Here is a 113,482-nt window from a genome sequence, read left to right on the forward strand (position 1 = left end):
AGAAGGTAATGTCATAGTCGCCTTGTTCTTCACGGCCAATGCGATTGCTCGCCACCAGTGGCATCAGGTTCGCGCCGGCATGGCCTTGCTGAACACGCTGCCAGTGATCGCGCGAGGTGATGTTGGGGTCGTGCGGCTCACTGCCGATGGCGGTCGGGTAGAACAGAATCTCGGCGCCGAGCAGCGCCATGCTGCGCGCGCACTCGGGGAACCACTGGTCCCAGCAAATGCCCACACCGATCTTGGCGTAGCGGGTATCCCAGACCTTGAAGCCGGTATCGCCCGGATTGAAGTAATACTTTTCGTGGTAGCCGGGGCCGTCCGGAATATGGCTCTTGCGATACACGCCAAGGTTGCTACCGTCGGCATCGATGATGGCAATGCTGTTGAAGCGCGCACGCCCCGAGCGCTCAAAGAAACTGATCGGCAAGACCACCTGCAGCTCTTTGGCGACATTCTGAAAATGCGCAATGGCCTCGTTGGTATCGACAGTCGTGGCCAGTTGCAGATAGTCCGGGTTGGGCTTCTGGCAGAAGTACGGTGTTTCGAACAGTTCCTGAATCAGGATGATCTGCGCACCCTTGGCGGCGGCTTCACGCACCAGTTGTTCGGCTTTGGCGATATTCGCTCCGCGGTCCCAGGTACAGGCCATCTGGGTGGCGGCGACGGTTACGTTGCGTGACATGAAGCACCTCTTATTAGTTTTTGGGCAGATCAATAAGCCCCGGGCAAGCCTCAGCGAAATCCGATTTTTGGCTTGGCGGAGGGAAAGTGCAGTCTTTATAGTCGATAAAAATCCGCTTTAGAAGCGATTATTTTCTATTGAGAGAGATAAATTGATAAATATGCCGATAAATATCGGTTTGAATTCGGTAGGCGAAACCCTTCTCGCATGGCCGAATCAGATCGGCCACAGATCGGGAACAGGCTTGGGGACGGGCTTTAGAGCGGCTCTGGGCGCTTTGGCAGCAGTGGGGGTAGGTACAGGCTCAAATATGCGTCAAACACGCGCATACCTTCTTCTGCGAGGCGTGGGCTGATGGTGCCGTGCAGTTGCACTGAGCGTGCATACACGCGGTCGCCCAACTCCATGGCGAGGGCGAAGACATCGATATCGTCCGGCAAGGGCGGCAGCATGAAGTGGCGCGCAAACAGGTTGCGCATCTGCGCGCCGAGTTCGATGTCGTGCTGGCGGTCAGCCTGAGTGATTTCACTGAGGCCATGTTGCGCCAGAATCAGTTGGCGGGCGGCAGGGTCGCGGGCATAGATGGCCAGCATGCGCTGCTCGACAATCGCCGAAAGGTCGCGCCAGTCGCGCAGTTGCGTATGTTCGACAGGTTCTTGCAGGCAGGCGCGAAAGGCCGCGTGAATATCTGCGGTGAGCGCTTCGAGCAAGGCCGGCACGCTGGCGAAGAAGTGGTACACCGAGGAAGGCGGAATGGCGGCGCGTTCGGCGACGTTGTAGATCGACAGGCTGGCAACGCCTTGTTCGGCCATCAGGTCACGGGCGACGGTAAGAATGGCAGCAATACGGGCCTGGCTGCTGGCGCGGGGTTTGCGGACAGTCGACGTGGGGCGCGGCATGATCGGCTCTGGGCAAAAAGCCCATTGGACGTTAATCCAAGGGCTAAGGCAAGTTCAGGTGAGGGCTGATCGGCTTACAGAATAATCGGCTTGTTGGGCAGCTCATTCGGGTTGGGCACATTCGGATCAGAAAGGTACTCGCCAAGTATTTCGTGAGCCTCGGCAATACCGGCGAGGCTGCCTTCGCGCCAATTGCCCAGGGCAAACTGGCTGCACATGCGCTGGCAGATTGCATCCCAGCGGGCTTGCTCGACGTAGCGTGAGACGCCGCGATCGGCGACGATTTCGATGCGATGTTCAGACAACAACAGGTAGAACAGAATGCCGCTGTTGTGTTCAGTATCCCAAACACCTTGCTGTGCAAAAATCTGTTCAGCCCGACCCCGCGAATTGACCCCGGCCAGTACCTCGGCGAAGGACAAGCGTGACTCTATGGCAAAGCGAACTTCACCAATGTGTTTTGCCTCGCCCGCGCCAATAGCATCGCCGATCTCCGTAAGCAGAGGCTTGGGGAAGCAGCGCTTGAGCTGGAACCAGCCGCTAAACACGTTACTGAATATGCGTTTGAATTCGATCATTACCAGCTTCCCGACGAACCGCCGCCTCCAAAACCACCACCGCCGCCGCTAAAGCCGCCGCCACCCCCGAAACCACCGCCGCCACCGCCGAATCCTCCGCCACCAAAGCCGCCCCCGCGTCCGCCGCCTACAGCGACGCCGCCATACGGCAAGAGCATGATGAACGCGCCAATGGCCCCGCCAATAAGCGCTGCCGTGAGGCTGCCGAGCAGAAAGCCGATAAAGATCGAGCTGATCAGTGCACCAAAGCCCATGCGCAGAATCAGCGGGAAACCGCGGGCCAAGCCGCGCAGCACAAAGGCAATGGCCAGGCCAATGAAGCCGATGTCCAGCAAGTCTGTCGGTTGTGACGATGATGAGGCCCGGCTGGGCGCAGGCAGTGGTTCGCCGTCGATCAGCTTGGTCAGTGCGCCAATGCCGTCGCGGATACCGCCATAGAAATCGCCCTGCTTGAAGCGTGACTCGATGAACTCGCGCTGGATGCGTGCAGCGGCTGCGTCGGGCACGGCGCCTTCAAGGCCATAACCGACCTCTATGCGGTCACGCCGGTCATCCTTGGCCACCAGCAGCAAAATGCCGTCGTCGGTGCCCTTTCGGCCAATCTTGTTGGCCTCGGCCACCGCCAGCGAATAGCTTTCGATGTCTTGCGGCTGGGTGCTGCTGACCAACAACACCACCAGCTGCGCACCCTCGCGCTGTTCCAATGCGACCAGTTGGCTGTCCAGCTCGTTGATCTGCTCAGCCGTGAGGGTGCCGGTCTGGTCGGTGACATGGCGTTTGAGAATGGGTACCTCTGCTGCTTGCGCGCCGTTAAACGGCAGGCAGAGCATCAGCAGGGCAGCGCACAGCAACAGGCGCGAACGCCACGCGATAGCCGTCATCATGTTATTGCTTGGCAGGTTCGGCGTTACCGAAGTCAACGGTCGGCGCGGTGGAGATTTCTTTCTCGTTCTCGACGCTGAAATTCGGCTTCACCGAATATCCCATCGCCATGGCCGTGAGGTTGTTGGGGAAGGTTCGGATCATGCTGTTGTACGCCTGCACCGATTGCACATAGCGGTTACGTGCCACAGTCACCCGGTTCTCAGTGCCTTCAAGCTGCGCCTGCAGGTTCTGGAACAGACCGTCGGCCTTGAGCTGCGGGTAGTTCTCGCTCACCACCATCAAGCGTGACAGCGCGCTGGAAAGCTCGCCCTGCGCGGCTTGAAACTGCTGAATTTTTTGCGGGTCGTCGAGGCTGTCGGTGTTGATCTGCATGCTGCCGACCTTGGCGCGGGCCTCGGTGACTTCGATGAAGACCTTTTCTTCGTGCTGGGCGTAGCCCTTCACGGTATTGACCAGATTGGGTACCAGATCAGCGCGGCGCTGATACTGGTTGATGACTTCCGACCACGCCGCTTTGACTGCTTCGTCCTGGCGTTGCATATCGTTGTAGCCGCACCCAGTGAGGCTGGCGCCAAGCAACAGCAATAACAGAAAGTGGACAGTTTTCATGGGCGCTCCATTGAGGTGGGATCGTAGTCATGAGGCTCGCGCCAGCCAAAGTTGGCGCGTTGTGAGCCTGCAGCTCGCACTCAGGGTAGCGGCATTTGCGCCAGCCTGCAGACATAACGTTAGTTGGTGTCGGGCAGGCGGCAAGTGCTGGCACCGATTATGGCGCGGCGGTGAACTGGCTCCAGACCTCGTCACGCGCGGCCTTCTGTTCCGGCGATATGGTTTTCAGGGTGTAGAAACGCCGCTTGATTTCCAGGCTTGGGTACAGGTCTGGCATGGCCTGCAGCTCAGCCGTGAGGAATTCTTTGGAGTCTGCGTTGGCGTTGGGGTAGAGGGTTTCTGTGGTGATTTCGGCGGCAACTTTTGGCTGCATCATGTAATCGATAAAACGCAGCGCCAGATCCGCGCGGCTGGCCGTTTTCGGGATCACCAGGTTGTCGATGAACAGTACCGTGCCTTCGCTCGGAACCATAAACTCTACAGGCTGCCCCGCCTGTTTGGCCGCGAGTGCATCGCCGACCCAGGCCATGGCCATGCACAGATTGCCGTTTTGCAGGTCTTCGATATAGCGCTCGCTGTCTACGTAGCGCACCAGTGGCCGCAACGTTGCCAGCGCATCGCCGGTGCGCTTGATCCGGCTTGGCGGGCTGCGTGAGAAATCCCGGCCCTGATAATTGAGCAACAGCGATAAGGTCTCGTCGGGCGCATCAAGCACGCTGATCCCGCAATTGCTCAGCCGTGCACTTTGCTCAGGGTCGAACAATACGCTCCAGCTTTCCGGCAGTGGCCCGCCGAATGCGGCCTGGGCTTGCTGGGTGCTGATGGCCAGGCCAACGGCGCCCAACAGATAGGGCACGGCATATTTGTTACGCGGATCGACGGCGGCCAGTTTGCTCAGAATTTGTTTGTCGAGATGCTTGTGGTTCGGCAACTGACGCATGTCGAGCGGGAGGATGGCGCCGGTTTTTATAAGCTCGGGAATGGTGTCGTTAGACGGCACTGCAACATCGATTGACGCGCCGCTGGCCATGATCTTGGCCAATTCGTCGGCTGTGCTGAAGGTGTGATAATCGACCGCGATACCGGTATCTGCGGTGAAGTCTTCAAGGACCTGCGGGGCGATGTAGTCGTTCCAGTTGTACACCACTATCTTGTCTTCAGCGAAGGCCAGCAAGGGACTGAAGGCAAGCAATACAGCGGCGAGCTTATGGTGCATGAGTATCTTCCTTTGATCAGGTGCTTCCTCGCCAGTTGGCGTGGCAATTAATGTCAGGTCTTGGCGCGCACAGAAACGCTCCAGGCCGCGCTTGCAAGGGCGGCAAAATAATCAGTACTGGGCAGATCCTACTGGATAAAAAGACGCCGGCTCAATGGCCGGCGTCGGGTGCAGCGTCAAACTGTGTGCAAGTACCAGTTGTACTCGAGGTCAGAAATCGAGTGTTCGAATTCAGCCAGCTCACTCTCTTTACAGGCGACAAAGATGTCGATGTATTTCGGGTCGATGTACTTGGCCATGATCTCGCTGTCATCCAACTCGCGCAGGGCATCACGCAGGTTGTTCGGCAGGCTTTGCTCCAGCTGCTCGTAAGAGTTGCCTTCGATTGGCTCGCCCGGCTCGATCTTGTTGGTCAGGCCGTGGTGAATACCGGCCAGAATCGACGCCATCATCAGGTACGGGTTGGCATCGGCACCGGCGACGCGCTGCTCGATACGCACGGAGTCCGGGCTGCCAGTTGGCACGCGCACGGCTACTGTACGGTTGTCCAGGCCCCAGCTCGGCGCGTTTGGCACGTAGAACTGAGCGCCAAAACGACGGTACGAGTTGACGTTCGGGCACAGGAACGCCATCGAAGCCGGCATGGTTTCGAGGATCCCGCCGATGGAGTGGCGCAGTGCATCGTTGGTGATCGGATCTTCCGAGGTGAAGATATTCTCGCCAGTCTTCTTGTCGAGCAAGGAGATGTGCACGTGCAGACCATTACCTGCCTGACCCGGATACGGCTTGGCCATGAAGGTCGAGTCCATTTCGTGGTCGTAGGCAATGTTCTTGATCAGACGCTTGAGCAACAAGGCGTAGTCGCAGGCCTTGAGCGCATCTTTGGTGTGGTGAAGGTTGACTTCGAATTGCGCCGGAGCACTTTCCTTGACGATGGCGTCTGCTGGCAGATCCTGCTCTTTTGCAGCTTCGAGCATGTCTTGCAGGCAGTCGACGTATTCGTCGAGGTCGTCGATCAGGTAAACCTGAGTCGAGTGTGGACGCTTGCCCGAGATCGGCGAACGCGGCGGCTGCGGACGGCCGTTAACGTTCTCCTGGTCAATCAAATAGAACTCGAGTTCGAAAGCGGCGCAGATAGTCAGGCCTAGTTCGTCGAACTTCTGGATCACCTGGCGCAACACTTCACGCGGGTCGGCAAAGAATGGCGTGCCGTCCAGCTCGTGCATGGTCATCAGCAATTGCGCGGTAGGGCGCTTTTGCCAAGGCTCGTTGCACAGTGTGTCAGGGATTGGAAAACAGATACGGTCTGCGTCACCGATATCCAGACCCAGGCCGGTGCTTTCCACCGTGGAGCCGTTGATATCGAGTGCGAAAAGGGAAGCGGGAAGATTAATACCTTTCTCGTACACCTTATGAAGACTGGCGCGTTCGATGCGCTTGCCGCGCACCACACCATTCATATCTGCAATAAGAAGGTCGACGAACTGGACCTCAGGATGTTCCTTAAGGAACGCGTTCGCTTCATTAAGCTGAACGGCACGCGGGGGTACCGACATGATGCAACACCTATTTTGTTAAAAATATCAATCATGCGAATGCACGGGTGTGAGTCAATCTTAAACCCCTTCGCCTGTCAAGCTGGGCTTATTGTGCACTCTTATGGTGCCTCGCGGCCCTTAATGGGGCGTTTTAGGCCCCTGCAGCGGTGCGCAAAGCCTTTGCCGACAGGGTGCTCAGTGGGGTGTGTTCAATTTTTTACATACCTATTGTGAAATAAAATGAACAAGGCTAAGCTCGGCTCAAACCCAAAACAGCTAAAAAATAAAGGGTGTCCCATGTCGCGCCTGCCGATAATCGGCGTAACTTCTGATACAAAGCTGATCGGTTCTCACAACTATTACGCTGCTGGTGACAAATATGTCCGCGCCGTAGTTCTGGGGGCTCAGGCTTTGCCTCTGATCATACCGTCGCTGGGTGAGCTGCTGGATCAGCCTGCCTTGCTCGACAGTATCGACGGCCTGCTATTTACCGGCTCGCCGTCCAACGTAGAACCCCATCATTATAGCGGCCCCGCCAGTGATCCCGGCACTTTGCATGATCCTGCGCGTGACAGCACCACCTTGCCTCTTCTGAAAGCCGCTATTGCCGCCGGGATTCCTGTGCTGGGCATTTGCCGCGGGTTTCAGGAAATGAATGTGGTATTTGGCGGCACACTGCATCAAAAGGTTCATGAAGTTGAAGGATTGATGGATCATCGTGAGCCGCAAGACTCACCGGTTGAACAGCAGTTCTCGCCGCGTCATGACGTCGCTGTACAGCCAGGCGGTGTGCTGGCTGCCATCGGTTTACCGACACAAATCACTGTTAACTCCATTCATGGTCAGGGCGTTGAGCGTCTGGCGCCTGGCCTTCGAGTAGAAGCATTGGCGCCCGACGGATTGATCGAATCCTTCTCCGTCGAAGGTGCTACGAGTTTTGCATTAGGGGTGCAGTGGCATCCTGAGTGGCAAGTACGATCTAATCCGAATTATCTCGCCATCTTCCAGGCCTTTGGTGAGGCTTGCAGGAAGAGGGCGGGGCAACGCTGAGACGACTATTAAAGCCGTCTCTCAAACCCTGAGGTCTCTATGAGCACCAAACTAGACCAGCTATCCAGCTGGCTGAAAGAACGCAAAATCACCGAAGTTGAGTGTCTGGTCAGCGATCTTACCGGCATCGCCCGGGGCAAGATTTCGCCGACAAACAAGTTCATTGCAGAAAAAGGCATGCGCCTCCCCGAGAGTGTGCTGCTGCAGACTGTGACCGGCGACTATGTCGAAGACGACATCTATTACGACCTGCTCGACGCGGCTGACATTGATATGGTCTGCCGTCCCGACGAGAGCGCCGTGTTCCTGGTGCCTTGGGCCATTGAGCCCACCGCACAGGTGATCCACGACACGTACGACAAGCAAGGCAATCCGATTGAATTGTCGCCGCGCAACATTCTCAAGAAAGTGCTTAAGCTCTACTCCGATAAAGGCTGGCAGCCGATCATGGCGCCAGAAATGGAGTTCTATCTGACCAAGCGCAACAGCGACCCTGACTTCCCGCTGGAAGCGCCTTTGGGCCGTTCGGGTCGCCCGGAAACCGGTCGTCAGTCGTTCTCGATTGATGCGGCGAACGAATTCGACCCGCTGTTTGAAGACATGTATGACTGGTGTGAAATCCAGGGCCTGGACCTCGACACGCTGATCCACGAAGAAGGCCCGGCGCAGATGGAAATCAACTTCCGTCATGGCGAGCCGTTGCACCTGGCGGATCAGGTGTTGGTATTCAAGCGCACCATGCGTGAAGCCGCGCTCAAGCACGATGTCACCGCAACCTTCATGGCCAAGCCGATCACCGATCAGCCGGGCAGTGCGATGCACGTGCACCAGAGCATCATTGACAAGGCCACTGGCAAGAACCTCTTCTCTAATGAAGACGGTTCAATGAGTGAGCTGTTCATGCACCACATCGGTGGCCTGCAGAAGCTGATTCCTGAGCTGCTGCCGCTGTTCGCGCCTAACGTTAACTCGTTCCGTCGTTTCCTTCCGGACACCTCGGCACCGGTAAACGTTGAGTGGGGCGAAGAGAACCGCACCGTGGGTCTGCGCGTGCCGGATGCCGACCCGCAAAACCGTCGTGTTGAAAACCGTTTGGCCGGTGCTGACGCCAACCCGTATCTGGCCTTGGCGGCGAGCCTGCTGTGTGGCTACATCGGTATGGTTGAAAAAATTGAGCCAAGCGCGCCAGTTGTTGGTCGCGGCTACGAGCGCCGTAACCTGCGCCTGCCGCTGACATTGGAAGCGGCATTGGAACGCATGGAAAACTGCAAGCTTGCAGAGCAGTATTTAGGCAGCAAGTTCATCAGTGGCTACGTGGCGGTAAAACGCGCCGAGCATGAGAACTTCAAGCGGGTAATCAGCTCCTGGGAGCGTGAATTCCTGCTGCTGTCTGTCTGAGGGGCGGGGTGCTGGCTGCGGCCGGCACCCATCCTGATTATTTTTTTGAGGTGGATATGACCAACCAAGTGAACAACCCGAAAACCGCTGAATGGCAGGCCATGAGCCGTGACCATCACCTGGCTCCGTTCAGCGACTTCAAACAGCTTGCTGAGGTCGGACCGCGGATTATTACCAAGGCCGAAGGCGTTTATCTGTGGGATAGCGAAGGCAGCAAGATTCTTGATGCCATGGCCGGCCTGTGGTGTGTCGCCATCGGTTATGGCCGCAAGGAACTGGCCGAAGCTGCTTATAAGCAGATGCAGGAGCTGCCGTACTACAACATGTTCTTTATGACAGCGACTCCGCCTGCGCTTGAGCTGGCGAAAGAGATTGCCGCTGTTGCGCCGGAAGGCATGAACCATGTGTTCTTCACCGGCTCCGGCTCGGAAGGTAACGACACTATGCTGCGCATGGTTCGTCACTACTGGGCGATCAAGGGCAAGCCGAACAAGAAAGTTATCATCAGCCGGGTCAATGGCTACCACGGTTCAACCGTTGCGGGCGCGAGCCTGGGCGGCATGACCTACATGCACGAGCAGGGCGACCTGCCAATTCCGGGCATCGTTCACATCCCGCAGCCATACTGGTTTGCCGAGGGCGGTGACATGACGCCGGACGAGTTCGGCATCTGGGCGGCCGAGCAACTGGAGAAGAAGATTCTCGAAGTCGGCGAAGAAAACGTCGGTGCATTCATTGCCGAGCCGATTCAAGGCGCGGGCGGCGTAATCATTCCGCCAGATACCTACTGGCCGAAGGTGCGTGAAATCCTCGCCAAGTACGAAATTCTGTTTGTAGCGGACGAAGTTATCTGCGGTTTCGGCCGTACCGGCGAATGGTTCGGCAGCGACTTCTTCGGCAATACGCCGGACATGATGACCATCGCCAAGGGCCTGACTTCCGGTTACATCCCGATGGGTGGCCTGATCGTCCGTGACGAGATTGTTGAAGTGCTTAATCAGGGCGGCGATTTCAACCACGGCTTCACCTATTCCGGGCACCCGGTTGCGGCTGCTGTTGGTTTGGAAAACCTGCGAATCCTGCGCGAAGAAAAAATTATTGAGCGGGTAAAAGCCGAGACGGCACCGTATTTGCAGAAACGTTTACGTGAGCTGGCTGATCATCCATTGGTGGGTGAAGTTCGCGGTGTTGGCATGCTCGGCGCCATTGAGTTGGTGAAGAACAAGGCAACCCGTGAGCGTTATTCAAGCGATCAGGGTGTGGGCATGATTTGCCGTACCCATTGCTTTGCCAATGGTCTGATTATGCGAGCTGTAGGCGACACGATGATTATTTCGCCACCGTTGGTTATCAGCAACGCCGAGATCGACGAACTGGTTAGCAAGGCCCGTCAGTGCTTGGATCTGACGTTGGCTGAGATAGCAGGTTAAGTACGCGGGGTTACAACACTCAATGTGCATCTGAGTGTTGTAAAAAGCCCCTCGAACTTGCAAGACTGCGCCAGTGCGTTGGCCAGGCTCACCAGGGGTGGTGCAGACAGGCTGCGCCGCCTTCTGGAATAACTTATAAAACAACAGGAGCTGTACGCATGACATTATTCGGCAAAACTCTTCTCGCACTTTCGCTGGCTGGGGCTGTAGCGGGTGCAGCGCAGGCTGAAGATAAAGTGCTGCACGTCTACAACTGGTCTGACTACATCGCTGAAGACACCCTGGACAACTTCCAGAAAGAGTCCGGCATCAAAGTTGTGTACGACGTTTTCGACAGTAACGAGACGCTGGAAGCCAAGCTGCTTTCGGGTAACTCCGGCTACGACGTCGTTGTACCTTCGAACCAGTTCTTGGCTAAACAGATCAAGGCGGGCGTATTCCAGAAGCTGGATAAATCCAAGCTGCCAAACTGGAAAAACCTCAACCCAGACCTGCTCAAGGCGCTGGAAGCCGCTGATCCGGGCAACCAGTACGCGTTCCCTTACCTGTGGGGCACTACCGGTATCGGCTATAACCCTGAGAAGGTCAAAGCCGCTCTGGGCACCGACAAAATCGACTCGTGGGAAGTGCTGTTCAATCCAGAAAGCATGGAGAAGCTGAAGTCTTGCGGCGTGTCGATGCTCGACGCTCCGGAAGAAGTTTACGCTGCAACGCTGCACTATCTGGGTCTGAACCCGATCGCGCAAAGCGTTGAAGACGTGAAGAAGGCCGAAGAGCTGCTGCTGAAAATTCGTCCGAACATCACCTACTTCCACTCGTCCAAGTACATCTCCGACCTGGCTAACGGCAACATCTGCGTGGCGTTGGGTTGGTCTGGCGACGTTTTCCAGGCTGAAGCGCGCGCTGAAGAAGCCAAGAACGGTGTGCCAGTTTCCTACACCATTCCTAAAGAAGGTGCGGCTGCGTTCTTCGACATGATGGCCATTCCGGCTGATGCCAAGAATCCAGAGGAGGCTTACACCTTCCTGAACTACATCATGAAGCCTGAAGTGATCGCGCCGATCTCTGACTACGTGGCATACCCGAACGGCAACAGCGCTGCTACGCCGCTGGTATCCGAAGAAATCCGTAACAACCCTGGCATCTACCCGACTGAAGAGGCTTCCAAGAAGCTGTACACCTTCTCCGAGTTGAGCCCGAAAGTTCAGCGTGCAATGACTCGCAGCTGGACCAAGGTCAAGTCAGGTCGTTAACAGGCAATGCAGTTACTGGGCGGCGCCTGTGCGGCGCCCAGTGGTTGTCGGTTATCGAGTGCTGAGCCAGCCGTTGAGGTTTGCAATACACGCAAGCCAACGGTCCGATAAAGTAACTGTGATGGGCTAAGTCGCAGTTCTGGAGCATCCACAAAGGGTGGCGTTCGATTACCAATGATCGGCCAACAGGCCGCTGTTATGGACACAATAAATCCAAGACGAATCAAGTGCTGCCGAGCCAACCGGTACGTACAAAAGGACTTAAATATGCAGATTCCCTTCAGCAAGACGTTTACCGTAACTGCGCTGACACTCGGCCTGATCGCCGGAGCTCAAGCCGAGTCTTCTGTGCATATCTACAACTGGAGCGACTACATCGGCGAGACCACGCTGGCCGACTTCGAAAAAGCCACGGGCATCAAGCCTGGCTATGACGTTTTCGACTCCAACGAAACCCTTGAAGGCAAGCTTCTGTCGGGCAACACCGGCTACGACATTGTGGTGCCGTCGAACAACTTCCTCGGCAAGCAAATCAAGGCTGGCGCGTTCCAGAAGCTTGATCGCAGCCAGCTGAGCAACTGGGACAATCTTGACCCGCGTCTGCTCAAACAGCTGAACACCAACGACCCGGGCAACCAGTACGCAGTGCCTTATCTGTGGGGCACCAACGGTATTGGCTACAACGTGGCCAAGGTCAAGGAAGTGCTGGGCGTGGACCATATCGATTCATGGGCGGTGCTGTTCGAGCCCGAGAACATGAAGAAGCTCAGCACCTGCGGCGTCTCGTTCCTCGACTCGCCGGATGAAATGATCCCGGCCGTGCTCAACTACATGGGCCTCGACCCGAACAGCAAGAATCCGGACGACTACAAGAAAGCCGAAGCCAAGCTGTTGGAAGTGCGCCCGTACGTAACCTACTTCCACTCGTCCAAGTTCATCAGTGACCTGGCCAATGGCAACATCTGTGTGGCGGCCGGTTTCTCCGGTGACGTGATTCAGGCGGCTGACCGCGCTGATGAGGCTGGCAAGGGCATCGAAATCGCCTACGCCATTCCGAAAGAAGGCGCCAACCTGTGGTTCGACATGATGGCGATTCCGGCAGACGCCAAGAACGTCAAGGAAGCCCACGCATTTATCAACTACTTGCTCCAGCCGGAAGTAATTGCGCAGGTAAGTAACTATGTTGGCTACGCCAACCCGAATTTGAAATCCCGGGAGTTCATGGATAAAGAAGTCAGTGAGAATCCAGCGGTTTATCCACCGCAAGCAGTCCTGGACAGACTGTTTATTCAGGCTGAGATGCCGCGCAAGATTCAGCGCGTAATGACACGCAGCTGGACCAAGATCAAGTCGGGCAAATAATTATTAAGCGCCCCTCCTCAAAGGTGAGGGCGCGTTTTCCGGGAGTTTCGTAATGGCAGTGGCTTCAAGCACCTATAAAAAGGTACTCGAGGGAGATCAGCAACCGAAAGAAGTGCTGGTCAAGATTGATCGAGTAACCAAGAAATTTGACGAGACCATCGCTGTCGATGATGTCTCCCTGACCATCAACAAGGGCGAAATCTTCGCCCTGTTGGGTGGCTCCGGCTCGGGTAAGTCAACGCTGCTGCGTATGCTGGCTGGTTTCGAACGGCCGACTGAGGGTCGCATTTACCTCGACGGCGAAGACATCACTGATCTGCCGCCCTACGAGCGCCCGATCAACATGATGTTCCAGTCCTACGCCTTGTTCCCGCACATGACTGTGGCGGAAAACATTGCCTTCGGTCTGCGTCAGGACAAAATGCCCAAGGCCGACATTGAGGCGCGCGTCGCCGAGATGCTCAAGCTGGTACAGATGTCGCAGTACGCCAAGCGTAAGCCGCATCAGCTTTCGGGTGGTCAGCGTCAGCGTGTGGCTCTGGCACGCTCGCTGGCTAAAAGCCCGAAGCTGCTGTTGCTCGACGAGCCTATGGGCGCACTGGACAAAAAACTGCGTTCGCAGATGCAACTTGAACTGGTCGAAATCATCGAGCGCGTCGGCGTAACCTGCGTGATGGTGACCCACGATCAGGAAGAGGCCATGACCATGGCCCAGCGGATTGCGATCATGCACTTGGGCTGGATTGCCCAGATTGGCAGCCCGATTGATATTTATGAAACGCCAACCAGTCGCCTGGTTTGTGAATTCATCGGTAACGTCAACCTGTTTGACGGCGTGGTGGTTGATGACTCCGAAGCCTACGCGTTGATCGACAGCCCGGACCTCGAGCGCAATATTTACGTGGGCCACGGTGTGAGCACCTCGGTGCAAGACAAGACCATCACCTATGCGATTCGTCCCGAGAAGCTGTTGGTTACCACCGAGCAGCCGGCCTTCGAATACAACTGGTCGCGTGGCGTCGTTCACGATATCGCCTATCTGGGCGGTCACTCGGTGTTCTACGTTCAGTTGCCAAGCGGCAAGATTGTTCAGTCCTTCGTTGCTAACGCTGAGCGACGCGGCGCACGACCTACCTGGGACGACCAGGTCTTCGTCTGGTGGGAGGACGATAGCGGGGTGGCGTTGCGCTCATGAACATTTCCCGAAGCATTAGCCGGCGAATGCCCAAAGGCCGGCATTTTGTAATAGGTGTGCCATTCCTGTGGCTCTTCCTGTTCTTCCTGCTGCCTTTCATCATTGTGATGAAAATCAGCTTTGCCGAAGCCGACGTTGCGATTCCGCCGTATACCGAGATTTACACCTGGGCTGAAGGCCAGTTGTCGATCATTCTCAACCTGGGTAACTACATCTTCCTGACCGAAGATGAGCTGTATCTGGCTGCTTATCTCGGCTCCCTGAAGATGGCGTTCTTCAGCACCCTGATCTGCCTGTTGATTGGTTATCCGATGGCCTACGCCATTGCGCGCGCCAAGCCTGAGATGCAGACAGTGTTCCTGCTGCTGATCATGATGCCGACCTGGACAGCGATTCTGATCCGCGTTTACGCCTGGATGGGGATTCTCAGCAACAACGGTCTGCTCAACAGTGCATTGATGAGCGTGGGCTTGATCAGCGAACCGCTGCAGATCCTCAATACCAACTTCGCGGTCTACATCGGTATTGTTTATTCGTATCTGCCGTTCATGGTGCTGCCGCTCTATGCCAACCTGGTCAAGCATGATCAGAGCTTGCTTGAAGCTGCGGCCGATCTGGGTTCCAGCACGTTCAACAGCTTCTGGAAGATCACCGTGCCGCTGTCGAAGAACGGCATCATTGCCGGCTGCATGCTGGTATTCATTCCGGCAGTGGGTGAGTTCGTTATTCCTGAGCTGCTTGGCGGTCCGGAAACCCTGATGATCGGTAAGATCCTCTGGCAAGAGTTCTTCAACAACCGTGACTGGCCGGTAGCTTCCGCATTGGCAGTAGTGATGCTGGCATTGCTGATCGTGCCGATCATTCTGTTCAACCGTAACCAGGCCAAAGAGATGGAGGGCCGCGCATGAAGCGTTTCAGTTTCTCCAACATGATGCTCTGGGTCGGTTTCCTGTTCATCTATCTGCCCATGCTGATTCTGGTCATCTACTCGTTCAACGGCTCGCGCCTGGTAACGGTATGGGGTGGCTGGTCGGTCAAGTGGTATGTCGGCCTGCTCGATAACCGTCAGCTGATCGGCGCGGTCCTGCGCTCGCTGGAGATCGCCTTTTACACGGCGATCTCGGCAGTGATTCTCGGCACGCTGGCAGCCTTCGTGCTGACCCGTGTGACGCGCTTCAAGGGCCGCACCATGTTCGGCGGTCTGGTCACTGCACCGCTGGTTATGCCTGAGGTGATCACCGGTCTGTCGCTGCTGCTGCTTTTCGTGGCCATGGCGCAGATTCTCGGCTGGCCGCAGGAGCGCGGTATCGTGACCATCTGGATCGCGCACACTACGTTCTGTACAGCTTATGTGGCGGTGGTCGTGTCTTCACGCTTGCGTGAGCTGGACATGTCGATCGAAGAAGCGGCGATGGACCTTGGCGCCAAGCCATTGAAGGTGTTCTTTTTGATCACCATCCCCATGATCGCGCCTTCCTTGGCAGCCGGTGCCATGATGTCCTTTGCACTGTCGTTGGACGACCTGGTACTGGCCAGCTTCGTTTCCGGGCCGGGCTCAACAACCCTGCCGATGGAAGTGTTCTCGGCGGTACGTCTGGGGGTTAAGCCGGAAATCAACGCGATTGCCAGTTTGATTCTGCTGGCGGTATCGGCGGCGACATTCCTGGTTTGGATCATCTCCCGTCGCGCTGAAGAAAAACGCCGCAAGGCCGTTCAGCAAGCGATTGAAGAAGGTGCTGCAGCCACTTGGCAGCAGGACAAACCTGAAGCGAAAGCCGCTGGTTAAGGGTGTTCACACAAAAAAACGGGCCGTTTTCACGGCCCGTTTTTTTTGCCTGCCATTCAGTTGGCAAGCAGCATTTCAGCCCGCAGTAATCAGGCGCTGCGGGTGATGTATTGCAACAGCTCGACAACTTGACCGGGCGTTTGCGCCCAGGCCATTGCAGCGCCATCCACTTCCTTCAGCGGGTGAATGATGTCTTCGCCATGCAGGGTAATGTACGGCTTGCCGAGCGCTGCGCAGTAGCCTGCATCAAATGCGGCGTTCCACTGCTTGTACTTGTCACCGAAGCGAATGATTGCCACATCGCATTGTTCGATCAGGGTCTTGCAGCGAATCGCGTTGACCTTGGCCGACTTGTGGTCGCGCCAGAACGGATTGCTTTCTGCGCCCAGCACATCACCCGCCGCATCGCTGCTGTCGTGGTCGGTCACTGCCGAACTGAAGGTAATGTCGAGCCCCAGTTCGCGTGCGCCCTGCATGATCTGCTGGCGCCAGTCGGTGTGGATCTCGCCGGATAAAAATACGTTCAAGCTCATGATTGTCTGTTCCCTTCAGGGTCATCGTGTATTCGATGAAAACCGAACGGTTCGGGTAGGCGAGGCGTTTGGTTTTCGGACGGGCAGTCACGCTAACGGCTGGGGCGCGGGGTGTCCAGTTTTGTGCCTGATTAAAATTGACGCCGAAAAAATGGCTTCTAATATAAGTACGGTCGTACCAAAATGCGCATTGGTTCACATGATGGCTATTTGATGGCTTGTACGCTGCATTTACCGACGAGATACATAAAGAAATACATTTTTCGGTCGAAATCGTTAGTCATAGCGCCTTTGTTTGCCAGTCGCCGGCAGGCAGATCAAGTTCTGTCATCTGTCTGCGCCGATGGGCAAAAAAGCCGGCGCGATAGCGTGTTCAGTTATTAATTGATTTACCCGGTAAGAACAGGTGTCAGTCCCCGTGTTGCAGGAGTGCAGCGCCGGAGCTGGCCTATAAAACCGCCTGGTCATGCATTTATTTGCTTTCAGCTATGAGGATGATTGGATGTTCAACTCAGCACGCAAGCACTACCAAAACGAATGCGAGCGCTACAACGCGACGGTTTGTGAACTCAACGCTAAGTTGGCCGCGATCAGCACCTCAATGGCAATGATCGAATTCAGCCCAGATGGCATTGTGTTGAGTGCCAACGACAATTTTTGCGCAGTGATGGGCTACGGCGCCGATGAGGTGTGCGGCAAGCACCACCGGGTATTCTGCGAAGAGTCGCAGTATCGCAGCTCTGAATATGCTCAATTCTGGCGTGATTTAGCGTCGGGCAAGCCGCTCAGTGGTACCTTCATGCGGCTGGACAAGAGTGGTCGGGAAATCTGGCTCGAAGCCAGCTATATGCCGGTTAAAAACGCCCAGAGTCAGGTCACCAGTGTGATCAAAGTGGCTACCAACATCACCGAGCGGGTTAACCGTGAGCGTGAAGGCGAAGGTATGCTGAAAACTATTGGCCGGTCGATGGCGGTCATCGAGTTCAGTCCGGATGGCCGGGTTATTAAGGCCAATGAGAACTTCTACAGCACCCTGCATTACAAGCCGGCCGAGGTGATTGGCCAGCATCACAGCATGTTCTGCTCGCGCGAAGAGCGCGAATCCCCTGGCTACAAAGCGTTCTGGGCGGCATTGAATCGCGGGGAATACTTCAGCGGGCGCTTCTCGCGCGTCGACAGCCATGGCCGTCAGGTATTTTTGGAGGCTTCGTATAACCCGATTTTTGATGCTAAGGGGCGGTTATACAAGGTCGTCAAATTCGCCAGTGACATCACCGAGCAAATGACCTCTCAGCAAGCGGCCGCAGACACCGCCCATGCCACGTCGGTACAGACCGATGCATGCGCCAAGAAGGGCTCGGCTGTGGTGCGCCAGACAGTTGAGGTGATCGAAGAGATTTCCAGCAATCTCAATCAGGCCGCGCGCAGTATCGATGCGGTGAACAAACAGTCCGAAGTGATCGGCAGCATCGTGCAGACTATTCGCGGGATTGCCGACCAGACCAACCTGCTGGCCCTTAACGCGGCGATCGAAGCGGCGCGGGCCGGCGAGCATGGGCGCGGTTTTGCGGTCGTTGCAGACGAGGTGCGCAGTCTTGCTGCGCGCACCAGTCAGGCGACGCTGGAAATCGTAGAAGTGGTGCGCCAGAACAATGAACTCTCACGTTCAGCGGTAGAGAGCATGCAGTCCAGTCTGAGTCGCACCAGCGTAGGTGTTGAGCTGGCGAACGAGGCGGGCGAAGTGATTCTGGAAATCCAGCAAGGCTCGCAGCATGTTGTGGATGCCATCAGCCAGTTCAGCTCAAGCCTGCGCCTGCAATAAATCCAGAGCCTGAAGGCCAGCCCTTACCGGGCTTGGCCTTCAAGGCTTAGCGGGCATCGGCTGCGGATTGCACGCTAGCCGTTCTTGAGTGTCCGGCACTATCAGGCGCGCTTAAGCCCTTGGTCGGCTATTTCTTCGCGGGTGAAGCGCAGTTGTGATGCATCGAGATTAAGCCGGTGGATCAGGTTGAACAGTTGCTGCTTGAGCACCTCGTCACTGATTCGCTCGGCGGCACGCATCATCGCCACAGCGGCGTCCTCGTTGTTAGAGGCAACCTGATCAAGGGTTCTGCAGATATTTCGAGTTGTGCGGCTCACGAGAGGGCTACTCCTAAAATCGAGGCTGTACTGTAGGGCGCAGATATTTCCTTTTGATTGCAGTCCGACCAATTAGATCCGTAATCAGGTACGAGATTTTGCTGTGGCTGGCGCCGTTATTGGCTGCGCTCAAAAACCATCCTGGGTTTCGCATTCGCTCCACCCAGGCGACGGTTGTTGCGCATCAGTACAGTCGTCACTCGACCGGCTTCAACGTGAGGGTGCTTTCGGTGTGCGCGGCCACATCGTCTTGGCTCAGGTGCATGGGGACGTATTCGCCGCGCATATAGCGTTCGGCCTGATCGCTGAAGTGTTTATCGAATGGCACGCCACTTTGCCCGACTGGATTGATGCCGATGGCCTTGCTGGCGTCAGCCATGTCGACCAGGCGCCGGGTTGATGGGCCGTAGCTGACATCCCAGGGCGCGGGGCCGATTTTGTGGGCGTAGTTGTTCGGGGTCTCATGACCACCGGGGGCGGCAAACGGGCCGATATTGAACAGGCGATCCAGTGGCTTTTTCTGGCCCAGTGGATGGTTGTGGGTGAGGGTGTGAGTTTTACCCCACTGCCAGTCGGCAGGGTTGTCGCCCAGCGTTTGCCTGAGGTGCTGCATGCTCGCCTGCCAGGCGGCCTTGATTGTGCTCGCACGGCTTTCCACAGCATCGGTGTTGCGGTTATCCCACCAGGGCGATTGCTCGTCTGCCGTGAGTCGCGGCAGCGCGATATCCAGCGCGCGGGTGGCGATCAGGTTGTTGAAGAAGGCTTCGCCGAGTTCGTCAGCCATGCCGTGGCGGGCGATTTCGTAGACCAGTTGATTGAATACAGTCGCCGTCACCGATTCGAGCGTATGGTCGCCGTCCCATTGGGCGAGCTGCTCGACCAATGCGCGTTCCTGGTCATCCGTAGCGGCGGCTTGCAGGTCGTTGATAATCGGTTTTAGCAGTCGAGCGGGGTAGCCCGTTCCTGTTTCGAGTTGCAAGGCGCGGCTGTTGTTCTGATCCCATTTCACGCTGCTATCGGCCAGGTGTTGATTGAGGCGCTGGCCACGGTCGGGAAGGTTGTAATAGCCCGGAATTTCTATATCTGTCGGCGATACGGTCTGAAAGTTGGCTGAGACGATGTAGCCGCGTGCAGGGTTTTCTTCTTGTGGGTTGTCACTGAACGGGTAGAAGCCGAGCTTGTCCGACTCGCTGCTGGCGCCGTCGAGAATAAAGCTCGGGTTCACCCCGGCAGGTCGGCGAGGCAGTTTGGCCGCAGCCCACCAACCGATATCGCCCGTGGCATTGGCCCAGATGACGTTAAGTCCCGGCGCTTCGATGTTTTCAACCGCGCTGCGGGCTTTGCTCAGCGTTTCTGCACGGTTGAGTTTGTAGAAACCATCGAGAATCGGGTTGTCGGTTTCGAGAAATGCCCACCACATGGCGATCGGGGTTTTGCCGACTGTGTTACCCAGCGCATCGTTGATGATCGGGCCGTGCTTCGAGCTGCGCAGCGTCAGTTGGACTGGCTCGGCGTTTTTGACTTCGATGGTTTCGCTGCGTGCTTGCAGGTCGGTCCATTCACCCTGATACCAGACCTGATTGGGGTTTTGCGGATTGACCTTCTCGGCGATCAGGTCGAGGTCGTCATTCTGGAACATGGTAATGCTCCAGGCGAAGTCCTTGTTATGGCCGAGCGATGCAACCGGGTTGAGGGCCTGATGGTGACCGTACAAGTCGAAGCCGGGATAACTCAGTTGGGCCTCGTACCAAACCGCCGGTACTGAAAAGCGAATGTGCGGATCGCCCGCCAGCAATGGCTTGCCGCTGGCAGTGCGGCTGCCCGAAACCGCCCACGCGTTGCTGCCTTCGAATTGTGGCAAACCCGCCTCAGCGAGTGCGTCATTGCTCAATTGGGCGATGCTGTTGAGATCCTGCCAGTCGCTGCTGGCCAGCGACTGGCCCATTACCCCTTGCGGATGCCAGGCGAGGTCGAAGACCTTGAGATAATCGGCGCCGAGCTGGTCGCGCACAAAACTCAGTACTGGTTCGGTGCGAAATGCGGCGGCAAAGCTGTAGGCCATGTAGCCGGCCACGCTGATGGTGTCGGCGACGGTGAACGGGCGCTTCTCGATGCCCAGCAGGTCGAATTCAACGGGCGCTGGATGGCTGTCCTGATATTGGTTTATGCCATCCAGATAGGCTTGCAGGGCTTTGTAGGAAGGCTGGCTGGTATCCATCGCCTGAGCGTAGGCATCTGCATGCTGGCGGATGCCGAGGGTGCGAAACAAGCGATCCGTTTCCACCAGTTTGTCACCCAGAACCGCGGCCAGTTCGCCGCGCGCCAGACGGCGCATCAATTCCATCTGGAACAGGCGGTCCTGCGCATGCACAAAGCCGAATGCGCGGTACATGTCGGCTTCGTTCTGGGCCTGAATATGCGGCACACCGCGCTCATCATAGGCAACGCTGACAGGTGCTTGCAGATGCGCAAGGTCGACATTGCCGTCGCGGCTTGGTTGTTTGCTGGTGACGTACCAGGCGCCGCCAGCGGCGGCCACGCCAATGATGATGGCAAGTGCAGTCAGAGTGCGCTTCATCGCAAGTCCTTTTTATTATTGGGCGATTGGTTCTCAGCAGCCTGGCAATACACCATGACTGAAAATAACAGGTCAATCGGCTAACGGCTTATCAGCATGCTGAATGATGGCTGATGGCCTTATCAAGCGTGCTGGTCTGCCTCTCTGGTAAAGGGTTCACAGTTCTTACGTCTGGTTATTGGGCGATTAACTTTTCTGCCGTGGCGTGTGGCCGGTTGGCGTCAGGTATTGAGTAACTTTCTATGTACAGTCGTTTCAGGTAAATCCGCCCTCCGCACCAAGTGATTTATTACAAGGATGTTGTTAATGACTTCGATTGGTTCGCATAAACCTGTCAGTGCACTCGTGCGCTGTTTTGGCCTGCTCATGGCGTTGTTGGGGGCTGTGCTTGCCTTGGGCGGCGCCTATCTGATTTTTCTCGGGGGCTCCTGGTATTACCTGATTTCTGGCGCAGCGATGGCGTATTCCGGCGTTGCTATCAGCAAGGGACGCCTTTGGGGCGTCTGGTGCTATTTGGCGCTCTTTGCGCTCACGCTGGTCTGGGCAGTATCTGAGGTGCAATTTAACTTTTGGGCATTGGTGCCGCGCACGCTCGTGCATCTGGTATTGGCAATCATTGCGTTGCTCTTGGTTCCGCTGTTTTCACCGGCTTCGGCTGCGCTCAAACGAGGCGCAGTGATTGCTGGCGTTGCTCTTCTGGGCGTGTTTATTGCGGCGTTGGCCGGGATGTTCGTACCGCACGGTATTGTGCAGAACTCCATAGCGTTTACGCCGGGCAAGGTGACAGATCTGACCGCTGCCACAGGCGGCGAATGGACCGACTACGGACGCACAGGTGAAGGCACGCGCTATGCGCCGTTTGATCAGATCAACGTCGATAATGTCGATCAGTTAAAAGTGGCCTGGACTACCCGTCATGGCGATATTGCCGAACTTGGCAACGAAAACCAGAACACACCGCTGTATGTCGATGGCGTGGTTTATCACTGTTCGCCGCGCAACATCCTGACCGCACTGGATGGCGACACGGGTAAAACCCGCTGGCAGTTTGACCCGAAAGCCGAAGCGCCGTTCTGGAACCGTTGTCGCAGTGTTGCCGTGTACAAGCCGCCCAAGCCCGACGCCTGCGGCACGCGCATTGTCATGGCCACAATCGATATGCGTTTACTGGCCATCAAAACCAGCGATGGTGAACTCTGCGAAAGCTTCGGTGACCACGGTGTGGTCAACTTGCAGCAGGGTATTGGCGAAGCCAAGCCCGGTTTCTATATGCAGACTTCAGGGGCGATGGTCGCGGGCGACAAGATTTTGCTCAGTGGTTGGGTGGCAGACAACATGTCGGTTGGTGAGCCTTCCGGCGTTGTGCGCGCCTTCAATGCCGGCACGGGTGAGCTGGATTGGGCGTGGGACCTGGGCAATGCCAAAATCGACAAGCTGCCACCGCCAGGCGAAACCTATACCCGCGGTACGCCCAATATTTGGGCGCCAATGTCTTATGACCTGGATCTCGGCTTGGTTTACCTGCCAACCGGTAACGCGACCCCAGACTATTACGGCGGCCTGCGCACCAAGGCGATGGATGATTACTCCTCCTCAATCGTTGCCGTTGACCTGAGCACGGGCAAGGAGCGCTGGAAGTTTCAAACAGTGCATCACGACCTCTGGGACTACGACATTCCGTCACAGCCATCGCTGGTGGACTTTCCCATGCCGGACGGCACAACCGTACCGGGGCTGATTCTGTTGACCAAGCGCGGCCAGATTTTCACCTTTGATCGGCGTGACGGAACCCCGCTGACCAAAATTGAAGAGCGCCCGGTGCCTGCCGGTGATGTTAAAGGTGAACGCTACTCGCCCACTCAGCCTTATTCGGTAGGCATGCCGGCGATTGGCGCAGCAGGCTTGAGTGAAACCAACGCCTGGGGCATTACGCCGGTCGATCAGCTCTATTGCCGCATCATGTTCAAGAAGAGCATCTACAAGGGCGATTTCACGCCGCCGAGCCTGAAACCGATCATTCAATTTCCGAGTAATTATGGTGGCTTCAATTGGGGCAGCGCATCCATTGATCAGGAGCGTAATCTTCTGATCGTCAATGATTTGCGCATGCCGATTCGCACCAACCTGATGCCCCGCGCCGAGATCGACAAGGTCATGAAGTCCCTTGGCGGGGCTAAACCTCACGGCGAGTGGAACCCGCAATACGGCACGCCTTATGGGCTCAAGCTCAACATGTTCATGTCGCCGATTGGCGTGCCTTGTGTGCAGCCGCCTTTTGGCACGTTGACGGCGATTGATCTGGCAACGCGCAAGGTGGTCTGGCAGCGGCCGGTAGGCACTGCCGAAGAGGTCGGGCCGTTTGGTATTGCGACAAGGTTGCCGATTAAAGTGGGTTTGCCGACCTTGGGCGGCACGGTGACCACAAGTGGCGGGCTGGTGTTTATGACAGGTACGCAAGACTACTATCTGCGCGCCTATGACGTTGAAACGGGTGAGGAACTGTGGAAAGGCGCCATCCCGACTGGCGGTCAGGCGACACCTATCACCTACATCGATAAGAAGTCAGGGCGCCAGTTCATAGTGGTTAACGCCGCCGGAGCGCCGCATAACCCGAATGATCGTGGTGATTATCTGGTGGCCTTCGCGCTGCCGGAAAAAACCAAGCCCTAAGGCGACAGTAGCTTCAGCCCCGGCAGCGCACTCAGTGCTCTGCCGGGGCTTTTACGTGCAGCCAGACAGCTTTGCTGGCGCTAGGACGCCATGCTCATGGCTCGGTTATATCGGCCGGCTTCCAGTCACAGAAACAGCCGACTGCCATGTTGTTGCTGGCGTGTACCTTGCGACCGTCCTTGAGCGCATTGAGTATCGGCTCGATAAAGCTGTTGCTTGAATTGCACGTAATGCCAGAGCTGTAAGGGCCGAAATAGGCCAGCTTGCCTTCACGGTCCCAAATCGCTACCGCCGGGCTGGCTGGCAAGTCGGCTGAACCCGGCAGAGCGGGTAATGCTTTGATCGCTTTGAGATCAGCGGGCAATTCGCCGTGGCTGCCGGGTTTTTGCACGGCAAAAAACTCAACACCCAGCGGGGTGAAATTTTTCACCAGCTCGGCAAGATGCTGTTGGTTGCCGACGTTGCAGGGGCAGGCCGGGTCCCAGAAGTGCACCATACGGATTGCCCCGGGGCCGGCTAACTCGGCGGGTAATTGCAATTGATCGCCGGAAAATATCGCCGTACGTTCACTGAATGAGCGCACATAGCGGGCTTCGAACCAGCTAAAGGCGAGAATTAGCACTATCACTGATACGCCTGCTATTACGCAGGCCAGTAAGGTTTTACGACTGAGTCGAGGCATGACAAGGTTCTATCTCTGGGGTGCATAGCTTGCCACGATGCGTCTGGCAGCAGAATATCTGCAGTTCGTTGTAGTGCATTGGATGCCTGCTTACCCCGCCTGATTTATGGATAGCTGCATGCTAGAGCAATTTAAGCCTGAGCGTTTAGTCGCAGGTCTTCGCCCGTTAACGTCCGCGCCCGCCCAGGCATTGCCGCAAGAGCTGGCTTATCGGGCGTTTTACGGCCTTGAACAATTACCGGCAGCTCATGCGCGCATGGGTTACTTCGAGGCGGGTGGTTACCGCATTGCCGCGCAACTCTGGCTGCCTGAGCAGCCCAAAGCGACACTGATTTTGCTGCATGGCTATTACGACCACAGTGGTTTGTATGGCCATGTCATGCGCTGGGCTTTGGAGCAGAATCTCGCCGTTATGGCGCTCGACTTGCCCGGGCATGGTTTATCCAGCGGCACTCGCGCCAGTATTAACGACTTCGCCGAGTATCAGTCCGTGCTGGAGGGTGCGATTGAGCTGGTTCGTGAGTTGCAGCTACCGGCACCCTTGCACCTGTTTGGCCAGAGCACTGGCGGCGCGATTCTGATTGATTACCTGCTGACGGCAAATCCGCAGAGTGATATCGGTGAGATCATCCTGCTGGCGCCGTTGGTCAGGCCGCGGGCCTGGGGTTGGTCCAAGCTCAGTTATCTGCTGCTCAAGTCGTTTGTGAGCAAGATAGAGCGGCGTTTCAGTGATAACTCGCATGACCCTGTGTTTCTCGACTTCCTGCGCAATCGCGACCCGTTACAGCCACGCAACCTGCCCACTGCCTGGGTAGGCGCGCTGGGGCGCTGGGTGCCGCGTATCGAGAATGCCCCGCGCAGTCCGCGGCGGCCGTTGGTGGTGCAGGGAGAGGAAGACCGCACGGTAGACTGGCCGTATAACCTGCAGGTGCTGGCCGACAAATTTGCCGGCCCGCGTGTGCTGCGTATCAAGCAGGCGCGCCATCATCTGGCCAATGAGTCGGCGGAGTTTCGCGCTGAGTACTTCAGTTTTCTCACCGAGCAACTCAATCGCTGAGCCGTTAGATACCTTGTGGTGCCTGATTCAGGCTGGATGTGCTCTGGCCAACGGCTAGGCCGGCGCGCACAGCGGCGAGTGCGGCCTGATAATAGTCTTTACCGGCCTGCGATTCGGCGAAAGTGATGAACTCATCCAGCTCAGGATCGGACAAGTCGCGGTAAACAAACAGCAAGGTGTTGTCGAGATCAGTGCCAATCTGACCCATCAGGCGCTGGCGCTGGCTATTGAGCATGCTCTGCGCGGTGTCGCCGCCGAGCAAGCCGGGGATCATCTGGCTCAGGCTGTCTGCGGCCACGCCGGCCAACGCCAGGCTCACTTCGGCGCCAGCTTCCTTGGCGGGCAGGGCCTGCGCGAGGTGGCTGATCAACAAGCGGCGACTGTCGCTGGCATCAACGCGGGGCAGGCCGTTGGCATATTTCGCCAACTGATCCTTGCGTGTAGCCAATTGCTCGGCGCTGACGACCTTGCGGCCCAACGGTGACTCGAAGAATTGCAGGGCCGACTGCGGCTCGTGCAGATTCTCGCGAAAGCTTTGCTGCGCGCGCTGATCCATCGCTTGCGGTGCGAATCGCTGATTGCTGTTGCTCACAAGTGCGTCATACACCGCGGGTGGCAGGCTCTGGCGATAGCGCTGCTGCGCGGCGGCGAGTGCATCATTGAAATTGGCCCGTTGTTGCGCCCAGCCGGCGGCCTTATACAGATCAGTGTGCACATCGGCCAGAGCCGGCAAGCTCAGTAGCATGAATAGAGCGGTGAAGATCGCGCGCATTAAAGACTCCTGTCTGGCGGGCACTGATTTCAAGGGCGGAGAAGCATATCGAGGCGCGGCAACGAGACTGATAGAATTATACGCATGACAACCGATACCACTGATATGCCCTTTGCAGTAATTATTGATGACCTTGCCACGCAGGGCTGGTCGCTGCTGCCCGGTTTTGCTAGTCAGACTTTGACAGCCGAATTGGCCCAAGAGTGCCGTGCCCGGGTAAAAAATGGCGCTCTGAGCCCCGCCAGAGTGGGACGCGGTGCCGGGCAAGAGATCCGCGAGGCGATCCGCGGCGATCAGATCGAGTGGCTGGAGCCGGGACAGTCGGCCCCCACCGATGCGTATCTGCAATTGATCGACGGCTTGCGGCTCGCGCTTAATCAACAGCTGTTTCTCGGTCTGGATTCCTATGAAAGCCACTTCGCTTTCTATCCGGCAGGTGCTTTTTATAAAAAGCACCTCGACCGCTTTCGCGATGACGACCGGCGCACTGTCTCGGTCGTGCTCTATCTGAATGAACAATGGCAGGACGACTTTGGCGGCGAGCTGCGCCTGTACCTGCTGGATGGCGAGACCCGCGACGTGCGGCCAGAGGCCGGCAGTCTGGTGGTGTTCATGTCGGCCGATATGCCCCACGAAGTCTTGCCGGCCACCCGTGAACGCCTGTCGTTAGCCGGTTGGTTTCGTCGGCGCGGCGCCGATACGTTCTAGTCGCTTCGCCATTCGAGTAAATGCAGGAGCTTGTTGTGCAAAAAATCTTGGTTAGTCGTTGCCTGCTTGGCCATCGCGTGCGCTATGACGGCGGTGCGCATGGCCCGTTCGACCTGTTGCAGCAATGGCAGGCAGAGGGCCGGGTCATCGCGCTGTGCCCTGAAGTGGCTGGCGGCTTGCCAACGCCACGCCCACCGGCGGAGATCCCTGGCGGACAAGGTGCGCAGGTGCTGGACGGATTGCTCAGTGTTTCGACTATCGATGGCGAAGACTGCACCGAAGCCTTTGTCAGTGGCGCGCAGCAGGCGCTGGAACTGGTTCGCCAGCACGGTATTGGCTTGGCGCTGCTCAAGGCGCGCAGCCCGTCGTGCGGCAACCTGGAGAACTACGACGGTAGTTTTAGCGGCGTGAAGGTGGCGGGCGAGGGTGTTACCGCGGCGCTGTTAAAACGGGCGGGTGTGCAGGTCTTCAATGAAACCCAATTGGCGCAGGCCAGTTTGGCGTTGGCTGCGCTTGAATCTGCTCTGGAATAGGTATTTCAGCCGATTCCGCGCGTATCTTTTGGATGACGCCTACACTTGGCGATAGCGTAGTTACGCTGAACGATTGGCGGGGTTTACCGTCCATTGTACTCAACCAAAAGACACGGAGTCTGTTATGAAAGTAGTCATGCCCACTCTCGGGCTAGCCGCCCTTTTGTTTGCCGTCAGTAGCCCTGCCTTGGCTGAAGCGCCAAGGGCCAAGGCCATGGAAGATGCACGGGTATATATCGTTGAGCCAGCTGATGGTGCGACAGTCAGCCAGACGTTCACCGTCAAGTTCGGTATCAGCGGTATGAACGTCGCGCCAGCAGGTACGGATGCGCCCAATACCGGGCACCACCATCTTTTGATCGACCAGGACACGCTGCCGGCGATGGACAAGGTGATCCCCGCCACCGACAAGATTATTCACTATGGCGGTGGCCAGACCGAAACTGAGCTGACGCTCGAGCCGGGCCAGCACACCCTGCAACTGTTGCTGGGCGATAAAGGCCACGTGCCATTCGATCCGCCGCTGCTGTCGGACAAAATCACTATCACCGTCAAGTAAATCCACGGCGTTTGCTGCGCTGAAACGAGAAGAGGGAGGCCTAAGCCTCCCTCTTCTTTTTTAGCCGTTACAACTGTTCGGAATTAGAACAGTACGCGGCTGCGGATGGTGCCGTTAACGTGCTGCAGTTTTTCCAGCGCCAGGTCCGAGTATTCGGCGTCGACGTCGACTACTACGTAACCCACTTTGTCGTTGGTCTGCAGGAACTGACCCGAAATGTTGATGCCGTTTTCGGCGAACACACGGTTGATTTCGCTCATCACACCCGGAATGTTTTGGTGGATGTGCAGCAGACGGTGCTTGCCCGGGTGCGATGGCAGTGCCACTTCCGGGAAGTTGACCGAAGACACCGATGTGCCGTTGTCGCTGTACTTGACCAGCTTCTCGGCGACTTCCAGACCAATGTTGGCCTGAGCCTCGGCAGTCGAGCCACCGATGTGCGGAGTCAGGATCACGCGATCAAGGCCGCGCAGCGGGCTTTCGAACTCTTCGGCGTTAGAGCGTGGCTCTACTGGGAATACGTCGATGGCCGCGCCAATCAGGTGTTCGTCTTTGATTGCCGCTGCCAGATGATCCAACTCAACCACGGTGCCACGCGCCGCGTTGATCAGGATGCCGCCCTTCTTCATGGCGCGGATTTCCGCTTCGCCAATCATCCACTGAGTCGATGGCAGTTCCGGAACGTGCAGCGAGACGATGTCGCACATACCCAGCAGGTCGTGCAGCTTGCCGATCTGGGTGGCGTTACCCAGCGGCAGCTTGGTGATCACGTCGTAGAAGAACACCTGCATGCCCAGCGATTCGGCGAGAACCGACAGCTGTGTACCAATGGAGCCATAACCGACGATACCCAGCTTTTTACCGCGGATTTCGAAGGAGTTGGCCGCGCTTTTGATCCAGCCGCCACGGTGGCAGGAAGCATTCTTCTCAGGGATGCCGCGCAGCAGCAAGATGGCCTGAGCCAGTACCAGTTCGGCAACCGAACGGGTATTCGAGTACGGTGCGTTGAAAACGGCGATGCCGCGCTCACGTGCAGCGTCAAGATCAACCTGGTTGGTGCCAATGCAGAAACAGCCAACTGCAACCAGCTTGTTGGCGCAGTCAAACACCTCAGCGGTGAGCTGGGTGCGTGAACGAATGCCGATAAAATGCGCCTCGGCGATCTTTTCCTTCAGTTCTGCTTCAGGCAGCGAGCCGGTGAGGTACTCGATGTTTGAGTAGCCAGCAGCCGTCAGAGTGTCCACAGCATTTTGGTGGACGCCTTCGAGAAGAAGGAACTTGATCTTGCTCTTGTCGAGAGAGGTCTTGCTCATCGGAGTACCTGTTGTCCCACAATTAAGTGTCACGGAAGTCAGCGCCATTGCTGATCGGGCCCGCAGATCAGCCTGGAGCATGATTTGCAGGGTGCATATGCTAGCATACGAGCCCCGCGAAACACCTACCCTGGCAGATGAAGCGTGCTCAGGGTGACCATGAATCGTTTGAGAGTTCTATCGATGACTGACCCAGCCCTGATTGAAACGCTAAAGTCCCTGGTTGAGCCTGGAAAAGTGCTGACCGACGCCGAATCCCTGGAAGCTTTTGGTAAGGACTGGACCAAGCATTTTGCCCCGGCCCCGCAAGCCATCGTGTTTCCGAAGAGCATCGAGCAGGTTCAGGCCATTGTTCGCTGGGCGAATGAGCATAAGGTTGCGCTGGTGCCGTCGGGTGGCCGCACCGGTCTTTCCGCCGCCGCTGTTGCGGCCAATGGCGAAGTGGTCGTCTCGTTCGATTACATGAATCAGATTCTCGATTTCAACGAATTTGATCGTACTGTTGTCTGCCAGCCAGGCGTTGTCACCGAGCAGTTGCAGAACTTCGCCGAAGAGCAGGGCCTTTATTATCCAGTCGACTTCGCCTCGGCGGGTTCCAGCCAGATTGGCGGCAACATTGGCACCAATGCTGGCGGTATCAAGGTGATCCGTTATGGCATGACCCGCAACTGGGTCGCGGGCATGAAAGTGGTGACCGGCACGGGTGAGTTGCTGGAACTCAACAAAGACCTGATCAAGAATGCCACCGGCTACGACATGCGCCAGCTGTTCATCGGTGCCGAAGGCACGCTGGGTTTCGTGGTTGAGGCCACCATGCGCCTTGACCGCGCGCCGCAGAATCTCACGGCAATGGTGCTGGGCGCTGCTGACTTCGATTCGATCATGCCGGTTCTCCACGCCTTCCAGAGCAAACTGGACCTGACCGCGTTCGAATTCTTCTCCGACAAAGCACTGGCCAAAGTCATGGCGCGCGGCGATGTGCCACCTGCTTTCGAGACTGACTGCCCGTTCTATGCGCTGCTTGAATTTGAAGCCAGCACAGAAGAAGTCGCCAACGCGGCACTGGAAACCTTTGAGCACTGCGTCGAGCAAGGCTGGGTGCTGGACGGCGTTATGAGCCAGAGCGAACAGCAACTGCAGAACCTGTGGAAGCTGCGTGAGTACATCTCTGAAACCATCTCGCACTGGACACCGTACAAGAACGATATTTCGGTGACTGTGTCGAAAGTACCGGCCTTCTTGCACGATATTGATGAGATCGTCGGCAAACACTACCCGGATTTTGAAATCGTCTGGTTCGGCCATATCGGCGACGGCAACCTGCACCTGAATATCCTCAAGCCCGAGTCTTTGACTAAAGACGAATTCTTCGCCAAATGCGCAACTGTTAATAAGTGGGTGTTTGAGATCGTGCAGAAGTACAACGGCTCGATCTCGGCCGAGCACGGTGTTGGTATGACCAAGCGTGACTACTTGCATTACAGCCGCAGCGCCGCTGAAATCGGCTACATGAAGGCGATCAAGGCAGTATTTGACCCGAACGGCATCATGAACCCGGGCAAAATATTCGCTGAATAATCTGACTGCCACTTACTGCCAGCGAGGTTTGCACAGCTGATCTCGCCGGTTTGCTTGCAGCAGCCCCAGTTGGGCAGTTTTCCTTTGTCAGGAGCGTTTATGAGTTACCAGCACCAGTATGTTGACGGCACCCATATCCATTTTCAGTTGGGTAAAGTCGTGTGCATCGGGCGTAATTACGCCGAGCACGCCAAAGAGCTGAATAACCCGGTGCCGACTGAGCCCATCCTGTTCATCAAGCCGGGCAGTTGTGTGGTGGCTGTGGACGGCGGTTTCAGCATTCCTGAAGACCGGGGTTCGGTGCATTACGAAGCTGAAATTGCGGTTTTGATTGGCAAGCCGCTGTCGCGCACGCCGAATGAAGAAGAAGTGCTGGATGCGATTTCGGGCTTTGCTCCGGCATTGGATCTAACCCTGCGGGACGTGCAAGCCAAGCTCAAAGAGAAGGGCTATCCGTGGGAAGTCGCCAAGTCGTTCGATGGCGCCTGCGTGCTCGCACCTTTTGTGCAGGGCGATGCGATCGCTGATCTGACCGATATCGGCATTCGCCTGACTATTAACGGTGCTGTGCGTCAGGACGGTAACAGCCGCGACATGCTCAACCCGATTGTGCCGATGATCCAGCACATCTGCGGCCACTTCAGCCTGCAGCCGGGCGATGTCATTCTCACGGGCACGCCGGTAGGCGTTGGCCCGCTGAACAAGGGTGACGAAGTCGAGCTGGAACTGGTTGGCCACTCGAGTTTCACCAGTAAAGTCTGTTAAACGCTGATTGCATCTCTGCACTACTCACCTGCGCCCGCCGCGCAGGTGATGATTGATAATAATTACAAGAGACATTCAGATGTTTGCAGCTTCATGGCTACGCTATGCACCTAAGGTGCTGTTGTACGTTGTCATTGGTCTTATCACTGCAGCGGTGATTTACCTCCAGCTATTTCCACGCGCAGTGCTATCCGCACAGGCACATGTTTTATCGCCTGCTGAAAAGGCCGCGAGTATCGGCTTGGGCGATTACCGAATAGTCGGCAAGCCCTATAAGTTAAGCGGACTTGAAGCGTTCGAAACCTCGGGCCTGAGTTACAGCGCCAGCAGCAATACATTGTTTGCCGTTACCGGCAAGACGGCTCTTCTGATCGAGCTGTCGCTTGCCGGCGACGTATTGCGGCAGATCCCCATCAATGGGGTCTCTAATCTCGAAGCGGTTGAGGTGTTATCGGGCGGGCGCATTGCGGTGGTTGATGAGCGCATGCATCGCATGAGCGTGTTTCAAGTTAATGAGCACACTCAAAGCCTCGATGCCAGCACGGCTGAAAATTATGACTTGGGCTTTGCCGATGCTGGAAACAAAGGCTTTGAAGGGTTGGCCTGGGACCCAGAACAGCAGCGCTTGCTGTTGGCCAAAGAGCGCGATCCGCTGGGTATATTCAGCTTTCAATTGCCGGCTGAAGCCAATGCAGCCGTAACCCTGCATGAGCTGGTGAGCGACGGGCTATTCGTGCGGGATATTTCCTCGTTGAGCTATGACTCTCGCACCGGGAACATCCTGGTGTTGTCCGACGAATCACGCATGTTGGTCGAACTGGATGCGCAAGGTTATCCACTGGGCTTTATCAATCTGGGTGTGGGTATGGGTGGTTTTTCCTTGGGCATCAAACAACCTGAGGGCGTTGCAATTGCTACAGACGGCACTATCTATGTGATTGCTGAACCGGACCTTATGTACGTGTTCCGCAAAGAGGTTGAGCCAAATTAAGTTTGGCTTAAGCCCTGTTTAAGAGTTAATTCAGTTAACGCAACTACTCTTTCCCCATCACTTCAACGCATGAGGATATGAATATGAAACGCACTGTATTGGCTTTGCTGCTTGCTCCTGTTTTCTCTGGCGCGGTCATGGCGGCCGGCTACACCGGCCCCAGCGATACCCCACAGATAAAAGATGTCGCAGGTGCGATGACTGCAGCTGATGACACTCCGGTTGTGCTGCAGGGACAAATCGTCAAGCGCCTCAAGCATGAGCAGTACCTGTTCAAAGATGCTTCCGGCACCATCGAAGTTGAAATCGATGATGATAAGTGGCCGCAGCAGCAAGTGTCTGAAACCGCCACAGTGCGTCTGACCGGCGAGGTAGACGTTCATCACGATCGCCGTGATGTTGAGGTCGACCGGGTCGAACTGGTCAAGTAAGTCCCGCTGTAAACCGAACGCCAACCCTGCTCACTGTTGTGAGCGGGGTTTTCGCTTTGTTTGACTGTCTGCATAAACTTACCGGGCGGCAGGTTCTGCTCGGGCTCTGGATTTCTACTTATTGAGATAACGCATGCGTTCTTTCTTGACCTTAAAGCGTGTGCTGGCGGCCTTGGTGGTCGTCGTACTCCTGGCATTGGCTGTTTGGGCGCAGCAACATCGGTTAGTCCAACGGGCCTGGTTTAATTCGAATGTTTGGCGTGACGCCGCGATGCAGGAGGCCAACTCAATTTGGCTGACGGACTATCGCGTGAAGGTCGAGGCGCAGCCCATAGAGGGGCTTGAGGCGGACATTTCGGCACTGACCTATGACCCGGACCGGCGCAGCCTTTTTACCGTGACCAATCAAAATCCTCAGTTGATTGAGTTGTCGCTCGACGGAGAAGTGCTCCGGCGCATTCAGCTGACGGGTTTCGGCGACCCGGAAGCCGTTGAGTACATCAGCCCAAACGTGTTCGTGATTACCGATGAGCGTGAGCATCGGCTGTTTAAAGTGCAGATAGATGACGCCGAGGTCACCACTCAATTGAATGCGCAGGACGCGGCCCAATTGTCACTGGGCATCGGGCTCAACGGTAACAAGGGCTTTGAAGGGCTGGCCTACGACAGGGCCGGCAAGCGTTTATTTGTTGCCAAAGAACGCGATCCCATGCGGATTATTGAGATAACCGGCTTTGCCGAAACGGCTGGGCAGTCAGGAATGTCCGTGAACATTGCCGATAATCTTGAGCGCGACAAAGGTTTGTTCGTGCGGGATTTGTCCAGCTTGCAATTTGACAGTCGGACTCGCCATTTGCTGGCGTTGTCAGATGAGTCTCGGTTGATTATCGAGCTCAATTCTGAGGGAAAACCGGTGAGCACCTTATCGCTGTTGGCGGGCCAGCATGGTTTGCAGCGCTCGGTGCCGCAGGCCGAAGGCGTGGCGATGGATGACCAGGGTGTGCTGTATCTGATCAGTGAGCCGAATCTGTTTTATGTCTTCGAAAAAAGCACTGAAAACAGCGATTGAATATCGCGCACAGCAAAACGCCGAAGCTCAGAGCCTGGGCTTCGGCGTTTGATTACTTGGGGTGAATTCAGCTTTCGTCGTTGAGTACGGCTTCTGGTGCATTCTTCTGCACCGACTCAACGCCACCCTTGCAGCTCGACGCACTGGCGTACATCTGGCTTTGGCCAACAACCTGGCCATTGGTCGCTTTCAGTACGAAGTAGTGCTTGGCGTTGCTCGACTCTTTAACCTCAAAAGCACCCTCACGCTGCGAGTTCTTGCGCACTGACTCGATCCCGTTGAGGGCTGAGTCCTTGGCTTTGTACATCTCGCTGGTGAGGATGATTTCGCCATTGCCGGCGAGCAGGTTGAAGTGGAACTGACCGTCTTTAGCTTTCTTCAGATGAAATTTGCTGGCCATGGATGACCTCACTCCTTGTTGTAGGGACAAGCCAAGACTAGTCCGGATTTTCAAGGAGGTCAGGTCATCTCATCACTATTTGACCAGTTGCTTGACGCCCTCTGGCGTGCCGAGCAAGAGCAAGTCGGCTGAGCGTGCAGCAAACAGGCCGTTGGTGACGACGCCAACGATGGCGTTGATCTGGGCTTCCAGCTCCACCGGATTAACGATCTGCATGTTCCACACATCGAGAATCACGTTGCCGTTGTCGGTTATCACGCCTTCGCGGTAAACCGGATCGCCGCCCAGCTTTACCAGCTCACGCGCCACATGGCTGCGCGCCATCGGGATCACTTCGACAGGCAGCGGGAAAGTGCCCAGAACCGGAACCAGCTTGCTGGCGTCGGCAATGCAGATAAATGTCTTGGCCACCGCTGCGACGATTTTCTCGCGGGTCAGCGCTGCGCCACCGCCCTTGATCAGGTTAAGGCGCTCATCACTCTCGTCGGCACCGTCGACATAGAACTCCAGGTCGCTGACGGTGTTCAGCTCGTACACCGGAATACCGTGGCCTTTCAAACGCTCGGCTGTGGCTTCGGAGCTGGCAACGGCGCCATCGAACTCGGTCTTGTGCTTGGCCAATGCATCAATGAAGCAGTTGGCGGTGGAGCCGGTGCCGACCCCAACTACGCTTTTGGCGTCGAGTTTTGGAAGGATGAAGTCGACTGCAGCCTGAGCGACTGCTTGCTTGAGTTGATCCTGGGTCATGCCGGGTTCCACTTAGAAGAAACTGAGAGGGCGCATTATAGCTGTTCGGCCCGTCGGCGGTTGCGGTGTGTTGGCTGGCGATGGGCAAAGATCGGCGAAATGAGGGCTAAAAGCCCAGTATTCGTGTGGTCGTACAGCCGATGGCTGGGGTAGACTCGTTGGTTCCCTGATTTAGCCGCCTGCGATGCCCGCCATGCTCGAACAGTACGTCAAGAAGATCCTCACCTCGCGTGTATACGATGTAGCCGTAGAAACGCCCCTGCAAATTGCCAATCAGCTTTCCGAGCGTCTGCACAATCAGATTCTGCTCAAGCGCGAAGATCTGCAGCCGGTGTTCTCTTTCAAGATTCGCGGCGCGTATAACAAGCTGGCCCAGCTCAGCCCCGAGGAACAGGCGCGTGGCGTGGTCACAGCTTCGGCCGGCAACCATGCGCAAGGTCTGGCGCTTGCGGCCAAAGTGCTTGGGGTCAAGGCCACAATCGTGATGCCCAAGACGACTCCCGAGATCAAGGTCAATGGCGTTCGCTCACGCGGCGGCAAAGTGGTGTTGCACGGAGACAGTTTCCCCGAAGCCCTCGCGCACTCGCTGAAACTGGTCAACGAGAAGGGCTACATTTATGTTCACCCTTACGATGACCCGCACACGATTGCCGGCCAGGGCACCGTGGCAATGGAGATTCTGCGCCAGCATCCGGGCCGGATCGACGCGATTTTTGTACCGGTAGGCGGTGGCGGTCTGATTGCCGGCATTGCTGCGTATGTGAAGTATCTGCGCCCGGAAATTCGCGTAATTGGCGTTGAGCCGGACGACTCCAATTGCCTGCAGGCTGCGATGGCCGCGGGCGAGCGCGTGGTGCTAAGTCAGGTCGGCTTGTTTGCGGACGGCGTTGCCGTGGCGCAGATTGGCGAACATACCTTCAATATCTGCAAAGATTATGTCGATGAAGTAATCACCGTCAGCACTGATGAAATCTGTGCGGCGATCAAGGACATCTACGACGATACCCGCTCGATCACCGAGCCTGCGGGCGCACTGAGTGTGGCCGGTATCAAGAAATACGTCGAAACCCGCGGTTGCAGTGATCAGGTTCTGGTTGGCATCGACTCGGGCGCCAACGTCAATTTCGATCGCCTGCGCCATGTCGCTGAACGCGCCGAGTTGGGTGAAGGCCGCGAGGCAATCATCGCGGTCACCATCCCCGAACAGCCGGGCAGCTTCAAGACCTTCTGCGAGGCAATCGGCAAGCGCCAGATCACCGAGTTCAATTACCGTTATCACACCGGCCGCGAAGCGCATATTTTTGTCGGCGTGCAGACGCATCCCGAGAATGACCCACGCGTGGCCTTGGTCGAAAGCCTGAGCAGCCAGGGTTTTCCGGTGATCGACCTGACCGATAACGAGTTGGCCAAACTGCATATCCGCCATATGGTCGGCGGCCATGCGGCCAAGGTCAGTGACGAGATTGTGCTGCGCTTCGAGTTCCCGGAGCGTCCGGGTGCACTTTTCAACTTTTTGCAGAAGCTGGGCGGGCGCTGGAATATTTCGATGTTCCACTACCGTAACCACGGCGCGGCTGATGGTCGTGTAGTCGCTGGCTTGCAAGTGCCTTCCGAAGAGCGCCATCTGGTGCCGGCAGCATTGGATGAAATCGGCTATCCCTATTGGGATGAAAGTAATAATCCGGCCTACACCCTTTTTCTTGGATAACTAACTAGGCGCATATGGAACATTATCAGCTGGTCAAAATCGCCCACAGTGCAATTGCCGGACTTCTGCTTCTTGGGTTGCTGGCGCACTTTTTCATGATTTTCAAAGCCAAGCGTGGCGGTGATGCTGCGGTGTTGCAGCGCAAGATCAAGCGCACCCGCATGATCAGTCTGCCAGTGTTGGGTTTGCTGGCGCTGACGCTGCCGTTCAGTGGTTACTGGATGGTGGATAAAACGGCATTGCCGTTGAGTCAGATGTGGCTGCTGGCGAGCAGTGGCTTGTTTGCGCTGATGGTGATTCTGGGGCTGTTGTTGTCGGGGCGTTTGCGTGTTTGGCAGGCGCTTGGTGAGACGCCAGCGCCGACTGGGCTGGTGCGTTTGTGTATGGTTTATGCTGTGCTGATTTTGGTTGTGTTGGTGGCCATTATGGGGTTGATGGGCGCTAAGCCGGTTTAACCTTTGTGTGAGTGGGGTAGCGACAAGCGCGTCTTGCAGCGAGTGTTTTTGGCTTGTTGGTAAAGTGCGTTTGGTGAAGGCTTGGTTTGATGTGCTTTGCATGGGATTGTAGGAGCCAATTCTGGCGATGGTTTATGCATTCCACCCACGCAATGCCATGACGGATTACGCCGCGTGGCGGCTAATCCATCCTCCACGGCCCACGCGGCCTATATGGCGAATCCATCCCCCCTCGACTCACGCGATTGATGCGGAGGATGGAATCCGCATCGCGGCTTCCGTCATGGCTGACTTCCCGCTGACGCGGTCTGCTTTTGATTGGTGTCGTAATATTTTTATCTTCCGGATTATGTATTCCGTCAACGCAATGCCATGACGGATTACTCCATCCCCCCGCGACTTACGCGACTTATACGGAGGTTGGAATCCGCAACGCGGCTTCCGGCATGGCGGATGGCCTACTGGGGCGCGGTCTGCTTTTGATTGGCTTTTTGATTTTTGAACGCTGGCGCTAAGCCTGAATCTCGGGCGTTCTCTGGTCACCCTTTCGCCCTTACGGCGAGTCACTTTTGCCAGACGAAGCAAAAGTAACCCAAAGTTCTGTGCCCCTCCATTGGGCCTCGCCTTGCTCGGCTTCCCGCATTCCATCGTTGCTCCGTGGGCACGTCGCGATGGGCCGTCCTTGGCCCAACGCAACTCTCGCCGCATCCCTGCGGCTCGACCCACTGCGCAACGATTGCATTTGGCCTGCTGGAATGGGGCGCTTTGCGGTGTCTGGGCTGGATGTGATCGGCTGGGGATGGTCGGCGTTTGGGCTGAATGCGGACGATGGAATCCACCCGCGGCTTATGCATTAATCCGACGCAATGTCATGACGGATTACGCCGCGTGGCGGCTAATCCATCCTCCTCGACTCACGCGGTTAATGCGGAGGTTGGAATCCGCATCGCGGCTTCCGACATGGCGGATGGCCTGCTGTGCGCGGTCTGCTTTTGATTGGTTTTTTGATTTTTGAACGCTGGCGCAACGATTACATTTGGCCGGCTGGAATGGGGCGCTTTGCGGTGTCTGGACTTTTGCTGATCGGCTTGGGGATGTTTGGGTTGGCTGCTATATGGCGGACTTACAGGTCGACTCGGGATTGGTGGCGTGGCGCAAATCGTCCGACGGATTGCGTTGCTTTGCGCCGCTATCCATCCTCCGGTTAATTGAGAATACCTTGATTGCGTTTTCACTGGAGGATGGAATCCGCGTCGCGGCTTCCGTCATGGCGGGCTTCCCGCTGGGTGCGGGCTGCTTTTGGTTGGTGGTATTGCGTTGGTTCACAACTCAAATTGCGGCGCATGCGCCGCAATTTGCCATCTCCCTGCGACAAGGTGGGCTAGCGCAGGGAGATGATTTCCCAGCCGCGTTTTTCGGCTTCGGCGCGTAGTTTCGGGTCTGGGTCTACTGCCACCGGGCGGGTGACTTGCTCGAGCAGGGGCAGGTCGTTAATCGAGTCGCTGTAGAAGCTGCTGTCTTGCAGCGTCATGTTGTTTTCTTGCAGCCAGCGCTGCAGGCGGGTCACTTTGCCTTCTTTGAAGCACGGCACGTCTGTGGTGCGGCCGGTGTAGCGGCCGTCGAGCATTTCGCATTCGGTGGCCAGCAGGGTTTCAACGCCCAGGCGTTTGGCGATTGGCGCGGTGACGAAGCGGTTGGTAGCGGTGATGATCAGAATCTTGTCGCCAGCGGCGCGGTGCTCTGCGAGCAAGGCCTCGCCCTTGGCCAGAATGATCGGCTCGACGCAGTCGCGCATGAACTCCTGATGCCAGGTTTGCAGTTGGGCCATTTCGGTGCGGCCAAGAATCTCAAGGCTGAAATTCAGGTAGTCGGTCAGGTTGAGGGTGCCGGCCAGGTAGTCCTGATAAAACTCGTCGTTACGCGCCTTGTAGGCCACGCCATCGAGTATCCCGCGCTCGCACAGGTAATCACCCCAGGCGTGATCGCTGTCACCGCCGAGCAATGTGTTATCGAGGTCAAATAAAGCTAAACGCACGGGGCACCTTCTGTTTGTCACGTCGAGGGCGCTCAGAATACCGATTTTTGCGGGTGTAGGGAAAATCCTCAATGGGTAAATGGCAGGGATTTAATTGCGCTTTCAAGAGTCAGAGCAATTCTTGGGCCACTCACGTTGCTGCTTTCACAACCTTTATGGAACAATGCTGGAACATGCGTTTACAGGGTTGTGTGCCGTGATCGATCTTGATGGTTTTCGCCCCAATGTCGGCATCATTCTGACCAATGATGCTGGCCAAGTGCTTTGGGCGCGTCGGATAAACCAAGACGCGTGGCAGTTTCCTCAGGGTGGAATCAATGACAACGAAACCCCCGAAGAAGCGCTCTACCGCGAATTGAATGAAGAGGTAGGGCTGGAACAGAAGGATGTGAAAATTCTCGCCTGCACGCGGGGCTGGTTGAGGTATCGTCTACCCCAGCGTCTCGTGCGTACGCACAGCCAGCCGCTGTGCATAGGCCAGAAGCAAAAATGGTTTCTGCTGCGTTTGACCGCTGATGAGCAGCGGGTGCGCATGGATCTGACCAATAAGCCGGAATTTGACGGCTGGCGATGGGTTAGTTACTGGTATCCGTTAGGCCAAGTGGTTACATTCAAGCGCGAAGTTTATCGTCGTGCACTTAAGGAACTTGCCCCGCGCCTGTTAGCGCGAGACTGAAACCAACAGATAGAGCCGAGCCATGCTCAATACGCTGCGCAAAATTGTCCAGGAAGTAAACGCCGCCAAGGATCTCAAGTCGGCGTTGGGCATTATCGTGCAGCGCGTAAAAGAGGCCATGGGCAGCCAGGTCTGCTCGGTTTATTTGCTCGACCCGGAAACCAATCGCTTTGTGCTGATGGCCACCGACGGTCTTAATAAGCGTTCTATTGGCAAGGTCAGCATGGCCCCGAACGAGGGTCTGGTGGGTTTGGTCGGTACGCGCGAAGAGCCGCTCAACCTCGAAGATGCCGCCGCTCACCCGCGTTATCGCTACTTCGCTGAAACTGGCGAGGAGCGTTATGCCTCATTCCTCGGTTCACCGATCATTCACCATCGTCGGGTGATGGGTGTTCTGGTTATCCAGCAAAAAGAGCGTCGCCAGTTCGATGAGGGTGAAGAAGCCTTCCTTGTAACGATGAGCGCGCAGCTTGCTGGGGTAATCGCTCACGCTGAAGCCACCGGTTCGATTCGCGGTCTGGGGCGACAGGGTAAAGGTATTCAGGAGGCCAAGTTCGTCGGCGTGCCGGGTTCGCCAGGCGCGGCAGTGGGCACGGCTGTAGTTGTGCTACCTCCCGCAGACCTGGAAGTTGTACCGGACAAACATGTAGACGACGTTGAAGCTGAATTAGCGCTGTTTTCGACCGCATTAGAAGGTGTTCGCCGTGATATGCGCGCACTTTCGGCGAAAATGGCCACACAGTTGCGCAAGGAAGAGCGCGCACTGTTTGATGTTTATCTGATGATGCTCGAAGACGCCGCCCTCGGTAATGAAGTGGTCAAGGTCATCAAGACCGGCCAGTGGGCGCAAGGCGCATTGCGCCAGGTTGTGAGCGAGCACGTTAATCGTTTTGAATTAATGGATGACGCCTACCTGCGTGAGCGTGCATCCGATGTAAAAGATCTCGGGCGGCGTTTGCTGGCCTATCTGCAGCAGGCGCGCCAGCAGACGCTTACCTATCCCGACAACACCATTCTGGTCAGTGAAGAACTGTCGCCGTCGATGCTCGGCGAGGTTCCGGAAGGCAAGTTGGTCGGTCTGGTCTCAGTACTCGGTTCGGGTAACTCGCACGTGGCCATTTTTGCCCGTGCCATGGGTATTCCGACGGTGATGGGTGCGGTTGATCTGCCGTATTCGAAGATCGACGGCATTCAGCTGATTATCGACGGTTATCACGGCGAAGTATTCACCAACCCCAGTGAGTTGCTGCGCAAGCAATACGCCGATGTGGTTGAGGAAGAGCGTCAACTCAGTCAGGGCCTCGATGCGCTGCGTGCGTTGCCGTGTGAAACCCTCGATGGCCACCGCATGCCGTTGTGGGTCAATACCGGCTTGCTTGCCGATGTAGCCCGGGCGCAGGAGCGTGGCGCCGAAGGTGTTGGTTTGTACCGCACCGAAGTGCCGTTCATGATCAACGAGCGCTTCCCCAGCGAAAAAGAACAACTGGCGATTTACCGCGAGCAGTTACAGGCCTTCCATCCGCTGCCCGTGACCATGCGCAGCCTGGACATCGGCGGTGACAAAGCGCTGTCGTATTTCCCGATTAAAGAAGACAACCCGTTCTTGGGCTGGCGCGGCATTCGCGTGACCCTCGATCACCCGGAAATCTTCCTGGTGCAAACCCGTGCCATGCTCAAGGCCAGTGAAGGGCTGAACAACCTGCGGATTCTGCTGCCGATGATTTCCGGCGTTCAGGAGCTTGAAGAAGCCCTGCACCTGATTCACCGGGCGTGGGGCGAGGTGCGTGACGAGGGCACCGATGTGCCATTGCCACCCATCGGTGTGATGATCGAAATCCCGGCGGCGGTTTACCAGACTCGTGAATTGGCGCGTCAGGTCGACTTCCTCTCGGTCGGCTCCAACGACCTGACCCAATACCTGCTGGCCGTGGACCGCAACAATCCACGCGTAGCGGACCTTTACGACTTCTACCATCCGGCCGTGCTGCAAGCGCTGATGAAAGTGGTCGAGGACGCCCACGCAGAAGGTAAGCCGGTGAGCATTTGCGGCGAAATGGCCGGTGATCCGGCGGCAGCTGTGCTGCTGACCGCGATGGGTTTTGATAGCCTGTCGATGAACGCCACCAACCTGCCCAAGGTCAAGTGGCTGTTGCGTCAGGTGACCATGACCAAGGCTCAGGATTTGTTGAGCAAGGTAATGAAAATCGACAACCCACACTTGGTCGACAGTACCTTGCAACTCGCGCTGCGTAATCTTGGCCTCGGCCGCATGATCAACCCGGCGTCAGATATCCAGGCGTAACCCTGCGTTTGAAAAAGTCGGGCGCAACGCCGCCCGACTTACAACGCCAGTGTCACCTCACCCAACTTTGCCCCATGCGGGCCAAAACTGCGCTCAAGCAATTGTCGCTGGCCATTGGCGTGGCTGATCAGCACGGTGGTGGCGCGGGTGCCGTAATTGGCGCTGGCGATAAACATGCTCGACAGCAGTCGCTCGGTCGCAATCCCTACGCCGGTGTGCGGCAAGCGACTGTCATCGGGTTGGCTGCCGTCATGCATCAGCTCTGCCAGCGGTTCGAGTTGCGGTTGATCCAGTAGCTCGGCAAGCCCGTGGCGAGCGTGTTGCACCTTCGGCCAGGGGCTGTCGAGGTCTGCGTTGGATAGGCCATAGACGCCTGCCTCCAATACGCGGAGTTGGCCTGTCTGCGAGTTCAGGTGGCACATCTGCTGTTGGTCTGCGACCAGCAGATTAAAACCTGAATAGCTCTCACCCGAGCGGATCAGTTCAGTCAGGTAGTCTTCAGGGCTCGCCTGGCCGAGCAGAAACGCCGCCGGCAACTCACCGCGCGAGCGCAGCCCTGGCGTCAGGGTCAGGTCGCGAATATTGGTCAGTGCCGCAAAGCGCCCATTTGGGCCAATACCGAGCCAGGTTCCACCGGCTTCCAGATCACGCCCGCCATACACGCCAGGCGCTTCTGGCCATTGCGCCAGCGCAGCGCTCGGGCGCGCATAAAACTCGTCACGGTTGGCCGCGACAATCAGGGGTTGAGCGTGGCCGGGCCGCCAGGCAAAAACGATCAGGCACATGAACAAACTCCTTGGGTCAATTTGGCAATGCGTTCCGCCAGCACAATCGGCAGACACGCTTATCCGGGTTCCTGTTCATTTGAAAATACGTGCTTCAACCGCCCAGCGTCCAGCATTCAATTGCTCTGCCTGATCAGCCCTCAGCACTTGCGGGTTCGACTAGAGCCACGTCTGTGCATCCGTTAACATGCGTCTTCGTTATCGGGGGTGAGCATGGAACTGTTGATGTATTTATCGCTGGGCGCGGCGGCCGGGGTTCTGGCCGGTCTGTTTGGCGTAGGTGGCGGAATAATCATCGTTCCGGTGCTGGTTTTAAGCTTCAAAGCGCAGGGTCTTGCCCCCGAGATTCTCACGCATCTGGCGATTGGCACCTCGCTGGCGACGATCATTTTTACCTCGATCAACTCGGTACTTGAGCATCACCGCAAAGGCGCAGTGCTCTGGCCGCTATTTGTCTGGATGCTGCTGGGCATCTGCCTCGGAGGCCAACTCGGGAGCATGACCGCTGCGCTGCTTAACGGTGAAATGCTGCAAAAGATTATCGGGGTTTTCGCCCTTGTGGTTGCGGTGCAAATGAGCCTGCAACTCAGGCCCAATCCCAGCCGTGTTGTGCCGGGCAAGGTCGGGCTGACGGGCGCCGGTGTGGTTATTGGCTGGGCCTCGGCAATATTTGGTATTGGTGGCGGCACATTGACCGTGCCATTTTTGACCTGGCGCAGCGTGCCCATGCAAAAAGCCGTGGCCACATCAGCTGCCTGTGGCCTGCCAATTGCCGTTTCCGGCGCCGTCGGTTTTATGTGGAACGGCTGGAACAACCCGCAGCTTCCCGAATGGAGTGCAGGCTTTATTTACCTGCCGGCGCTGGCGGGTATCGCCATCAGCAGCATGTTTTTCGCCCGTGTTGGCGCGCGGCTGGCGCATCGGTTGTCACCGCTGATGCTCAAGCGGTTGTTTGCGCTGCTGCTGTTCTCGGTGGGTGTGAATTTCTTGCTGTGATTCTGGTCTGAAACTGCTTGATTGGCGCTTATGGTTTTCGCCAGTTACTGTCACTCTGGCGTAAACTGCGCACCGTTAATTTATTGCCTGGCCTGATATTCGCGAAGGCACTGAGGAGTTTTGAATGCTGCCTTACCCGCAGATTGATCCGGTTGCTCTGGCCATCGGCCCCCTGAAGATTCACTGGTACGGCCTGATGTACCTGATCGGCATTGGTGGTGCCTGGCTGTTGGCGTCGCGCCGGTTGCATGACTTTGCGCCGACCTGGAGCAAGGAGAAGCTCTCCGACCTGGTGTTCTGGTGCGCGATGGGCGTGATTCTGGGCGGCCGTCTGGGGTATGTGCTGTTTTACGACCTGTCGTCTTACATCGCCAACCCACTGCTGATTCTCGAAGTGTGGAAGGGCGGCATGTCGTTCCACGGCGGCTTTATCGGCGTGATGTTGGCGGCGTGGCTGTTCGGCAAACGCAATAACAAGAGCTTCTTCGAGCTGATGGACTTTATCGCGCCGCTGGTGCCGATTGGTCTGGGCGCTGGGCGCATCGGCAACTTCATCAATGCTGAATTGTGGGGCAAGGCAACGGATGTGCCGTGGGCAATGGTCTTCCCGACCGACCCGCAGCAGTTGGCGCGCCACCCGTCGCAGTTGTATCAGTTTGCCCTTGAGGGCGTGGCACTGTTCACCATTCTCTGGTTCTACTCGCGCAAGCCGCGCCCAACCATGGCAGTGTCCGGCATGTTTGCCATGTGCTACGGGATCTTCCGCTTTATTGTCGAGTTCGTCCGTGTGCCGGATGCACAGCTGGGCTATCTGGCGTGGGGCTGGCTGACCATGGGCCAGGTATTGTCGCTGCCGATGATTCTCGGCGGTCTGGGCCTTATCGCCTACGCTTACCGCCGTCAGTCGCCCGCTGCCGCCAACTCGCACTGAGAAGGCTCAAGCTCAAGTAAAATGCTCGATTAAACCTTTGTGCTGACCGATTGGACCCAGTCGGTCAGCGCCGATGGCACGTTTGCGGAGTTGTAATGAAACAGTATCTCGATCTGATGCGTCTGGTGCGCGAAACCGGCACGTTCAAGAGTGATCGCACCGGCACCGGCACCTACTCGGTGTTTGCCCATCAGATGCGCTTCAATCTGGCGGATGGCTTTCCCTTGGTGACCACCAAGAAGTGCCACCTCAAGTCGATTATCCATGAGCTGCTGTGGTTCCTGCAGGGCGACACCAACATCCGTTACCTCAAGGAAAACGGTGTGCGCATCTGGGACGAGTGGGCCGATGAAAACGGTGATCTTGGCCCGGTGTATGGCTATCAGTGGCGCAGCTGGCCTGCGCCCAATGGCCAGTCGATTGATCAGATCAGCAAGCTGATCGAAATGATCAAGACCAACCCGGATTCGCGTCGCCTGATCGTCTCAGCCTGGAACCCGGCGCTGGTTGATCAAATGGCGCTGCCACCGTGCCACGCGCTGTTCCAGTTCTACGTCGCGGATGGCAAGTTGAGCTGCCAGCTGTACCAGCGTTCGGCGGATATTTTCCTCGGCGTGCCATTCAATATCGCCAGCTACGCGCTGCTGACGCTGATGGTCGCGCAGGTTTGCGGGCTGCAACCGGGTGACTTCATCTGGACCGGAGGCGACTGCCACCTGTACGCCAATCACATCGAGCAGACCGACTTGCAGCTGACGCGTGAGCCGCTGCCATTGCCGCAGATGAAACTGAATCCGGCGGTCACCAACCTGTTCGATTTCAAGTTCGAAGATTTCGAGTTGGTAGGCTACGAAGCACATCCGCACATCAAGGCCGAAGTCGCGGTCTGAGTCACTCCAGCGCTGCATTCGCAGCGCTTTCAGGCACGGGTTGTCGGCGCCTTTTCGGCGCCGTCGATGATCAGCGGGCCGGTCACTTGGCACAAATTTGTTACCCTGAGACTTTGATTGTCTGCAAGGAACGGGTTTGTGTTGAGGATTTTGAGCGTAATTCTGTTGTGCCTGATGGGCTCTCCAAGCTGGGCTGCAGAGCCTGAAAAGCCGGTACTACGGGTCGGTATCAGCGAAGTCCCACCATTTGTAATCCACGAAGAAAATGGCAATTGGCGCGGGATCAGCGTCGATCTTTGGCAGGATATTGCCAAGTCGCTCGACTATCAGTTCGAGCTGGTGCCCATGCAATTCGGCGAATTATTGCCCAGCCTCGAAGCCAATCAGTTGGATGTGGTGATCGGCGCGCTGACCATGACGGCCGAGCGCGAAGAGAAACTCGACTTCACTCACCCGTTTTATCAAACCGGCCTGGCCATTGCCGTGCCTAGAGGTGAAGACTCGGCTGGCTGGAACGCGCTCAAGGGTTTGTTCTCGTGGCAGTTCTTCAGCCTGGTGTTGGGCCTTGCAGGTTTGCTGTTGTTGGTGGGCGCACTGCTCTGGGCGTTTGAGCGCCGTCGCAACAAGGACCAATTCGGTGGTAACCCGGCTCAGGGGCTTGGCAACAGCTTCTGGTGGGCTGCTGTGACCATGACCACGGTGGGTTATGGCGACAAGGCGCCGGTGACCATGGGTGGCCGCCTGATTGCGATTGTCTGGATGTTTGCGGCGTTGATCATGGTGTCGACCTTTACCGCTGCCGTGACCAGCACGCTGACGCTGGGCGGTCTGCACAGCGGCATTCAGGGTGTCGATGACTTGCGCCGCTCGCATGTCGCGACTATCGACAAAACCATCAGTGCGCGTTATCTCGACAGCCAGCGGATTCGTAACAGTCGTTACCCGGATGTACTCAGCGGTATGCGTGCGGTGCAGGACGGCGAGGTCGATGCGATGGTTTATGACCTGCCGATCATGCAGTTTCGTAATCGCCAACTGGAGAAGGGCGAGCTGAACATTCTGCCTGGCACCTTCGAAAATCAGGCCTACGCCATTGCCGTGGCCAGTGGCAGCAAACTGCGTGAGCCGATCAGCCAGGAAGTGCTGCGCATTACCAACAGCGATGAGTGGCCGAGAATGCAGGAGCTCTATCTGGGACGCTAAACCGGTTGGCGTTTGGCCGCGTCTTTGAGCAAGCGCGCGGCCAGATCATCAACCTCGGCGCGCCGCTCTGCCGTGTCGCGCCAGTTGGCGTTGCCAATGCTCGACCATTGCGGATACGCCCGGGCATTGTTCAGGGCGTCGGGTAGTTTGCCATCACGCCAGGCGGTGTCTTGCGGTGCGGCCAGTTTCACTGCATCGACCGCCGCGTGGCCCCGGCTATTCAGAGCGTCGAGGAGCATCTGCTGACGCAATGCGAGCAGGCGCAATACTGCATCATCCACAGTTAACTCGCGCTCGCCGCGCAGCTTGCCTTTGAGGCGCGAACCGTAGTTGCGCAAGGTTTGCGCGCTGCCACCGACGATGGCCCCAAGTGCCGCCGCTGCGCCCAGTGTCAGGCCGCCGAGCAGTAAATCTATGCCCGCGCCAGTGGCTGCGCCTGCCGCCATGCCGCCGCCCACCTTGACCCCTAACTGCTTGAGTGTTTGCGGGTTAAACAGATCGTCTCCCCAGCGTCCGTCGAGCAGTGGCAAGTCTTGCGAGTGAGCATCTTGCGGGCGAAATGCGTAGAGCCGCAGGAGCGCCTCAACGCAGTTTTGTTCTCGCAAGCGAATACTCTGGCGCAACCCTTCGATTGCAGCCTTTTCTGCGGCTGGTTCGGCCGGCACGCTGCGTCGACACGCCGCGCAATCAATCAACAGTTCAGCAATCAGGCGCATACCCGCTTCGCGGCGGGCCTGACGTTGAGTGTTGTGGTCATCAACAAGGCGCTGCAGCTTGGGCCGGGCTTTTTCCAGCAACAGTGCCAGGCTCTCATACAGCCGCTGCTCGCCATCTTCCGGTGGCGCCACGCTGTCAAACCGCACCAGTGCATGCAAGCCGAGGCGGGCCAGCGCCTCGCGCCATTCCGGCTCGCGGTGGGCGTCGTTGGCGACGAAGTTGAGCACCGGCAGTAACGGCCGGCCGCACATGGCCAATACAGTTAATTCATCACGATATTTGGCCAGCACGGGTTCGCGTGCATCAATCACATAAAGGCCGGCATCGGAGGCCTGTAACTGGCGCAGCACTTTAGCCTCTTGCTCGAAACGCTGGCGCGCTTCACTGCTGTCGAGAAAACGCGCCAGTCGCGCCGGGCCATCCAGGCGTTCGCCGGGTCGATCCAGACGCTCAAGGTAGTCGAGTAGCGCAATTGCATCCTCAAGGCCAGGCGTGTCGTACAGCTCCAGCAGCGGCTCACCCTCGACCGACAGGCGTGCGCCTTCTACGTGGCGGGTGGTGCTGGGCCGATGCGAGACTTCGCCAAAGCCAACATCGCGGGTCAGGGTGCGCAGCAACGAAGTCTTGCCGACATTGGTGTGGCCCACCAATGCCAGTGTCAGCGGCTTGTTAGTCATGGCCTGTCTCCAGCCATTTCAGCGGTGCGCTATCGGCATGAGGCAATTGCAGTTTATCGAGGGCGCTGTGCCAGTCGCTCAGGCGATCGCTGTCGAGCGCTTCACCCGCGGGCGGTTGCAGTAACCAGATGCGTGTGGCGCCGGCGCTGCGGCTGAGTTCGCCAATCAGCGCCAGACTGCCCCGGTCTGGCGAGCGGCGAGGATCGCAGGCGATGGCCAGGCGTGCGGGCGGGAAGCGGCTGAGTTGTTCGAGCAGGCGCTGGCGTTGTTCGCGCGTGTCGATCATGCCCGCATCAACGACGCCTTTGGGCAGGCGACTCGGCGGCCACTGTCGACGGCTGTCGAGTTCTATCGCCAGCACAATGGCCTCATCGCTGGTATTCAGCGCATTGCCCGCATGGTTTTGATGCAGTTGTTCAGGCGCGGCGTCATTGATGCCAATGCGCTCGCTGCTGGGTTGCAAGCGCTCACGCAGCAAGCTGTAGGCAGGCAGGCTGGTATCAAGCTCGAGGTTTTTGCAGCCGCTGAACCAGCGCCATGCGCAGCCGAGTATGAGCAGCAGGCGCGGGATAATGCCATACACCAACACGACGCCGACCAGCCAGCCGGCCCAGATTTGGCGGGCCGATTCGCTGATCAATTCACTGTTGCCGCTGGCGCTTATCAGCTCGGCATCGGGCAGGCTGAAGCCAAACAATGCTGGCAGCGCGCCGATTGTCTGGGTCAGCGCGGTGAAGGTCTGGCCACCCAGAATGGTGCTTTCCCAGACAAAGCCGAAGCGGCGGGTGGCGAGCATCAGCAGCAGTGTGAGCAAGGCGCTGGACAGGGTAACCAGCCAGAATCCATTGGTCAGCATGCCCAGCGCCCAACGGCTGAGTCGCTGGCGTTGCAGTACAATCATCAACGCCGGCGCCAGTTGCGCGGCCTGCGCATCGCGGGCGAATTTCTCACTCAGCCATAACCACAAGCGGCCCAGTGCTCCACCGCCTCCGGCAAACAGCAAACCAAGCAGCCAGCCGAGCAGCATTATCAAATTCAGTCCAAGCAAGCTGCCAAGCGCCCAGAACACGTTTACCGGTCGACTGCCATCGCCCAGCGCCGCCACAGCCAGCCCCGCGCCGCTGATAATCGCCAGCAACAGCATGGCCAATAACGCCAATCGTGCGCCCTGTATCCAATGCCCCAGCGCACGCAATTGGCCATCGCGCTCGGCGAGTATCAACGCGCGCGCGTGCAGACGCTCAGTGAAGTCACCGCCAGCGGCGCGCACCCGGCGGTTGGCCTCGCTGTCTTCCAGCGGGCCGGTGTGTTCTTCACGCAGGCGGATAGTCTCGGTCAGCCACAGGCGTTTGAGTTTGTTTGGAGGCGTTGAGGCGTCAGTCACACGGCTTCTCAAATCAGAATGATGTCCTCAGCATAACCCCTGATACGGCGTTGGGCTAAATCTTGATGAGCCGAATGGATTGGGAGCCAGGCTTTCGACAACCCGGACTCACGTGTTACCACGCCCGCGAAAAATACCATCACAAGCACGATCGCAATCCACATCCCGCAGACCGCCATGACGGATTAACCTGCGGTTCATCCATCCTCCGCACCCACCGGCATCACCCCGTTCCCACGCCGTACGAGATCCGGAGGATGGATAGCCCCTACGGGGCAATCCGTCAGGCGATGTTGGCCACACCATATAATTCCCCGCGATGGATTATCGCCGCCGCCATCACCACCGCGCCCACCGGCATCACCTCGCTCCCACGCCATACGAGACCCGGAGGATGGATAGCCCCTCCGGGGCAATCCGTCGGGCGATATTGGCTACACCATATAATTCCCCGCAACGGATTATCGCCGCCCCGACCCGCGCGAAAATCACAAGCCAACCCCGCGTTTCAGGGCAATATGGCCGGATTATTAATGCCTCTGATATGCTCGCCAGATGAATAAATTACTCCCCCTCAGCTTGATCGCCGCACTCGCGGAAAACCGCGTGATCGGTCGTGACAATCAATTGCCGTGGCACTTGCCGGCAGACCTTAAACACTTCAAGGCGATGACGCTCGGTAAGCCGATCATCATGGGCCGTAAAACCTGGGACTCGCTGGGTCGCCCATTGCCGGGCCGGCTTAACCTGGTGATCAGTCGCCAGAGCGGCTTGCAGTTGGAAGGCGCGGAAGTGTTCGCTTCGCTGGATGAGGCGCTGGTGCGGGCCGATGCCTGGGCGCGTGAGAAGGGCGTCGATGAATTGATGCTGATTGGCGGTGCGCAGTTGTATGAGCAAGCCTTAAAGCAGGCCGATCGCCTTTACCTGACGCGCGTGCAGCTTAGCCCCGAGGGCGATGCATGGTTTCCGGAAGTGGATCAGGCCGACTGGCAACTGGCGTCGAGTGATGCGCATGAGGCCGGTGAAGCTACTCCGGCGCACATCTTTGAAACCTGGCTGCGTCGCGTCTGAGTCTTTGCGGTCTTGCGGATACGATTCCGGCTCGTTTGTGGAATTGATTTTCAGCGCGGTGGTGACGGTGAAAATCCGTTGCGGGGAATTATGCGGTGTGGCCAATATCGCCCGACGGATTGCCCCGCAGGGGCTATCCGTCCTCCGGGGGGCGTTCGGTGTGAGAGCTTGGTGATGCCGGTGCGTGTTCTCAACGGAGGATGGATAAACCGCAGGTTAATCCGTCATGGCGGTCTGCGGGATACAACGCCGAATCGTTTGCGGGTTTGATTTTTTTGCGCGGTGGCGACGGTGAAAATCCGTTGCGGGGGATTTTGCGGTGTGGCCTGTATCGCCTGACGGATTGCCCCGAAGGGGCTATCCATCCTCCGGATTTCGTTCGGCGTGAGAGCTTGGTGATGCCGGTGCGTGTTCTCAACGGAGGATGGATAAACCGCAGGTTAATCCGTCATGGCGGTCTACCGGATACAACACCGAATCGTTTGCGGGTTCGATTTTTCGAGCGGTGGCGGCGGTGCAAACCCGTTGCGGGGGATTATGCGGTGTGGCCATTATCGCCCGACGGATTGCCCCGCAGGGGCTATCCATCCTCCGGATTTTGTTCGGCGCGAGAGCTTGGTGATGCCGGTGCGTGTTCTCAACGGAGGATGGATAAACCGCAGGTTAATCCGTCATGGCGGCCTGCGGGATACAACGCCGAGTCGTTTGTGGGTTTGATTTTTCGCGCGGTGGTGACGGTGAGAGTCCTTCGCGGGGGATTATGCGGTGTGGCCATTATCGCCCGACGGATTGCCCCGTAGGGGCTATCCATCCTCCGGGTGTTGTCAGGCGTGAGAGCGTGGTGATGCCGGTGTGTGTTCTCAACGGAGGATGGATAAACCGCAGGTTAATCCGTCATGGCGGTCTACCGGATACAACGCCGAATCGTTTGCGGGTTCGATTTTTCGAGCGGTGGCGGCGGTGCAAACCCGTTGCGGGGGATTTTGCGGTGTGGCCTGTATCGCCTGACGGATTGCCCCGCAGGGGCTATCCATCCTCCGGGTGTTGTTCGGCGTGAGAACGTGGTGATGCCGGTGCGTGTTTTCAACGGAGGATGGATAAACCGCAGGTTAATCCGTCATGGCGGTTTACCGGATACAACTCCTAATCGTTTGCGGGTTTGATTGGTTGCGCGGTGGTGACGGTGATAATCCGTTGCGGGGGGTTATGCGGTGTGGGCAATATCGCCTGACGGATTGCCCCGTAGGGGCTATCCATCCTCCGGGTGTCGTCAGGCGTGAGAGCGAGATGAGCCGGTGCGTGTTCTCAACGGAGGATGGATAAACCGCAGGTTAATCCGTCATGGCGGTCTGCGGGATACAACGCCGAATCGTTTGCGGGTTTGATTTTTCGCGCGGTGGTGGCGGTGATAATCCGTTGCGGGGGATTATGCGGTGTGGGCAATATCGCCTGACGGATTGCCCCGTAGGGGCTATCCATCCTCCGGGTGTCGTCAGGCGTGAGAGCGAGATGAGCCGGTGCGTGTTCTTAACGGAGGATGGATAAACCGCAGGTTAATCCGTCATGACGGTCTGCGGGATACAACGCCGAATCGTTTGCGGGTTTGACTTTTCGCGCGGTGGTGACGGTGAAAATCCCTCGCGGGGGATTATTTGGTGTGGCCTGTATCGCCTGACGGATTGCCCCGTTGGGGCTATCCATCCTCCGGTTTTTGTTCGGGCAGAAACCAGTTGAGCAGCAAGGCGCTGATGCCGCCAGTGGCTACGCCGGATTCCAGTACGTTACGCAGCGCCGCTGGCATGTGCGCCAGAAACTCAGGCACTTGCGATACGCCGAGGCCCAGCGCCAATGACACCGAGATAATCAGCAGTGCGCGGCGGTCGAGTTGGATGCTCGCGAGAATATTGATGCCCGATGCTGCAACGGCGCCAAACATGACCAGCGCGGCACCGCCCAGAACCGGCTCGGGCACTGCCTGAATAACCCCGGCAACGCTGGGGAACAGGCCGAGCAATACCAGCATGGCCGCGATCCACAAGCCTACGTGGCGGCTGGCCACGCCGGTCAGTTGAATCACGCCGTTGTTCTGGGCGAATACCGAGCTGGGGAAGGTGTTGAACACACCAGCCAGCAACGAGTTGGCGCCATTGACCAATACGCCGCCCTTGATGCGTTGCATCCACTCGGGGCCATCGACCGGCTTGCCGGAGATTTTGCTCGTGGCGGTGATGTCGCCAATGGCTTCCAGCGAGGTCACCAGATAAATCACCAGCATTGGAATAAACAGCGCCCAGGAGAAACCGAGGCCGAAGTGCAGCGGCACCGGCACTTGGAATACGGCAGCTTGATGCATGCCGGTGAAGTCGAGGCGGCCCAAATAAGCGGCCATCAGATAACCCACGGCGAGGGCGATAACAATTGCGCAACTGCGCATCCACACCACGGGGATGCGGTTGAGCACGACGATGATCGCCAGCACCGTGCCGGAGAGCATCAGGTTCTCGGCATTGGCGAAGGTGCCATTGCCCATCGCCGTGAAGCCACCGCCCATGCTGATAAGGCCGACTTTGATCAGTGTCAGGCCGATCATCAACACCACAATGCCGGTGACCAGCGGTGTGATCAGGCGCTTCACAAACGGCAGGATGCGCGACACGCCCATCTCGACAAACGAGCCGGCGATGACCACGCCGAAAATCGCCGCCATCACCGCTTCCACCGGTGTGCCTTGCTTGACCATCAAGGCGCCGCCGGCAATCAGCGGGCCGACGAAGTTGAAGCTGGTGCCCTGCACAATCAGCAAGCCGGCGCCGAACGGGCCGAAGCGCTTGCACTGAACGAAGGTGGCGATACCGGAAATCACCAGCGACATCGACACGATCAGGTTGGTGTCACGGGCAGAGACGCCCAGCGCCTGACAGATCAACAGGCCCGGTGTGACGATAGGCACAATGATCGCGAGCAGATGCTGGAGTGCGGCAACCAGGGCAATAAAGGGTTTGGGCTTGGCATCAGGGCCGTAGACCAACTCGCTCTGAGTCGATTCAGAAGAGGGGGGATTCGCCAGAGAAGTCATGCTGTCGTCCGCAAAAAAGCGGCGATTCTACAGAACTGGCAGGGATCGGACGATGTTTCACTGACTGGAGGTCAGGCAGGGGATTGCCATGACGGGAAACCCGGCAAGCTGAATGTTCCGTCCTCCAGCTTAACTGGAGGACGGAATCCGTTTACGGCGGGCTGTTACGGCACCAGTTTTTCCAGCAATGCCTTGTCGCGTACCGCACCTTTGTCGGCGCTGGTGGCGAGCAGGGCATAGGCCTTGAGCGCGGTGGTCACCTTGCGTGGGCGATGCTCGACGGGCTTCCAGCCTTTTTTGTCTTGCTCGACACGGCGCGCAGCCAGTTCTTCATCGCTGACCAGCAAGTTGATGCTGCGCTTGTGGATATCGATGAGGATCTTGTCGCCTTCCTGCACCAGACCAATGGCGCCGCCAGCAGCGGCCTCTGGTGAGGCGTGGCCGATTGACAGGCCGGAGGTGCCGCCGGAGAAACGACCGTCGGTGAGCAAGGCGCAAGCTTTACCCAGACCTTTGGATTTCAGATAGCTGGTTGGGTAGAGCATTTCCTGCATACCCGGGCCGCCTTTCGGGCCTTCGTAGCGGATGATGACGATATCGCCTTCTTTGATTTCGTCATTGAGGATGCCCCTGACGGCGCTGTCCTGGCTTTCGAAAATCTTGGCGCTGCCTTCAAACACGTGGATCGACTCGTCTACGCCTGCGGTTTTGACCACGCAGCCGTCGAGGGCGATGTTGCCGTAAAGCACGGCCAGGCCGCCTTCTTGCGAGTATGCGTGTTCAACGCTGCGGATGCAGCCGTTTTCACGGTCGTCATCGACGGTGTCCCAGCGCGTCGACTGGCTGAATGCAGTCTGCGTCGGGATACCGGCAGGGCCGGCGCGGAAGAAGGTGTGTACGGCTTCTTCCTGAGTCTGAGTGATGTCCCACTCGGCAATCGCCTCAGCCATGCTCGGGCTGTGGATGGTCGATACGTCGGTGTGCAGCAAGCCGCCACGGGCCAGCGAACCGAGGATCGAGAAGATCCCGCCTGCACGGTGAACGTCTTCCATGTGGTACTTCTGGATGTTCGGCGCCACTTTGCACAGCTGCGGAATCTTGCGGGACAGGCGATCAATGTCGCGCAGGTCGAAGGCCACTTCGCCTTCTTGCGCCGCTGCCAGCAGGTGCAGAATGGTGTTGGTCGAACCGCCCATGGCGATGTCCAGACTCATGGCGTTCTCGAACGCCTTGAAGTTGGCGATGTTGCGCGGCAGTACCGAGGCGTCGTTCTCTGCGTAGTAACGCTGGCATAGCTCAACAGCCAGGCGGCCAGCGCGCAGGAACAGTTGTTCGCGGTCGGCGTGGGTGGCCAGCGTCGAGCCGTTGCCCGGCAAGGCCAGACCCAGCGCTTCCATCAGGCAGTTCATAGAGTTGGCGGTGAACATGCCCGAGCAACTGCCGCAAGTCGGGCAGGCGCTGCGCTCGTATTCGGCGACTTTTTCATCCGATGCGCTTTCGTCAGCGGCGATGACCATTGCATCGACCAAGTCGAGACCGTGGCTGGCCAGCTTGGTTTTACCGGCCTCCATTGGGCCGCCAGAAACAAATACCACCGGGATGTTCAGGCGCAAGGCAGCCATCAACATGCCGGGGGTGATCTTGTCGCAGTTGGAGATGCACACGATGGCGTCGGCGCAGTGAGCGTTGACCATGTATTCCACGGAGTCGGCGATGATCTCGCGGCTCGGCAGCGAATACAGCATGCCGTCGTGGCCCATGGCGATGCCGTCATCGACGGCGATGGTGTTGAATTCTTTCGCCACGCCGCCGGCTTTTTCGATCTCGCGGGCGACCAGTTGGCCCATGTCTTTGAGATGCACGTGGCCGGGCACGAACTGGGTGAACGAGTTGGCGATGGCAATAATTGGCTTCTTGAAATCCTCGTCCTTCATGCCAGTGGCACGCCAAAGGGCACGGGCGCCAGCCATGTTGCGGCCGTGGGTGGAGGTTTTCGAGCGGTAATCAGGCATGACGGGTTCCTGCAGCAAATATCGGTTGGCGGGAGCCTGTAAAAACAACTGTTGCGGGTAACGCAGTGGTTTTTACAAGCGCCCTCATATACGTAGGGTGAGCCGGGTTCAGGCCCAAAGCAAACGGAAATTTCCGGTGTTGGTCTGAGGTCGTGGGTGGCGCAGGGTGAGCGCGTGACGACCAGCTCCGCCGAGGTGTGGCAGGAGACCTCAGATTCTAATCCCAGCAGGCGGTTGGGCGAAAGGGTTGTGGCGACTTACGGGCGGCTGCGCACCGGCAAAATTGCTCTGCCGGTGCACGGCTCGCTTGATCAGGCCTCGACTCCGCGCAAGCGGGCGGAGCGGCGGCGCAGCAGTTCAATGGTCACCAGCATGATGATCGAGAGAATGATCAGCAGGGTCGCAATCGCCAGAATGCTCGGATTGATCTGCTCGCGCAGCCCCGAGAACATCTGCCGTGGAATGGTGCGCTGTTGCGGCCCGGCCATGAACAGAATCACCACGACTTCATCGAACGAAGTGATAAAGGCGAACAGTGCGCCGGAAATAACGCCGGGGCGAATCAGCGGCATGATGATGTCCCAGAACACCCGCACTGGCCGGGCGCCGAGATTAAGGCCGGCGCGCACCAGCGAGTAGTCAAAGCCTGCCAGCGTGGCGGTGACGGTGATGATCACGAATGGTGTGCCGAGGGCAGCGTGAGCCAGAATCACCCCGAGGTAGTTACCGGCCAGGCCCAGATCTGAGTAGAAGAAGAACATGCCGGCGGCGGTGATGATCAGCGGAACAATCATCGGCGATAACAGCAACGCGGTAATCAAGCGCCGCGCCGGCATGTCATCACGCGCCAGTCCCACGGCTGCGCAGGTGCCCAATGCTGTGGCGATAATGGTGGCGCAGATGCCGATGAAGAAGCTGTTCTTGATTGCCAGCACCCACTTCGGATCACTGAAAATCGCGCTGTACCAGCGCATTGAATAGGCTTCTGGCTGAAACGTGAGCATGCCTTTGGTGAAGCTGAAAAAAGGTTCGACGTTAAACGACAGCGGAATAATCACCAGAATCGGCATGATCAGAAAGAACAGCACCAACCACGAGGTGCTCTTCAGCAGCCATGTGCCGAGGCGATACCAAAAACCAAAATACGCGGGAGCCTTGGCCATTGTTTAACCCAACTTGATATTGCTGGCGCCGACGAAACGGTCGTACAGCCAGTAGAGCAACAGAATCAGCGCGAGCAGTAACGAGCCCAGTGCGGCGGCCAGTTCCCAGTTGTTCGAGCGCTGCATGTGGAAGGCGATGATGTTGCTGATCATCTGGCCGTCGGTGCCGCCGACCAGCGCCGGGGTGATGTAGTAACCCACCGAGATGATGAACACCAGCAAGGCGCCAGCGCTGAGGCCGGGCAGGGTCATCGGAAAGTAGATTTTCGCAAACGCCGGAATCGGCTTGTCACCCAGCGACATCGCGGCGCGCATATAGCTGGGGTCGATGCCGCGCATCACGCTGTACAGCGGCAGAATCATGAACGGCAGCAGAATGTGGGTCATCGCCACCACTGTGGCAAACGAGGTGTAGAGCATCTCGAATGGCTCGTTGGTCAAGCCGACGCCCATCAGGAACGAGTTGATCACGCCGTTGGTTTGCAGCAGTGCAATCCATGCGGTGGTGCGCACCAATAATGAAGTCCAGAACGGCAGCAACACCAGCACCAGAAGCAGGTTGGCGCGGTTCTCGGAGAGGCCGGCAAGGTAATACGACAGCGGATAGCCGAGCGCGGCGCAGAGCAGGGTAATCACCAGCGCCATGGTCAGCGTCTTGCTGTAGAGCTGCAGGTAGATCTGCGTCTCTTCACGCACCTGAATGCCTTTCTCGGGATTGAGCTCAAGGTCCAGCGCGGTGAGGTAATAGTCGTAGGTGTATTCGGCGCCAGCACGTTTAACCGCATACCAGAGGTCGCTGCGTTGCCACTTGGGGTTGGCGGCCAGCACGGTGGCCGCACCCTTGGTTGTCAGGTCGTCGCCCTTGAGCTTGCCGACCTTGCGCGCGGTGGACTTAACCACGCTGGACATACCGGTATACGCGCGGTTGAACTCTTCGGCCAGCTTGCCGGACAGGCGTTCTTTGGCCAGCCCGTTGAGCTCAACGGCAAAAATTTGCAGGGTTTGCTGATCGGGAGTGGCTTTGCCATCCCAGTTTTCCAGTGCCGCGAGGGTTTCGGGAATCAGTTCGGCGACAGTCGGGTGATGCACACTGCGCCAGAGCATGCTGGCGATGGGCGCGACAAACGTCAGCAGGATAAACACCAACAGCGGCACAACGAACATAAACGCAGTGATGCGTTTCTTGCGCTGAGCGCTAGCGGCCTGTCGGGCTTCGGTGGTGGATAACGATGACATTTAGCGGCTTCCAAACACGGTGCAAGGCGGTTGAGTCGTTACAGCGGCGGGTGCTGCAATCAGCCGGGTAATGCGCCCGGCTGATTGCAGGTCAGGCTGTTACTTGAGCAGCCATTCGTTGAATTTTTCACCCAGCGACTCGCCGTAGTCCGCCCAGAACTCCGAGCCTGCACGGATACCCGCGTCGAGGTGCGCAGTTGGCAGGTGCGGCGCTGCTGCCGGGTCCATCATCGGCGCAGAAGACTTGCGGGTCGGGCCGTAGGCCACATCGCTCATGCCAGCCAATGGCTTGGACTGAGTGGCGTAGGCGATGAATTTGAAGGCCAGATCTTTCTTCGGTGAGCCTTTCAGTACAGCCCAAGCGTCGAGGTCATAAACGTGGCCGTCCCAGACGATCACGAATGGCTTGCCTTCTTTACGGATCGAATCGTAGAAGCGACCGTTAGCCGACTGCACCAGAACTGCGCCGCCATCGTTGAGCAACTGTGGAGCCTGCGACCAGGAGTCGAACCAGACGATGTCTTTCTTGATGGTGTCGAGTTTCTTGAACGCGCGTTCCTGACCTTCAGGCGTGGCCAGCACTTCGTAGACTTCTTTCGGTGCTACGCCGTCAGCCAGCAGTGCCCATTCCATGTTTACTTGCGGACGTTTGCGCATGGCGCGTTTGCCCGGGATCTTGGCCGTGTCGAAGAAGTCGCCAATGCCAGCAGCCTTGGTGTCGCCGATGGTTTTTTCGTTGTAGGCATACACCACGGACCAGACGATGTTGCCGATCGCGCACTCGCTCGACAGTGCATCCGGGATGAAGTCTTGCTCGGCTGGGGTGCCGTCTACGCCCGCGGGCAGAATGTCACGCGGGATCGTTTCCAGCAGGCCTTCGGAACAGGCGCGCTCAAGGTCGATTACCTCGACGTCGACGACATCCCACTGAATATTGCCGGACTCAACCTGCGCCTTCATTTCAGCCACACCGCCCGAGTAATCCTCGAACAGCACTTTGGTGCCGGTGTCTTTCTGGAACGGATCAATCATGTGCAGCTTTTGAGCTGCGCCATATGCACCGCCCCAAGACACTACGGTCAAACTGTCTTCGGCGTGCGCGCCAACCGACGCCAGGCCCAAGGCCGCCGTCAGGGCGAAAGTGGATATGCTGGTGCTCAGTGATCTAGCCATTGCAGTGCTCCATTGCCTATTTTTATGTGTGTAATCCATGAAAATACTGCGTCAGGAATTACCGGGTTGCTTGTTCAACTCAAGTGGTTTTCTGCGGTGCAGGCCGGTCCAGCGCCTGACTGTCTTGCGCAAGCCAGGCCAGAGCGACTTCTTCTTGGGCGCTGAATTGCGGGGCTGAACTGTCGTTCAGGTTCTTTACCACCAACTCCGAACCGTCGGCGGTTTCGAACTGGTAGCGAATGTATTCACCGACATAGTGGCGAGCCACAAAACGCGCCTTGATCTGATTACAGGCGCCGCCAAGACGGTCGGTAAAGGTGAGCTTTTCCGGGCGTACCGAGATTGTCGTCGGCGCGCCAATCTCGGTGCAGTTGGCTTTGAGGCTGCTGACCTCGGCCCCATCTGCCAGGCGCACGGTAACGGTCTCGTCACCGACCTCGGCAATAGTGCCCATGATCTTGTTGCTCTCGCCGATGAAGTCGGCCACGAACAGATTCGCCGGGCGTTCATAGAGCACGTGCGGTGCGGCGCATTGCTGGACGATGCCGTTGTTGAATACGGCAATCCGGTCCGACATGGTCAGCGCTTCGGTCTGGTCGTGGGTGACGTAGATGACGGTGAAGCCGAGTTGGTCGTGCAGGCGTTTGATCTCGAACTGCATTTGCTCGCGAAGCTTTTTGTCGAGTGCGCCGAGCGGCTCGTCCATCAGCACGATATCGGGGGCAAATATCAGCGCGCGGGCCAGTGCGACACGCTGGCGCTGACCGCCGGAGAGTTGCCCCGGATGCCGGTTGCCAAAGGCCTGCAGTTCAACCAGCGTGAGGTATTCATCGACCTTGGCGTTGATTTCGTCCTTGGCCATCTTGCGCACCTTGAGCGGGTAGGCAAGGTTTTCGCGCAGCGTCATGTGCGGGAACAGAGCGTACTGCTGGAACACCATGCCGATGTTGCGCTGGTACGGTGCGATGCTGGTGACCGAGCGGCCGTTGATGAGAATTTCGCCACTGGTTACATCTTCGAAACCGGCGAGCATCATCAGGCAGGTGGTCTTGCCCGAGCCGGAAGGGCCAAGCAGGGTAATGAATTCGCCCTTGGCTACATCTAGGTTGAAGTCTTTGACCACCAGCGACTTGTGGTCATAGGTCTTTTTAACGTTGGTGAATTGCAGGAACGGTTTGTCCCCAACCGGATCAGCCATACATCTCCCTAGCATTGAAGCAAAAGCAAATCCCGGCTTGTGGCCAAGACCTGACATTGGCGTCAGCAGTAGCGCAAAGCGGTCTGACATCTGACCTGCGATCTGCTGTTATTAATTAGATCAGTGCAATTACTACGCCAAGCCAAATGCATAAACGGTCTTGAGCGCTGCGTTACCGTTAAGGCTAGTCGGCACGAGGCATAACGCCAGTATGTATGTAGGAACAGGTAACAGTTTGGGCCATTAACGGGGGAGAGAAGTGTCGTTAATGCTCAATGCTGGTGCATGAAACGCAGGTGCAGGCGGGGGGATGTAACGCGGTTGTAGCCCCTGCGCAGGGCTACAACCGTGAGGCGGGATGTGCCTTAGCTGTTTGGCAGCAGGCGGCAGGTCAGGCTCTTGATGTAGCGCGTTTCGGCAATCGCCGGATGCACCGGATGATCCGGGCCTTGCGCGCCGCGCTCAAGCAACTGGATGTTGCGGTCGAGGTGGCGGGCGCTGGTCAGCAGAATGTTCTGCAGGTCATCCTCCGGCAGGTGCATGGAGCATGAAGCGCTGACCAAAATGCCGTCCTTGTTGAGCAGGCGCATGGCTTGCTCGTTAAGGCGACGGTAAGCGGCTTCACCGTTCTTCATGTCTTTTTTGCGCTTGATGAATGCCGGCGGATCAACGATTACCACATCAAAACGCTCTTCGCCGGATTTCAGTTCCTTCAGTGCGGCAAAGGCATCGCCTTCTACGCACACCAGTTTTTCTGCCAGGCCGTTGAGTGTGGCGTTGCGCTCAACACCGTCGAGGGCGAAGGCCGAGGCGTCCACGCACATGACTTCGCTCGCGCCAAAAGCCGCCGCTTGCACGCCCCAGCCGCCGATGTAGCTGAACAGGTCGAGTACGCGTTTGCCTTTTACATAAGGTGCAAGGCGGGCGCGGTTCATGCGGTGGTCGTAGAACCAGCCGGTTTTCTGGCCTTCGATCACGGGCGCTTCAAACTTCACGCCGTTCTCTTCCAGTGCGACCCACTCCGGCACAACGCCGAATACGCTGTCGACATAACGCTCAAGGCCTTCGGCGTCGCGTGCAGCCGAATCGTTCTTGAACAGGATGCCAGTAGGTTTGAGCACCTGAACCAGCGCGGCGATCACGTCGTCCTTGTGGCGCTCCATGGTGGCGGAGGCCAGTTGCACGACCAGAATGTCGAAGAAACGGTCTACAACCAGACCCGGCAACAGGTCGGAGTCACCGTAAATCAGTCGATAGCACGGCTTGTCGAACAGGCGGTCACGCAGGCTCGCGGCCACATTGATGCGGTGAACCAGCAGTGACTTATCCAGCACATGCTTGACGTCACGCGACAGCAAACGAGCGCAGATGAGGTTGTTCGGGCTCAGCGCGACAATCCCCAGCGGCTTGCCACCGGCGGCTTCCAGAATAGCCTGATCACCACTGGAAAAACCGTTCAGCGGCGTGGCGGCGACATCGATCTCGTTGCTGTAAACCCAAAGGTGGCCGGCGCGCAGGCGTCGGTCGGCATTGGCTTTCAGGCGCAGGCTGGGCAGGGACATTGGGGATTCTCCAGAAAAAGAGCGAGATTATAGCGCAGTGGGCAACGATTTGACCCGTGCCGGGAGGCCCTGAACATGACCGCAGAGGCCGAAAAACAGGCGCCAAGGGCTGATTGGCTGTGGGCAAGCCGAGAAGTTACCAGGACGGATGGTCGTTTGCGGCATTGCCCGCATCCTGTCCGGCGTCTGTCAAGGATGGTTTTCAGCGGCTGATAGTGTGAATATTCGCTGCTGAGTTGTTAACCGGATTGGCGTGCTATGCCCGAATTACCTGAAGTCGAAACCACCCGCCGCGGGATTGCTCCGCACCTTGAAGGGCAGCGCATCAGCCGTGTGATTGTGCGCGACCGCCGACTGCGTTGGCCGATTCCCGACGACCTCGATATTGTCGTGTCCGGGCAGCGTATCGAGAGCGTTGAGCGACGCGCCAAGTACCTGTTGATCAAGCTCGAAACCGGCAGCCTGATCAGCCACTTGGGCATGTCTGGCAACCTGCGGATGGTGCCCTGCGGGACTCCGGCGGCCAAGCATGAGCATGTCGACATTGAGCTGGAGTCGGGCATGGCGCTGCGGTACACCGACCCTCGGCGTTTTGGCGCACTGCTCTGGAGCAATACGCCGCATGAGCATGTGTTGCTCAGCAAGCTGGGCCCGGAACCATTGACCGAGACGTTTGCGGGCGAGCGCCTGTACGAGATGTCTCGTGGGCGCTCGATGGCGGTCAAACCGTTCATCATGGATAACGCAGTGGTGGTCGGCGTCGGCAACATTTACGCAACCGAGGCGTTGTTCGCCGCCGGAATTGATCCCCGGCGCGAGGCTGGGACAATTTCCAAGGCGCGCTACATCAAACTCGCGATCGAGATTAAACGCATCCTTGCCCATGCAATCGAGCGCGGCGGCACCACATTGCGCGACTTTATTGGCGGCGACGGCAAGCCTGGCTATTTCCAGCAGGAGTTGTTTGCTTATGGTCGCGGCGGCGAGTTCTGCAAGGTTTGTGGCAGTACATTGCGCGAAATCAAACTGGGCCAGCGTGCGAGTGTTTACTGCCCGCGTTGCCAGCGCTAAACGGCTCGCGATCAGCAGGTGACACCGCTTTTTGGCCGTTAAATGGGCTGGTAGCGCCTTAATAGCCAGTTGCTAGTCATGATTTGCGCTGGGATTGAAGTCTGTCACGCTGACAATTCACTCAGCGCTGTTATAGTTAAGGCAACAGACCCGCATCTCTGAAGGATCGTCACATGAAATTGTTTCGTTCAACTGCTGTTATTTTCGCCCTTATCGCAAGCATGCTGGCTATGCCGGTGATGGCCGAAATGGAACAGCAAAATGCCAGTGGCGATCCGATCTACACCGCCAATGCGCCTAAAGGTTATTCGATGATCGGCGACCTGTTGATCGCTCGTCCGTTGCTGATTGCGGCAACAGTGGTTGGTGCAGCTGTGTTTGTTGTGACTCTGCCGTTTAGTGCGCTGGGCGGTAATATTGATGAGGCGGCTCAGTCGTTGATTCAAGAGCCGGGTCAGGCTGCATTCCAGCGTTGCCTGGGCTGCACGACAGTTGGTTACAAAGGTTACGATAACGACTGATTATCAGCCGGCTGCACAAAAACCCACCGCGCTATGCGCTGTGGGTTTTTTGTTGGATTGCATTTAGGCAGATGCTCACGGCTTTCTGCTGGCGGATGAAATTCGCGTCGTGGTTTCCTCCATGACGGATTACGCCGCGTGGCGGCTAATCCATCCTCCACGACTCACGCGGTTTATGTGGCGAATCCATCCCCCCTCGACTCAGGCGATTGATGCGGAGGATGGAATCCGCATCGCGGCTTCCGTCATGGCGGATGGCCTGCTGTGCGCGGTTTGCTTTTGATCGATGGCAGATTATTTCTCATGTTCCGGTGTATGAGTTACCCCAATGCAACGCCATGACGGATTACGCCGCGTGGCGGCTAATCCATCCTCCGCGACCCGCGCAGTTTATGTGGCGAATCCATCCCCCCTCGACTAACGCGGTTAATGCGGAGGTTGGAATCCGCATCGCGGCTTCCGACATGGCGGATGGCCTGCTGTTCGTGGTCTGCATTTGATCGATGGCAGATTTTTTCATGTTCCGGTTTGTGTGTTCCCCTAATGCAACGCCATGACGGATTACGCCGCGCGGCGGCTAATCCATCCTCCACGACCCGCGCAGTTTATGCGGCGAATCCATCCCCCTCGACTCACGCGGTTAAAGCGGAGGTTGGAATCCGCATCGCGGCTTCCGACATGGCGAATGGCCTGCTGTGCGCGGTCTGCTTTTGATTGGTTTTTGGTTTTGAACGCTGGCGCTAAGCCTGGATTTGTATTGTTCTTGCGTCACCTTTTCGCCCTTACGGCGAGTTACTTTTGGCAGTCGCCTGCTACGCGCGTCCCCCAAGGTAACCAAAAAGACTTGCCCCTCCATTGGGCCTCGCTGCGCTCGGCTTCCCGCATTCCATCGTTGCTCCGTGGGCACGTCGCGATGGGCCGTCCTTGGCCCAACGCAACTCTCGCCGCATCCATGCGGCTCAACCCACTACGCAACGATTGCACTTGGCCGGCTGGAATGGGGCGTTTTGCGGTGTCTGGGCTGGGTATGATCGGCTGGGGGTTGTTGGTGTTTGGGCTTTTGGTGATTGGCTCTTGATGGTGGGCTTGTTTATCAATCTGGCGTTGATGGCGTTGCGTACATTGCCTGACGGATTGCGTTGCGTTGCGCCGCTATCCATCCTCCGGTTATGTGTGAGTCTCGGGATACCATTTCGTCGGAGGATGGAATCCGCATCGCGGCTTCCGTCATGGCGGGGGTTACTTTGAGCCGACGGCTGAGGTGCCAACGCCGCGGGGGTCGCTGGCGGCTTCTACGCGGTGGTCGGTTTTGTTCCAGTAGAGCACTTGTTGGTTGCCGTACTGGCGGGTGAGGGCTTTGAGTTGGTAGCCGCGAGCTTGCAGGGCGCTAATTTGCGCGGGGCTGAATGTGCTCGGTTCGTGTTCGATCACGTCCGGCAGGTATTGGTGGTGATAGCGCGCTACGCTGGGCCAGCGTTCGATGGGTTGGTCGTCCAGGTATTGCAGCACCGAGAGCAGCACCATGCTCGGGATTCTGCTGCCGCCCGGGGTGCCGAAGCTGGCGAATTCGCCGGGGCTTTCGATGAAGGTCGGGCTCATGCTCGACAGTGGGCGTTTGCCGGCGGCAATGGCATTGGCGCTGCTGCCTGTTAGGCCGTAGGCGTTTGAGCCTTGAACGTCGGCGGCGAAGTCGTCCATTTCATCATTGAGCAAGACGCCGCTACCTTTGGGCGTGAATGCGGCGCCGAAGGGCAGGTTGATCGAGAGCGTGGCGGCCACTGCATTGCCTTCGGCATCGAGTACCGAGAAGTGGGTGGTGTGGTTGCCTTCATGCAGTTTGCCGGCGGGCGGCAGGCTTGAGCTTGGGGTGGCGCGCTTGGGGTCTATACCTTGTGTCAGCGTATGCAAATACGCAGGATCAAGCAGTTCACGAACCGGGTTTTTGATGAAGTCCGGATCGCCGAGCAAGCTGCGATCGTGATACGCGCGGCGTAGCGCCTCGACTACAAAGTGCGTGCGCTGCACCGGATCGGCTTCGCGCCAGGGCAGCTGTTGGAGCATGCCCAGGCTTTGGGCGATGGCAATGCCGCCGGCTGATGGCGGTGGTGCGCTGATCAGGTGACGGCCATCGTTGAGGATCACGTGGATCGGTTGGCGCTCGACGACTTTGTAATTGGCTAGGTCGCCGAGCGTCCAGATGCCGCCTGCGTTGCGCACGCCATTGACCAGCAGTTGCGCGGTTTCGCCGGAATAGAACCCGGCTTTGCCGTCGCGCGCCAATCGCTCAAGTGTCAGCGCCAGGTCGGGTTGGCGCAGCAGTCCCAGTTGCGGCGGCATTTTGCCTCTGTCGAGGAAGATACGCGCCGTTTCGGGGTCGTCGCGCATGGCCGCAAGGCGCCATCCAGCCCGCTCAAGGTATACGCGGTCGTAGGACACGCCATCACGTGCCAGACGAATAGCTGGGGCCAGTGAATCGCGCAGCGGCAGGCGGCCGTACTTTTCGGCCAGGTGCACCAATGCGGCTGGCAAGCCCGGAATTGCGGCAGCCAGCGCGCCATTCAGCGAGAGTTCAGGCTGCACTTTACCGTCGCGCCGATACAGGTCGATATTCGCTGCCATGGGTGCGCGTTCGCGTGCATCGATAAACCGGTAATCGGGCTTGTCGCCCGCTTTGCGTAGCAGGTAGAAGCCGCCACCGCCCAAACCTGAACTGTATGGCTCGGCCACTGCCAGCGCGGCGCTGATGGCGACGGCGGCGTCAAAGGCGTTGCCGCCAAGGGCCAGGGTTTCTTCGCCGGCGACTGTGGCCGCAGGATGAGCGCTGGCTATTGCCGCACGACCGGGTTGCTCGGCTGCCGAGAGGCAGGCAGCAGCGAAAAGCAGCAGGGCGGGTAGCAGGCGTTGCAGATTCATGGTCTTCATCCGGGGGCGGCGCGCTCCGTTTCAGACTAGGCCAAAGCCTGATCTCGGGTGGGGTTTAGTCAGGATAAACCATCCACTTGTTGGGCTTTGATCGCCGCAGGCGAAGTCGATTCGCTTTAGCGGTCAGGCTTTGCCAGTGATGATCAGGTACTTTTCCATCAACTCATCTTTGCTCTCGACATTGTTCTCGTCGAGCGGGATGCAGTCTACCGGGCACACTTGCTGGCACTGCGGCTCATCGTAATGGCCGACGCATTCGGTGCACAGGTTGGGATCAATGACATAAATCTCTTCGCCTTGAGAGATTGCAGCATTGGGACACTCAGGTTCGCAGACGTCGCAGTTGATGCAGTCGTCAGTGATAATCAGGGACATGCAGTTAACACTCCTGCCGGGACGATCCGTCGCGGCACAATCAAGCCAGTATCGGTGAATTGTGCCGGATTGTTGCGCACAGTGCCATGCGCACCGCAGCACTTGGCGCGTGATGCGCCAAGACTGGGGGGCGTGCGCTGCTTATTGCTTGAAGCGTTCGGTCAGCGCAGCTGCCACGGCCGGGTGCACAAACTTGGAAATATCGCCGCCCAATGCTGCAATTTCACGCACCAGCGTTGAGGAGATAAACGAGTATTTTTCCGACGGTGTGAGGAACAGGCTCTCGACGTTCGGTGCCAGCTGGCGGTTCATGTTGGCCAGTTGGAACTCGTATTCGAAGTCCGACACCGCACGCAAACCGCGCAAAAATACATTGGCACCCTGTTCTTTGGCGAAGTGGGCCAGCAACGATGAGAAGCCCACGACTTCAACATTGGGCAGATGGCTGGTGACTTCTTTCGCCAACGCGACGCGTTGCTCCAGAGGGAAAAGTGGGTTCTTCTTGGGGCTTGCAGCGACCGCGATAATCACGCTGTCGAACAGGCGAGACGCGCGCTCAACCAGATCACCATGGCCCTTGGTGATAGGGTCGAACGTGCCTGGGTATAGCACTCGATTCATCGTGACGTCCTGGCGGTGTCCGTTTGGGACTCGGATGTTAGCGCAGCAGTAAGCAGCGGCCAAGTCGGACGGCAGTCAGCGGGTAAATTGACTGCCGCCTGCTTGAGTGAAATCAGGCCGTTTTCAGGCGCTGAGCCAGCAGTGTAGAGAGTTTGGCGGTGAGCCCGTATACCGAAAGTTGTGGGTTGGCGCCAATGCTGGTGGGAAATAGCGAGCCGTCGTGAATCGACAAGTTAGTCAGCTGATGATGGCGGCCCAGGCTGTCAGTGACGGCTTGTTTCGGGTCTTCGCCCATGGCGCAGCCACCCATGACATGAGCAGAACCCAGCTTCGCCCGGTAAATTTCCATGCTCAGGCCGTCAATCATGCTTTTAGCCTCAGCCATGGTTTTTACGTGGCGGGCGTCGATGTGCGCCGGCATCACGCTTTGTGCACCAGCCGCAAATTGAATTTCAGCCATGGCTTCATACGCGCGGCGAATTCCGTCAAAGGTGTATTCGGTCATGCGGTAGTCAACGGTCGGGCTGCCGTCGTCGCGCAACTCGACCGTGCCTTCGGCGCTCTGCGGATGGAAACCGTCGCGCATCAGCGCCAGCATCAGGTTGGTGTGCGGCAAGCTTTCCATGCGCACGGCGCTTTCAGTGCCGAAGCCACCCAGCAGCGTCGCGGTGAGCGCCGGTTGCATGGGCGGTACTTCCAGTTTGTATGACTGCTGACCAGCGGCGCCGTCATTCCATTGGAAGTGATCGGAGTAGATGGATTGCGGCGCGCCATAAAACGGATTGATCACCCGGTCAAACAGCGCCGCCGAGAAATTCACCACATGCAGGAAGGTGCGCTTGCCGAGGCGGGAGTGCGGGTCTGGAGCCTTGGAGCGCAGCAGCAACCCCGGCGTGTTGATACCGCCACCGGCAAGAATGTAATGCTTGGCCTTGACCCGAATTTTGCGGCCATTTGGCGCAACGCAGCGTTCATCCATGCCCACGCATTCGATGCCGGAAACCGCATCACCGTCGAAGGTCAGGCGTTCGGCACGGGCCAGGTAGAGCAATTCGCCGCCGTTTTTGAGCATGCCAGGAATGGTGGTGACCAGCATCGACTGCTTGGCATTGGTCGGGCAACCCATGCCGCAATAACCGAGGTTCCAGCAACCGCGCACGTTTCGCGGGATGACTTTCCAGTGGTAATCGAGTTTGTCGCAACCGAGGCGAATCACATCATTGTTAGCGTTCGGCGGGACGGCCCACGGCGCAACGCCAAGGCGCTGTTCCATCTGCTCGAACCAAGGCGCCATTTCGGCTTCGTTGTGGCCTTTGACGCCGTGCTCCTTGGCCCAGTGTTCGAGGGTTGGCGTCGGCGTACGGAAGCTTGAAGTCCAGTTGACCAGCGTCGTGCCGCCCACAGCCCGACCTTGCATGATGATGACTGCGCCGTCTTTACTCATGCGCCCGACACCTTCCTGATACAAGGTGCTGTAAGCCTCGGGCTCGCTCATTTTGAAATCGCTGCTGGTTTTCAGCGGGCCTTCTTCGATCAGCAACACCTTGTAGCCGGCTGCGCTGAGGATTTCGGCGCTGGTGCCGCCGCCTGCGCCGGAGCCAACAATGGCAATGTCGGCCTCAAGGGTCAGGTCTTTTTCCAGGCGCGAACCGTCGTAGGTTTTCCAGCCGCTGGCGAGGCCCTCGGCAAAAATATCTGGCACAGGCATTAGAGACAGCTCTCCGCAAATTCTTATGTTTTTTAGTGTGCGTGTTTCGGCGGTTATACGGTGGGTGGCCCCGGGTAGCCGCAATGGGCCCAGGACTCTTTGCGCCCATACCAGCTCATTTGTACCAGTTGCACCAATGAGCCATAACCCATGTTGAGCATTGCCAGGCTGCTGTTCTGCCAACGCAGCAGGAACGCGTTTACGTCCTCAATCGAGGACTTCTGCCAACTGCCCCAGATGCCTGTCAGCGGGCCACGGGTAATGCCCATGCTCAACAGGTCGAACAGTTGCAGGGTCATTTTCAGCAGTTCGGGAGACAGATGAGCGAGGGAGGCGTCAATGCTGCTCAGTGTGCCCTTGATCGCCGCGGGCATTTTTTCTGGTGCTACGGCGCCGGCGAGGATCGCCGGAATAACCGCGCTAAGCATGGGCAGATCGGTGTCGCGCAAAGCTTGCATGCCCGTGCCTGGCTTACTGGCGGAGCAGCCGCTGAGCGTTGCGGTGACGCCGGCCGTGGCCAGAAAGGCTGAGCCCATCACGCCGACTTTAAGCAGGTTACGTCGAGAAAGATCAGGCAAGGTGTTCGAGGTGTCTGTCATTTTTATTAGCACCGTAGCAGTCGCTTGGCCCGCCCCGGCATGTTGGCCGGGGCGGGTTTTTACGTTTAACGAACGAACATTTTGTGGATGAGTTTCTGCACGGCGGTGCCGTATGGCGGGTAGATGAACTTGGCCGCGTTGAAGCGCTGCTTGATAAACACACCCTTGGCCTTACTGAAAGTCAGGAAGCCTTCGTGAGCATGGTAATGGCCCATGCCGGAAGGGCCGATGCCGCCGAACGGCATATCATCCTGCGCCACGTGCAGCAGCGTGTCGTTGATGCAGGCGCCGCCAGAGTGAGTTTGCTCGAGCACACGCTCCTGCTCCGACTTGTCGTAGCCGAAGTAATACAGCGCCAGCGGACGCGGACGCTCATTGATGTATTTGAACGCATCTTCGAGACGATCGTACGGCACGATAGGCAGCAGCGGGCCGAAGATTTCGTCCTGCATGACCTTCATTTCATCGTTGACATTGAGCAGCACGGTGGCCGGCATCCGGCGGCCCTGGCCTTCCGGATAAAGCGGAATAACCTTGGCGCCTTTGCTTTCTGCGTCGGTCACGTAGCCATTCAGACGCTGCAACTGGCGCTCGTTGATGATCGCGGTGTAGTCGGGGTTGTCCTTGAGGTTCGGGTAGAACTTCTGCACCACGGCGCGATAGGCCTCGACGAAGCCATCGACACGATCCTTGGGCACTAACACATAGTCTGGTGCCACGCAGGTCTGGCCGGCGTTTACGGTTTTACCGAAGGCAATTCGCTCGGCCGCGTCGCTCAGAGGAACATCGGCAGAAACGATTGCAGGCGATTTGCCGCCCAGCTCAAGGGTTACCGGAGTCAGGTTTTCAGCGGCTGCGCGCATCACGTGTTTGCCGATGCTGGTGGCGCCGGTGAACAGCAAATGATCGAACGGCAGCTTGGAGAAAGCCATGCCGACTTCGGCCTCGCCCAATGCCACGCTGACCAGGTCTTCGGGGAAAATACGCGCGAGCAGGTCTTTGACCAACTGCGACGTGGCCGGAGTCGACTCGCTCATTTTGATCATGACCCGGTTACCGGCAGACAGCGCGCCAACCAGCGGGCCAATCGACAGAAACAACGGGTAGTTCCACGGCACGATCACGCCGACCACGCCCAATGGCTGATACACCACCTTGGCGGAGGCGGGCATGAAGTGCATCCCGACGCTGCGCTTGGATGGCTTCATCCACTTCTTGATGCGCTTGGTGGCATAGGTGATGCCATGCAGGCTTGGCATGATCTCGGCCAGCATGGTCTCGTTCGTTGAGCGGTTGCTGAAGTCGGTGCTGATCGCCGCACAAAGGGCGTCCTGCTCATCGAGAATCAATTGCTTGAGAGCGCCAAGCCATTGAATACGCTGCTCGGCAGATGGCATGGGCAGGCCGTTGAAGGCCTGCCGCTGTTGCGCAAAGGTGACTTCAAGCTGGTTTATCTGTTCTTGGCTTTGTTGGATATAAGCGACATCGGCAACCATTGACTCATCCTCGGTGAGCGGTGAAGACCGGCATGCACTTGGCAGTCGATCTTCGGAAAGGGCTTGATGATTTTTTAGAGCAATTACTCTAAAGTGTCAATGGGCGGGCTTTTTTCTGTGACCGGATGGTTAAGCGCTATGGCCTGCCATGAGTCTGATTTATGGGCACCGCACTAGCCCGAGCCGGCTGTCTGCGTGTATTTTCCCCGGCCCGGACTTCTTCCCGTCTGTGTTTTTTGTATCTGGACTGATCAGCGTATGGCGCCTCAAGTAAAAACCCGCGAACGGATCATTCAAGCCAGCCTTGAGCTGTTCAACACCCAGGGCGAGCGTAATGTCACCACCAACCATATCGCCGCGCATATGGGTATTTCGCCGGGCAATCTGTATTACCACTTTCGCAACAAGCAGGCGGTAATTGCCGAGCTGATGCAGCGTTATGAGGCGCAAGTCGACCAGTTTTTGCGGCTGCCTGAAGAGCGTCCGGTGGTTATCGAGGATAAGGCCGTCTACATGGAGCGCCTGCTGGCGGCCATGTGGCAGTTCCGTTTCTTGCACCGTGATCTCGAACACTTGCTGGAAAGTGACGCGCAACTGGCTGAGCGTTATCAGGTATTCGCCAAGCGTTGCCTGCACCATGCCATGCAGATTTTTCAGGGCTTTGTCGATGCCGGGATTCTGTTGATGACTCCCCTGCAAATCGAGGCGCTGACCCTCAACAGCTGGATTGTGCTGACCTCGTGGGTGCGCTTTTTGTGCACAGCTATGAAGCCAACCACTGAGCTTGATGAGCAGTTACTGCGGCGTGGTGTGTTTCAGGTGATGGCGTTAGAGGATGGCTACGTTGCGCCGCAATGGCAGGACGCGGCGCGAGAGATTTACGACAGTTTGTACGTCCAGCTGGATCTGCACAGTCATCCAGTCGCCTGAACCCAGGGCTCAGGCGGTGCGTTGCTTGATTAACTGATACTGCGTCTGGCCGTCATCCCAGCCTGCTTCCCACGCGGCGAGAACAACTTCCTCCGTCGGTATCTGGGCAGGATTGCGCCGGCATGCAAGCCCGGCCATGTAGCCCTGTTGGTAAGCCTTGTTGAGGCTTTCCAGGCTCCAGTCCTGCGTGTTTTTTGAATGGTTGTCTGATGACATGAGGCTGCTCTTGGTGTGCTTCTGCAGAGCATGCTAGCGGTGATTTCGCCCCGTAACTGCACGCACTTGTGCAATTGTGATGGGCACCACTGTTTCGACAAATTTCAGCGATATGCGGAGTTATCCACAGGACAAATGGTCATGCGCGTTGTCGTTGTAACGGCCCGCCGAAATGCTTGAATCAGTTGTCAGATCAAGCATTCCAGCAGGGTTGGGCATGGCGGGCCTGTTAGTTGTCAGACGCGAGGATGCTGGCCTGATAAGCGGCAACGAAGGTGTCGAAGTCTTCTTCGTCCTGCGCCTCGATAGCGGCTTGTTCCTCAAGTGAGCGAGTAGCTGATGCTTCCATCTCACTCAACTGCTCGGCGCTCAGTGGTTGGCTGCGGAAGTATTCAGCGTGCAGCTTGCTTTGGCGCAGGGCGAACTGGGTGAAGCTTTCGCCTTTCTGCAATTGCGCCAGAACCTGTGCCGATGGCGTCAGGCTGACGTCGTCAACTTTTGCCTGCTGCGCTTGCAGTGCCGTCACATGCGCGATGCCGCCGTGGCTGCGGTCGAGCAGCTCGGCACTTTGCTGGATCTTGCCAAGCAATTCACTGGCCCATGCCTGCAAGGTGATCGGGCCGTCGATGCGCTGCAAATGCAGGTTCGGGCGGCGACCTTCCTTGACCACTTTAAGGAAGTTCTCGGTGCTGGCATGGCACTCGCCACGCTCAAGCTGCGGGCTGTCCTGCAGGGCGCAGAACAACAGGAAGGCGTCGAGGAAACGCGACTCGGTCAGATCGATGCCCAAAGGCAGCATCGGGTTGATGTCCAGGCAGCGCACTTCGATGTACTGCACACCGCGCGAATTAAGGGCCTGAATTGGCCGCTCGCCTGAATCGGTTACGCGCTTGGGGCGAATGCTCGAGTAGTACTCGTTTTCGATTTGCAGGATATTGCTGTTCAGTTGCAGCCATTCACCGTCCTTGCGTGTGCCGATTTCGACATACGGCGGATACGGCGTGCCGACGGCCTGGCGCAAGCTGTCGATGTAGCTGGCAAGGTCGTTGTAGCAAGGCGTCAGCTCGGATTGCGCGCTGCTCTGGTAGCCCAGATCGCTCATCCGCAGGCTGGTCGCGTAGGGCAAATACAGCGTGTTTTCGTCGAGCATCTGCAGCTTGTGCGGGCGGCCGCGCATAAAGCCGACGTCGAGTGCCGGCGAGGCGCCGAACAAATACATCAGCAGCCAGCTGTAGCGGCGGAAGTTGCGGATCATCGCAATGTAGCTGGCCGACTGATAGTCGAGCGCGCTTTGCTGATCGCCTTCTTCAGCCTGCAGCAACTTCCACAGCGCATCGGGCAACGAGAAGTTGTAGTGAATGCCGGCAATGCATTGCATGGTCTTGCCATAACGCAGGGCCAGACCGTTGCGATACACATACTTGAGCTTGCCGATATTGGAGTCGCCGTAGCGGGCGATTGGAATCTGCTCCTCGTCCGGCAATGCGCAGGGCATCGACGGGCTCCACAGGTATTCGTCCGCCAGTTTGCTGTAGACGAAACGGTGGGTCAGCTCGAGGTTTTCCAAAGTTTGCGCCGGATCGGCCAGCGCCGGAGTGATGAACTCCAGCAGCGACTCTGAATAGTCGGTGGTGATTTGTGCATTGGTTAGCGCCGAGCCCAGCGCGCGCGGATGCGGCGTCAGGGCCAACTGGCCATCGCTGTCTACTCGCAAGCATTCGCGCTCGATGCCATGCAGGCACTGAGTAAGCAGTGAAAGGTTGGCTGGCTGGCCAAGCAGTGCCATGCGGCTGGTTAGCTGTTCGCTCAAGGTAAAATTCCTTCACGCATCGTTCGCCCCTATATGGGGGTGGACATCAGGGTCTGCAAGGGGCGAGTAGCCGTCAATGGCCATTTGGTTGGAAAGCATATGCGACACCTGCGGCGTTACTGGCTTTGACGCCTTGCGGGTCGCGTTATTTGTTTCGGTTCCAGCGTGTTTTAACCGAGTTTAGCTCAGCAAACTTATACGCAGGCGAAAGTCCCTTGTGCCTTGGCGACAAGATTTTCGCCTTGCATTACATCGGCCTCCACGACCAAAGTCCGGCGTCCGGCGTGCAGTACCTTGGCGGTGCAGATCACCTCACCTTCGGCCACGGCGCGAATGTAATTGATCTTGCATTCAATGGTGACGCTTTGGTTATCGAAGCCATGCGAGCTGGAGCATGCCAGCCCCATGGCTATGTCGACCAGCGAGAACAACGCGCCACCGTGAAGTTTCTGATGGCGGTTGCGCAGCTCGTCGGTGAGGGCGAGACGCACGCGCGCCTCGCCATTTTCGATGTGCAGCGGCTCGATTCCCAGATGCCGGCTGTAAGCGCTCGCGGCAAACGCGGCATCCAGGCTCATTTCTTTTTCAACTGCTTGGCATTGGCGAACAACGAAGCCATGGCGTTGTTGCTCGGCGCCGCTGTTGGCTGGTGCGTCTTGGCCGCAGCAGGGCGTTGGCCATTGCCACGGTTGCCGCCACCGCGTGGGCCTTCAACTTTTTCGCCGGGCGTGTCGCTCATGCGCATGGTCAGGGCAATGCGGTTACGCGGGATATCCACTTCCATCACTTTGACCTTGACCACTTCACCGGCTTTGACCGCTTCGTGCGGGTCCTTGATGAACTTCTCGGACAGCGCGGAGATATGCACCAGACCGTCCTGATGCACGCCGATATCCACAAACGCGCCGAAGTTGGTCACGTTGGTGACCACGCCTTCAAGAATCATCCCCAGTTCGAGGTCTTTGAGGGTTTCAACGCCTTCCTGGAATTCGGCCGTCTTGAACTCCGGACGCGGGTCACGGCCGGGCTTTTCAAGCTCCTGGAGGATGTCGCTGATGGTCAGCAGGCCGAATTTCTCGTCGGTGAACTGCTTGGGATCGAGGCGCTTGAGGAAGCTGGCATCGCCGATCAGCGAGCGAATATCGCGCTGAGTGTCCTGCGCAATACGTTTAACCAGTGGATAAGTCTCAGGATGAACGGCCGAGGCATCCAGCGGGTTGTCACCGTTCATCACGCGCAGGAAGCCTGCGGCTTGCTCGAAGGTTTTCTCGCCCAGACGCGAAACCTTCTTCAGTTCGTCGCGGGTCTTGAAGGCGCCGTTGGCATCACGGTGGGTAACGATGTTTTGCGCCAGCGTGCTGTTCAGGCCGGAAATACGCGCGAGCAGGGCGCTGGATGCAGTGTTCACGTCTACGCCAACGGCGTTTACGCAATCCTCAACTACAGCGTCGAGGCTGCGCGCCAGTTTCAGCTGTGAAACGTCGTGCTGGTATTGGCCGACACCGATTGATTTCGGGTCGATCTTCACCAGTTCTGCCAGCGGATCTTGCAGGCGACGTGCGATAGACACCGCGCCACGCAGCGATACATCGAGGTCCGGGAATTCCTTGGCGGCCAGCTCCGAAGCCGAATACACCGAGGCGCCGGCTTCGGAGACCATGATTTTGGTCATCTTCAGGGCTGGGTATTTCTTGATCAGCTCGATGGCCAGTTTGTCAGTCTCGCGGCTGGCAGTGCCGTTGCCGATGGCGATGAGGTCAACCGAGTGCTTGGCGCACAGGGCGGCCAGCACGGCGATGGTCTGATCCCATTGGTTTTTCGGGGCGTGCGGGTACACGGTGGCGGTGTCGAGCACCTTGCCGGTGGCATCGACCACGGCCACTTTGCAGCCGGTGCGCAGGCCCGGATCGAGGCCGAGTGTGGCGCGTGGGCCAGCCGGTGCGGCAAGCAGCAGGTCGTTGAGGTTGCGGGCAAATACCGAAATAGCCTCGTCTTCGGCCTTTTCACGCAGCTCGCTGAACAGATCGGTTTCGAGGTGGGTGTAAAGTTTGACCTTCCAGGTCCAGCGCACCACTTCGGCCAGCCATTTGTCGGCGGCGCGGCCCTGATTGGAGATGCCGAAACGTTCAGCAATCATTACTTCGCAAGGGTGCATGGTGCCGAGCGCTTCTTCGCCAACCTTGAGGCTGCAGCTGAGAATGCCTTCGTTGCGGCCACGGAAAATCGCCAGTGCGCGGTGCGACGGTGCGCCTTTGAATTTCTCGTCGTGTTCGAAGTAGTCGCGGAACTTGGCGCCTTCGGCTTCTTTACCCGCGACAACGCGAGCGCTGAGCGTTGCGTGATCGGTCATGAAGCTGCGCAGGCTGCTGAGCAGGGTGGCGTCTTCGGCAAAGCGCTCCATGAGAATGTACTTGGCACCTTCGAGCACAGCCTTGGTGTCGGCAAAGCCCTTTTCGCTGTCGATAAAGCGTGCAGCTTCGGTTTCAGGGGCCAGTGTCGGGTCGTTGAACAAAGCGTCTGCCAGCTCGCCAAGGCCTGCTTCCAGAGCGATTTGGCCCTTGGTGCGGCGCTTTTGCTTGTACGGCAGGTAAAGGTCTTCGAGGCGGGTCTTGGTGTCGGCGAGATTAATTTCGCGGGCCAGTTCCGGGGTCAGCTTGCCTTGCTCTTCAATGCTCGCAAGGATGCTGGCGCGGCGGTCGTCGAGTTCGCGCATGTAGCGCAGGCGCTCTTCGAGCTGGCGCAGTTGGGTATCATCAAGGTTGCCGGTGACTTCTTTACGGTAACGTGCGATGAACGGCACGGTAGAGCCTTCATCCAGCAGGGCGACAGTTGCGGCAACCTGCTGCGGGCGCACGCCCAGTTCTTCGGCGATGCGGTTGTTGATGCTATCCATATTAAAAATCTACCCACACTAAAACGAAAAACCGGCCACGCTTTCTACGGGCCAGACACATAAGCCGGGCATTATAAACACCGTCATGCAGCCCACTGGGAACCGTTCGAGGAAAAATCTGCTAACAATGCCTAATAGGTTAGGGGCCGCAGCTAGGCCATAATGACCGATTCGAGCCCACAAAGTGCCCTGAGCCTCTGTGGAATCAATACCGAGGAGCTACTTAATGAGCAGCAATGCACTCCCTGTGGAAGGCGAGAAGATTCTTATAGTCGATGACGATGCACGCCTGCGTCGCTTGCTTGAGCGTTTCTTTGAAGAGCAGGGCTTTCGCGTTCGTGCTGTCGAGAATGTTGAGCAAATGGATCGCTTGCTCGCGCGTGAACTGTTTAGTCTGGTCGTGCTCGACCTGATGTTGCCGGGTGAGGATGGTTTGTCTGCATGCCGCCGGCTGCGAGAGTCGAATAACCAGGTACCAATCATCATGCTCACCGCCAAAGGCGATGAAGCCAGCCGTATTCAGGGGCTTGAGATCGGCGCAGATGATTATCTGGCCAAGCCCTTCAACCCGCGTGAACTGATGGCGCGGATCAAAGCTGTATTGCGTCGTCAGGCACCTGTCGTGCCCGGCGCGCCTGGCAGCGAAGAACAGAGCGTGAGCTTTGGCGAGTACGAATTGTCGCTGGCCACTCGCGAACTGAAGAAAGGCGGTGAGGTGCACATGCTCACCACTGGTGAATTTGCTGTACTCAAGGCACTGGTGCAGCACGCACGTGAGCCGCTGACGCGTGACAAGCTGATGAATCTGGCGCGTGGCCGTGAATGGGATGCACTTGAGCGTTCGATTGACGTGCAGATTTCGCGTCTGCGTCGCCTGATCGAGCCGGATCCTTCCAAGCCGCGCTACATCCAGACCGTCTGGGGTGTGGGCTATGTGTTTGTGCCCGACGGCAACAAATAAGCCTAATGTAGGTGGGGCGCGTCTTTGGGCGCGCCCATGAGCTTGCCGAGCCACGCACGGCCCCAACCTGCCTGATCAATACTGTAGTTATTAATGAAAACGCCGGCCTGGTTCCCTCAAAGCTTCTTTAGCCGCACCCTTTTGCTGGTGCTGGTTGTTGTGCTGTTTTCCAAAGCACTGACGCTGGTTTATCTGATGATGCACGAGGACATGCTGGTCGACCGCCAGTACAGCCACGGTGCAGCACTGACCCTGCGCGCGTATTGGGCCGCACGCCCCGAAGACCGCGAGATAATTGCCAAGGCCGCCGACCTCAAGCGTGTGCCTCGTTCGACAGTGCCCTCCAGCGAAGAACACTGGCCCTACAGTGAGATATTCCAACGGCAGATGCAGACCGAGCTAGGCCCGGAAACCGAGGTGCGTGTGCGCGCCAAGAGCCCGCCAGCGCTGTGGGTGCATGCGCCGACACTCGGTGAGGACTGGATTCGCGTGCCGCTGTATCCGCATCCGCTGCGCAGTCAGCAGATCTGGAGCGTGCTGGGCTGGTTTCTCGGGATTGGCTTGCTCTCGACCGCAGCGGCCTGGATCTTTGTGCGCCAACTTAATGCGCCATTAAAACGCCTGGTATTTGCTGCCCGACAGATCGGTGAAGGGCGCAGCGTGCGCTTGCCGATAAGCGATACGCCGAATGAGATGACCGAAGTCTATCGCGCATTCAATCAGATGGCCGAAGATGTCGAGCAGGCCGCCCGCGAGCGCGAATTGATGTTGGCCGGTGTTTCCCATGACCTGCGCACGCCGCTCACACGCCTGCGTCTGGCCCTGGAATTGCTCAACGACGATGCCGAACTGACCGACGACATGGTCCGCGATATAGAGGACATGGACGACATTCTCGATCAGTTCCTGGCGTTTATCCGTGATGGCCGTGATGAGCCGCAAGAAGAAATCGACCTGCCGGATTTGGTGCGCGAAGTGGTGGCACCGTATAACCAGAAGCAAGAAGTTGTGCGCCTGTGCCTCGAGCCTGTTCCGCAAGTATTGCTGCGCCGCGTGTCGATAAAGCGGTTGCTGGTGAACCTGATCGAGAACGGGCTGCGTTACGGCGGGGATGCGGTCGAGGTGGCTGCCTACGTCACGGGTGACAGCCATTCGCCGTATATCGTGCTCAGCGTGCTTGATCGTGGCGTCGGCATCGACCCGACCGAGCTTGCCAGCATCACCAACCCCTTCACCCGTGGCGACCGCGCACGCGGAGGCAAAGGCGCAGGGCTTGGGCTGGCGATCGTAACCCGCATCGCCGCCTTGCATGGCGGCAGTATCGAATTACGCAATCGCTCCGGCGGCGGCTTGGAGGCGAGGGTTTGCTTACCGCTAGGCCTGTTGCTGCCGCGTAACGCGGTTTAATCAGACCGTAAGTTATCGAGTCGGATTACGTCCGGGGATTCGGAGGATGTGGAGGATGTGGAGGATGGATAGCCCCACCGGGGCAATCCGTCATAGCGATCTGTGCAACGCCAAATACCCATCGCGAACGCTTTACGCCGTTCCCCAATCAACCGCCAAACGTGTGTACCTATGAGGCCGTCATGACGGATTAACCTACGGTTTATCCATCCTCCATTTTGCCGCACGGTTTTGATTGGTTTATCGGCAGCGAAACGGTATCGAGCCGAATTACGTCTGGAGGATGGATAGCCCCACCGGGGGCAATCCGTCATAGCGATCTGCGCAACGCCAAATACCCATCGCGAGCGCTTTATGCCGTGTACAAATCAACGGCCAAATCGTGGGCGCCAATGAGGCCGTCATGACGGATTAACCTACGGTTTATCCATCCTCCATTTCATCGCACGGTTTTGATTGGTTTATCGGCAGCGAAACGGTATCGAGCCGAATTACGTCCGGGGGATGGGGAGGATGGATAGCCCCGCCGGGGCAATCCGTCATAGCGATCTGTGCAACGCCAAATACCCACCGCGAACGCTTTACGCCGTTTACCAATCAACCGCCAAACGCGTGTACCAATGAGACCGCCATGACGGATTAACCTGCGGTTTATCCATCCTCCACGGTATCGAGTCGAACCACGTCGGAGGATGGATAGCCCCATCGGGGCAATCCGTCATAGCGATCTGCGCAACGCCAAATACCTATCGCGAACGCTTTATGCCGTGTACAAATCAACGGCCAAATCGTGTGAGCCAATGACGCCGTCATGACGGATTAACCTACGGTTTATCCATCCTCCAGGGGGGATCGCAAGCTTTCGCGACATGGTGTCGCCCCAATTCACCCATCCACCGCACAACACATACTCGTTAACCCTTGCCGCGTGTGCGGGTGAGGTTGGGGCCGCCGTTCTTTTCCAGGTACTGGATGATGATGCTCGCGACATCCTTGTTGGTCGTGGTTTCGATGCCCTCAAGGCCGGGCGATGAATTGACTTCCATCACCAGTGGGCCGTGGTTGGAGCGCAACAGGTCGACACCCGCCACATGCAGGCCCATGACCTTGGCCGCACGAATGGCGGTCATGCGTTCTTCCGGGGTGATCTTGATCAGGCTGGCAGAGCCGCCGCGGTGCAGGTTGGAGCGGAATTCGCCCGGCTTGGCCTGACGCTTCATGGCGGCAATCACTTTCTCGCCGACGACGAAGCAGCGAATGTCTGCACCACCGGCTTCCTTGATGTATTCCTGCACCATGATGTCCTGCTTGAGGCTCATGAATGCTTCGATCACTGATTCGGCAGCCTTTTCCGTTTCGCACAGCACCACGCCGATGCCCTGAGTGCCCTCGAGCACCTTGATCACCAGCGGCGCGCCATTGACCATCTGGATCAGGTCGGGAATGTCATCCGGCGAGTGGGCAAAGCCGGTCACCGGCAGGCCGATGCCACGGCGTGACAGCAGTTGCAGCGAGCGCAATTTGTCGCGCGAACGGGCGATGGCGACCGACTCATTGAGCGGGAACACGCCCATCATTTCAAATTGGCGCAAAACCGCGCAGCCATAGAATGTCACCGAAGCGCCAATCCGCGGGATCACCGCATCAAAGCCTTCCAGCGGACGACCCCGGTAGTGGATTTGCGGCTTGTGGCTGGCGATGTTCATGTAAGCACGCAAGGTGTCGATGACCACCATCTCGTGACCGCGCTCGGTGCCCGCTTCTACCAGGCGACGAGTTGAATACAGGCGCGGATTGCGCGACAGCACAGCGATTTTCATTGAGCACCAGAGGGCGAGGGAAGCGAAGGTTTGTTTTGCACGTAAGTCAGTGCGGGGTTTACTACAAGTTGGCCGGCAATCAGCGCTTTAGAGCCGAGCAGCACGCGATAGCGCATGGTTTTGCGGCAAGCCAGGGTGAATTCTACCGGCCACTGACGGTCGCCGAGTACAAGATTCGTGCGAATCACATACCGGCTTTGCGCCTGACCGTTGGAACTCTTGATACGCTTGACCGAAACCACTGGCGCCTCGCAGCGGTGGCGGCTTTGTACCAGCGTGCCCAAGTGCGCAGTAAAGCGTATCCACTCGGCCCCGTCACGTTGAAACGGCTGAATATCGCTGGCATGCAAGGTCGAGGTGCTCGCGCCGGTATCGATTTTCGCGCGCAGACCAACCATGCCAAGCTCTGGCAGGTTGATCCATTCGCGTAATCCGATCACGCTGAGCTGGTCAAATGTCTTCAAAAGGGTCTGGCCTGGGGTAATTTTGCGGCATTCTAAGGGCGGTTCATGACAACTGCATAAGTATCTGTGCAGTTTCAGCCGGGACCGCTGCCCGGAGTGGCAACGGCACGCGCTATAAATCAGTTTCAATCACTCAAGAGTAGGCAATGAGCGAGAAAGACGACAGCAAAGTACGTTTGGATAAATGGCTATGGGCTGCGCGCTTCTTCAAAACCCGTGCGCTGGCCAAAGCGGCTATCGAAGGTGGCAAGGTGCATTGCCGGGGTGAGCGCTGCAAACCCAGCAAAGAGCCGAAAGTGGGCGACGAGTTGGTCATCCGCAACGGTGACGATGAACGCACCGTGCAGGTTCTGCTGCTCTCGGGTGTTCGCCGTGGTGCACCAGAGGCGCAAACCCTGTATCAGGAAACCGCTGAGAGTGTGGCCAAGCGCGAATTGGCCGTGGCCCAGCGCAAGGCCGGGGCACTTGGCATGCAGACCGATGGGCGTCCGACCAAGAAGCAACGCCGGCAAATTCATCAATTCCGCACCCATCAGGACGATTGATCGACCAGCGGAAAATCCTTTAAAAACCGGCAACTAGACAGCGATAGGCGTTTATATAACGGGCCGATAGATAAGAGGCGCTTGGTCAGACAGGCATTTGCGCCTAAAATCGCTGGCCCGGTTACCCCAGTGAATTAGGCATGTCTGACTTTACCCAACGCTTTCTGTTTGATGACTCCGATGTTCGCGGAGAACTGGTCAGCTTGAATGACAGCTACCAGCATGTGCTCGCTAAGCACGCTTACCCCCAGCCCGTCGCTCAGCTTCTGGGCGAAATGATGGCGGCTGCTTCGCTGCTGATCGGCACGCTCAAGTTTGATGGCTTGCTGATTCTGCAAGCGCGCTCGAGTGGTGCGCTACCGTTGCTGATGGTTGAGTGCTCAAGTGCCGGCGAACTTCGTGGCATCGCGCGCTATCACGAAGAGCAGATCGCGGCCGATGCGGGTTTGCCAGATCTGATGCCTGATGGCGTGCTGGCCATGACGATTGATCCAACCAATGGCCAGCGTTATCAGGGCATTGTCGATTTGGACGGTCAGACCCTCGCCGACTGCCTGACCAACTACTTTGCAACCTCCGAGCAATTACCGACGCGTTTCTGGCTGTGTGCCGATGGCACTCGCGCGCGCGGCCTGCTGTTGCAGCAGTTGCCAGCCGATCGTATTCCTGACGAAGAAGAGCGTCAGGCCAGCTGGGAGCATGTCATCACATTGGCCAGCACCCTGAAGACCGAAGAGCTGCTGGGGCTGGATAACGAGACGCTGCTGCACCGCCTCTATCATGAAGATGCCCTGCGCCTGTTTGATCCGCGCGCGCTGGTATTTCGTTGCAGCTGCTCGCGTGAGCGCTCGGCGAATGCCCTGATCAGCCTGGGCCAGGAAGATGCCGAGAAGCTTTTGCAGGAGCATGGCGGTGAGGTTGTGATCGACTGCCAGTTCTGTAACCAGCGCTATGGTTTCGATGCCGCCGACGTGCAGCAGCTGTTTGCCGGTGGCGGCAGTCAGGCGCCTTCAGCCACGCATCATTAAGGTGTTTTGCTGGATAAAGCCGCCGCCAATTGCAGTGTTGGTGGCCTTATTGGCAGCAAAAACCGATAAAACGGCCGTTAATCGCCAGAATCGATTGATCAGAGGCTGCACTTCTGACATATGTTTCTGGCATAATTCGGCACCTTTTTATGTGTAGTAGTGCTCGTTAAGCTACTACAAAACGTTCGTAAGACTCGGTCTACTGGCCGATGGGGACCCACATGACGCAAGCCAATAACGCTGTGTATACCGACATCAGCGCCGCCCAACTGGTCGAAGAAGCTCTCCGTCGCGGTGAAGGTGAGCTGGCCGCGAACGGCTCACTGGTTGTCCGCACTGGTCATCGCACAGGCCGTTCACCGGTTGACCGTTTCATCGTGCAAGAGCCAGGCAGCGAATCGAAAATCGCCTGGGGCGCGATCAACCGCCCATTCCCGGCTGACAAGTTCGACGCCCTGTGGGATCGCGTTCAAGCGTTCTCCGATGCTCAGGACAGCTTCGTTTCGCACGTTCATGTAGGCTCCTCCGACGCGCATTACCTGGCCGTTAAAATGACCACCCAGACTGCCTGGCAGAACCTGTTCGGTCGTTGCCTGTTCATCAATCCTGAGCAGTACAACCCGGCGGGTCGCGAAGAGTGGCAAGTGCTCAACGTGGCCAACTTCGAGTGCGTGCCTGAGCGTGATGGCACCAACTCCGATGGTTGCGTGATTATTAACTTCGCCGCCAAGAAAGTTCTGATCGCTGGCATGCGTTACGCCGGTGAAATGAAGAAAGCCATGTTCTCGGTGCAGAACTTCCTGCTGCCGGACGCAGACGTTCTGCCGATGCACTGCGCGGCAAACATCGGCGAAGAAGGCGACGTAACTCTGTTCTTCGGCCTTTCTGGCACGGGTAAAACCACGCTGTCGGCTGACGAAAGCCGTTACCTGATCGGTGACGACGAGCACGGCTGGGGTGAAGGCATCGTCTTCAACATCGAAGGCGGCTGCTACGCCAAGTGCATCGACCTGTCGGCCAAGAACGAGCCGGTTATCTGGAAAGCTATCCAGTTTGGCGCCGTTCTCGAAAACGTCGTGCTCGACGAAAACCGCCAGCCGGATTACGCCGACGACAGCCTGACTCAGAACAGCCGTGCAGCCTACCCGCTGACCCACGTTGAAAAGCGTTCCGAGAAGAACCTTGGCGGCGAGCCGAATGCAGTTATCTTCCTGACCTGCGACCTGACCGGCGTTCTGCCGCCAGTCTCGATCCTCAACGAAGAGCAAGCGGCTTACCACTTCCTGTCGGGCTACACCGCACTGGTTGGTTCGACTGAAATGGGTTCTGGCGGCGGCATCAAGTCGACCTTCTCCACTTGCTTCGGTGCGCCATTCTTCCCGCGTCCTGCTGGCGAATACGCAGAACTGCTGATCAAGCGTATCCGCGGCTTCGGCTCCAAGGTCTATCTGGTTAACACTGGCTGGACTGGCGGTGGCTACGGCGTTGGCAAGCGCTTCAACATCCCGACCACCCGTGGTGTTATTGCGGCTATCCAGAGCGGTGCTCTGGTTGGCGTTGAAACCGAGTCCCTGCCGGTTATCAACCTGAGCGTGCCGAAAGAAGTACCGGGCGTTGATACCAACCTGCTGAACCCGCGTAACACCTGGGCTGACCAGAATGCTTACGATGAGGCTGCAAAAGGTCTGGCCAAGCAGTTCGTCGAGAACTTCAAGAAGTTCGACGTCTCTGACGCCATCCGCAACGCTGGCCCGCAACTCTAAGCGCCAGTGGTTGTGAAAAAGCCGCCTTCGGGCGGCTTTTTCGTGGGCGCTGTTTCAGTCGTGCATTGATCAAACCAGCACGGCGTCTGCCTGCACATTGCGCAGGCAAGGCAGCGGGCGTGTTTCAACGTGAATGGGCAGCCGCTAGCGATGCATTTTTGCCGCTGCGGAAACGGAAAAACCGCCCGTAGGCGGTTTTTTTGTGCGTGTTAGACGGTGGTGTAACTCGTAGCTATTCCAGGAATTAACCGTTCAAACTACACCGGTAACGTAGGCACCTTTTTGACTTGCTGTGTAACACCGGCTGAACCGGATGAAGCTGGGGCCGCTCTTCACGGCTATAAGTTTCACATTGTACTGGTTGAACGAATCGCTTTACTCGCTTCAAGCCTGCCGCTAAATCCTTGTACAGTTTCCAGCCTCCACGTGTAGCGCTTCTGGCATCCGCCAGTAGGTTGTGTGTGGCTCGAACGCTGCAAGGAGCTGATCAGCCTTAAACCCGAATACCTCAATGGGTTCAACGCAGTTGATGGTCGACTTACATTTTGCAACTCGATCAAGCATGCACAAGGGCGGTGAGGAAAAAATGTTCCGGTGGACCAGAACCTGAAGGACAGAATCCGCCTGCTGCGCCTAGTGGGTGATCTGAATCGATTCTTGTAACCGACCACTAAAACCAGATAACTGCATACCCTTCTCCTTGAACAATTCCATGACTCAAATGTACTCCATCAACGTGGCATGCGTTAGATGGATTGGGCATGTGCAACAGAACGGGTAGTGCGCATTAGTCTATGGGCGCAATGCCTTGCTCTGGCCCTGCTTGAGGCTCCATGCCATGACTTCCCGCGTTAACTGGTCTGAGGCTTTACCGAACGCGCTGACAACCGCTGGAACCGAGGTGTCTGCTGCATCTTCACGCACCTCAAAGCGTTTTTGCTCGAGGATGGTCTGGCTGTCACGACGCACCAGGCGCACATCCAGAACGACATGTGCTTGCGGTTTGCCAGCGCGATACTCGCTCTGAAATGCACGCAGATCGCTGCTCAGTTGCAGGTCGGTTTGCAGGCGGTTGTCATCGCTGCTCACCGCACGTATGCGGCCATCATCAAGCATCCCGGCAATGATTCGGTCGCGCAGTAACTGCGGTGCACGGTCGCTCCAGCGCGCGCCTTTATAGGCGCTTATTTCATTGCCCTGCGGCAGTACCGCAATGCGCGTGCTGTCGAGCGTCTGCGAACTTTGCGGACGATCAACTTGCAGTGTCCAGGCCGTTTGTCCGGTGCCGGTGTAGCGCTCGAACGGGGCCGCTGGCAGACGATACACATTGAGTGGTTCGCTTTTGGGCAGGATCGAGCAACCGCTGAGCAATGTTGTCAGCAGCAGGGCAATAAAGGCGGGCGTGCGAGTCATGGCTGAAATTCCTTGATGGATTCACTGCGCAGCAAGTAGCCGCCCGGATCCTCTTCCAGTTTGCGGGAGAACGAGCGCAGCACACTGAGGGTTTCACGTAATTCGCTGATGGCCGGGCCTAGCTGGCTGACGCCCTGCATGCCGTTGTTAAGCGCCTGCTGATTGGTTTGAAGCATGGCGGCGATGGTATCGCTGCTCTCTTCCAGCGATGCGGTGATGCGCTCGACGTTGCCGAACACTTCGCGGCCTTGTTCATCCATCAACTGATTGGTGGTGCGCATCAGGTTTACAGCTTCGGCGCTGGCATCGCCAATGTGCTTGAGCGTGATGTTGAGCTGATCGCGCTGATCCGAGATTGAGGTGGTGGCTTGGGCAATATTGTCGAGGGTCTTGCCGACGCGCTCGATGTTGTCGTCCGAGAACAAATGATTCGCCTGCGTAATCAGATGATTGATGTTGAAAACCACATCCTCGCCGTTGGCCAGCAAACTGGCCAGTGGCGAACGGTCTGCCTCAATCGTCGGGATATCGCCGCCTTTGCCAATCAGCAACGGGCTGCTCGGCGTACCGCCGTTGAGCTGTATTACCGCAGTGCCGGTAACGCCGGTCAGTGAGAGCTTGGCGCGGGTGTTCTCTTTAACCGGGGTGTCGCTGGCAACGCGAATCAGGGCGCGTACCTTGCGTGGGTCTTTCGGGTCGAGGCTCAGCTTGAGCACGTCGCCAACGTTGATGCCGCTGTACTGCACCGAGCTGCCTTTGCTCAGCCCGGTAACTGCCTCTTTGAAGATCACTTCATACTCGTGATATTCCTGATCGGCTGAGCTCTTGCTCAGCCACAAGGCGAAGATCAGGGCAGCACCGACGGTGACAAGCGTAAAAAACCCGATGAGTACGTGGTGGGCTCGCGGTTCCATTTATAGGCTCCCAAATGCTTTGCTGGCGGCTTGTTCGGCTGCGCGTCCGCGTGGGCCGTGAAAGTATTCGCGTATCCAGGCATCGTCGGTAGCGGCGACAACTTCCAGGCTGTCAGCCACCAGAACGCGTTTTTGCGATAACACGGCAACGCGATCGCAGATGGTGTAGAGCGTGTCGAGGTCGTGAGTGACCAGAAACACACTCAAACCCAGTGCATTGCGCAGCGTCAGAATCAGTTGATCGAACGCAGCGGCGCCAATCGGGTCGAGTCCGGCAGTAGGTTCATCAAGAAACAGTATGTCCGGTTCCAGCGCCAGTGCACGGGCCAGCGCCACACGTTTAACCATGCCGCCAGACAATTCAGACGGGTACTTCTCACCGGTTATACACGGCAGGCCGACCAGCGCGATTTTGACCCGCGCCAACTTTTCAGCCGAGGCGCGGCTGAGTTTGGTGTGTTCGATTAATGGCAGGGCAATGTTTTCGGTCACCGTGAGCGATGAAAACAATGCGCCGCGCTGATACAGCACCCCAAAGCGGCGCTCGATTGCAGAGCGCTCAGTGGCGTCAAGGCTCAGCAACTCTTTTCCAAATACGTGGATATTCCCCGCAGTTGGCTCGCGCAGGCCGACTATCGAGCGCAGCAATACCGACTTACCGGTGCCTGAGCCGCCAACGACACCGAGCACTTCACCTTTATACAGGTCGAGCTGCAAGCCTTCGTGCACGGTTTGCGTGCCGAAGCGATTACACAGGTCGCGGACTTCAATGATGGCTTCAGTCATTACCAGCCCATCTCTACGCAAAACAGGGCAAATATTGCATCCAAAAGGATCACCACGAAAATCGACTGGACCACGCTTGAGGTTGTGCGCTCACCGACAGATTGCGCGCTGCCGGTAACCTTGAAACCTTCCAGGCAGCCGATGACCGCAATCAGCATGGCAAACACCGGGGCTTTGACCATGCCGACAAAGAAGTGCCGGACCTCGATATTTTCATGCAGCATGGTGACGTAAGTAGTCACCGAGATATTCAGCGCCAGCGAGCAGACCACGGCCCCGCCGACGATGCCGCAGATCATGGCAATAAAGGTCAGAATCGGTAGTGTGATCAGCAGTGCATAAACCCGCGGTAATACCAGCAATTCGATTGGGCTGAGTCCCAGCGTGCGCAGGGCGTCGATCTCTTCGTTGGCCTTCATCGAACCAATTTGTGCGGTGAAGGCGCTGGCCGTTCGGCCCGCAATCAGAATCGCCGTCAGCAGCACACCAAACTCGCGCAAAAACGAGAAGGCCACCAGATTCACCGTGTAAATGCTGGCGCCGAAGTCGGAGAGAATCGTGGCGCCCAGAAACGCCACGACCGCGCCCACCAGAAAGGTGAGCAGAGCCACAATCGGTACCGCGTTGAGGCCGATTTGCTCGATGTTGGCGGTCAGTGAGGTCATGCGCCAGCGCTTGGGCCGGAGCAAAACATGGATCATTGTCGACAACGTCAGGCCAAAAAAGCCAATGAGCTGCACGGCCTTGTTGCCGAAGTCTTCGACGGCAACACCGATATGCGACAAGAACTCTTTCAGCGAGTTGGGTGGCGGCGGTGGTGGTGTCCGGCGTGACTCGGTGATGGCCTTGCCGACGTTTTGCAGGAGGCTGCGCCGCTCCGGCGCCAGATTGGGCGATTCCTGTTCCAGTGCATCCAGACGTTTTTCGCCGAGCAACTCGACCAGCACCGCCGCGCCGGCGGTGTCGAGTTCGCTGAGTGCGCCCAAGTCTACCGGTGCATCGTCCCTGAGCTGATGCTTGAAGGTGTCCACCTGCGCTTCAAGATCGGCGTAATTGGCCAGAGTCCAGTCGCCGCCCACGCACAGTGTTTCGCTGACGTCTGGTGTGGCGTCAGTGCCATCGGTGTTGCGCAGCGTGATGTACGGGTTAGTCGCCATACAGACAGCTTACCTCCCTAATGCCGCATAGGAATAGCTAGCCGAAAATTATGGCTGGTTTGGTTTGAGCGTGCTCGAGTTAAACTGTGGCTATATTTAACTGGGCTTGTGCCCACTCCAGCCGCCATGGAAGCGCCCCTGCCGTTATGAAAAAAATTATCTACCTGATTGCGGCCGCCGCTCTGGCTTTTGTTGTTGCTCAAGAGCAAGGCCTACAAATTCCCGGCCTGAGCAGCGCGCCTACGGGTGGCGAGTCTGCTGTTGCACAGGCTTACGCCGATCAGCGCAGCGATGTTCAGGTGCAAGGTCAGGGGGTTGTGATCAAGGTGCTCAAGGATGACACGCGGGGCTCGCAGCATCAGCGCTTTCTGATGCGTGTGGGCAACAATGGGCCGGTGGTGCTGGTCGCCCATAATATCGATCTGGCGCCGCGCGTCAGCGGTTTGCGCGAGGGCGATACGGTCGGTTTTGCCGGTGAATACGAATGGAACGATAAGGGCGGCGTCATCCACTGGACGCACCGCGACCCTCGCGGACGCCATGAAGACGGCTGGCTGCAGCATATGGGAAAGACCTATCAATAGCTGTATCGCGCCTACTGAATCACCTCGGCACCTCTGATCACCGGGTCGGGCAGGGAAACCGGAGCAGGGGATATCTGCAGATATTTGATGCTTTCGCGTGGAATCATCAACAAGTCACCATCGACCTCAATACTCAGCATCGGGGTTTCCAGTTGTTTGCGCAGGCTGCGGGCGATTACCACCGGATCGTCACTTTGTTGCGGGAAACGAAGCGCCAGACGCTGACCATCCTGGAAATACAGATAAAGATTTTTCAATGGTTTCATGCACAGATTCCTACCACCCGTTGAGTCTTACTTCAGCCTAGCTCGGCCTGCGGCGGGCAGTTGGTTTATTTTTATAAGCCTTGCGTGAGCTTATTCATCCGCTGAATGCGGCTCATCACACGACTAAATTTCTAAAAGTCCGGCGTCTTGCTTATGGTTGGAGGATCTCGAATCACTCTCGCTGAAGATGAGGCCTGTGTATGAGCAATGCGTATAACGTGCAGCAAGCCGCTGTGATTGGTGCCGGAACCATGGGGCGGGGCATCGTCATGAGTTTGGCCAACGCCGGCATCAAGGTCCTGTGGCTGGACAATAATCCGCAGATGCTTGAGCAGGCGCTCGCCGTGGTTGCTCAAACCAACGCGCACAACGTCAAGCTGGGGCGCATCAGTGCCGAGCAGTCTGCTGAGCGCCTGGCTTGCGTCACGCCGGTCAGCGAATATGCGGCACTGGCGGATGTGGATCTGGTGATCGAGGCGGTCTACGAAAACCTCGAACTCAAACAGCAGATCTTCCGCACGCTGGACGCCACGCTAAAGCCGGGCGCGATTCTGGCCAGCAACACTTCGGCACTGGATATCGACGCCATCGCCGGCGCCACCAGCCGCCCGGAATCGGTGTTGGGCCTGCATTTCTTCAGCCCTGCGCACATCATGAAACTACTCGAAATCGTGCGGGGTGCGAAAACATCGCCTGCGGTGCTGGAAGCCACCCTCGCGCTGGGACAGCGCATTGGCAAAGTCAGTGTGGTGGCAGGCAATTGCCATGGTTTTATCGGCAACCGAATGCTCCACACTTATGTCCGCGAGGCGCGGATGATGTTGCTCGAGGGCGCCTGGCCGCATCAGATCGATGCGGCGTTGCAGGGTTTCGGCTTCGCCATGGGCCCGTTTCGGATGTACGACGTGGTCGGTATTGATCTGGAATGGCGGGCACGCGAACTCGCCGGCAAGGGCCAGGATGATCCGGCGGTGCAGGTTGATAATCGTCTGTGTGAACTCGGTCGTTTTGGCCAGAAGGCGCGCATGGGTTACTACCGCTACGCCGAAGGCAGCCGTCAGGCCGAGCATGATCCCGAGGTCGATGCGCTGGTGCAGGAAGTTTCCGAGTCACTGGGTTTCGAGCGCCGCGAGATCGGTGCTGAGGAAATTCTCGAGCGCTGCTTGCTGGCGCTGGTAAATGAGGGCGCGAAAATCCTTGAGGAAGACATCGCCGCCAACAGCCACGACATCGACCTGGTCTATCTCAATGGTTATGGCTTCCCGGCCGAGCGCGGCGGCCCCATGAGCTGGGCAGATGAGCAGGGCGTAGCCGAAATCGAGCAGCGTTTGCAGAGCTTGCAAGCCTGTCTGGGCGATCACTGGAAGCCCGCCCGGCTGATTAGCCAGCTGGCGGCGGCGCAGAAAAAATTCGCCGACGTGCGGCACCGAAAGTTCTGATCTTGGCCCCCGCGTTGGCGCAATTGCCGCGCCGCGTGGGGTGCTCACCTGCTGAACACGCTAGTCTGTTGCCTATAGCCAATAAAAAAGAGGCCTGAGCCATGCAGCCATTCAACTTTGTCACCAGTGCCCGGATTATCTGTGAATCGGGGGCTGCGCGTAATCTGGCGGCGCTGTGCAAAGAGCGTAATGTCGGCCGGGTGTTTATCGTCACCGACCCGGGCATCACCAAACTCGGCTTGCTCGACAGTATCCTGCCCGGATTCGGCGCGGCCGGTGTCGCGGTTGAAGTGTTTGATCAGGTCGTAGCTGATCCGCCGCAAGCTATTGTCGAGCAAGCGATCACTCAGGCCAGAGCGCTTGATGCGCAATTAGTGGTCGGCTTTGGTGGCGGCAGCTCGATGGATGTCGCCAAACTGGTGGCATTGCTTGCCCATCCGCAAAGCACCCAGCGTCTGGATGATATTTTTGGGGTGGATAACGCCAAAGGCCAGCGTCTGCCGCTGATTCAGGTGCCAACCACTGCCGGTACCGGCTCGGAAGTCACCACGGTGGCCATTATTACCACCGGTGAAACCACCAAGATGGGCGTGGTTTCGGCGCTGCTGCTCCCGGATATTGCGCTGCTCGACGCTGAGCTGACCCTCGGCCTGCCGCCGGCGATCACCGCTGCGACGGGCATTGATGCCATGGTTCACGCGATTGAGGCGTACACCAGTAAGCTGAAAAAGAACCCGCTGTCAGACATGCTGGCGCGTGAAGCCTTGCGTCTGCTCGCGGCAAATCTCGATGAAGTGGTGCACAACGGCAGCAATCTCGCCGCCCGCCAGGCCATGTTGCTCGGCGCTAACCTGGCCGGTCAGGCCTTCGCCAATGCGCCTGTGGCGGCGGTGCATGCACTGGCGTACCCGCTGGGCGGCCACTTTCACATCCCGCATGGCCTGAGTAACGCATTGGTGCTGCCGCATGTGCTCGGTTTCAACGCCGCCTCTGCTGCGCTCTTGTATGCAGAGCTGGCGCCGCTGGTGTTGGGCGATCGACTGCGTTCGGCCAGCGTGATGGACCAGACTGAGCAGTTCATTCTCGAGTTGGCAGATTTGAACGAGCGTTGCGGCCTGCCGACGCGGCTGCGCGAAGCCGGAGTGCCGCAAGACATGCTTCCGCGCTTGGCAGCCGATGCGATGTTGCAGCAGCGTTTGCTGGTGAATAACCCGCGCGAGATGACCGAACAGCACGCGCTGGCCATTTACCAGTCGGCTTATTGAGCCGAGTTTGTCGCCCTTCACAACCACGGAAACAGTTCATGAGCCAGACGCAACATTTACGTGATGACTACAAACGTTTTCAGGCGATAACCACGCGTTGGCACGATAACGACATCTACGGCCATGTGAATAACGTGACCTATTACAGCTACTTCGACAGCGCCGTGAACAGCTACCTGATCGAAGTGGGCGGCTTGGATATTCATGGCGGGGATGTAGTTGGGTTCGTGGTCAGTTCAAGCTGCGATTACTTCGCCTCCATCGCCTTTCCTGAGCGCATAGAATTGGGCTTGCGCGTTGGCAAGCTGGGCAACAGTTCAGTGCAGTACGAGTTGGCGGTATTCAAGGAAGGCGAAGAACAAGCCTGCGCAGCGGGGCGCTTTATTCACGTGTTCGTGGACCGCGAAAGCAATCGCCCGGTGCCAATCCCAGCAGATTTGCGGGCAGCCCTTGAGGCGATATTGGTTTAGACCATGACCAATCGCATTTACAGGTGATGAAACCTGCGGAGGATGGAATCCGCGACGCGGCTTCCGTCATTGCAATCGTTCGGTCGGGCGCGATCGGGTTTTGACCGTGCAATGGCCATGACGGTTTACCCGTTGGGTTAACCATCCTCCGGGATGGATTGCATTTACAGGTGATGATGAAAGATGCCGGTGGATGGAATCCGTGGCGCGGCTTACGTCATCACAATCATCCGGTCGGACGCGATCGGGTTTTGACCGTGCAATGGCCATGACGGTTTACCCGTTGGGTTAACCATCCTCCGGGATGGATTGCATTTACAGGTGATGAAACCTGCGGAGGATGGAATCCGCGACGCGGCTTCCGTCATGACAATCGTATGGTCGGACGCGATCAGGTTTTGACCGCGCAATGGTCATGATGGTTTACCCGTTGGGTTAACCATCCTCCGGATCAATCGTATTTACAGGTGATGAAACCTGCGGCGGATGGAATCCGCGACGCGGCTTCCGTCATGACAATCGTATGGTCGGACGCGATCGGGTTTTGATCCGGCAATGGCCATGACGGTTTACCCGATGGGTTAACCATCCTCCGGGATCAATTGCATTTGCAGGTGATGATGAAACCTGCGACGCGGCTTCCGTCGTCACAATCGTCCGGCCAGCATCAAGCACAAGGAATCAATGATGTTTGTGTTTCTTGTGCTTGTTTTTCTTGTGGCCGCGGTTGTCGTCGTGGCGGTTGTCGTCGGCAATGTCGTTGGCCAACGCGCCACCGGCGGCTCCGCCAACGCCTGCGCCAATCAGCGACCCGGTGCTGCCGCCCAGCGAATTACCAATCGCTGAGCCGCCCGCAGCACCCAAGCCGCCGCCGAGGGCTGCTTCGGTCTTGTTGCCGTCACGTGCGGTTGCTGCGCCACCGACTGCGCCACCGACGCCGGAGCCAATAGTCGCGCCGGTGCTGCCACCGACTTGTGAACCGATCACGTTGCCCAATGCGCCACCCACGCCGCTGCCGACTGCAACGCTGCCATTATCGCCGGCAAATGCCAGAGGGCTCACAGCCGCACTCATAAGCAAAGCTGTTAATAAAGTTCGCATCGTCATACCTCAGTTGTCAGGGGCTGCATCGCGCACTCGCAGCAATGCAGATTTATCATTCAGTCAAAGTTTGGACGCTGGTGGTGACAGATAATTCAATCTTGTCGGATGACCTTACAACTGCGCCGCGTCAATCAGCAGCGCGCAGCACATCAGTGGCGGTGGCCGTGATGCCAGCCCTTGTGCTTGCCTTTGTGTTTGTGGTGCTTGTGATAATGACGGTCGTCACGGTAGTAATGACGGTCATCGCGATAACCTCGGCGGTCATCACGACGGCCGTCGTCGCCGTAATTATTACCCAGTGCTGCGCCTGCGCCGCCACCCAGCGCTGCGCCGATCAGGCCGCCGTTGGTGCCGCCGACACTGCGTCCGATCGCGTTACCACCCGCGCCGCCCAGAGCGCCACCGATGGCCGCCTCTGTGCGACTGCGGCGATCTGCGCCAACCATGCCGCCTGCTGCGCCGCCGACACCGGCACCAATGGTAGCGCCAGTATTGCCACCCACTTGCTGGCCTACAACGGCGCCGAGAACACCACCCAATGCACCGCCAACACCCGCTTCGGTGTTGCCTGCAAAGGCTTGTCCAGCACTAAGGCCGAGGGTCAGTAACAGAATTGATGAGTACTTCATATCAGCTCGCTCAAGTGGATATCACGCGCCGATCCTCATGTTTGTGTGCTGTGTCAGGCAAGCAAAACCCGACGAATAGTCGGGTTTGCGCACATAATTTAACTATCTGTTTTTAAACAAGAACTTTTGTGAAAACGGGCAGTCTTAAACCTGTTTAGGGCATTTGAGTTCGCCTGTTTTCAGGCCGGTTTATGCGCTCTTGAACCTCAGATAATGCGCTGGTTGGCTGCCGCTCTTTCAAGCTTGATGGCGATGAATTTCGAGGTTGGGGTAAAGCTGCCAGCACCATAACTTTGCAGCGGCACCAACGGGTTTGCTTCGGGGTAATACGCCGCGGCCTGACCCGCCGGAATATCAAATGCCAGCAAGGTGAAACCCTGCACCTTGCGCGCCACGTCGTCATCCCACAATGAACAGATATCCACAACCTGGCCTGGCTTGTAACCGAGGCGGACGATATCTGCTGCATTGGCAAACAATACTTTGCGTTGCCCCTTAACTCCGCGATAGCGGTCATCCAGGCCATAAATAGTGGTGTTGTACTGATCGTGCGAGCGCAGCGTTTGCAAGATCAAATCCGCGCTCTGGCCGCTGTTGCGCACCTGCGCCGGCAACAGATCTGCCAGTAACGGGTTTGCCTTGAAATTGGCCTTGCCGGTCGGGGTCAGCCAGCGCCGTTCGGCCGCCGAGTTACCCAGATAAAAACCGCCTGGATGTTTGACCCGGGTATTGAAGTCGCTAAAGCCCGGAATGGTGTCGGCGATCAGCTGGCGAATCCGGTCATAGTCGGCAATCAATTCCAACCAGTTCACCGGATGATTACCTAATGTGGCGTGCGCGATGCCCGCCAGAATCGCTGGTTCCGAGCGCATGTCTGCCGAGATTGGCTGCAACTGACCGAATGATGCGTGGATCATGCTGAACGAGTCTTCAACCGTCACCGCTTGCGGGCCGTTGGCTTGCATGTCGATATCGGTGCGCCCAAGGCACGGCAGAATCAGCGCGTCTTTGCCGGTAGTCAGGTGGCTGCGGTTAAGCTTGGTGCTGATCTGCACGGTCAAATCGCAATTGGCCAACGCCTTGTGGCTGAGCGGGCTGTCGGGTGTGGCTTGGGCGAAGTTGCCGCCCAGACCGATAAATACTTTTGCCTCGCCCGCGAGCATGGCGTTGATCGCCTCGACAGTGTTGTGGCCGCTGTCCCGTGGCACGGCAAACTCGAAACGCTGCTGTAGGCGATCAAGAAACTCCTGCGATGGCCGATCGTTAATGCCCATGGTGCGGTCACCCTGCACATTGCTGTGGCCGCGCACCGGGCATAAACCGGCGCCTTTACGCCCGAGATTGCCGCGCAGCAGCTGCAGGTTGACGATTTCCTGAATGGTCGCCACCGAGTGATGGTGCTGGGTAATGCCCATGGCCCAGCACATGATTACGCGTTCGGCCTGACGATAAAGGCTTGCCGCCTGTTCCAGGTGCTCGAGGCTCAAGCCAGACTGCTCGACCAGCGAGTCCCAGGATGTTTCATCCAGCAGGCGCAGGTAATCATCCACGCCATCGGTGTGCTCATCGATAAAGGCGTAGTCGAAAATGTCCGGCTGGCCGCTGGCTTTGGCCTCGCGTTGCCACTGCAGGAGAAACTTGGCCATGGCCCGAATCGCCGCCATATCGCCGCCCAGAGCCGGGCGGAAGAATGCCGTGTTCAACGCCTCGCTGCCGTTGGTGAGCATTTCGATTGGATGCTGCGGATGCTGAAAACGCTCAAGCCCGCGTTCTTTCAGCGGATTGAAACACACCACTTGTGCACCGCGCTTTACGGCCTCACGCAGGGGTTCGAGCATGCGCGGGTGGTTGGTGCCCGGATTCTGCCCGAGGACAAAAATCGCATCGGCGTGATCAAAGTCCGCGAAGGTAACCGTGCCCTTGCCGATGCCAATGCTCTGACCCAGGCTCACGCCGCTGGCCTCGTGGCACATGTTCGAGCAGTCGGGGAAGTTGTTGCTGCCGAAGGCGCGCACGAATAACTGATACAGGTAGGCCGCCTCGTTGCTGGCCCGGCCCGAGGTGTAAAACTCGGCCTGATTAGGGTTTTCGAGTGCGCGTAAATGCTCTGCAATCAGGGCAAAGGCATCATTCCAGTTCACCGGTACGTAGCGATCCTGTGCAGCGTCGTAACGCATCGGTTCGGTCAGGCGGCCCTGATATTCCAGCCAGTAGTCACTCTGCTCACGCAGTTGGCTGACGCTATAGCGGGCAAAAAATGCACTGTCGACCCGGCGGCTGGTGGCTTCCCAGTTCACCGCCTTGGCGCCGTTTTCGCAGAATTTGATGTGGCCATCTTCCGGCGAGTCGCCCCATGCGCAGCCGGGGCAATCGAAGCCGCCGTTCTGATTGGTCTTGAGCAGGGCGCGCAGGTTCTTGAACGGCTGTTTGCTGTCCAGCCAAAACCGCGTGACGCTGCGCAATGCACCCCAACCGGCGGCGGCGCCTTTGTAAGGTTTATACCGGGGGTTTACCGATTGCAGGCTCATTGGCAAGGCTCGCTTTGGCGCGGCGCCGGGCTGAAAACCCGGGGCGCATTGTGATGAGGTAAATGGATCAGATTGAGGTTGTACTGGCGCGCCCATTCCACGGTGAGGGCGGTGGGCGCAGACAAACTGACGAGCGTGGCGATGCCACTGCGTACTGCTTTGTGAATCAGCTCAAGGCTGCAACGGCTGGTGACCACCACAAATCCTTGCGCCAGATTTTGGCCTTCGTCGAGTGCGGCGCCGATCAGTTTGTCGAGCGCGTTATGGCGGCCAATGTCTTCGCGGCAGAGACTCACCTCTCCTTGCACGTTTACCCATAACGCGGCGTGAAGCGCGCCACTGTGGCGGGCCATTTTTTGCGCGGTGGCGATGCGCGGACGCAAATTGTGAAGGTGCGCGGCAGGCGGCAGTGCGCTTGGCGGCAGTGGTGTCAGCGTGGGCAGGGCTTGCTCCAGCGCGGCGACACCGCAAAGGCCGCAGCCACTGGTGCCGGCTAATTGGCGACGCTGTTGTTTGAGTGCCCAGAATGCGCGGTTGCTGATGCTGACATTGGCGCTGATCGATGCGGCGCTGTATTCGAGGTGAATATCGTAGATCTCATCGACGCGGTTGATCACGCCGCTGCTGAGGCTCAAACCGCGTATGAAGTCCTCGGCTGAAGAGGGCGAAACCATCATAACGGCATGGTTTATGCCGTTATAACTGATGGCGATTGCCACTTCTTCTGCTAGCTGCACGCGCGCCGCAAGGCCTGTCGAGTCGAGTTCGACGTAGCTGTACTCAGCTGCCGGTTGCGGCTGCGGAATGGGCTGAGAAAAGGGTTTGAGCTGCGCGCTACGAGACATGAGCAGTAAGACCTGCGACTTAATGTCTCATTAGCTTAGGTGGCATCAAGGGGCAGCGTCTAATCGCTATGGCTGATCCATTGATAGATGCCATCTATGATGACGCTACTCCACGGCATTGGGCTGGAAACTGCGGGTCTCATCGAAGCAGGCTTCAGCCAGTGCCGAGCGCGGCGCATTGCGACGCATGATCAAACCCAGTGGCGCGAGCGTGTGGGCGTCTTCAATTGGCGTGAGTGTCAGGTGCTCGGTAAAGTCAGCGAGACCACTGCGCAGCGGCATGATGGCGCAACACAGGCCGGCGCTCACCGCTTGCAGGAGCTGATGCACCGCATCGGTTTCCAGTTTCGGTTTGGGCAGCAAACCGCGTGAGCGGAAGTTGTGGTCAATCGACTGGCGAAAATGCATGCCGCTCGACAGCAACCCCAGCGGCAGGTCGATCAGGTTTTCCCAGCTCAGTTGCGCATTGCTGAACGCAAAGTGACGGCTGTCGTGCAGCAAGCCCATGCGCGTGTCGGCCAGCTCCAGGCTGTCGTAGTGCTCGCGGTCCAGCCGGTCGAGATAAGACAAGCCCAGATCAATCTGGTTACGTCCGAGGCGTTCGAGAATCTGCTCGCTGCTCAGTGAGAACAACTGAAAATGCAGGCCCGGATGTTTTTTGCCGAAAAAGGCCACCAAGCTCATCGGATCGAAACCGGCCAACGGCACCATGCCCAGCCGCAAGGTGCCGACCAGTTGGCCACGGCAAGCGGCGGCTTCGGCGTACAGGCCATCGTGTGCGGCCATCAGGCTGCGCGCCCAGGCCAGAATCCGCTCACCTTCTTCGCTGAATCCTTCAAAACGCTGGCCACGGCGTACCAACTGTAAACCCAGTTCTTGCTCAAGGTTGCGCAGGCGCATCGACAACGTCGGCTGGCTGATGTGACAGCGTGCCGCCGCCTGGCCAAAGTGGCGCGTCTCATCCAGAGCAATAAGGAATTTGAGTTGTTTGATGTCCATGCGCGGCTCCTCCGGGGCGCCCCGATTCTAGCCTGCATCGCGACCGAGCGGGGCCGCTGGTACTGGCGGACGGCATCAGCAAGAAGATATACAGCAAAGTTTGACGAGTGGAGCCGCAGGCCGCCGTATACCGTCTAGTCTTTGAGTTCCGAGTAATTGCTACTCGGAATTTTCCCAAGGACATAGAGGAATCGCGATGAGTATTTTCAGTTTCGTGAAAGAGGCAGGCGTAAAACTCTGGGAGTCAGTGGTTGGCTCGGAAGCTCAAGCGGCTGAATCACTGCAAGCGCACGTCGCCAAGGTCGGTTTGGGCAATCCTGCCATTCAGCTGTCCGTCGAGGGCGAGAAGGTGACCGCCAGCGGCGAGGTCGCGACTCAGGAGGAGAAGGAGAAGATCCTGCTGGCGCTGGGTAACGTCGAAGGTGTTTCAGAAGTAGAAGACAACATTACCGTGGCTACGCCGGCGCCAGAAGCGCGTTTCGTTACCGTCAAGAAGGGTGACACGCTGAGCGCGATCGCCAAGGCCGAACTGGGCAATGCCAATGCCTACATGAAGATTTTCGAGGCTAACAAGCCGATGCTCAGCCATCCGGACAAGATTTATCCGGGGCAGGTGCTGCGTATTCCATCCGAGTAATCCGCAAGGCTCCGCGCTGGCTAATCGCAGCGCGGGGCAGTCGGCTGATGGTTAGCTGAGTTGCTGCTCGCGCCTGCCTCACAGGCCTGTGAGCAATTCCCGGTAATCGTCTACGGCGGCAAACTCTTCGGTGTCTTTCGGCCCCGCCTTGCTGTCGGGTTCGCGCACGGCCAGCAAGTGGCCGATGCCGTAGGTGCGGGCGCTGCGCAGCACGGCCAGGCTGTCATCAATAAACAGGCTGCGCGCCGGATCGAAGTTGACCTCGGCTTGCAGGGCAAACCAGAACTGCTGGTTCTCCTTGGCAAATCCATAGTCGTGAGAGCTGATCATGCGCTCGAAGTAGGGCGCCAGCTCAATGCGCTCCATTTTCAGCGACAACGAGTCGCGGTGGGCATTGGTGATCAGAATCACCCGCTTACCCGCGCTGCGGATCGCCCCCAGAAAGGTGTCTGCGTCCGGGCGCAACGCAATCAGTTCGGCAACTTCACGCTTGAGGTCGGGGATCGACAAGCGCAATTCGCGGCTCCAGAAATCAGTGCAGTACCAGTTGAGCTGGCCGGCGTGCTCGCGAAACAGCGGTATCAGTTCGGCATCTGCCAGCGCGCGGCTGATACCGTGATGCTCGGCGTAGCGTTGCGGCAGGTGTTCGAGCCAGAAGTGGTTATCGAAATGCAGGTCGAGCAGGGTGCCGTCCATGTCCAGCAGAACAGTGTCTATCGTGTTCCAGTTCAGGTGTGTCATGTTCAGCCTTACCTAGCCTGTGTGGATTAAACCCGGATAGCTTAAAGGCATAAGCACCCGGCGCAAGACGACTTGCTGGCCCCTGTGGATAACTACGCGCCTGAGCGCTGCGACAACTGCGCCCCGTGGTCGATTTGCCCCAGCGGTTGCTCACACCGCTAAACTGCAGCGGGGAATCGTGCAAAGGCACGGTATGATAACCCGTCAGGTCACCCGAAGGAGTCGCACTCATGCCGCAGAAGCCCACCGTACTCGCCCGCGAGATTGTCGCCAGCAGCCGCTTGTTCAGGGTTGAAGAGTTGCAGCTGCGTTTCAGTAACGGCGTTGAGCGCACCTATGAACGCCTGGTCGGTAAAGGTTCGGGTTATGGCGCGGTCATGGTGGTGGCGATGATCGACAGCGAGCACGCCTTGCTGGTTGAGGAGTACTGCGGCGGCACCGACGATTATCAGATGTCCTTGCCTAAAGGTTTGGTCGAGCCGGGTGAAGACGTCTTGGTGGCGGCCAATCGCGAGCTTAAGGAAGAGGCCGGTTTCGGGGCTAACAAGCTGGAGTTGCTCGCCGAGCTGAGCCTTTCGCCTGGCTATATGAGCCAGAAGATTCACGTGGTGCTGGCGCAGGATCTTTATGAGGAGCGCTTGCCGGGCGATGAGCCGGAGCCAATGCGGGTTGAGAAAACCAGCCTCAAGCAGCTCTCGACGCTGATTGAAAACCCGCTGTTCAGCGAAGGCCGGGCATTGGCGGCGCTGTATCTGGCGCGCGATATTCTGACCCAGCGCGGGGAGTTCGGCGCATGAGCCACGCATTGATACCGGCGGTTGAGAAATTAGTGCGCGAGGCGGGAAAAGCCATTTTGCCGTTCTGGCGCGAGGACGTTGCCGTGACTGAAAAGGCCGACGCCTCGCCAGTGACTGCTGCAGATTTGGCCGCGCACCATGTGCTGATGGACGGGCTTAAGGCGCTGGACCCGGGCATTGCCGTGTTGTCTGAAGAAGATGCCGACATCGCCCTCAGCGAGCGCGCCAGTTGGCAGCGCTGGTGGCTGGTTGATCCGTTGGATGGCACCAAGGAGTTCATCAGCGGCAGCGACGAATTCACCGTTAACGTCGCGCTGATCGAAGAGGGTCGCGTGGTGTTTGGCGTGGTGGGTTTGCCGGTCAGCGGTCGCTGTTATTCCGGCGGTGCAGGTCTGGGCGCAAAGCTCACCGAGGCCGATGGCCGTGAGCGTCCGATTAATGTGCGTAATCAGCCCGTTGCAGCGTTTACCGTGGTTGCCAGTCGCCGTCATTCAAGCCCGGAGCAGGAACAATTGCTCGAAGGGTTGGCACAGCGCTTTGGTAATTTGGATTGCGTGAGCGTGGGCAGCTCGCTGAAATTTTGTCAGCTGGCCCAAGGCACAGCGGATTTCTATCCGCGGCTGGCGCCAACTTCGCAGTGGGACACAGCCGCCGCCCAAGGCGTACTCGAAGGCGCGGGCGGTGAAGTGCTGCGCCTGAATGGCGAGGTGCTGCGCTATGAAGCGCGTGAGTCGCTGCTTAACCCTTCGTTTCTGGCGTTGCCTGCCGCCGCCCAGTGGCGCGATGAGCTGATCGCGCTGGCGCGCTCGCTGTAAAACGGCCGTTTTTCAACGGCCTTTTGGGCTTACTCGGCAACCAGTTCGGGTAATTGCTCAACCAGCTTCTGATTGTTCAACGGTGCGCGGATAAAGCCGCGCTGGGTGCCGTCTGGGCCAATGATTACCAGATTACCGCTGTGGTCGACGGTGTAGTTGGGCTTGCTGGTGTCGGCAGGAATGAACGGGATGCTCACCGCGTTGGCGAGTTTCTGGATGACCGGCTCAGGCGCAGTCAGGCCCATGAACTGCGGATCGAAGTAGTTCAGGTACTTTTTCAGCTGCTCCGGGGTATCGCGGTTCGGGTCGACGCTGATCATGACGATGCGCAATTTGTCACGCGTCTCGGCCGGTAGCTGGCCGCGAATCTGACGCAGCTCGGCAAGCGTGGCCGGGCAGATATCCGGGCAGAAGGTGTAGCCAAAGAACAGCAGGCTCCATTGATCCTTGAACTGGCTGACTTTAAACGGCTGGCCATTCTGGTCAGTCAGTTCAAGGTCGGGCAGGTTGCGGCTTTGCGGCAGCAGCACAATTCCTGCGTCGAGCAGCTTGGTCGGATCAGCCTGCCCCTTGCTGTTGAGAACCTTGTTAACGGTGAGGCCCAGTACCAGAGCAACAATGGCGAAGAGCACAAAAACAGTTTTCTGAGTACGGGTCATAGCACCAATTTTCTATAGGTTGATCAGCAGGTAGTGGTCGAGCAGCAGCGCGATAAACAGCAGGAACAAGTACCAGATACTGTACTTGAAAGTGTTGATCGCGGCATGCGGCCGGGAGTCACGGTACAACACCACAGCCCAGAACATAAAGCGCCCGCCCAAAACGACAGCGCAGGCCAGATACAGCAGGCCGCTCATGTGGATAACAAATGGCAGCAGCGTCACCGCGAACATGATGCAGGTGTACAGGATGATATGGATCTTGGTGTAGTGCTCGCCATGCGTGACCGGCAGCATCGGAATATTGGCCTTGGCGTATTCGGCCTTGCGGTGAATCGCCAGCGCCCAGAAATGCGGTGGCGTCCAGGCAAAGATAATCAACACCAGCAGCAGCGGCTCGGCACCTACATGGCCGGTGACTGCCACCCAGCCGAGCAGCGGTGGGGCTGCGCCAGCAAGGCCGCCGATCACGATATTCTGCGGCGTGGCCCGCTTGAGAAAGCCGGTATAAAGAACCGCGTAACCGAGCAGCGATGCCAGTGTCAGCCACGCGGCCAGTTCATTGGTGAAGGCCAGCAACATGCTCAAACCCGCGACCGAAAGCAGCAATGCGAAACTGATGGCCGCTGTCGGCGAGACCCGGCCTTCCGCCAGTGGGCGTTTATGAGTGCGCGCCATGACCGAGTCGATTCGCCGGTCGACCACGTGATTCACCGCCGCCGCGCCGCCTGCGCACAAGCCGATGCCGAGGTTGCCGAAAATCAGCACCTGCCACGGCACACCAGCGCGCGTGGCGAGAAACATGCCGACCAGCGAAGTGATCAACATCAGCACGACCACCCGTGGCTTGGTCAGCTCCAGATAGTCGCGCCAAGTGGCTCGGGCTGTGTGTTCGCGCAGTAGAGTAGCCATTGGGTCTCTCCTCGTCGTTATTGTTATTCCGTACGCAGCGACTTGATCGGCAGCGATGCCATTTGTTTTGCGGATGAACTCGCTGGCAGAGCAACCGGGCGCAGCCGATAGTTGATCAGTACCAGGCACAGCAACAGGCCCGCGCCGCAGGCGTTGTGCGCCACCGCCACGGCAAGTGGCAGGTGCAGCAGGACATTGCTGATGCCCAGACTGACCTGAGTCAGCAGAGCCAGAACCAGCAGTAACGAAAGCTTTGGCAGGCCCTGAGCGCGCAATTGCCAGGCGAGAGTCAGCAGGGTGAGCGTCACCAGCACGGCGCCGATGCGGTGGGTCATGTGAATGGCGGTGCGGGCGTCGCTGTCGAGTTGGCCGCCCAGATAGTTGGGGCCGATGTGCTGGGTCAGGTGAAAGCCGTTGGCAAAGTCCATGTTTGGCCACCATTGGCCGTGGCAGGTTGGCAGATCGACGCAGGCCACCGCGGCGTAATTGCTGCTGACCCAGCCGCCCAGTGCTATCTGGCCGATTACCAGCGCCAATCCCAGCATTGCCAGACGCCGCGTGCGTTGGCTGATGTCCGGCAACACGGCAAATTTTCCCGAGAGACGCAGCGTCAGCAAAAACAACAGGGAAAGCGTCGAGAAACCGCCGAGCAAGTGTGCGGTTACCACTTGCGGCCACAACTTTAGCGTGACCGTCCACATACCAAATGCGGCCTGCACAATAACCAGCCCGAGCAAAAACACCGGCAGTTTCAGTGGCTGATCAGGCAGGTGCCGATTGCGCAGCGCATGTATCGCCAAGCCCAGAATGACCAGACCCAGACTGCCGGCAAAGTAGCGGTGAATCATCTCGGCCCAACCCTTGGCGACCTCAACCGGTGCAGCAGGGAAACGTGTTTCGGCCAGCGCTTGCTTGTGCTCGCTCATCGGCACGCCGATAAAGCCATAGCAGCCAGGCCAGTCCGGGCAACCGAGGCCGGCATGGCTGAGGCGCGTGTAGGCGCCGAGCATCACGACAAGCAATGCCAGAAGGGTGGCGAGCAGGGCAATTCGATAAGCCGGTTTGGTCATGGTTATCGCCTTACTGTTGAGCGCGAGGGCGCCTCTTGTTAGGTATTCAGCGTTGCCTTTAACCGATGCGTGAAATTTTCAGCAGCAGAATCAGGTCTTTCAAAATCTCCTTGCCGCTGGTGCCGTTGGCGTAACGCAGCACCAGATTGCCGTGTGGATCGACGATCCACAGTTGCGGCGCATCGAGCTTGCCGGCCGTTTTGCTGACAGTGGCGGCATAGGCTTGCGGCTCGAGGGTGTAGCGCGACAGCTGCGGGAATTCGCGCTTGAGCAGCGCGTCGTAGTCGGCCTGCAACGGCTGGGACAGCGCAATGGCGTGAGTGGCGCGGGTGGCTTCGCGGTTCAGGCCGATATTGATCTGCCGGGCCAGATACACCAGTTGCTTGCAATCGGTATTGCAACTGTCGGGCGCGGTGACCAGCAACTGCCAGCGTTTGTTCTGATCGCCGACAACGCCCAGATCGGCAACGCCAGTTCCGGTGCCCAGCAGTTCACCGTGATAATTGCGCGCATCGGGCACCCAGAAGCGCCACTGATACATGGCCGTGGCCAGAATCATCGGGCCAATCACAATGGTCAGAATCAGGATTAACTGCAAACGGCCGCGCCAGCGACGTTGCGGCGACACTTCAGGCAAGGTGATTGCTGGGTTCATGGCGAGTCTCCCGCGCATTGTGCAAACCAAGGTAAATAAACAAACCGAGCAGCGCCGCCGACATGGCAAACCACTGCACGGCATAACCTGTATGGGTGTCAGGCGACATGGCCACTACTGGCCAGCCTGTGTGCAGAGCACCGGCGCCACTTTCGAGGCGCATTTCGTAGCTGTAGCCGTCGCGCTGCAGGCGTTGCCAAACGTCTGTTGGCGTGACTTTGCTGATTAACTGCGGCCAGCCTTTGCCCGCCTCGCTGTTGGCCAGATTGAGCCCGCCACCGAGCGGCACATAGACTTCGGCGATAACACTTTGCGGGCCTTGCGGCGTATTCAACGTCGGCTGCACGCGACGATCCGGCCACGCCAGCCAACCGCGATTGAGCAGCACCCAAAGGCCGCTGGCCTGATCGAAAAAGGGTTGCAGCACTTCGAGGCCGACATGCCCGTCGCGAATGCTGTTATCCAGATACAGGCTGTGCTCCGCGTCGAAACGGCCGACCAGCTTTACCCGGGTGTAAGCCGGTTTTGCCAGCGTTTGCGCTTGCAGCAGGCTGATGGGCGCGGCCATTTCCCGCAGGGTATTGGCCGCCATGATTTCGCGCTTTTCCTGCGCGCGCTGGAGCTGCCAGAAGCCCAGCCCGATAAGTACCGGCAACAGCAGCAAGACCACGCAGGTAGGCAGCCAGCCAGGGCGAAAGCGGCTCATGGCGCGCTCCCGGCTGGCTGTTGCTGGCGGACTATACTCAAGCTGCATTGCATCATTTCCCCTTATCACTTCACTGCTCACCAAGGAGTCCATGAATGCTCAAAGCCGCGATCGTTTTGCTGTTACTGGCCACGCTGGTCAGTCTGTTCAGCAGCCTGTTCTTTCTGGTCAAGGACGAGAGCCGCACCTCACGGGTGGTTAACGCGCTTACTGTTCGGGTCTCTCTGGCGGTTCTGACTGTGGCACTGATTGCCTGGGGTTTTTACACGGGCCAACTGGCCTCGCATGTCACGTGGTAAAGCGGGCCGCAAGCAGTCCGCTGACAGACTCACAGCACGTAGACGAATACGAACAGGCCGATCCACACCACATCCACAAAGTGCCAATACCAACTGGCGGCTTCGAAGCCGAAATGCTGGTCGGCATTGAAGTGCCCTTTGAGGATGCGGATAAACATGATCGACAGCATCAGCACACCCAGCGTTACGTGCGCCCCGTGAAATCCGGTGAGCATGAAGAAGGTCGCGCCGTAGATGCCTGAGCCGAGTGTCAGGCCCAATTCGTTATAGGCGTGGATGTATTCCTCGGCCTGAAAGCCGAGAAACGCCAGGCCCAGGATGATGGTGAGCGCCAGCCAGACCTTCAGCTGCGTGCGATGGTTTTTGCGCATGGCATGGTGCGCCAGCGTCAGGGTCACGCTGGAAGACACCAGCAAAATGGTGTTCAGCAGCGGCAAGCCCCAAGGGCTGATTATGCCTTCCGGCGCCGGGTATTTTTGCGGGTCTGGCGTATTCAGCAGTGGCCAGGAAAATTCAAAACCGGGCCAGAGCATGTTGGCTACGCCCTTGTCGCCTTCGCCGCCCAGCCACGGTCCGGCGAAATGTCGGACATAGAACAGGGCGCCAAAGAAGGCAGCAAAGAACATCACCTCGGAGAAGATGAACCAGCTCATGCCCCAGCGGAACGAGCGGTCCATTTGCGGGCTGTACAAGCCGCCCCGGCTCTCTTTGATGACCGCGCCGAACCAGCCGAACAGCATGTAGGCCAGCACCAACCCGCCGCAGAAGAAAATCAGCGGGCCGTGGGATGATTCATGGCCGGCCTTCATGTCGTTGAACCAGGTGCCGACCCCGAAAACGGTGACGAACATGCCGACAGTGGCGATTATTGGCCATTTGCTTTGAGCGGGAACGTAATACGGGTCATGAGTTTTTGCCCCGGCCATCTTTGTTCTCCTTATTGGCTCACCTGTGCGACAGGTGGTTTACGCGCAGTCACATCAAACAGGGTGTAGGACAGCGTCAGGTGACGCACATCCTTGGGCATGTCGCGATCAACAATGAAGCGCACTGGCATCTCGACTCTTTCGCCGGGTTGCAGCACTTGTTGGCTAAAGCAAAAACACTCGGTCTTGTGAAAGTAAGCGGCAGCCTCGGAGGGCGCGATGCTCGGAATCGCCTGCGCCGTCATGGGCTTGTCGGTCGGGTTGTGGGCGACAAACAGCATCTGGTTGACGCCGCCGGGATTGACCGTGATTTCGTCACCTTCCGGGTAGAAGTCCCAGCTCATGTCGGCGCTGTTGGTGGCCAGAAACTGCACCCGTACTTCGCGGCTGTCATCAATCACCTGCGTGCCTTCGTAGGCCGTGCCATCGGGTTTGCCATTGATGCCGAACGCTTTGCACATCACGTCGTAAATCGGCACTAGGGCAAAACCGAAGGCGAACATCAGCACCACCACAACGACCAGGCGTTTGATCAGGCGTGAGATGTCTGTCGAGGTCGACATGGCTACTTCACTTCAGGCGGAGTGGAGAAGGTGTGGTACGGCGCCGGTGAAGGCACAGTCCACTCCAGGCCATCGGCACCGTCCCACGGTTTTGCCGGAGCCGGCTTGCCGCCACGGATGCACTTGATGACGATGAACAGGAACAGCAACTGCGTGGCCCCGAAGGCGAATGCGCCAATGCTTGAGATCATGTTGAAGTTGGCGAACATCATGTTGTAGTCGGGAATACGCCGCGGCATGCCTGCCAGCCCGACAAAGTGCATCGGGAAGAACGCCATGTTCATGCCGATGAAGCTCATCCAGAAATGCAGCTTGGCGAGGGTCTCGTCGTACATGTGCCCGGTCCACTTTGGCAGCCAGTAATACGCCGAAGCGAAGATGCCGAAGATGGCGCCTGGCACCAGTACATAGTGGAAGTGCGCGACCACAAAGTAGGTGTCGTGATACTGGAAGTCTGCCGGTGCGATGGCCAGCATCAGCCCGGAAAAGCCGCCGATGGTGAACAGAATCACGAAGGCCACCGAGAACAGCATCGGCGCCTCGAAGGTCATCGAACCCTGCCACATGGTGCTGGCCCAGTTGAATACCTTCACCCCGGTAGGCACAGCAATCAACATGGTCGCGTACATGAAGAACAGCTCGCCGGTGAGCGGAATGCCCACGGTGAACATATGGTGCGCCCAGACCAGAAACGACAGCAGGGCAATCGAGGCGGTCGCGTAAACCATCGAGGTGTAACCGAACAGCGGTTTACGGGCGAAGGTCGGGATGATCGAGCTGACTGCGCCGAAGGCAGGCAGGATCATGATGTACACCTCGGGGTGGCCGAAGAACCAGAACACATGCTGGAACAGCACCGGATCACCACCGCCGGCCGCACTGAAGAAGCTGGTGCCGAAGTGGATGTCCATCAGCATCATGGTCACCACGCCCGCCAAGACCGGCATCACGGCGATCAGCAGGAAGGCGGTAATCAGCCAGGTCCAGACGAACAGCGGCATTTTCATCAGCGTCATGCCGGGGGCGCGCAGGTTGAGGATGGTGGCGATCACGTTGATCGCGCCCATGATCGAGCTGAAGCCCATCAGGTGAATGGCGAAAATGAAAAAGGTCACGCTGGCGGGCGCGTAAGTGGTCGAGAGCGGGGCGTAGAACGTCCAGCCGAAGTTCGGTCCACCGCCTTCCATGAACAAGGTGCTGACCAACAGCGCAAACGCCGCGGGAAGCAACCAGAAGCTGAAGTTGTTCATGCGTGGCAGGGCCATGTCCGGCGCGCCGACCATCAGCGGAATCATCCAGTTGGCCAGGCCGACAAACGCGGGCATTACCGCACCGAAAACCATCACCAGCCCGTGCATGGTGGTCATCTGGTTGAAGAATTCCGGCTGGACAATCTGCAAGCCCGGCTGGAACAGTTCGGCGCGGATAACCATGGCAAAGCTGCCGCCGAGAAGGAACATGGCGAAGCTGAACCACAGGTACATGGTGCCGATGTCTTTGTGGTTGGTGGTCAACACCCAACGCATCAGCCCCTTGGCCGGGCCGTGGTGATGGTCATGTCCGGCATGACCGTGATCGATCACTGCACTCATGTCCCTTACTCCTTAGCCTTTTTGAAATCGAGGATGTCTTTAGGCGTAACCATGTCGCCCACTTTGTTACCCCAGGCATTGCGCTCGTAAGTGATGATTGCAGCGATATCGACTTCCGACAGTTGCTTGCCGAACGCGGCCATTGCAGTGCCAGGACGGCCCTCGACCACGGTGTGGATATGCTCCTCGGCCGGGCCGGTTGCGACTGATGAGCCTTTCAGCGCCGGGAACATTGGCGGTAAACCTTCGCCGTTGGCCTGGTGGCATGAGGCGCAGTTGGTGGCATAGGCTTTTTCGCCGCGGGCGCTGAGTTCTTCCAGCGTCCACTCCTTGCTGGTCAGTTCCTTCTCGGCCAGCGCTTCTTCCTTACGCTTGGCCAGCCAGGCTTCGAAGTCCGGCTTGGATTTGACCTCGACCACAATCGGCATGAAACCGTGGTCCTTGCCGCACAACTCGGCGCATTGGCCGCGATAGGTGCCGGGTGTGTCCATGCGTGTCCAGGATTCGTTGATGAAACCGGGGATGGCGTCTTTCTTCACCGCCATCGCCGGCACCCACCACGCATGTATGACGTCTGCTGACGTGATCAAAAAGCGCACTTTGGCGTCCACCGGAATCACCAGCGGGTTATCGACCTCGCGCAGGTAATTCTCGCCTTTGGCTTCCTGATTATTGATTTGGGCTTGCGGCGTGGTCAGGTTGCTGAAGAACTCAACATCCTGGCCCAGATATTTGTAGTGCCATTTCCACTGATAGCCCGTGACCTGGATGTCGAGATCCGACTCCGAACTGTCGTAGATATTGATCAGGGTCTTGGTTGCAGGCACCGCCATGACTACCAGAATCAGCAGGGGCACGACTGTCCAGAGAATCTCGACAGTGGTGCTTTCATGGAAGTGTGCAGGCTCCTGGCCGGTGGAGCGACGATGGATAATCATCGACCAGATCATGGCACCAAAGACCACAACGCCGATGACGACGCAGATCCAGAAAATGGTCATGTGCAGGTCGAATACCGAGCGGCTGACTTCGGTCGCGCCAGGGGTCATGTTGGTGGTCCAACTGGCCTGAGCGGTGCCGAAAACCAACCACAGCAGGATACCCATCCAAACGTGTGGATGTCGCGACATTGCGGGTTCCCCTTATGGTTCTTGTTATCCCGCCGGCGAAGCCTGCGGCTAAGGGATCGACTGCCAAGGAACTGGCGACAACTGTCGAAACCTATCCGTGCCTAAAGCCCGTCCGGTTCCATCAGATACTGCCTTTCGAATTCGAGTATAGACGCCACTTGTCGGCCCGCAATGCCAAACCGAAAAACTCCGTGGCGTTGTCGAGCGTGTCTTAGAGGCAGTGCGGGTCTGGGGCGACAAAGTTTTTTTGTGCACCGGGATATAGCGCTGTCGCATAAGCGTTAATAAATTATGACAATCAAATCTTAGCGCTGGAGATTCTCCAGCTAATGTAGTCGTTCATGTCCTGGTTATGGAGTAGTCATGAATATTGCCGCTTTGCGCACGCTGATTCAGCGCGCCCAGCAACAGGAGGCGCAACAGCCGCGTCTCGCCGATCAATTGTCTGCCAGCATTGATGCCCTGCATCCGGCTATCCGGCTTACCGGAGCCGATACCGCAGGTGTGCTTGGCCGGTTTGTGCACGCTTACATCGAGCAGGTGCCCGACATGCTCGACGCAGCCAATCAGGTGGCGCGTGAAGCGGGTATCGAGTTGCAGATCAAACCTGTACTGAAAGTTGCCGAAGAGTTCTTTCTGCACCCGCCACCAGTCATGGCCGGGCATGAGGGGCTCGATTGCCTGCTGGATGAGGCTTATCTGGCGCACCGGCTGGTGGAGGAAGTTAACGACCGCTATATCGCCCACCTTGGCCAGCCGCTGATTCCGCTGGATACCACGGTGGCCAATCTGATTGCTCATCAACTGATTGGCGAGACGTTTGCCAACCAGCTGGATGAGGCAGTGCAGCAGGCGCTAGACGGATTGCTCGACAGCGAGACCTTTGATCAGGCCTCGGTGCATGCTTACCGTGAGCGCCTCAACGACCCGACGGTCGAGGCTGCCTGGAAGCGCTGGCCATGCTTGTCGCGCCAGCTCGGGGTTGAGCTGGAGCTACAGCAGGCGGATATTCAATCAGCTGTCTGATGACTGCGAATTGAGATAACGCGCGCGGGGTGTGGCCATCGGCAGAGGACCGTCCCCGATCTTCTTGAAGTTGCCGCTCTCCGCGTCGTAGCCGCGAATTTCGCCGGTTTCAATGTCGTACATCCAGCCATGAATAAACAACTGCCCGCTGGCCAGTCGCGCGGCGACCGACGGATGCGTGCGCAGATGGTCGAGCTGAGCGATGACGTTCTCTTCGGTCAGCGTGCCCAATGTGCTGTGATCCGCGCAGCCGCAGTTTTCCGCTACTACGGTTTTTGCCACCTCGGCATGGCGCAGCCAGGCCTTGACGGTCGGCATGCGTTCGAGGGTTTGCGGGTCAAGAACTGCTTTCATCGCACCGCAGTCGGAGTGGCCGCAGATGATGATGTGGTGTACGCCCAGCGCCATTACCGCGTATTCGATGGCGGTAGAAACGCCGCCCATCATCTGGCCGTAAGGCGGCACAACGTTACCGACGTTACGGGTGACAAAAAGGTCGCCCGGATCGCTCTGAGTAATCAGTTCGGGAACAATGCGCGAGTCAGCGCATGTGATAAACATCGCGTGCGGGGTTTGCTGGTGCGCGAGTTTCTTGAACAGTGCTTGTTGCTCAGGGAATACATTCTCACGAAAGCGCTGAACGCCATCAGTGATGTGCTGCAGCGCAACTTCGGCGCTTGCGGCGTGCTGAGCATTAGACGGATTAAATTTACCCATGCTGCAAACCTCTATCAACCTGCTGAAAT

Annotated in this window: 104 protein-coding genes (1 of these 104 running past the window's edge); 45 read left to right on the top strand and 59 right to left on the bottom strand. The window is 57.8% G+C overall.

Going from position 1 to position 113,482, the window contains the following annotated elements; all coding sequences use genetic code 11:
- From aguB to FEZ62_RS10645, 7 genes are all read right to left on the bottom strand, one after another.
- On the bottom strand, positions 1-685 hold the 5' portion of the coding sequence (gene aguB / locus FEZ62_RS10615) for an N-carbamoylputrescine amidase (RefSeq protein ID WP_172927629.1). 197 nt of this gene lie to the left of the window's left edge; 685 of the gene's 882 nt are visible here — the first part of the coding sequence; it begins with the start codon at positions 683-685; the stop codon falls past the left edge of the window.
- A 257-nt stretch (positions 686-942) separates the two neighbouring features.
- A complete protein-coding gene (locus FEZ62_RS10620) occupies positions 943-1,584 on the bottom strand; it encodes a TetR/AcrR family transcriptional regulator (RefSeq protein WP_172927630.1) in 642 nt (213 codons plus the stop codon).
- Positions 1,585-1,658: 74 nt separating this feature from the next.
- The gene (locus tag FEZ62_RS10625) at positions 1,659-2,162 is read right to left on the bottom strand and encodes a TPM domain-containing protein (RefSeq protein ID WP_172927631.1); all 504 of its coding nucleotides are present in this window, start codon (positions 2,160-2,162) and stop codon (positions 1,659-1,661) included.
- The gene (locus FEZ62_RS10630) at positions 2,162-3,046 is read right to left on the bottom strand and encodes a TPM domain-containing protein (RefSeq protein ID WP_201970342.1); all 885 of its coding nucleotides are present in this window, start codon (positions 3,044-3,046) and stop codon (positions 2,162-2,164) included. The genes FEZ62_RS10625 and FEZ62_RS10630 overlap by 1 nt, the downstream gene beginning before the upstream one ends.
- 1 nt (position 3,047) lies before the next feature.
- Entirely contained in the window at positions 3,048-3,656 is a 609-nt protein-coding gene (locus FEZ62_RS10635) for a LemA family protein (protein ID WP_069902269.1), read from the bottom strand.
- Between the two features lie 157 nt (positions 3,657-3,813).
- On the bottom strand, positions 3,814-4,872 hold the full coding sequence (locus FEZ62_RS10640) for an extracellular solute-binding protein (RefSeq protein ID WP_172927632.1): 1,059 nt from the start codon (positions 4,870-4,872) through the stop codon (positions 3,814-3,816).
- 176 nt (positions 4,873-5,048) lie between these two features.
- A complete protein-coding gene (locus tag FEZ62_RS10645; protein WP_069902271.1) occupies positions 5,049-6,428 on the bottom strand; it encodes a glutamine synthetase family protein in 1,380 nt (459 codons plus the stop codon).
- Between the two features lie 279 nt (positions 6,429-6,707).
- Here FEZ62_RS10645 and FEZ62_RS10650 point away from each other — a divergent pair, with 279 nt between their 5' ends.
- The 8 genes from FEZ62_RS10650 (at position 6,708) to FEZ62_RS10685 (ending at position 15,884) form a co-directional block, all read left to right on the top strand.
- On the top strand, positions 6,708-7,460 hold the full coding sequence (locus FEZ62_RS10650; protein WP_069902272.1) for a gamma-glutamyl-gamma-aminobutyrate hydrolase family protein: 753 nt from the start codon (positions 6,708-6,710) through the stop codon (positions 7,458-7,460).
- Positions 7,461-7,499: 39 nt separating this feature from the next.
- Positions 7,500-8,858, top strand: a complete 1,359-nt coding sequence (locus tag FEZ62_RS10655) for a glutamine synthetase family protein (RefSeq protein WP_069902273.1) — start codon at positions 7,500-7,502, stop codon at positions 8,856-8,858.
- Between the two features lie 56 nt (positions 8,859-8,914).
- Positions 8,915-10,288, top strand: a complete 1,374-nt coding sequence (locus FEZ62_RS10660) for an aspartate aminotransferase family protein (RefSeq protein WP_090514490.1) — start codon at positions 8,915-8,917, stop codon at positions 10,286-10,288.
- A 158-nt stretch (positions 10,289-10,446) separates the two neighbouring features.
- Entirely contained in the window at positions 10,447-11,541 is a 1,095-nt protein-coding gene (locus FEZ62_RS10665; protein WP_069902274.1) for a polyamine ABC transporter substrate-binding protein, read from the top strand.
- Positions 11,542-11,808: 267 nt separating this feature from the next.
- On the top strand, positions 11,809-12,903 hold the full coding sequence (locus tag FEZ62_RS10670; protein WP_172927633.1) for a polyamine ABC transporter substrate-binding protein: 1,095 nt from the start codon (positions 11,809-11,811) through the stop codon (positions 12,901-12,903).
- Between the two features lie 52 nt (positions 12,904-12,955).
- The gene (gene potA / locus FEZ62_RS10675) at positions 12,956-14,098 is read left to right on the top strand and encodes a polyamine ABC transporter ATP-binding protein (protein WP_069902275.1); all 1,143 of its coding nucleotides are present in this window, start codon (positions 12,956-12,958) and stop codon (positions 14,096-14,098) included.
- 26 nt (positions 14,099-14,124) lie between these two features.
- On the top strand, positions 14,125-15,006 hold the full coding sequence (locus FEZ62_RS10680; RefSeq protein ID WP_170860623.1) for an ABC transporter permease subunit: 882 nt from the start codon (positions 14,125-14,127) through the stop codon (positions 15,004-15,006).
- On the top strand, positions 15,003-15,884 hold the full coding sequence (locus FEZ62_RS10685) for an ABC transporter permease subunit (protein ID WP_069902277.1): 882 nt from the start codon (positions 15,003-15,005) through the stop codon (positions 15,882-15,884). The genes FEZ62_RS10680 and FEZ62_RS10685 overlap by 4 nt, the downstream gene beginning before the upstream one ends.
- 89 nt (positions 15,885-15,973) lie before the next feature.
- Here the strand turns inward: FEZ62_RS10685 and FEZ62_RS10690 are convergent, their stop codons facing one another.
- Positions 15,974-16,417 carry a YtoQ family protein gene (locus tag FEZ62_RS10690; protein ID WP_172927634.1) on the bottom strand — a complete coding sequence of 148 codons (444 nt, stop codon included), beginning with the start codon at positions 16,415-16,417 and terminating at the stop codon, positions 15,974-15,976.
- A 502-nt stretch (positions 16,418-16,919) separates the two neighbouring features.
- Between FEZ62_RS10690 and FEZ62_RS10695 the strand changes: the two genes are divergently transcribed.
- Positions 16,920-18,239: a PAS domain-containing methyl-accepting chemotaxis protein gene (locus FEZ62_RS10695; RefSeq protein ID WP_172927635.1), complete on the top strand. Its 1,320-nt coding sequence runs from the start codon at positions 16,920-16,922 to the stop codon at positions 18,237-18,239.
- 101 nt (positions 18,240-18,340) lie between these two features.
- Here the strand turns inward: FEZ62_RS10695 and FEZ62_RS10700 are convergent, their stop codons facing one another.
- Both FEZ62_RS10700 and FEZ62_RS10705 read right to left on the bottom strand, forming a co-directional pair.
- Positions 18,341-18,556 carry a hypothetical protein gene (locus FEZ62_RS10700; RefSeq protein ID WP_069902279.1) on the bottom strand — a complete coding sequence of 72 codons (216 nt, stop codon included), beginning with the start codon at positions 18,554-18,556 and terminating at the stop codon, positions 18,341-18,343.
- A 196-nt stretch (positions 18,557-18,752) separates the two neighbouring features.
- Positions 18,753-21,134 carry a penicillin acylase family protein gene (locus FEZ62_RS10705; RefSeq protein ID WP_172927636.1) on the bottom strand — a complete coding sequence of 794 codons (2,382 nt, stop codon included), beginning with the start codon at positions 21,132-21,134 and terminating at the stop codon, positions 18,753-18,755.
- A 306-nt stretch (positions 21,135-21,440) separates the two neighbouring features.
- Between FEZ62_RS10705 and FEZ62_RS10710 the strand changes: the two genes are divergently transcribed.
- Entirely contained in the window at positions 21,441-23,804 is a 2,364-nt protein-coding gene (locus tag FEZ62_RS10710; RefSeq protein ID WP_172927637.1) for a membrane-bound PQQ-dependent dehydrogenase, glucose/quinate/shikimate family, read from the top strand.
- 94 nt (positions 23,805-23,898) lie between these two features.
- Here FEZ62_RS10710 and FEZ62_RS10715 read toward each other — a convergent pair whose 3' ends face one another.
- Positions 23,899-24,486: a DUF6436 domain-containing protein gene (locus FEZ62_RS10715; protein WP_172927638.1), complete on the bottom strand. Its 588-nt coding sequence runs from the start codon at positions 24,484-24,486 to the stop codon at positions 23,899-23,901.
- Between the two features lie 118 nt (positions 24,487-24,604).
- Here FEZ62_RS10715 and FEZ62_RS10720 point away from each other — a divergent pair, with 118 nt between their 5' ends.
- Positions 24,605-25,543, top strand: coding sequence for an alpha/beta hydrolase (locus FEZ62_RS10720; protein WP_172927639.1), 939 nt, complete (start codon positions 24,605-24,607; stop codon positions 25,541-25,543).
- 4 nt (positions 25,544-25,547) lie between these two features.
- On the opposite strand, the gene FEZ62_RS10725 is transcribed toward FEZ62_RS10720, so the two are convergent.
- Positions 25,548-26,315, bottom strand: coding sequence for a DUF2059 domain-containing protein (locus tag FEZ62_RS10725; RefSeq protein WP_090514286.1), 768 nt, complete (start codon positions 26,313-26,315; stop codon positions 25,548-25,550).
- A gap of 84 nt (positions 26,316-26,399) precedes the next feature.
- Between FEZ62_RS10725 and FEZ62_RS10730 the strand changes: the two genes are divergently transcribed.
- The 3 genes from FEZ62_RS10730 (at position 26,400) to FEZ62_RS10740 (ending at position 28,115) form a co-directional block, all read left to right on the top strand.
- On the top strand, positions 26,400-27,023 hold the full coding sequence (locus FEZ62_RS10730; RefSeq protein ID WP_172927640.1) for a 2OG-Fe(II) oxygenase: 624 nt from the start codon (positions 26,400-26,402) through the stop codon (positions 27,021-27,023).
- Between the two features lie 35 nt (positions 27,024-27,058).
- Complete coding sequence (locus FEZ62_RS10735) at positions 27,059-27,556, top strand: 2-thiouracil desulfurase family protein (RefSeq protein WP_172927641.1); 498 nt, start codon at positions 27,059-27,061, stop codon at positions 27,554-27,556.
- A gap of 124 nt (positions 27,557-27,680) precedes the next feature.
- Entirely contained in the window at positions 27,681-28,115 is a 435-nt protein-coding gene (locus FEZ62_RS10740; protein ID WP_069902287.1) for a DUF4399 domain-containing protein, read from the top strand.
- Positions 28,116-28,198: 83 nt separating this feature from the next.
- Here the strand turns inward: FEZ62_RS10740 and serA are convergent, their stop codons facing one another.
- Positions 28,199-29,428, bottom strand: a complete 1,230-nt coding sequence (serA, locus tag FEZ62_RS10745; RefSeq protein ID WP_172927642.1) for a phosphoglycerate dehydrogenase — start codon at positions 29,426-29,428, stop codon at positions 28,199-28,201.
- A 183-nt stretch (positions 29,429-29,611) separates the two neighbouring features.
- On the opposite strand from serA, the gene FEZ62_RS10750 reads away from it, so the two are divergent.
- From FEZ62_RS10750 to FEZ62_RS10770, 5 genes are all read left to right on the top strand, one after another.
- On the top strand, positions 29,612-31,006 hold the full coding sequence (locus FEZ62_RS10750) for an FAD-binding oxidoreductase (RefSeq protein ID WP_172927643.1): 1,395 nt from the start codon (positions 29,612-29,614) through the stop codon (positions 31,004-31,006).
- A 99-nt stretch (positions 31,007-31,105) separates the two neighbouring features.
- Complete coding sequence (locus FEZ62_RS10755) at positions 31,106-31,771, top strand: fumarylacetoacetate hydrolase family protein (RefSeq protein WP_172927644.1); 666 nt, start codon at positions 31,106-31,108, stop codon at positions 31,769-31,771.
- Positions 31,772-31,850: 79 nt separating this feature from the next.
- Positions 31,851-32,762 carry an SdiA-regulated domain-containing protein gene (locus tag FEZ62_RS10760; RefSeq protein WP_172927645.1) on the top strand — a complete coding sequence of 304 codons (912 nt, stop codon included), beginning with the start codon at positions 31,851-31,853 and terminating at the stop codon, positions 32,760-32,762.
- Between the two features lie 83 nt (positions 32,763-32,845).
- Positions 32,846-33,193, top strand: coding sequence for a NirD/YgiW/YdeI family stress tolerance protein (locus FEZ62_RS10765; protein WP_069902292.1), 348 nt, complete (start codon positions 32,846-32,848; stop codon positions 33,191-33,193).
- 133 nt (positions 33,194-33,326) lie between these two features.
- Positions 33,327-34,262, top strand: coding sequence for an SdiA-regulated domain-containing protein (locus FEZ62_RS10770; protein ID WP_172927646.1), 936 nt, complete (start codon positions 33,327-33,329; stop codon positions 34,260-34,262).
- Between the two features lie 67 nt (positions 34,263-34,329).
- Here FEZ62_RS10770 and FEZ62_RS10775 read toward each other — a convergent pair whose 3' ends face one another.
- Together FEZ62_RS10775 and rpiA are read right to left on the bottom strand one after the other, a co-directional pair.
- On the bottom strand, positions 34,330-34,662 hold the full coding sequence (locus FEZ62_RS10775) for a YegP family protein (protein ID WP_069902294.1): 333 nt from the start codon (positions 34,660-34,662) through the stop codon (positions 34,330-34,332).
- A 75-nt stretch (positions 34,663-34,737) separates the two neighbouring features.
- Positions 34,738-35,409, bottom strand: coding sequence for a ribose-5-phosphate isomerase RpiA (gene rpiA, locus FEZ62_RS10780; RefSeq protein WP_069902295.1), 672 nt, complete (start codon positions 35,407-35,409; stop codon positions 34,738-34,740).
- A gap of 193 nt (positions 35,410-35,602) precedes the next feature.
- On the opposite strand from rpiA, the gene ilvA reads away from it, so the two are divergent.
- A complete protein-coding gene (ilvA, locus tag FEZ62_RS10785; protein WP_172927647.1) occupies positions 35,603-37,117 on the top strand; it encodes a threonine ammonia-lyase, biosynthetic in 1,515 nt (504 codons plus the stop codon).
- Between the two features lie 14 nt (positions 37,118-37,131).
- Complete coding sequence (locus FEZ62_RS10790; RefSeq protein ID WP_172927648.1) at positions 37,132-37,572, top strand: DUF2269 family protein; 441 nt, start codon at positions 37,132-37,134, stop codon at positions 37,570-37,572.
- A 1,381-nt stretch (positions 37,573-38,953) separates the two neighbouring features.
- Here the strand turns inward: FEZ62_RS10790 and FEZ62_RS10795 are convergent.
- On the bottom strand, positions 38,954-39,607 hold the full coding sequence (locus tag FEZ62_RS10795; RefSeq protein ID WP_172927649.1) for an HAD-IB family hydrolase: 654 nt from the start codon (positions 39,605-39,607) through the stop codon (positions 38,954-38,956).
- A gap of 196 nt (positions 39,608-39,803) precedes the next feature.
- On the opposite strand from FEZ62_RS10795, the gene FEZ62_RS10800 reads away from it, so the two are divergent.
- Positions 39,804-40,283 (top strand): RNA pyrophosphohydrolase, encoded by a 480-nt coding sequence (locus FEZ62_RS10800; RefSeq protein ID WP_069902651.1) that lies wholly within the window; start codon positions 39,804-39,806, stop codon positions 40,281-40,283.
- Between the two features lie 22 nt (positions 40,284-40,305).
- On the top strand, positions 40,306-42,585 hold the full coding sequence (gene ptsP, locus FEZ62_RS10805; protein WP_069902298.1) for a phosphoenolpyruvate--protein phosphotransferase: 2,280 nt from the start codon (positions 40,306-40,308) through the stop codon (positions 42,583-42,585).
- Positions 42,586-42,623: 38 nt separating this feature from the next.
- On the opposite strand, the gene FEZ62_RS10810 is transcribed toward ptsP, so the two are convergent.
- Entirely contained in the window at positions 42,624-43,370 is a 747-nt protein-coding gene (locus FEZ62_RS10810; protein ID WP_172927650.1) for an NRDE family protein, read from the bottom strand.
- 213 nt (positions 43,371-43,583) lie between these two features.
- Between FEZ62_RS10810 and FEZ62_RS10815 the strand changes: the two genes are divergently transcribed.
- From FEZ62_RS10815 to FEZ62_RS10830, 4 genes are all read left to right on the top strand, one after another.
- Positions 43,584-44,366 carry a sulfite exporter TauE/SafE family protein gene (locus tag FEZ62_RS10815; protein ID WP_172927651.1) on the top strand — a complete coding sequence of 261 codons (783 nt, stop codon included), beginning with the start codon at positions 43,584-43,586 and terminating at the stop codon, positions 44,364-44,366.
- Positions 44,367-44,490: 124 nt separating this feature from the next.
- The gene (lgt, locus tag FEZ62_RS10820) at positions 44,491-45,297 is read left to right on the top strand and encodes a prolipoprotein diacylglyceryl transferase (protein WP_150548108.1); all 807 of its coding nucleotides are present in this window, start codon (positions 44,491-44,493) and stop codon (positions 45,295-45,297) included.
- 95 nt (positions 45,298-45,392) lie between these two features.
- Positions 45,393-46,187, top strand: coding sequence for a thymidylate synthase (locus FEZ62_RS10825; RefSeq protein ID WP_172927652.1), 795 nt, complete (start codon positions 45,393-45,395; stop codon positions 46,185-46,187).
- Between the two features lie 138 nt (positions 46,188-46,325).
- The gene (locus FEZ62_RS10830) at positions 46,326-47,390 is read left to right on the top strand and encodes a transporter substrate-binding domain-containing protein (RefSeq protein ID WP_345940439.1); all 1,065 of its coding nucleotides are present in this window, start codon (positions 46,326-46,328) and stop codon (positions 47,388-47,390) included.
- Here the strand turns inward: FEZ62_RS10830 and FEZ62_RS10835 are convergent.
- Positions 47,387-48,784 (bottom strand): GTPase/DUF3482 domain-containing protein, encoded by a 1,398-nt coding sequence (locus FEZ62_RS10835; protein WP_069902303.1) that lies wholly within the window; start codon positions 48,782-48,784, stop codon positions 47,387-47,389. The genes FEZ62_RS10830 and FEZ62_RS10835 overlap by 4 nt on opposite strands.
- Positions 48,777-50,168 carry a DUF2868 domain-containing protein gene (locus FEZ62_RS10840; protein WP_172927653.1) on the bottom strand — a complete coding sequence of 464 codons (1,392 nt, stop codon included), beginning with the start codon at positions 50,166-50,168 and terminating at the stop codon, positions 48,777-48,779. Before FEZ62_RS10840 ends, FEZ62_RS10835 begins: the two co-directional genes overlap by 8 nt.
- A 555-nt stretch (positions 50,169-50,723) precedes the next feature.
- Between FEZ62_RS10840 and FEZ62_RS10845 the strand changes: the two genes are divergently transcribed.
- Positions 50,724-51,239 (top strand): dihydrofolate reductase, encoded by a 516-nt coding sequence (locus tag FEZ62_RS10845; RefSeq protein ID WP_172927654.1) that lies wholly within the window; start codon positions 50,724-50,726, stop codon positions 51,237-51,239.
- 1,693 nt (positions 51,240-52,932) lie between these two features.
- Here the strand turns inward: FEZ62_RS10845 and FEZ62_RS10850 are convergent.
- The 7 genes from FEZ62_RS10850 to FEZ62_RS10880 all read right to left on the bottom strand — a co-directional run bounded on the left by FEZ62_RS10850 (position 52,933) and on the right by FEZ62_RS10880 (position 62,659).
- The gene (locus FEZ62_RS10850) at positions 52,933-54,315 is read right to left on the bottom strand and encodes a uracil-xanthine permease family protein (protein WP_090514246.1); all 1,383 of its coding nucleotides are present in this window, start codon (positions 54,313-54,315) and stop codon (positions 52,933-52,935) included.
- 164 nt (positions 54,316-54,479) lie between these two features.
- Positions 54,480-56,327: a dihydroxy-acid dehydratase gene (ilvD, locus tag FEZ62_RS10855; protein WP_172927655.1), complete on the bottom strand. Its 1,848-nt coding sequence runs from the start codon at positions 56,325-56,327 to the stop codon at positions 54,480-54,482.
- Positions 56,328-56,638: 311 nt separating this feature from the next.
- The gene (locus FEZ62_RS10860) at positions 56,639-57,490 is read right to left on the bottom strand and encodes an ABC transporter permease (RefSeq protein ID WP_172927656.1); all 852 of its coding nucleotides are present in this window, start codon (positions 57,488-57,490) and stop codon (positions 56,639-56,641) included.
- Between the two features lie 3 nt (positions 57,491-57,493).
- Positions 57,494-58,726, bottom strand: a complete 1,233-nt coding sequence (locus FEZ62_RS10865; protein WP_172927657.1) for an ABC transporter permease — start codon at positions 58,724-58,726, stop codon at positions 57,494-57,496.
- Between the two features lie 99 nt (positions 58,727-58,825).
- The gene (locus FEZ62_RS10870) at positions 58,826-59,899 is read right to left on the bottom strand and encodes an ABC transporter substrate-binding protein (RefSeq protein ID WP_090514236.1); all 1,074 of its coding nucleotides are present in this window, start codon (positions 59,897-59,899) and stop codon (positions 58,826-58,828) included.
- Between the two features lie 79 nt (positions 59,900-59,978).
- Positions 59,979-61,097 carry an ABC transporter ATP-binding protein gene (locus FEZ62_RS10875; RefSeq protein WP_069902311.1) on the bottom strand — a complete coding sequence of 373 codons (1,119 nt, stop codon included), beginning with the start codon at positions 61,095-61,097 and terminating at the stop codon, positions 59,979-59,981.
- Between the two features lie 365 nt (positions 61,098-61,462).
- Positions 61,463-62,659: a class I SAM-dependent rRNA methyltransferase gene (locus FEZ62_RS10880; protein ID WP_172927658.1), complete on the bottom strand. Its 1,197-nt coding sequence runs from the start codon at positions 62,657-62,659 to the stop codon at positions 61,463-61,465.
- 258 nt (positions 62,660-62,917) lie between these two features.
- Between FEZ62_RS10880 and mutM the strand changes: the two genes are divergently transcribed.
- Complete coding sequence (gene mutM, locus FEZ62_RS10885; protein ID WP_090514226.1) at positions 62,918-63,730, top strand: bifunctional DNA-formamidopyrimidine glycosylase/DNA-(apurinic or apyrimidinic site) lyase; 813 nt, start codon at positions 62,918-62,920, stop codon at positions 63,728-63,730.
- Between the two features lie 173 nt (positions 63,731-63,903).
- Positions 63,904-64,251 (top strand): multidrug transporter, encoded by a 348-nt coding sequence (locus tag FEZ62_RS10890; protein ID WP_069902314.1) that lies wholly within the window; start codon positions 63,904-63,906, stop codon positions 64,249-64,251.
- 1,239 nt (positions 64,252-65,490) lie between these two features.
- Here the strand turns inward: FEZ62_RS10890 and ggt are convergent.
- The 6 genes from ggt to FEZ62_RS10920 form a co-directional block, all read right to left on the bottom strand.
- The gene (gene ggt / locus FEZ62_RS10895; protein WP_242454941.1) at positions 65,491-67,164 is read right to left on the bottom strand and encodes a gamma-glutamyltransferase; all 1,674 of its coding nucleotides are present in this window, start codon (positions 67,162-67,164) and stop codon (positions 65,491-65,493) included.
- Positions 67,165-67,296: 132 nt separating this feature from the next.
- Positions 67,297-67,548 (bottom strand): YfhL family 4Fe-4S dicluster ferredoxin, encoded by a 252-nt coding sequence (locus FEZ62_RS10900; RefSeq protein WP_090515678.1) that lies wholly within the window; start codon positions 67,546-67,548, stop codon positions 67,297-67,299.
- 141 nt (positions 67,549-67,689) lie between these two features.
- A complete protein-coding gene (gene coaD, locus FEZ62_RS10905; protein WP_069902318.1) occupies positions 67,690-68,169 on the bottom strand; it encodes a pantetheine-phosphate adenylyltransferase in 480 nt (159 codons plus the stop codon).
- Positions 68,170-68,281: 112 nt separating this feature from the next.
- Positions 68,282-69,877 (bottom strand): GMC family oxidoreductase, encoded by a 1,596-nt coding sequence (locus tag FEZ62_RS10910; RefSeq protein WP_172927660.1) that lies wholly within the window; start codon positions 69,875-69,877, stop codon positions 68,282-68,284.
- Between the two features lie 53 nt (positions 69,878-69,930).
- The gene (locus FEZ62_RS10915; RefSeq protein ID WP_172927661.1) at positions 69,931-70,476 is read right to left on the bottom strand and encodes a twin-arginine translocation pathway signal protein; all 546 of its coding nucleotides are present in this window, start codon (positions 70,474-70,476) and stop codon (positions 69,931-69,933) included.
- A gap of 65 nt (positions 70,477-70,541) precedes the next feature.
- Positions 70,542-71,972: a coniferyl aldehyde dehydrogenase gene (locus tag FEZ62_RS10920; RefSeq protein WP_172927662.1), complete on the bottom strand. Its 1,431-nt coding sequence runs from the start codon at positions 71,970-71,972 to the stop codon at positions 70,542-70,544.
- 258 nt (positions 71,973-72,230) lie between these two features.
- Here FEZ62_RS10920 and FEZ62_RS10925 point away from each other — a divergent pair, with 258 nt between their 5' ends.
- Positions 72,231-72,902, top strand: a complete 672-nt coding sequence (locus FEZ62_RS10925; protein ID WP_172927663.1) for a TetR/AcrR family transcriptional regulator — start codon at positions 72,231-72,233, stop codon at positions 72,900-72,902.
- Positions 72,903-72,911: 9 nt separating this feature from the next.
- On the opposite strand, the gene FEZ62_RS10930 is transcribed toward FEZ62_RS10925, so the two are convergent.
- The 4 genes from FEZ62_RS10930 to FEZ62_RS10945 all read right to left on the bottom strand — a co-directional run bounded on the left by FEZ62_RS10930 (position 72,912) and on the right by FEZ62_RS10945 (position 77,821).
- Positions 72,912-73,118: a hypothetical protein gene (locus FEZ62_RS10930; RefSeq protein WP_069902323.1), complete on the bottom strand. Its 207-nt coding sequence runs from the start codon at positions 73,116-73,118 to the stop codon at positions 72,912-72,914.
- A 229-nt stretch (positions 73,119-73,347) separates the two neighbouring features.
- Positions 73,348-74,928 carry a glutamate--cysteine ligase gene (gene gshA / locus FEZ62_RS10935; protein ID WP_172927664.1) on the bottom strand — a complete coding sequence of 527 codons (1,581 nt, stop codon included), beginning with the start codon at positions 74,926-74,928 and terminating at the stop codon, positions 73,348-73,350.
- A 194-nt stretch (positions 74,929-75,122) separates the two neighbouring features.
- On the bottom strand, positions 75,123-75,506 hold the full coding sequence (locus FEZ62_RS10940; protein WP_069902325.1) for a PaaI family thioesterase: 384 nt from the start codon (positions 75,504-75,506) through the stop codon (positions 75,123-75,125).
- The gene (locus tag FEZ62_RS10945; RefSeq protein ID WP_172927665.1) at positions 75,503-77,821 is read right to left on the bottom strand and encodes a Tex family protein; all 2,319 of its coding nucleotides are present in this window, start codon (positions 77,819-77,821) and stop codon (positions 75,503-75,505) included. The genes FEZ62_RS10940 and FEZ62_RS10945 overlap by 4 nt, the downstream gene beginning before the upstream one ends.
- 226 nt (positions 77,822-78,047) lie before the next feature.
- Here FEZ62_RS10945 and ompR point away from each other — a divergent pair, with 226 nt between their 5' ends.
- Positions 78,048-78,782 carry a two-component system response regulator OmpR gene (gene ompR / locus FEZ62_RS10950; RefSeq protein ID WP_069902327.1) on the top strand — a complete coding sequence of 245 codons (735 nt, stop codon included), beginning with the start codon at positions 78,048-78,050 and terminating at the stop codon, positions 78,780-78,782.
- A 93-nt stretch (positions 78,783-78,875) separates the two neighbouring features.
- The gene (locus FEZ62_RS10955; RefSeq protein WP_069902328.1) at positions 78,876-80,189 is read left to right on the top strand and encodes an ATP-binding protein; all 1,314 of its coding nucleotides are present in this window, start codon (positions 78,876-78,878) and stop codon (positions 80,187-80,189) included.
- Positions 80,190-81,103: 914 nt separating this feature from the next.
- Here FEZ62_RS10955 and rimK read toward each other — a convergent pair.
- Together rimK and FEZ62_RS10965 are read right to left on the bottom strand one after the other, a co-directional pair.
- Positions 81,104-82,009 (bottom strand): 30S ribosomal protein S6--L-glutamate ligase, encoded by a 906-nt coding sequence (gene rimK, locus FEZ62_RS10960; protein WP_069902329.1) that lies wholly within the window; start codon positions 82,007-82,009, stop codon positions 81,104-81,106.
- Positions 82,006-82,446: an ATP-dependent zinc protease gene (locus FEZ62_RS10965; RefSeq protein ID WP_335724874.1), complete on the bottom strand. Its 441-nt coding sequence runs from the start codon at positions 82,444-82,446 to the stop codon at positions 82,006-82,008. Before FEZ62_RS10965 ends, rimK begins: the two co-directional genes overlap by 4 nt.
- A gap of 173 nt (positions 82,447-82,619) precedes the next feature.
- Here FEZ62_RS10965 and FEZ62_RS10970 point away from each other — a divergent pair, with 173 nt between their 5' ends.
- The 3 genes from FEZ62_RS10970 to FEZ62_RS10980 all read left to right on the top strand — a co-directional run bounded on the left by FEZ62_RS10970 (position 82,620) and on the right by FEZ62_RS10980 (position 85,809).
- Positions 82,620-83,018 carry a S4 domain-containing protein gene (locus FEZ62_RS10970; RefSeq protein WP_172927667.1) on the top strand — a complete coding sequence of 133 codons (399 nt, stop codon included), beginning with the start codon at positions 82,620-82,622 and terminating at the stop codon, positions 83,016-83,018.
- Positions 83,019-83,158: 140 nt separating this feature from the next.
- Entirely contained in the window at positions 83,159-84,046 is an 888-nt protein-coding gene (gene hslO / locus FEZ62_RS10975) for an Hsp33 family molecular chaperone HslO (RefSeq protein WP_172927668.1), read from the top strand.
- A 221-nt stretch (positions 84,047-84,267) separates the two neighbouring features.
- Positions 84,268-85,809: a phosphoenolpyruvate carboxykinase gene (locus FEZ62_RS10980; RefSeq protein ID WP_172927669.1), complete on the top strand. Its 1,542-nt coding sequence runs from the start codon at positions 84,268-84,270 to the stop codon at positions 85,807-85,809.
- 792 nt (positions 85,810-86,601) lie between these two features.
- Here the strand turns inward: FEZ62_RS10980 and FEZ62_RS10985 are convergent.
- Genes FEZ62_RS10985 through FEZ62_RS11000 form a run of 4 tightly spaced genes read right to left on the bottom strand, consistent with a single transcriptional unit; the run spans position 86,602 to position 90,079 of the window.
- Positions 86,602-87,222, bottom strand: a complete 621-nt coding sequence (locus FEZ62_RS10985; RefSeq protein ID WP_172927670.1) for an ABC-type transport auxiliary lipoprotein family protein — start codon at positions 87,220-87,222, stop codon at positions 86,602-86,604.
- Positions 87,219-88,136 carry an MlaD family protein gene (locus FEZ62_RS10990; protein ID WP_172927671.1) on the bottom strand — a complete coding sequence of 306 codons (918 nt, stop codon included), beginning with the start codon at positions 88,134-88,136 and terminating at the stop codon, positions 87,219-87,221. Before FEZ62_RS10990 ends, FEZ62_RS10985 begins: the two co-directional genes overlap by 4 nt.
- Entirely contained in the window at positions 88,137-88,922 is a 786-nt protein-coding gene (locus tag FEZ62_RS10995) for an ABC transporter ATP-binding protein (RefSeq protein WP_069902336.1), read from the bottom strand.
- Positions 88,922-90,079, bottom strand: a complete 1,158-nt coding sequence (locus FEZ62_RS11000; RefSeq protein ID WP_172927672.1) for an ABC transporter permease — start codon at positions 90,077-90,079, stop codon at positions 88,922-88,924. The genes FEZ62_RS10995 and FEZ62_RS11000 overlap by 1 nt, the downstream gene beginning before the upstream one ends.
- A 146-nt stretch (positions 90,080-90,225) precedes the next feature.
- Here FEZ62_RS11000 and FEZ62_RS11005 point away from each other — a divergent pair, with 146 nt between their 5' ends.
- Entirely contained in the window at positions 90,226-90,663 is a 438-nt protein-coding gene (locus FEZ62_RS11005) for a DUF3465 domain-containing protein (protein WP_172927673.1), read from the top strand.
- Between the two features lie 11 nt (positions 90,664-90,674).
- Here FEZ62_RS11005 and FEZ62_RS11010 read toward each other — a convergent pair whose 3' ends face one another.
- Positions 90,675-90,929: a hypothetical protein gene (locus FEZ62_RS11010; RefSeq protein ID WP_172927674.1), complete on the bottom strand. Its 255-nt coding sequence runs from the start codon at positions 90,927-90,929 to the stop codon at positions 90,675-90,677.
- Positions 90,930-91,129: 200 nt separating this feature from the next.
- Here FEZ62_RS11010 and FEZ62_RS11015 point away from each other — a divergent pair, with 200 nt between their 5' ends.
- From FEZ62_RS11015 to FEZ62_RS11025, 3 genes are all read left to right on the top strand, one after another.
- Positions 91,130-92,368: a 3-hydroxyacyl-CoA dehydrogenase gene (locus FEZ62_RS11015; RefSeq protein ID WP_172927675.1), complete on the top strand. Its 1,239-nt coding sequence runs from the start codon at positions 91,130-91,132 to the stop codon at positions 92,366-92,368.
- Between the two features lie 101 nt (positions 92,369-92,469).
- Positions 92,470-93,633 (top strand): iron-containing alcohol dehydrogenase, encoded by a 1,164-nt coding sequence (locus FEZ62_RS11020; RefSeq protein WP_172927676.1) that lies wholly within the window; start codon positions 92,470-92,472, stop codon positions 93,631-93,633.
- 38 nt (positions 93,634-93,671) lie between these two features.
- On the top strand, positions 93,672-94,103 hold the full coding sequence (locus FEZ62_RS11025; RefSeq protein ID WP_172927677.1) for a thioesterase family protein: 432 nt from the start codon (positions 93,672-93,674) through the stop codon (positions 94,101-94,103).
- Between the two features lie 681 nt (positions 94,104-94,784).
- Here FEZ62_RS11025 and FEZ62_RS11030 read toward each other — a convergent pair.
- The 5 genes from FEZ62_RS11030 to FEZ62_RS11050 all read right to left on the bottom strand — a co-directional run bounded on the left by FEZ62_RS11030 (position 94,785) and on the right by FEZ62_RS11050 (position 100,208).
- Positions 94,785-95,204: a glycine zipper domain-containing protein gene (locus FEZ62_RS11030; RefSeq protein ID WP_069902344.1), complete on the bottom strand. Its 420-nt coding sequence runs from the start codon at positions 95,202-95,204 to the stop codon at positions 94,785-94,787.
- 152 nt (positions 95,205-95,356) lie between these two features.
- Entirely contained in the window at positions 95,357-95,836 is a 480-nt protein-coding gene (locus FEZ62_RS11035; RefSeq protein WP_069902345.1) for a hypothetical protein, read from the bottom strand.
- Between the two features lie 206 nt (positions 95,837-96,042).
- Entirely contained in the window at positions 96,043-98,364 is a 2,322-nt protein-coding gene (locus tag FEZ62_RS11040) for an FdhF/YdeP family oxidoreductase (protein WP_172927678.1), read from the bottom strand.
- Positions 98,361-99,209, bottom strand: a complete 849-nt coding sequence (fdhD, locus tag FEZ62_RS11045; RefSeq protein ID WP_172927679.1) for a formate dehydrogenase accessory sulfurtransferase FdhD — start codon at positions 99,207-99,209, stop codon at positions 98,361-98,363. The genes FEZ62_RS11040 and fdhD overlap by 4 nt, the downstream gene beginning before the upstream one ends.
- Before the next feature lie 105 nt (positions 99,210-99,314).
- A complete protein-coding gene (locus FEZ62_RS11050; RefSeq protein ID WP_172927680.1) occupies positions 99,315-100,208 on the bottom strand; it encodes a LysR family transcriptional regulator in 894 nt (297 codons plus the stop codon).
- A gap of 196 nt (positions 100,209-100,404) precedes the next feature.
- Here FEZ62_RS11050 and lysM point away from each other — a divergent pair, with 196 nt between their 5' ends.
- Positions 100,405-100,845: a peptidoglycan-binding protein LysM gene (gene lysM, locus FEZ62_RS11055; protein ID WP_069902349.1), complete on the top strand. Its 441-nt coding sequence runs from the start codon at positions 100,405-100,407 to the stop codon at positions 100,843-100,845.
- A gap of 78 nt (positions 100,846-100,923) precedes the next feature.
- Here the strand turns inward: lysM and yrfG are convergent, their stop codons facing one another.
- Positions 100,924-101,586, bottom strand: coding sequence for a GMP/IMP nucleotidase (yrfG, locus tag FEZ62_RS11060; RefSeq protein WP_172927681.1), 663 nt, complete (start codon positions 101,584-101,586; stop codon positions 100,924-100,926).
- A gap of 230 nt (positions 101,587-101,816) precedes the next feature.
- On the opposite strand from yrfG, the gene nudE reads away from it, so the two are divergent.
- Both nudE and cysQ read left to right on the top strand, forming a co-directional pair.
- On the top strand, positions 101,817-102,383 hold the full coding sequence (gene nudE, locus FEZ62_RS11065) for an ADP compounds hydrolase NudE (protein ID WP_090515639.1): 567 nt from the start codon (positions 101,817-101,819) through the stop codon (positions 102,381-102,383).
- Complete coding sequence (gene cysQ / locus FEZ62_RS11070; RefSeq protein ID WP_172927682.1) at positions 102,380-103,198, top strand: 3'(2'),5'-bisphosphate nucleotidase CysQ; 819 nt, start codon at positions 102,380-102,382, stop codon at positions 103,196-103,198. Before nudE ends, cysQ begins: the two co-directional genes overlap by 4 nt.
- 29 nt (positions 103,199-103,227) lie before the next feature.
- Here the strand turns inward: cysQ and FEZ62_RS11075 are convergent, their stop codons facing one another.
- The 5 genes from FEZ62_RS11075 to FEZ62_RS11095 are packed head-to-tail and all read right to left on the bottom strand — an operon-like array spanning position 103,228 to position 107,200.
- On the bottom strand, positions 103,228-103,857 hold the full coding sequence (locus FEZ62_RS11075; protein WP_150548132.1) for an SCO family protein: 630 nt from the start codon (positions 103,855-103,857) through the stop codon (positions 103,228-103,230).
- Positions 103,858-103,869: 12 nt separating this feature from the next.
- Positions 103,870-104,769, bottom strand: coding sequence for a heme o synthase (cyoE, locus tag FEZ62_RS11080; protein ID WP_172927683.1), 900 nt, complete (start codon positions 104,767-104,769; stop codon positions 103,870-103,872).
- Positions 104,770-104,792: 23 nt separating this feature from the next.
- Positions 104,793-105,839, bottom strand: coding sequence for a COX15/CtaA family protein (locus tag FEZ62_RS11085; protein WP_172927684.1), 1,047 nt, complete (start codon positions 105,837-105,839; stop codon positions 104,793-104,795).
- Between the two features lie 58 nt (positions 105,840-105,897).
- On the bottom strand, positions 105,898-106,494 hold the full coding sequence (locus FEZ62_RS11090) for a hypothetical protein (RefSeq protein ID WP_172927685.1): 597 nt from the start codon (positions 106,492-106,494) through the stop codon (positions 105,898-105,900).
- Entirely contained in the window at positions 106,469-107,200 is a 732-nt protein-coding gene (locus FEZ62_RS11095) for an SURF1 family protein (RefSeq protein ID WP_172927686.1), read from the bottom strand. Before FEZ62_RS11095 ends, FEZ62_RS11090 begins: the two co-directional genes overlap by 26 nt.
- Before the next feature lie 95 nt (positions 107,201-107,295).
- Between FEZ62_RS11095 and FEZ62_RS11100 the strand changes: the two genes are divergently transcribed.
- On the top strand, positions 107,296-107,499 hold the full coding sequence (locus FEZ62_RS11100; RefSeq protein WP_172927687.1) for a twin transmembrane helix small protein: 204 nt from the start codon (positions 107,296-107,298) through the stop codon (positions 107,497-107,499).
- Between the two features lie 29 nt (positions 107,500-107,528).
- On the opposite strand, the gene FEZ62_RS11105 is transcribed toward FEZ62_RS11100, so the two are convergent.
- Genes FEZ62_RS11105 through coxB form a run of 4 tightly spaced genes read right to left on the bottom strand, consistent with a single transcriptional unit; the run spans position 107,529 to position 111,710 of the window.
- Complete coding sequence (locus tag FEZ62_RS11105; protein WP_172927688.1) at positions 107,529-108,425, bottom strand: cytochrome c oxidase subunit 3; 897 nt, start codon at positions 108,423-108,425, stop codon at positions 107,529-107,531.
- A gap of 11 nt (positions 108,426-108,436) precedes the next feature.
- On the bottom strand, positions 108,437-108,988 hold the full coding sequence (locus tag FEZ62_RS11110) for a cytochrome c oxidase assembly protein (RefSeq protein ID WP_172927689.1): 552 nt from the start codon (positions 108,986-108,988) through the stop codon (positions 108,437-108,439).
- A gap of 2 nt (positions 108,989-108,990) precedes the next feature.
- Entirely contained in the window at positions 108,991-110,580 is a 1,590-nt protein-coding gene (gene ctaD, locus FEZ62_RS11115) for a cytochrome c oxidase subunit I (RefSeq protein WP_069902361.1), read from the bottom strand.
- A gap of 5 nt (positions 110,581-110,585) precedes the next feature.
- Positions 110,586-111,710: a cytochrome c oxidase subunit II gene (coxB, locus tag FEZ62_RS11120; protein ID WP_075723414.1), complete on the bottom strand. Its 1,125-nt coding sequence runs from the start codon at positions 111,708-111,710 to the stop codon at positions 110,586-110,588.
- Positions 111,711-112,073: 363 nt separating this feature from the next.
- On the opposite strand from coxB, the gene FEZ62_RS11125 reads away from it, so the two are divergent.
- Positions 112,074-112,736 carry a hypothetical protein gene (locus tag FEZ62_RS11125; RefSeq protein WP_069902363.1) on the top strand — a complete coding sequence of 221 codons (663 nt, stop codon included), beginning with the start codon at positions 112,074-112,076 and terminating at the stop codon, positions 112,734-112,736.
- On the opposite strand, the gene FEZ62_RS11130 is transcribed toward FEZ62_RS11125, so the two are convergent.
- The gene (locus tag FEZ62_RS11130; RefSeq protein ID WP_069902364.1) at positions 112,725-113,453 is read right to left on the bottom strand and encodes a carbonic anhydrase; all 729 of its coding nucleotides are present in this window, start codon (positions 113,451-113,453) and stop codon (positions 112,725-112,727) included. The two genes, FEZ62_RS11125 and FEZ62_RS11130, sit on opposite strands and share 12 nt — an antisense overlap.
- Between the last annotated feature and the right edge of the window lie 29 nt (positions 113,454-113,482).

The sequence above is a fragment of the Pseudomonas sp. MS19 genome (assembly GCF_013277615.1).
Lineage (GTDB): Bacteria > Pseudomonadota > Gammaproteobacteria > Pseudomonadales > Pseudomonadaceae > Aquipseudomonas > Aquipseudomonas marincola.

Excerpts from the sequence above, each read along its gene's own strand:
- FEZ62_RS10620 (WP_172927630.1), bottom strand. The coding sequence starts at position 1,584 with ATGCCGCGCCCCACGTCGACTGTCCGCAAACCCCGCGCCAGCAGCCAG.
- FEZ62_RS10625 (WP_172927631.1), bottom strand. The coding sequence starts at position 2,162 with ATGATCGAATTCAAACGCATATTCAGTAACGTGTTTAGCGGCTGGTTC.
- FEZ62_RS10630 (WP_201970342.1), bottom strand. The coding sequence starts at position 3,046 with ATGATGACGGCTATCGCGTGGCGTTCGCGCCTGTTGCTGTGCGCTGCC.
- FEZ62_RS10635 (WP_069902269.1), bottom strand. The coding sequence starts at position 3,656 with ATGAAAACTGTCCACTTTCTGTTATTGCTGTTGCTTGGCGCCAGCCTC.
- FEZ62_RS10640 (WP_172927632.1), bottom strand. The coding sequence starts at position 4,872 with ATGCACCATAAGCTCGCCGCTGTATTGCTTGCCTTCAGTCCCTTGCTG.
- FEZ62_RS10645 (WP_069902271.1), bottom strand. The coding sequence starts at position 6,428 with ATGTCGGTACCCCCGCGTGCCGTTCAGCTTAATGAAGCGAACGCGTTC.
- FEZ62_RS10650 (WP_069902272.1), top strand. The coding sequence starts at position 6,708 with ATGTCGCGCCTGCCGATAATCGGCGTAACTTCTGATACAAAGCTGATC.
- FEZ62_RS10655 (WP_069902273.1), top strand. The coding sequence starts at position 7,500 with ATGAGCACCAAACTAGACCAGCTATCCAGCTGGCTGAAAGAACGCAAA.
- FEZ62_RS10660 (WP_090514490.1), top strand. The coding sequence starts at position 8,915 with ATGACCAACCAAGTGAACAACCCGAAAACCGCTGAATGGCAGGCCATG.
- FEZ62_RS10665 (WP_069902274.1), top strand. The coding sequence starts at position 10,447 with ATGACATTATTCGGCAAAACTCTTCTCGCACTTTCGCTGGCTGGGGCT.
- FEZ62_RS10670 (WP_172927633.1), top strand. The coding sequence starts at position 11,809 with ATGCAGATTCCCTTCAGCAAGACGTTTACCGTAACTGCGCTGACACTC.
- potA (WP_069902275.1), top strand. The coding sequence starts at position 12,956 with ATGGCAGTGGCTTCAAGCACCTATAAAAAGGTACTCGAGGGAGATCAG.
- FEZ62_RS10680 (WP_170860623.1), top strand. The coding sequence starts at position 14,125 with ATGCCCAAAGGCCGGCATTTTGTAATAGGTGTGCCATTCCTGTGGCTC.
- FEZ62_RS10685 (WP_069902277.1), top strand. The coding sequence starts at position 15,003 with ATGAAGCGTTTCAGTTTCTCCAACATGATGCTCTGGGTCGGTTTCCTG.
- FEZ62_RS10690 (WP_172927634.1), bottom strand. The coding sequence starts at position 16,417 with ATGAGCTTGAACGTATTTTTATCCGGCGAGATCCACACCGACTGGCGC.
- FEZ62_RS10695 (WP_172927635.1), top strand. The coding sequence starts at position 16,920 with ATGTTCAACTCAGCACGCAAGCACTACCAAAACGAATGCGAGCGCTAC.
- FEZ62_RS10705 (WP_172927636.1), bottom strand. The coding sequence starts at position 21,134 with ATGAAGCGCACTCTGACTGCACTTGCCATCATCATTGGCGTGGCCGCC.
- FEZ62_RS10710 (WP_172927637.1), top strand. The coding sequence starts at position 21,441 with ATGACTTCGATTGGTTCGCATAAACCTGTCAGTGCACTCGTGCGCTGT.
- FEZ62_RS10715 (WP_172927638.1), bottom strand. The coding sequence starts at position 24,486 with ATGCCTCGACTCAGTCGTAAAACCTTACTGGCCTGCGTAATAGCAGGC.
- FEZ62_RS10720 (WP_172927639.1), top strand. The coding sequence starts at position 24,605 with ATGCTAGAGCAATTTAAGCCTGAGCGTTTAGTCGCAGGTCTTCGCCCG.
- FEZ62_RS10725 (WP_090514286.1), bottom strand. The coding sequence starts at position 26,315 with ATGCGCGCGATCTTCACCGCTCTATTCATGCTACTGAGCTTGCCGGCT.
- FEZ62_RS10730 (WP_172927640.1), top strand. The coding sequence starts at position 26,400 with ATGACAACCGATACCACTGATATGCCCTTTGCAGTAATTATTGATGAC.
- FEZ62_RS10740 (WP_069902287.1), top strand. The coding sequence starts at position 27,681 with ATGAAAGTAGTCATGCCCACTCTCGGGCTAGCCGCCCTTTTGTTTGCC.
- serA (WP_172927642.1), bottom strand. The coding sequence starts at position 29,428 with ATGAGCAAGACCTCTCTCGACAAGAGCAAGATCAAGTTCCTTCTTCTC.
- FEZ62_RS10750 (WP_172927643.1), top strand. The coding sequence starts at position 29,612 with ATGACTGACCCAGCCCTGATTGAAACGCTAAAGTCCCTGGTTGAGCCT.
- FEZ62_RS10755 (WP_172927644.1), top strand. The coding sequence starts at position 31,106 with ATGAGTTACCAGCACCAGTATGTTGACGGCACCCATATCCATTTTCAG.
- FEZ62_RS10760 (WP_172927645.1), top strand. The coding sequence starts at position 31,851 with ATGTTTGCAGCTTCATGGCTACGCTATGCACCTAAGGTGCTGTTGTAC.
- FEZ62_RS10765 (WP_069902292.1), top strand. The coding sequence starts at position 32,846 with ATGAAACGCACTGTATTGGCTTTGCTGCTTGCTCCTGTTTTCTCTGGC.
- FEZ62_RS10770 (WP_172927646.1), top strand. The coding sequence starts at position 33,327 with ATGCGTTCTTTCTTGACCTTAAAGCGTGTGCTGGCGGCCTTGGTGGTC.
- FEZ62_RS10775 (WP_069902294.1), bottom strand. The coding sequence starts at position 34,662 with ATGGCCAGCAAATTTCATCTGAAGAAAGCTAAAGACGGTCAGTTCCAC.
- rpiA (WP_069902295.1), bottom strand. The coding sequence starts at position 35,409 with ATGACCCAGGATCAACTCAAGCAAGCAGTCGCTCAGGCTGCAGTCGAC.
- ilvA (WP_172927647.1), top strand. The coding sequence starts at position 35,603 with ATGCTCGAACAGTACGTCAAGAAGATCCTCACCTCGCGTGTATACGAT.
- FEZ62_RS10790 (WP_172927648.1), top strand. The coding sequence starts at position 37,132 with ATGGAACATTATCAGCTGGTCAAAATCGCCCACAGTGCAATTGCCGGA.
- ptsP (WP_069902298.1), top strand. The coding sequence starts at position 40,306 with ATGCTCAATACGCTGCGCAAAATTGTCCAGGAAGTAAACGCCGCCAAG.
- FEZ62_RS10810 (WP_172927650.1), bottom strand. The coding sequence starts at position 43,370 with ATGTGCCTGATCGTTTTTGCCTGGCGGCCCGGCCACGCTCAACCCCTG.
- FEZ62_RS10815 (WP_172927651.1), top strand. The coding sequence starts at position 43,584 with ATGGAACTGTTGATGTATTTATCGCTGGGCGCGGCGGCCGGGGTTCTG.
- lgt (WP_150548108.1), top strand. The coding sequence starts at position 44,491 with ATGCTGCCTTACCCGCAGATTGATCCGGTTGCTCTGGCCATCGGCCCC.
- FEZ62_RS10825 (WP_172927652.1), top strand. The coding sequence starts at position 45,393 with ATGAAACAGTATCTCGATCTGATGCGTCTGGTGCGCGAAACCGGCACG.
- FEZ62_RS10835 (WP_069902303.1), bottom strand. The coding sequence starts at position 48,784 with ATGACTAACAAGCCGCTGACACTGGCATTGGTGGGCCACACCAATGTC.
- FEZ62_RS10845 (WP_172927654.1), top strand. The coding sequence starts at position 50,724 with ATGAATAAATTACTCCCCCTCAGCTTGATCGCCGCACTCGCGGAAAAC.
- FEZ62_RS10850 (WP_090514246.1), bottom strand. The coding sequence starts at position 54,315 with ATGACTTCTCTGGCGAATCCCCCCTCTTCTGAATCGACTCAGAGCGAG.
- ilvD (WP_172927655.1), bottom strand. The coding sequence starts at position 56,327 with ATGCCTGATTACCGCTCGAAAACCTCCACCCACGGCCGCAACATGGCT.
- FEZ62_RS10860 (WP_172927656.1), bottom strand. The coding sequence starts at position 57,490 with ATGGCCAAGGCTCCCGCGTATTTTGGTTTTTGGTATCGCCTCGGCACA.
- FEZ62_RS10865 (WP_172927657.1), bottom strand. The coding sequence starts at position 58,726 with ATGTCATCGTTATCCACCACCGAAGCCCGACAGGCCGCTAGCGCTCAG.
- FEZ62_RS10870 (WP_090514236.1), bottom strand. The coding sequence starts at position 59,899 with ATGGCTAGATCACTGAGCACCAGCATATCCACTTTCGCCCTGACGGCG.
- FEZ62_RS10875 (WP_069902311.1), bottom strand. The coding sequence starts at position 61,097 with ATGGCTGATCCGGTTGGGGACAAACCGTTCCTGCAATTCACCAACGTT.
- FEZ62_RS10880 (WP_172927658.1), bottom strand. The coding sequence starts at position 62,659 with ATGTCCCTGCCCAGCCTGCGCCTGAAAGCCAATGCCGACCGACGCCTG.
- mutM (WP_090514226.1), top strand. The coding sequence starts at position 62,918 with ATGCCCGAATTACCTGAAGTCGAAACCACCCGCCGCGGGATTGCTCCG.
- FEZ62_RS10890 (WP_069902314.1), top strand. The coding sequence starts at position 63,904 with ATGAAATTGTTTCGTTCAACTGCTGTTATTTTCGCCCTTATCGCAAGC.
- ggt (WP_242454941.1), bottom strand. The coding sequence starts at position 67,164 with ATGAATCTGCAACGCCTGCTACCCGCCCTGCTGCTTTTCGCTGCTGCC.
- FEZ62_RS10900 (WP_090515678.1), bottom strand. The coding sequence starts at position 67,548 with ATGTCCCTGATTATCACTGACGACTGCATCAACTGCGACGTCTGCGAA.
- coaD (WP_069902318.1), bottom strand. The coding sequence starts at position 68,169 with ATGAATCGAGTGCTATACCCAGGCACGTTCGACCCTATCACCAAGGGC.
- FEZ62_RS10910 (WP_172927660.1), bottom strand. The coding sequence starts at position 69,877 with ATGCCTGTGCCAGATATTTTTGCCGAGGGCCTCGCCAGCGGCTGGAAA.
- FEZ62_RS10915 (WP_172927661.1), bottom strand. The coding sequence starts at position 70,476 with ATGACAGACACCTCGAACACCTTGCCTGATCTTTCTCGACGTAACCTG.
- FEZ62_RS10920 (WP_172927662.1), bottom strand. The coding sequence starts at position 71,972 with ATGGTTGCCGATGTCGCTTATATCCAACAAAGCCAAGAACAGATAAAC.
- FEZ62_RS10925 (WP_172927663.1), top strand. The coding sequence starts at position 72,231 with ATGGCGCCTCAAGTAAAAACCCGCGAACGGATCATTCAAGCCAGCCTT.
- FEZ62_RS10930 (WP_069902323.1), bottom strand. The coding sequence starts at position 73,118 with ATGTCATCAGACAACCATTCAAAAAACACGCAGGACTGGAGCCTGGAA.
- FEZ62_RS10940 (WP_069902325.1), bottom strand. The coding sequence starts at position 75,506 with ATGAGCCTGGATGCCGCGTTTGCCGCGAGCGCTTACAGCCGGCATCTG.
- FEZ62_RS10945 (WP_172927665.1), bottom strand. The coding sequence starts at position 77,821 with ATGGATAGCATCAACAACCGCATCGCCGAAGAACTGGGCGTGCGCCCG.
- ompR (WP_069902327.1), top strand. The coding sequence starts at position 78,048 with ATGAGCAGCAATGCACTCCCTGTGGAAGGCGAGAAGATTCTTATAGTC.
- FEZ62_RS10955 (WP_069902328.1), top strand. The coding sequence starts at position 78,876 with ATGAAAACGCCGGCCTGGTTCCCTCAAAGCTTCTTTAGCCGCACCCTT.
- rimK (WP_069902329.1), bottom strand. The coding sequence starts at position 82,009 with ATGAAAATCGCTGTGCTGTCGCGCAATCCGCGCCTGTATTCAACTCGT.
- FEZ62_RS10970 (WP_172927667.1), top strand. The coding sequence starts at position 82,620 with ATGAGCGAGAAAGACGACAGCAAAGTACGTTTGGATAAATGGCTATGG.
- hslO (WP_172927668.1), top strand. The coding sequence starts at position 83,159 with ATGTCTGACTTTACCCAACGCTTTCTGTTTGATGACTCCGATGTTCGC.
- FEZ62_RS10980 (WP_172927669.1), top strand. The coding sequence starts at position 84,268 with ATGACGCAAGCCAATAACGCTGTGTATACCGACATCAGCGCCGCCCAA.
- FEZ62_RS10985 (WP_172927670.1), bottom strand. The coding sequence starts at position 87,222 with ATGACTCGCACGCCCGCCTTTATTGCCCTGCTGCTGACAACATTGCTC.
- FEZ62_RS10990 (WP_172927671.1), bottom strand. The coding sequence starts at position 88,136 with ATGGAACCGCGAGCCCACCACGTACTCATCGGGTTTTTTACGCTTGTC.
- FEZ62_RS10995 (WP_069902336.1), bottom strand. The coding sequence starts at position 88,922 with ATGACTGAAGCCATCATTGAAGTCCGCGACCTGTGTAATCGCTTCGGC.
- FEZ62_RS11000 (WP_172927672.1), bottom strand. The coding sequence starts at position 90,079 with ATGGCGACTAACCCGTACATCACGCTGCGCAACACCGATGGCACTGAC.
- FEZ62_RS11005 (WP_172927673.1), top strand. The coding sequence starts at position 90,226 with ATGAAAAAAATTATCTACCTGATTGCGGCCGCCGCTCTGGCTTTTGTT.
- FEZ62_RS11010 (WP_172927674.1), bottom strand. The coding sequence starts at position 90,929 with ATGAAACCATTGAAAAATCTTTATCTGTATTTCCAGGATGGTCAGCGT.
- FEZ62_RS11015 (WP_172927675.1), top strand. The coding sequence starts at position 91,130 with ATGAGCAATGCGTATAACGTGCAGCAAGCCGCTGTGATTGGTGCCGGA.
- FEZ62_RS11020 (WP_172927676.1), top strand. The coding sequence starts at position 92,470 with ATGCAGCCATTCAACTTTGTCACCAGTGCCCGGATTATCTGTGAATCG.
- FEZ62_RS11025 (WP_172927677.1), top strand. The coding sequence starts at position 93,672 with ATGAGCCAGACGCAACATTTACGTGATGACTACAAACGTTTTCAGGCG.
- FEZ62_RS11030 (WP_069902344.1), bottom strand. The coding sequence starts at position 95,204 with ATGCGAACTTTATTAACAGCTTTGCTTATGAGTGCGGCTGTGAGCCCT.
- FEZ62_RS11035 (WP_069902345.1), bottom strand. The coding sequence starts at position 95,836 with ATGAAGTACTCATCAATTCTGTTACTGACCCTCGGCCTTAGTGCTGGA.
- FEZ62_RS11040 (WP_172927678.1), bottom strand. The coding sequence starts at position 98,364 with ATGAGCCTGCAATCGGTAAACCCCCGGTATAAACCTTACAAAGGCGCC.
- fdhD (WP_172927679.1), bottom strand. The coding sequence starts at position 99,209 with ATGTCTCGTAGCGCGCAGCTCAAACCCTTTTCTCAGCCCATTCCGCAG.
- FEZ62_RS11050 (WP_172927680.1), bottom strand. The coding sequence starts at position 100,208 with ATGGACATCAAACAACTCAAATTCCTTATTGCTCTGGATGAGACGCGC.
- lysM (WP_069902349.1), top strand. The coding sequence starts at position 100,405 with ATGAGTATTTTCAGTTTCGTGAAAGAGGCAGGCGTAAAACTCTGGGAG.
- yrfG (WP_172927681.1), bottom strand. The coding sequence starts at position 101,586 with ATGACACACCTGAACTGGAACACGATAGACACTGTTCTGCTGGACATG.
- nudE (WP_090515639.1), top strand. The coding sequence starts at position 101,817 with ATGCCGCAGAAGCCCACCGTACTCGCCCGCGAGATTGTCGCCAGCAGC.
- cysQ (WP_172927682.1), top strand. The coding sequence starts at position 102,380 with ATGAGCCACGCATTGATACCGGCGGTTGAGAAATTAGTGCGCGAGGCG.
- FEZ62_RS11075 (WP_150548132.1), bottom strand. The coding sequence starts at position 103,857 with ATGACCCGTACTCAGAAAACTGTTTTTGTGCTCTTCGCCATTGTTGCT.
- cyoE (WP_172927683.1), bottom strand. The coding sequence starts at position 104,769 with ATGGCTACTCTACTGCGCGAACACACAGCCCGAGCCACTTGGCGCGAC.
- FEZ62_RS11085 (WP_172927684.1), bottom strand. The coding sequence starts at position 105,839 with ATGACCAAACCGGCTTATCGAATTGCCCTGCTCGCCACCCTTCTGGCA.
- FEZ62_RS11090 (WP_172927685.1), bottom strand. The coding sequence starts at position 106,494 with ATGAACCCAGCAATCACCTTGCCTGAAGTGTCGCCGCAACGTCGCTGG.
- FEZ62_RS11095 (WP_172927686.1), bottom strand. The coding sequence starts at position 107,200 with ATGAGCCGCTTTCGCCCTGGCTGGCTGCCTACCTGCGTGGTCTTGCTG.
- FEZ62_RS11100 (WP_172927687.1), top strand. The coding sequence starts at position 107,296 with ATGCTCAAAGCCGCGATCGTTTTGCTGTTACTGGCCACGCTGGTCAGT.
- FEZ62_RS11105 (WP_172927688.1), bottom strand. The coding sequence starts at position 108,425 with ATGGCCGGGGCAAAAACTCATGACCCGTATTACGTTCCCGCTCAAAGC.
- FEZ62_RS11110 (WP_172927689.1), bottom strand. The coding sequence starts at position 108,988 with ATGTCGACCTCGACAGACATCTCACGCCTGATCAAACGCCTGGTCGTT.
- ctaD (WP_069902361.1), bottom strand. The coding sequence starts at position 110,580 with ATGAGTGCAGTGATCGATCACGGTCATGCCGGACATGACCATCACCAC.
- coxB (WP_075723414.1), bottom strand. The coding sequence starts at position 111,710 with ATGTCGCGACATCCACACGTTTGGATGGGTATCCTGCTGTGGTTGGTT.
- FEZ62_RS11125 (WP_069902363.1), top strand. The coding sequence starts at position 112,074 with ATGAATATTGCCGCTTTGCGCACGCTGATTCAGCGCGCCCAGCAACAG.
- FEZ62_RS11130 (WP_069902364.1), bottom strand. The coding sequence starts at position 113,453 with ATGGGTAAATTTAATCCGTCTAATGCTCAGCACGCCGCAAGCGCCGAA.